The following is a 114,927-nucleotide window of genomic DNA, read 5'->3' on the forward strand; positions in this document are numbered from 1 at the left end:
TTGACCCGAGTCAGGTCGCAGCCTTTATAATGGAACCAGTTCAGGGTGAAAGTGGTTTTATTATCCCGAATAAAAAGTTCGTAAAAGGGGTATATGACTTATGTAAGCAGCATGGCATTCTGTTTATCGCTGACGAAATTCAGACGGGATTCGGCCGAACGGGCAACTATTTTGCGATGGAGCATTTTGACGTCGAACCAGATCTGGTAACTGTCTCCAAATCCATGGCAGCCGGACTGCCGATCAGCGGCATTATCGGGCGGCAGCAGATCATGGATGATGCAAACCCAGGTGAACTTGGGGGCACGTACTGTGGCACACCTATGGGCTGCCGCGCTGGTCTGGCAGTGCTGGATATTATGGAAAAGGAAAAATTGAACGATCGTGCGGTTATTATCGGTGACAGGATTATGAAAAAGTTTGAACAGCTTTATGATAAGTTCGATATTATCGGTGATTATCGCGGCATTGGCGCTATGTGTGCCCTTGAATTTGTGAAGGACCGCAGCACAAAAGAACCGGACAAAGACATGGTCGGCAAGGTGCTGCAGCAAGCACGCGAGCGCGGATTGATTGCCTTAAATGCGGGTGTGTATGATAATGTTGTTCGTTTTCTCATGCCGCTTGTCATTACGGATGATCAGCTGGATGAGGGGCTTGAGATTCTGGAGGAGGCCATTGAGGCGTCCGTTGTCGGCGAAAAAGTTAACTAAACAACGCAATCTAATAAAGGAGTGATGAACATGGCAATAAAAACAGACAGTTATTTAATGAACATTAATGGCGAATGGACTGGCGGCGATCTTGATACGCTTGGAGTCGTGAATCCAGCAACGAATGAAACGGTCGGCAAGGTGCCATACGGTGGTGAAAACGAGACGGAACAGGCCATTGATGCAGCTTATGATGCCTTTCAGACATGGTCAGAGCGGTCGTCTCATGAGCGTGCTGGTTATTTAAAGAAATTGTTTCAGCTCATGCATGATAACCTGGAAGATCTTGCTCAGACCATGACCGCCGAGATGGGTAAGCCTATCGATGAGTCACGCGGCGAGGTTAAGTATGCCGCTTCGTTTATTGAGTGGTTTGCAGAAGAAGGCAAGCGCGTTTACGGTGATACGGTTCCGACACACACACCAGGCAAGCGCCTGCAAGTATGGAAAAAACCGGTCGGCGTGGTAGCGGCTATTACACCATGGAATTTTCCAGCTGCGATGCTGACACGTAAAATGGGACCGGCGCTGGCCTCAGGGTGCACCGTGATTATGAAGCCGTCGAGCGAGAGCCCATTAACGGCAGTGAAGCTGATGGAACTGTGTGAAGAGGCAGGCTTTCCGAAAGGCGTTGTCAATTTAATGACGGGATCGTCGTCAAAATTTGCCAAAACAGTCATGGAAAACAGTAAAGTCCGCAAAGTGACGTTCACAGGATCAACTGAAGTCGGCAAAACCCTGATTAAACAAAGCGCTGATCAAGTGAAAAAATTATCGCTGGAGCTTGGCGGCCATGCACCGCTCGTTGTCCTTGATGATGCGGATATCGACCAGGCGGTTAAAGGCACGGTTCAGTCCAAGTTCCGCAATGCCGGCCAGACTTGCATTTGTGCCAACCGGATCTATGTTCAGGAAGGTGTCTACGATGACTATGTTGATAAACTTTCGAAAGAAGTCCAGAAACTTAAAGTCGGCAATGGCACTGATGAGTCGGTTGATATAGGGCCGTTGATTAATCAGGATGGCCTGGATAAGGTGAAACACCATGTGGATGATGCGGCATCCAAGGGTGCGACTGTCGTAACGGGCGGCGACGCGCTTCATGAAAATGACGGTGTGTTTTATCAGCCAACCGTGGTTAAGGACGTGGATCAATCGATGGTTGTTATGCAGGAAGAGACATTCGGGCCTGTTACACCTGTCGAAAAGATCACAAGTGATGCTGAAGCGGCAAAACTGGCCAATGATACGCCATATGGTCTGGCTGCTTATGTGTTCACCAATGATGTTTCCCGGGGCATGCAGCTGATTGAAAATCTGGACTTTGGTATTGTTGGCTGGAATGATGGCGGCCCATCAGCAGCCCAAGTGCCATTTGGTGGCATGAAGCAAAGCGGAATTGGCCGTGAAGGCGGTCATGAAGGCATTGAGGAATATGTTGAATCACAATATGTTTCAATCGCTATGGATTAACATGTGAATAACTTCTAAGTTTGTGATAAGTGGAATCGGTTCGTTCCGGTTCCACTTCATTAACACATAAACACACAGGAAAATGGCAGTCGAGGAGGGATGACGTGGCGGCGAAAGATTCGGCTGTCGAGACAAAGGCCCGCGCATTAGCTGGCCGCCTGATAGACTGGCGGCGTCACTTTCACCAATATCCCGAACTAAGTTTTCAGGAAACAGAGACATCCCAATTGATAGCTGATACACTGCGTCAAATTCCGGGAATGCAGGTTGAGACTAATGTCGGTTATTCAACTGCGGTTATGGGGCAGATTTCATCCGGCGCAGGGCCTGTCATTGCCATACGGGCAGATATGGATGCGCTTCCTATTCAGGAGACCAATACATGTGTTTATCGTTCCGTTCATGATGGCGTCATGCATGCTTGCGGCCATGATGCTCATTCGGCTATTGGGCTGGGTGCTGCCACTGTTCTCAGTGATCTTTTTCAGGACGGTCAGCTGAACGGGACAGTTAAGTTTTTGTTTCAGCCGGCGGAAGAAGCATCGGATGAACAAGGTTCCACTGGGGCGCCCTATATGATTGAAGCAGGTGTGCTCGAAGATGTGGATGCTGTGCTCGCATTGCACATGAGTCCGGAAGACCCTGTGGAGACTGTTAAAGTGCATGACGGCTATAGCATGGCTAATGTCGATGTGTTTGAAGCGAGTGTCTTGGCAACGGGGGGTCACGGAGCTTATCCGCACTTGGCGGCAGATCCTGTCTGGATGCTCGGGCCTGTATTGCAGACCTTGTACGGGATTACCGGCAGGCGGGTGTCACCGCTCGACTCAGCTGTCATCAGCATAGGACAGATCGAGGGTGGTTTTGCCAGCAATGTCATTCCGTCAGAGGTATCTGTCAAGGGAACCATCCGCAGCTATGATACGGATGTTCGTAAACGGATGCATGCAGAGCTGGAAAAGGCCTTTGCTCTTGCTGGATCTTTAGGTGGCGATTATAAACTGTCAATTGAGCCTGAGGATCCCGTGCTCTACAATTATCCGGACGTGAATCAGTTCATTCGGCAAGCACTGAATGACAATCACCCTGGTTTTAATGTATTGAACCAGCCGTTTGGGATGGGCGGGGAGGATTTTGCCCATATGACCCGGGCCGTTCCAGGGGCCATGTTTTTTCTGGGCTGTGCCGTTGGTGACGGGAAAACGCGTGATCTGCATACACCAAATTTTGATATTGATGAAAATATCCTGCCGATCGGTGTCAGTATTTTAACACAAACGGTTGAACACTTTTTGCAATCAGGTGAATTTAAGCACCAGGGTGACTGATATGGCCGCAACGTTTTAATCATGATCAACAAAACAAAGGGGGCTTCACTTGACATCACATTCCGTTACCCAGCGGGATGTCTGGAAGGCGAAAAACCGGATTGCTCCATGGGTTACTAAATCACCATTAATCTACTCTAAGCCACTATCTGAAACTGCGGGCAGCCCCGTCCATCTAAAACTGGAAAATCTTCATCCCGCCTATTCCTTCAAAATAAGAGGCGCAGCTAATAAAATGCTGAATCTACCATCACAGGAACAAAAACGAGGTGTCGTAACCTTTTCGACAGGTAATTTTGGTTTAAGTGTCGCCTATATGGCTAAAAAACTTCATATCAATGCTGTAATCTGCATTTCCCGCTGGGTGCCACAAACGAAAATAGAAACGTTGAAACGTTTTGGTGCACAAATCGAAATGAGTGGTAATTCGCAGGACGATGCTGAGAATAGGGGGTATCAGCTTGCGAAAGAGCACGGACTCACATTAATCCATCCGTTTGACGATGGATTGGTAATTGCTGGGCAGGGCACCATAGGTCTTGAAATTCTGGAAGAAATGCCGGAAGTGGATACGGTTATCGGCGGCCTATCCGGAGGCGGTCTGCACGCAGGCTTGGGTGTTGCGCTGAAGACAGCTGATCCGAATATTCGGATTACCGGAATTTCCACCATTAGAGGCCCTGCTATGTATGAAAGCATTAAGCAGGGAGAACCCGTGACGGTGACAGAACAGAATACACTGGCTGACAGTCTGTTGGGCGGTATTGGACGCGACAACCATTACACCATGGCCATGGTGAAGCAATATGTTGATGACATTCTGTTGCTTGATGACGATTCGATTGCTCGCGGCATGGTGTTTATGCTGGAGCAGGAGCGTATGGTTGTGGAAGGAGCAGCCGCCTCAGGTATTGGTGCTATTTTAGATAACCGGGTTCAGCTCGGCTCTCATGCAGTAGTTGTCGTCAGCGGGTGCAACGTCGACCCGATGACTATGACGTCCCTTAATAACCCGTTTGACAATGATAATGTGTAAGTGATGGGGAGGTTTTGCTATGCAAATGTTGTATAATGGAAAACTTATGGAGCGGGCTCCTGTTATTGATATTGAAGACCGTGGTTATCAATTCGGCGATGGGGTGTATGAAGTGATCGGCGTCTATGACGGAGAGCCGCTTATGATGGCAGAACACATGGAGCGTCTCCAGAGAAGTGCCCGCGAACTGCGGCTGTCATTGCCGAAAGACATGAATGATCTGAGATCTGATCTGGAACAGCTGGTTAAGGCCAATGCGCTTCAAGAAGGAATCATTTACTTGCAAGTATCGAGAGGCATTGCTTCAAGGGATCATGAATTTCCGAGTTCTCTTGTGCCGCCTGTCATAGTTGCCTATACACGAGAGGAGAAACGACCCACAGCACTTGAAGATCAGGGCGGGACAGCTATATTAATGGACGATATACGCTGGCTGCGCTGTGATATCAAAACGCTTAATCTCTTACCAAATGTGCTGGCTAAACAGAAGGCTGTTGAAAATCATGCTGTGGAAGCTATTCTGCATCGCGGCGACACGGTGACGGAAGCTAGTGCATCCAATGTGTTTATCGTTAAAAAAGGTCATCTTTACACCCATCCCGCTGATCAATACATTTTAAACGGCATCACACGGCGAAAAATCATCGAATTATGTGAAACGTTATCGATTAAGGTCCATGAAGAAGCATTTACTGTTAGTGATTTGCTGGAGGCTGATGAAGTATTCATTTCTGCGACGAAACTGGATATTATTCCGATTTTACAAGTTGGCGATAACATGATTTATGATGGCCAGCCGGGTTCTGTAACCAAACAAATCTTACAGGCATTTCGCTTACTTTATCAACATGATTAAAAAGCATTTAATACATTTAGAACCGGTCACATCATGATGGCTTCATGAGGAGGGATGTGTTCTGACACCCGAAGCATTATCCGGTTCGACTGTGGCAGAAGTTGATCTGACGGCATTTCAGGACAATGTACAGACGTTGAAAAACATGGCACATAGCCGTCTGTTCATGGCGGTCATTAAGACAAACGCCTATGGTCATGGTGTGGCTGAAATCGGACGTGCAGCCGTTGAGGCAGGTGCGGATCGTTTGGGAGTATCGACGGTTGAAGAGGGGACGCGACTGCGGGAAGAGGGCATTCGTGTTCCCATTCATTTGCTCAGTTCTATTATGCCGAATCAGGCATCTGAGGCCGTCCTTCATGATTTAATTGTTCCGGTTTCATCGGAAAATATGGCTGACACCCTGAGCCGGGAAGCTGTCAGACAGGCGAAAAATGTCACTGTCCATTTAAAAATTGATACGGGTCTTCATCGCTTCGGTATTAATCCGGGTCAGGCAGCCGTATTTTGCCGTGCATGTTATGATTTGCCGCGTTTAAATTGGGAAGGAGTTTATACGCATTTTTCTAATGCTGATGAAGGAGACTGGCTCACAACAAAACAGCAGTTTTCCAGGTTTATGAAAACGATATCATACTTTTCTCAGAAAGGTTGTCATTTTCCCATCCGTCATGCCGGTGCTTCTACCATTGCAATAGAACGACAGGATATGCATTTGGATATGGTCAGACCTGGTATTGCGCTATTCGGTTATCCGCCTGAACGCCGCCAGCGACAAATGGTTTCTCTGCGGCCGGTTCTAACACTGCGGTCCCGCGTTTTACATGTGCGTGACCTTTCGCCGGATACACCGGTTGGTTACGGCGATGCTTATGTCACCTCAGACTATGAAACAATAGCTGTTGTACCCATAGGTTTGGGTGATGGCTACCCAAGAGGATTGGCCAGAGAGGGGGAGATGCTGATCCATGGTCAGCGGGCTTCTCCGACAGGGGCCATCTCACTGGATCAGACCATGATTAACGTCACCCACATATCAAATGTCAAACCAGGGGATGAGGTTGTTATTATTGGCCGTCAGGGAAACGATGTGATTTCAGCGCGTGAGACAGCAAATTGGATAAATGGCAATGTTGACGATGTATTGGCAAGTTTGACGGAGCGGGTCCCAAGAATTTATAAATAAGTGAAGCGGCGCAGCGATCAGCAAACTTGCATCCCTCTATGCAAAAGAGCAGGTTTGCTGATTTTATGTCTGCGAAAAATACAGTTTTTTGTATTGTCAGCACTATGTCCTGTATAATGATGGTTTGAGTAATACTAAATAAGGAGGAGCTTATGATCGATCATCTGCAGGATACAGTTACCTTAAATAATGGCGTGACAATGCCTGGGTTTGGACTAGGAGTTTATAAAGTTGACGAACAGACTGCGGCTGACTCAGTAAAAGCTGCTCTAAAAAACGGCTATCGCAGTATCGATACAGCCTCTTATTATGACAATGAGGCAGGTGTCGGGCGAGGTATTAAGGAATCTGGTATTTCAAGAGAGTCTATTTTTGTCACATCAAAAGTCTGGAACGATGAGCAGGGGTATCATAATACGTTAGAGGCATTTGAAAACAGTCTGGCTAAACTGGGGCTGGATTATCTCGATCTGTACCTGATTCATTGGCCTGTAAGCGATACATATTTGGAAACATGGCAAGCGATGGAAAAGCTTTATGAAGAAGGACGTGTCCGAGCAATTGGTGTAAGTAATTTTCATGTGCATCATTTACAGCGTCTGATGGCGAATACTCGCGTCAAACCAGTGATTGATCAAGTTGAATATCATCCCCATCTAACGCAGGAATCTTTGCGTGTGTTTTGTGAGCAGGAAAATATCCAGCTTGAAGCCTGGTCGCCGCTGAAAAAGGGCCGGCTGCTGGATGATCCCAGCATTAATGATCTGGCTGAAAAATATGGCAAGACCCCCGCCCAAATCATTCTGCGCTGGGATGTGCAAAATCATGTTGTCACGATTCCGAAATCCACACATGATGAACGGATAAAAGAAAATGCATCTATTTTTGATTTTGCACTTGCAAATGAGGACATGCAAAAGATCGACAGTTTGAATCAAAATGACCGAACGGGCAAGAATCCTGACAGTTTTGATCCATCCTAGTATAGTGATTTAAAGGAATCATACAATGCTTTATAATTTAAAGCACTGTGTAAAAGAATAGTCGTTTATCTGAGTAAATTTACAGGACAACAGGGAGAGATGTGTGAGATGGAAAAGGCGGAAAGGGGTCTTTCAACGATTTTTAGATGGGATTGAACGCATCGGTAACAAGTTGCCGCATCCAATTACTCTATTCGCTATTTTAGCTGGATTGGTGCTTATTTTGTCCGCTGCTTTACAGCCTCTGGGGATCAGTGTTGAGCACCCTGGTGAAGCAGGCAAAATGGTTGAGATTAAAAACTTGCTGAACGCTGAGGGCCTTAAATACATTTTTGGTCATATAACCGAAAACTTCGTTGAGTTTGCGCCGCTTGGCGTTGTGCTAGTAACGATGCTTGGGATTGGTGTGGCTGAACGGACCGGCCTGATCAGTGCTATATTGCGCGGATTTGTATTGGCTGTTCCGACACGTTTCATAACAGTCGGGCTGGTTTTTGCCGGTGTTATGTCAAGTGTTGCATCAGATGCTGGGTATGTTGTTCTGCCGCCGCTGGGTGCTTTGATTTTTGCTGGATTGGGGCGGCATCCGCTGGCCGGTCTTGCTGCTGCATTTGCGGGTGTATCGGCCGGATTCAGTGCGAATCTTGTAGTTTCTGGTACAGACGTGTTACTAGGAGAATTGACGATTGATGCTGCCTCAGCTATTGACCCCGGTTATGCTGAAACAATGAATATCCTTATGAATTGGTTCTTTATTGCAGCTTCTGTGTTTGTGCTGACAGGCATCGGGACCTGGGTGACCGAGCGAATTGTTGTTCCGCGTTTAGGTTCCTATAAAGGTGAGGACGCGGACACAGCGGAAGCAGATGATGATGAGAATCTGCAAAATCTTAAACCCATTGAAAAGAAAGGCCTTATCTGGGCAGCGATTTCTTTAGTCATTGGACTTATTATGGCGGCATTGCTTGTTCTGCCGGAAAATGCTCCGTTACGCGGTACAGAAGGCAGTGCAATGGACCGGATTGTCCAGTCGCCATTTATGGATTCACTAGTGCCGATTATTGCGATTCTGTTTTTTATACCAGGTCTCGTGTATGGCATTGTCACGAAGGTTATCCGCAATGATAAAGATGTTGCTGGGCAATTGACTGATACGATGGCTTCAATGGCTATGTTTATTGTTCTGGCGTTTACAGCCGGTCAATTTGTTGCTTTCTTTAAGGAATCCAACATGGGAACTGTTCTGGGTGTTTACGGGGCGAAAGTTCTCGACAGTATTAATCTGACAGGTATACCGCTCATCCTTCTGTTTGTTTTAATAGCGGCCTTTATTAACTTGTTCATTGGCAGTGCATCAGCTAAATGGGCTATGATGGCTCCGATATTTGTGCCGATTATGATGCAGCTCGGTTATTCACCGGAAATTACACAAATGGCCTATCGTGTCGCCGACTCTGCCACGAATATTATTACACCGCTGATGACTTACTTTGCTGTTATTATTGCTTTTGCGCAAAAATATGATAAGAAAATGGGTATTGGAACTATGATTTCGGTTATGCTGCCATACTCACTATATTTCCTTATCGGGTGGACCATTATTCTGGTTATCTGGATGCTGCTTGGTATTCCACTCGGACCTGGAGCGCCAATTGAATATGGCAGCTAGCAAAAAAGTCCTTTCACTTATTGTGGAAGGACTTTTTAAATCTCTGAGTATTTGAGATATCAATCGTTCATAGTCTAGCGGCCTTTATAACCTGTCCGGAAAATTTCCTGGACGGGATGAACGGTGACGTAAGCATCTGGATCAATGTCTGTAATGATTCTTCTGAATGGTACGATTTCCTGCTTATTGATAACCAGATACAAGACATCCTGCTGTGCATTTGTGTAGCCTCCTTTTCCCTCCAGAACGGTAATACCGCGTGACATTTTCTGTGTGACAGCGTCCAGCACATGGTCCGGATAACTGGAAATAATAATGGCAGCTGTCCGTTCGTTGGCACCTTCAACAACCATATCAATAATTTTTGCTTCAATATAGACTGCGACAAGTGTATACATGGCGCGTTCCTGTCCAATGATAAATGCCGAGCCTGCAATGACTGCAATATCAATAAACAGCATGCCTTGACCAATTGTCCAGCCAAACAGCCGATTGCCCATTCGAGCGAGGATGGATGAGCCGCTTGATGTTCCGCCCGTACGGAAAATCAGACCAAGCCCCAGACCAATGCCCAAACCGGCGAACAAGGCCGCCAGCAGCGTATCATCATTAATTTTATATCCCCACGATGCTGTTAAATCCAGAAAAATCGATGAAAGAATAATAGCTGTAACCGTATATGCGGTGAAACGTTTATCAAAGAATCTGTAGCCGATGACGACGAGAATAGCATTCAGTACAAAGTTAACGACACCAGAAGGCCAGTTGAATAAATAATGGGCTACAATGGAAACCCCGATGACGCCGCCTTCTGATAAATGGTTAGGAATGATAAAGAAATTAACACTGATCGCAAAGATGAATGAGCCGATTATAATTAAAAGCAGATCTTTCGTTGTTTGTTTCATAGTCAATCCTCCATTTCCAACGTGATTATCGCGGCATGGCTTCTATTATAACGAAAGCTGCGTGCTTTGAGAACTCAGGGATACGTTAATGCGTGCTATTTTGTACGTGTTACAGAGAAGTGCTGGGTACTGATTGAAAGGTGGTGCGAATAGACTAATACAGGCATCATGCTGGAGGGGTCACTATGCAAAAAGTCATCGTGCTGCTTGCAGGCGTTATCATAACGGGGATCTTGAGCTTTGTGCTGCTGTCTGTTTTCCGGCCGTCACCTGAGGACCAGGCGATTGAAGCAGTGGCGGCATTTTACACATATGAGCAAAATGGCAATTTCGAAAAATCGTGGGCGATGTTTCATCCGTATATGAAAGCGCGGTATGCAAAAGCGCGGTATTTGCAGGATCGTGCCGGTGTATTCGCAAGTCACTTTGAGGTGGATACATTCTCCTTCAGCACTGGTGAAGCTGTCAAACAGGAAAACTGGAAGCCGGATGACGATGCCGAAACGATCGAGGTTGTCTATCAAGTGCCTGTAAGGATGCACTATGCCGGAAAATACGGGAATGTAACGGTCGTTCAGAATGCGTTTGCGGCCGAAATGGGCGATCAATGGATGATTCTATGGAACTATAAACAGTAATGCGTTTTAAGAATAGGCGCTATGATTGAAATAACGCCTATTGGGGTGCTGCTTCCACACGATATAAATAAATTTTAAAGGGTGACTGGCTGTTTTCAAATGCCTGTTCAAATGCCAGCTTATTCTGGTTGTGGTTTTTAATCGGCACTGCTGACAGCACATAATCACCACCCAGCCGTGCGAGTGCGTCTGTGTTAATGTCTAAATGGTCAAGTTCGGCATCGCTCTTTTTGGTGAAAAGGTAGTGTTTTCCCAACTCGGCTGTATACATATACAATCGGCCGCCCCAATCGTCGAAATATTGCTCCAGCGATGAATCCTTGGCAAGCTCTGGTGCAATGATTCGCCGGAATTGTCGTTTATAGTTAAGCGGGTAGCTGTTGTTGTATGTGTCGAGTGTGTAAAAGCCATTGTATTGGGCGATTGTTGGATGCAGGCCAATGCTCACAACACGGTAGTCTGCCTGATCTTTTCCAATATAACTGGCAATTGAGTCAAACAAATCCGCCGAATAAAATTCTGCAAATGTTGGCGTGCCAATATCCCCGTATTTCAGTTCTTCATCTAACGAAAAGACATTGAACAGCTGGACGGTCATGATGGCGATGACAATCACCTTACCGAACCGCAGATGCTTCCATAACAGCCAGAGTGCCAGAGCGAAGCAGATATAGAAGATCACGGGATGCAGAAAATGAATCCGGCTGAAGTTGAATTCATTAGCGAGTGAGAAACTGTCTTTGATCACACGCATCCCGCCCCAATACCAGAACGCATACCATAAGGACAAAAGGGCATTCGCCAGGACGAGCGCTATCAGCCATTTCGGATTAATCCGCCGGTAAAGAGCCACGATTAAAGCAGCGCCGATGACGGGCAATATAATCTCTGTATGAACAGCCATATCATGTGTATGTCCGGTCAGGAAATTTTCAAGAAAAAGCTCCATAGTCCCCGGCAGATCTTTATGGCCCAAGTTAAGCGCTTCCCGCTGCGACGTGAAGTCCGCATTGATAAACATGGCATAAATCAGCATGTAATTTTTGATTAAATAGATACTTGTCATGCCGGCAATGCCTGTGAACAAGGCCCAGTTGCTCTTGTGGAAACGAATCCAGTCTATAAGCCATAAAACCCCCATTAAGCCAAGGAAAAAGACAAATGTCAAAATAAAACTGGATAAAAACGGAATGATCGTCAGGACGAGCCAATGATACCAGGGTGTTTGCCATCTATGGCGCCGGATGGCCAGAAACGCATGCAGTGCAAGCGGAAGACCTGCGATGGACAGCATTCCTGACGGCCAGAACGGCAAAAGCGCAAACGCCAAAGCAACTCCGGTTACAATCCATTTTGAGCCGATAAAGCGCTGCAGCAGCAGATACATTCCCCCAAAAGCAGCAAAGCGCATGATCGTCTGCCCAATGATGTAGGCGGTCATGGGTTTAAACAACACATAAAACCAGACCATCATATCGAATGGGGAAGGAAGTGCGCTCCGGGGCAGGCCGTCAATAATAGCTGGCAGTTCCGACAAGGAGAAAAACTGACCGCTTTCAGCCAGTAATTTGTACCAGACAATATTGGAATCCAGATTATCATGCACACGTATGTGTGTATCCTCACCCAGAATGTAGTAAGGGGAGAGATATAGAACTATCACAATACAGGCTATCAGAATGTGTTTATACCGTGAAAAAACCTTTAACATGACTGATGACATGGTCAACATCCTTTTCGTTCATTCCATGATACAGGGGCAAACGGAGCAATTTATCACTTTCAGCTGTGGTATAATTGTCTGTGCCCGCAAATTCGCCAAATCGCCTCCCGGCAGGAGACGTGTGCAACGGTACATAGTGGGTGGCTGCTGTAATGCCCTGATTTTTTAAATGCGTCTGAAGTTCCGAACGGCGCTCCGTTTTAATGTAGAACATGTGCGCATTATGCTCACATGCTTCTGGAACAGCGGGCAGTGTCAGGTCCGGTATAGTCTTGAGAGCCTGGTTATAAGCCTGCCATGTGCGCATTCTGTCAGTCATGATGGCGCCGGCATGCTCCAGCTGGACAGATAAATAGGCGGCATTCAATTCACTTAATAAAAATGAGGAGCCGACATCACGCCACGTATATTTGTCCACCATACCTCTGGCAAATTGTTTTCGATCGGTTCCTTTTTCCTGGAGGATCTCCGCCCGCTCGGCAAGGCTTGAATCGTTGACAATCAGGGCACCGCCTTCCCCGCAGGTGATATTTTTCGTTTCATGAAAGCTGAATGTGCCCATATGACCAATTGTACCGAGAGCTTTGCCTTTATATGTACTCGTCAAGGCCTGAGCAGCATCCTCAACCACCCAGAGTCGGTAATGCCGGGCTATTTCCATTATGGCATCCATATCAGAGCTGATGCCGGCGTAATGGACGACAACAATTACCTTTGTTTCAGGGGTGATGGCCTGTTCAACAGCTTCTGGCGAGAGATTCATCGTCGCTGGATCAACGTCTGCGAAACGGATGGACGCGCCTCGCAACACAAAAGCATTCGCAGTTGTCACGAACGTATAGGAAGGCATTACAATGTCATCACCGGGTCCAGCCTCTGTGAGAAGAGCGGTCATCTCCAGTGCAGCTGTGCAGGATGGTGTGAGAATGGCTCTGTGACAATTCAAATAGGTTTCCAGCCAATTCGTGCATTCGTCACTGAACGGCCCATTACCGGATAGTTTCTGATTCATTATAGCCTCCCGTACAGCATCTTCTTCCTTTCCAATATGGCACGGTTTGTTAAAATCCAGCATGTTAGCACCTCACAAAGATTGGCTCGTGACAACAAGACCAGCGATAATAAGTGCCAGTCCGAGTACCTTTTGCACGGTTATTGGATCACCGAACAGAAAGGCCGAGAGCAGAAAAACCAGCACAAACGAAAAACTCATAAAAGGATAGGCGTAGCTGATATTGAATTTCGTCATAGCGGCCATCCAGCATAATGCCGCCAGAAGAGCAGCCGCAAAACCGGATACGATCCATGGATTCAGAAATTGCTGCAGCAGAAACAGCAATTTATCCCACAGACCCGCCGGAAGCGCGCCTGCCTGATCCATTTGCCACTTCAATACGAGCTGACCATAGACGGTAAATACAATCGTTCCGAAAATATAGACATAGCCCATCATGCAAACGCGCCATTCAATTTGTGATAGACATCCACTGCACCCCTGAGCCGGAAGCCGAGTGTGTAAAACAGATTCAGAGAGGGTGCGTTCACCGCTGAAACCGATGTTTGCAGTTCCTCATAACCGGCCTTGAAGTGTTCACGGCAGCTCAAACTGGTGAAACGTTTTGCGAAGCCCTGTCCGCGATAGTCTTTGCGAACGCCAAGAAGCAGCACTTTATTGTCTGAAAATCCATAGAAACCAACTGTGTCACTATCGTATGTCAAGGCGAATAGTTTGCCGCTTTGCTGCAAATCATCTACCCAGTTTTTATAGCGCTTATCAGCTAAAGCATCTGGTATATGGAAATCACGGTGAAAACGTCCCAGTGTAAAGGCCTCCTCAGCAATCGCCAGGATCGCGCTGGGATTATAATCTTTCGTAATCCGGACATGATTATCTTCAAACACTTGCAGGTTGTCGCGCTGGCAAACTGGTTCAATTAATGTATCAACATAGTAGAAGCCGTGTCTTAACAGGGGCTCAGGATTTTCCAGTGGATCCACCTTAATCGTAAAATGCCCCTCATAGGCATCTGTCTCCTCAAGAGCTTCTTTGCCTATGTCTGTTACTTCATATGTATTCACGCCGAAATTGCGTTTGTCCCAAGGTGTTTCGCGTAAATATGTGATATAATCACCTCGTATGGTCAGTGTCATCTGTTGTTTTCCGGATCAAATAAAGGGGCCTGCCCTTGGTTTCATTAAAGATTTTTCCAATATACAAGCCCAGGATACCAAAATTAAAAAAGGTCATGCCGCCAATGAAATAAATGGATACCATCACACTTGTCCAGCCCTGCACAGGCTGGTTGAGAAAAAAGTAGCCAGCGATTAAATACAAGCCATAGATCAGCGAGGCGAGTGCTAATAAAAAGCCGAATTGAATCGAGAGTCTAAGCGGTTTATTGGACTGTGATACGATGGCATCTGTTGCCAGAGTGACCAGCTTTCCCAGATTATAGGAAGTTTTGCCTTCTTTTCTGGCATTGTGTTCCACGGCTACAGACTGGGTTTTATAGCCCATCCATTGAATGAATATCGGAAAGAATCGGTTTTGTTCGCGCAATTGCTGGAAAGCCCGGATAACCTTCTTTTGACTGATGCTGAAATTAGCGATCGTATGGTCCGTCGATTTGCCGCTGAAGTAGTCATAGATCTTGTAAAAGACTTGCGACAGTTTGCGTTTAAGCCATTTATCCTGCCGGTGGACTCGCTTCCCGAAGACGACTTCATAACCTTCCAGAGCTTTGTTATATAATGTCTGAATTTCTTCCGGCCGGTCCTGCAGGTCACAGTCTATGACTACCACCCAATCCCCCTCTGCATAATCAAGTCCGGCTGTGATAGCATGGTGCTGACCGAAATTGCGGGCGAAGTCGATGCCTTTAATCCGGCTGTCCTGTGTATGCAGTTCTTGAATCGTTTCCCAGGCATGATCGGGGCTGGCGTCATTCACTAAAATGATCTCCATTTCGGCCGGGATGGCTTCAACCGTTTTGATAATCCGCCTGCAGAGCTCTTCCAGACAGGTGCGGCAGCCATATACCGGCACGACAATCGATATTAGCGTGTCACGTGTTCCCACTGATCAACATACCATTTCACTGTGTTATAAAGCCCTGTCTTAAACGATGTCGACGGCTGCCAGCCCAATGCGTGCTTGATTTTACGGTCATCGATGGCATAGCGGCGGTCATGTCCCGCCCGGTCTCCAGTAAACGTGATCAGATCCTGGCAGCTATGTATCCCAGGCTTGAATGCATCAACCAGTTCACAAATCATCTTGGCTAATGCAAGATTCGTTTGTTCATTGCCGCCGCCGACATTGTATTTCTCTAAAGTCTTACCGCTATGAAAAACTAAGTCAAGTGCCTCGCAATGATCCATGACATACAGCCAGTCACGCACATTCTGACCATCACCATAAATAGGCACCGGTTTCGAGGCCAGGGCTTTTGTAATCACAGTGGGGATCAATTTTTCCGCATGCTGCCCAGGTCCGTAATTATTGGAGGAACTGGAAATAACCACATCCATACCATACGTCAAGCCAAAGCTTCTCACCAGCATATCGGCCCCGGCTTTCGAGGCACTGTAAGGGTTGCGCGGATCAAGCGGTGTTTGTTCATTAAAGGTCACTTGCTCATCCAGGTCAAGCGCTCCGTATACTTCATCGGTAGAGACGTGGTGGAACCGGCGTTTGTCCACTTCTCCCGCCTTTGTCCAAGCTTCCCGGGCCGCCTGCAGCAAAACGGCCGTGCCAAGCACATTGGATTCAATAAATGTTTTTACATCGCTAATGGAACGATCAACATGGGACTCAGCAGCAAAATGGATGACGCCATTGATATCATAATCCGAAAAAATAGCATTCATGAGTTGTTCGTCGGCGATATCTCCCTCGATAAAGTCATAGTTGTTCTCTGCGTCGATAGCCTTTAAATTCGTTACAGATCCGGCGTAAGTCATGTTATCGACATTAACAATATGGTAGTCAGGGTAGTGTTGTCTGAGATAGTGAATGAAATTGGAAGCTATAAATCCCGCTCCGCCTGTCACCAGCAGGGTTTTACTCATTTTGTACCAGCTCCAGCATTGGATTTTTATCAAGGGTATTCCAATATTGTTTTGTATGTTTGCGATTGGCGATTTCCATTAAGTATTGTCCATAATCGGTCTTTTTCATACGGGTGCCTTTTTGATGCAGGGTTTGCCGGCTTATATAACCCATGTAATAAGCGATTTCTTCCAGACAGGCAATTTTAAAACCCTGGCGCTGTGTGACCTTGATAAATTCAGTTGCTTCAAACAGAGCGTCATGTGTGCCAGCATCCATCCAGGCCAATCCACGTCCTAACAGCTGTGCATCAAGCTGATTGTTTTTCAGATATTCCCGGTTGAGATCCGTGATTTCTGTTTCACCGCGATCCGAACGGGACAGACCTTTAGCGATCTGGACAGCACGGCAGTCATAAATATATAAGCCTGTAACCGCAAAATCGGAGTTCGGTTCTCTTGGTTTTTCTTCGAGTGACGTTACTTTTTGCTTATCATCAAAATCAACCACACCGAACCGTTCTGGGTCTTTCACACGATAGCCAAAGATAGTGGCATGCTGGTGCTGTTTGAGAGCTCTTCGGAAAAGGGTGGTGAAACCCTGTCCGTAGAATAAGTTATCACCTAAAATTAATGTGACATCGTCATAACCAATAAAATCTTCAGCCAATATAAACGCATCCGGAATGCCGTTGGGGTTTGTCTGTTCCTTATACTGCAATTTGATGCCAAAGGCTGACCCGTCCCCGAGCAGCTCCTGAAAGCGGGGGATATTGTTCGGGCTGCTTATAATCATAATGTCTTTTATGCCGCCAAGCATCAGCACAGACAATGGATAATAAATCATTGGTTTATCATAAACTGGCAGTAAATGTTTATTGACGCTGATCGTACTTGGAGCAAGTCTTGTGCCACTACCGCCCGCGAGAATAATGCCTTTCATTTGTATCCCTCCTGTTTTAATTCTTCTTAAGATGTTTCAGACTCGATACAAATTCTGACCATAGTATTGCCTTTTTGTGATGTATATAGTCTTACAAAACCATTTCAGTTACTTTGTGAATTTTCGCTGGGATTCGTCATTTGAAAGACCGTATTGTGCTGCAGAACGTTACAGCGTGCGAAAGATAACAATCACGTGACAAAGGTCGTTCAACATGATGAAATAGACATAGAACATATACCAGTTGATGACCAACTAAAGGAGCGATTGTTAGTATGAAAGATCAGGATCATGCCAAAAAAAATGCAGGGGAATCATCGGTGGATTTGATTCAGAATGGTATGACAGTTGGGTTAGGTTCAGGTTCAACAGTGTACTGGATGCTCAAACAACTCGGTGAGCGTGCAGCAAATGGCCTGGATGTCAAGGGTGTGCCATCGTCTCAGCAGACAAAGGGATGGGCTGAGGCATTTGGTGTGCCGCTGACGGATTTTGCGCACGTTAAAAGACTCGATTTGGCCATTGACGGAGCGGATGAGGTTGACCCCCAGTGGCAGCTGGTCAAAGGAGGAGGCGGTGCCCTCGTGCGCGAAAAAATTATTGCCGCCTCCGCAAACAGCCTGATCGTGATTATTGATGAATCCAAAACGGTGTCCCAATTAGGAGCTTTTCCGCTGCCAATTGAGGTTGTCCCATTTGGGTGGGAGACGACCGCTGAAAGGATCACTGAGACTGGTGTGGAGCCGGTTGCCCGCCGAAATGATGCTGGTGAGTTATTTGTCTCAGATAATGGCAATTATATCGTTGATTGTCATTTCGGCACTATTCGAGAGCCACGAGCTTTAGAAAAACAAATCAATCAGCTGACAGGTGTTGTGGAGACAGGCTTGTTCACGGATATGGCTAACAATGTCATTGTCGGTTATCCTGACCGGACTGAGACATTTGGCCATTCATCATGATATGACTGGTCGTATCAATAACAGTATGTTTTTGTGATTAAGTGAAGTGAAATTTTTGACGAATGGGGTTGCACATACAGATGAGCCGAATTCTCGATATCTATCAACAAGTTCAGAAAGCTGGAAGTATTGGAGCAACCGCAGAGGAAATTGGCGATGATTTGCAAATTAATCGTTCGACTGCTAGCCGTTATTTAAATGATCTTGTTAAAGCTGATCGTGTAGAAAAACTGCCTGGTAAACCAGTTAAATATATGACACGTCAGCAAGTACCTGCAGATTCTGTGAAGCAGGAGGTGATCGGATCAAAGGATAGTCTTAAGCCTTTATTTGAAACAGGAATGGCAGCATTTTTATATCCAGTCCGATCGCTCCCGATTCTGTTAACAGGTGAAACAGGAACTGGCAAATCGTATCTTGCGGAGAAATTGTCTTATATGGCGATTGAGAATGCTGGCGATTCAGCTGATACTCCATTTATTGCTTTTAATTGTGCTGACTATGCACAAAATCCAGAACTCCTTGTTGGCCAAATATTTGGTATTAAAAAAGGTGCGTTTACTGGTGCTGATGAGGACAAAACAGGACTGGCAGAACAGGCAGATGGGGGTATTTTATTTTTGGATGAAATTCACCGCCTGCCTCCATCTGGTCAGGAAATGCTTTTTTATTTGATAGATAAAGGCATTTACCATCGATTAGGAGAGGCTACTCGCGAACGGCATGCAAATGTAGCCTTGATAGGAGCAACTACCGAGGACTCGGAGAACTATTTATTATCGACATTATTACGACGTTTTTCTGTTAAATTAGATGTTCCCCCACTGCGGAAACGAAAAGATTCTGAGCGCCAGGCTCTCATTGACTATTTCTTGACAGAAGAAGCTGCGAAAATGAGTGTTGATCTTTCGCTTGAAGACGACTGCCGCGAAGCTTTTTTATCATATGACTGTCCGGGGAATATCGGTCAGCTTAAAAGCGATATGCAAATTGCCTGTGCACGTGCTTATCTTCGCTATTTAAACAGTGAGGATGATCAGGTTTTTGTTAAACTTGAGGACTTTCCAGGAAATAACCCTGTTCAGTCAGATTTCCAATTACAGAATCAGTCTTTTAATGATAAACAAGAACAATTATCACAAGAGCTGGCAGATCCATTTCCAAATATCTATCAGAGACTGGATGATACACAAAATAAAGATGAGCATCAGTTGCAGGAAGTAGTGATGTCGTATATTCATGAACTGACAGAAAGATATAGGCAGCCTGCTTTGTCACAAGACAGCTGGCAGAATATGATCGATTATGACTTGCTGAACAGCCTGTTTAGTGCAGCTGACCGTTTGCGCAAGATATTACCGTTTACGATTAGCCAGGGTCAGTTGTACATTATTGGTTTGCATTTGCAGCATTACCGAAATCACTTACATGATAACGAACAAACCGAGTCCATACCGGCTGTTCGCCATCCAAACGCATCTTATCGTCAAGCAGCCAATTATATTGCTGATCAACTAAATCTGAAAATTGGTATCGATTTACCAAATGAGGAGATTGAACTATTAGCTCACTTTTTGTCAACGGATCATCAGCTTGGAAATGATCGTCCAATTGAACAGATGGTTGCAGTTGTTCTTGTTACACATGGAGAATCTACAGCTTCCTCGATGGCAGAAGTAACGAATTATTTACTTGGCAACAATGTCGTTCACCCTATTGATATGCCTCTTAATCAATCAGCTGAAGAAACGTATGATCGAGTGAAGCAGGTCATTAATAGAATGTCTGATATTACAGGCGTACTTTTGCTAGTGGATATTGGTTCTTTAATTACAATGGGTGATACAATCCAAAATGACTTGCAAGTCCCAATTAAAACGTTGTCAAGCGTTAATCTCCCCATGATTCTGGAAGCAGGTCGTCAATCACTGACAACGGAACAATCATTAGACATGATATATGAGAAAGCAAAAAGCGCGATGCTGACATTTATGGAGAAGGAACACCAAACAACTCCTCAGAAAAAACGGCTCATTGTGACTGTCTGTTTCACGGGTGAAGGGGCAGCTCAGCTATTGGAGTCCTGGCTGGAAAATCAGCTATCAGCGGCGGATGAAGATGTTTTGATCCGGTCGGTGAGAATTGATCCAGAGACGAAGGATACGTCTGTTTTGAATGGTTTAAAAACTTATTATGATGTTGTGGCGATCATTGGAACGGTTCCTGTTTCAATTGAAGGTGTTCCGTATATTCCAGCGTGGGAACTTCTTCAAACTGAAGGTATTTCACGCATGCATAAATTGCTGGAAATAACACGAAAATCAGCGATGCCGGAAATTAAGGGGGAAGTGGCAAAAGACGAAATATATGGATTGGTTATTCAGGGGCTGCAAGAAATAGTCACCTACATTAATCCACGGGCTATAGCGGAACTTCTGCAGAAACATATCCCGAGAATTCGCCGGTACTATGATTGGGACAGTAGTCATGAACTAGGCATGTGGATGCATATTGGAAGTTTGCTTGATCGAATGGTATCAGCAATTGTACAGCAAAACCATGATCAGCTGCTGTCTTCATTTCCTGTCTCCAGAGAGACCGTTATATCTGCTGATGAACAGCAAATTTGGCAGCCACTCTTTGATCAGACTGAACAAGCGTTCTCTGTCGTATTGACAGATTATATAAAACGAGAACTTGTAAAACTTTCCCGGTAAATGTGTGCAATTTTTTTGCACACATTTTTTATTGTGTTTTGTTCACAGTTGAATTTTTACTTGGATAATTTAAACAAGCAGGCTATGATGCTGTCCGGGAGCGTTAAGCCAGTATATGAATGATGTTGGCATGATTTTTGCTATATTATATATGAAAGGCGATAAGTCGTATAAGCAATGCATGAAGTTTCGTGAATAGTTAATTCCTGGGATGAGATAGGAGGTGTGATATGAACAATCTGAAGCGATTTTTTATCATTTATGCATCAGTGTTTGCCCTAGTTTGGACAGGATATGGGCTTTTCGCCGTTATTACTGGTAAACCATCGGCCAATTTGATTCTCGGGTATGGCATTGGCTTTTCTGTTGTAATTTATGCGGCTTCGTGGTTTGCCTATTGGTTAATGGGACATTATAAAAAAATTGACAAAATGGCCAAAGACGTATTTTCAAAAAATAAACGAGTAAAGGAGTAGATTCATTATGGCAGAACAAATGAAAGTTATTATACTATGCAGCTGGGGTGCAACTTCGAGTCAGCTCGCTAAAAAAGTACAAGAAGCTGCGGAAAAACGTGGTATGAATGTAGAAGCCTATGCTGGAGGCACTGGTGAATTCCAGGAAAAGGCCAGTCAATATGACGTGGCACTGCTTGAACCACAAGTCCGTCATTTGAAAAAGGAAGTGACAAAAGTTGGCGATGCCAATGGTGTGCCTGTTGAACTTGTTGATCAGCGTGCATTTGCCTTGATGGATGGTGAGAAAGTACTTGATCAGGTACTAAAATTAAAGAATCAATAAATTTATTGATTCTTTAATAAGAACTGAGATCAACGATATGATAGAACACTAAGCAAAGGGGGAACATTTATATGAATTTGGTTCAATTGATGGAAGATAAACTGATGGGTCCTTTAGGTAAAATTGCCCAAAACAAATATTTACAATCAATTCGGGACGCTTTTGTCATATTTGCTCTGCCCGTTATTATAACGGGGGCTATATTTCTTATTATTGCTAACCCGCCGACCTCACTCAATTGGGGCATTATTAATGCGTGGGAAAATGCAGTTGACCCGATTCAGGATCAGATTCTGTTTCCGTACAATTTGACCTTTGGCATAATGGCGGTAACAGTTGCATTTGGTGTTGGTTACAGCCTGGCTCAGAGGCATGATATGGATGCGGCGTTGTCAGGTATATTATCAATGCTGGCGTTTATCATGATGGCATTTCCAGTAACCGATATTGAACAAGTGCCATTCGGCGATGTATTGGATTACCTTGGCGGTCAAGGGTTGTTTGTTGCTATTATCCTGGGTATTTTAACAACGGAAGCGATGCGATTCCTGCTGAATAAAGGATTTGCGTTTGAAATGCCGGCTGGAGTACCCCCATATGTTATGAGGACTTTCCGAGCTCTTATACCTTTTTTGATCATTTTACCGGCTGCTTGGGCTCTGGAATGGATTGTCTGGTCAAATTTCGGCGTAACGATTCCACAAGCAGTACTTGATTTATTCAGCCCGCTGGTATCAGCATCTAATTCTTATTGGGCAGCACTTGGTATGATTCTGTTAATGCTCATTCTCTGGTCAATCGGGATACATGGTATGAACGTTGTATCATCTGTTGCGTATCCGTTTTGGACAACACAGCTGGCAGATAACGCAGATGCTGTCAGTGCCGGGAATACTGCTGCAGCCGATGGGATTGTTACTGAACCATTTTTCCATATGTTTACTCATCTCGGGGGATCAGGAGCCACGATAGGTCTTGCTGTTTTCTTATTGTTTGCTTCGTCTGTACAATTGAAACAAGTTGGCAAAACGGCTATTATCCCGTCTCTGTTTAATATTAATGAACCGCTCATTTTCGGAGTGCCAATTGTATTAAATCCAATTCTAATTATACCGTTCGTTATAGGACCGGTTATCATTGTAACGATTAACTATATCTTGTTCGCAACAGGTATTTTGCCGCCAGTCATTATACAGCCGCCATTTACTGTTCCGATTTTCTTTGGTGGATTTATCGCAACAGGCGGTTCATGGCTGGCCGGCTTTGTTCAGCTTATGAATGCGGCCATTGCTGCCCTTATTTACTGGCCATTCTTTAAACAGTATGATAAACAGCTGGTGCAGGAAGAGAAGGAAACAGAAGAAGCATAAATAGACCTCGATTGCATAAGGAGTGGTGACGTTGAATTACGAAGAAATCATGACACAGCTTATTTTACACGGCGGTAATGCCCGCGGAGCAGCCTATGAGGCACTTGATGAAGCAGAAGAATTTAAATTTGACGAAGCTGAAAAACTGATGAAAGAAGCGAATGATGAGTTTCTTGAAGGTCATAAATATCAAACAGAACTGTTGCAGAATCAGGATGAAACAGCTGCGCCAAATTTCTTTATGATTCATGCACAAGATCATGTTATGACCGCTCAGGCAGAGCTTCAGCTGATTAAGCGTATGATCGGACAGCTGAAGCAGAATGAGAAACTGGAGAATCGGATTACAGATCTTGAAAAACAAACTAAGAGTCAATAGGGGCATAACTGGCTGAAAACAGCTGTATAAGTTATACTTCATTGACCTGCTGAATTACTGCCTGACGTATTATTTGTCAGGCAGTATTTTTAAAGGTTACGAGGGAGGACTTGACATATGAACTTTGGAACTGTTGGGACTGGCTGGATCACCGATGCATTTATTGAGGCAAGCGGCTATTCGCAGGAATTGACCCATTCGGCTGTTTATTCACGGACGACTAACAAGGCGGATGCTTTCGCTCAGAAACATGACGTTAAGCATGTGTTTACGGATATACAGGAAATGGCTGCAAGTGACGTGCTTGATGTTGTGTATATCGCGTCACCTAATGCATTGCATTTTGAGCAAAGTGTTGCATTTTTAAAGCAGCAGAAGCATGTTATTTGTGAAAAGCCAATTTTTTCAAACATTCATGAGTGGGAAGAAGCTCATCGTATCGCTGATGAGCAAGGTGTTTTCCTGCTTGAAGCGATGCGGAATGTGCATGCGCCAAATTTTAGGACGATTTGGGAAGAACTACAGCAGATAGGACCGATTCGCAGCATGATCCTGCCATTTGTGCAGTATTCTTCACGGTATGATAAACACTTAGCTGGTGATGTGCCCAATGTGTTTTCACCCGTATTTTCCGGTGGAGCTCTGGTTGATCTGGGCGTTTATCCATTGGCACTTGCGCTTGGTCTGTTTGGAGCACCTGTAAGTTCTGCTTATTATCCAGTGAAGCTTTCAAGCGATGTTGATGGCAGTGGTGTCTTGATTTTGGAATATCCGGGTTTTACAGGGACGATTCTTTGCTCCAAAATAGCACAGTCATCCAACACATGTGAAATTCATGGTGAAAAAGGGACGCTGGTTTTTGATAATCCTGGCGATATGTATCACCCTCGGATTATAAGGCCTGATGGCGGGGAAACACAACTGAGTGCTGATGACCATCCGAATAATATGGTTTATGAAGCCAGTATTTTTGCCCAGATCATATGTGAGGGTGATAAGCAGACTTATGAGAAATTGACAAAGCTCAGCCGTGATATTCTAATGATTACCGAGAAAGCGCGATACAGTAATGGGATTTTATTCGACAGTGAGAAGTCATAATGACACAAATTCAGTGTAAAAAGCGGCATGGTCTAAAGCAATCCCAGCTGTTGTAAACCATGTGCTATGCCGTCGTCGGTGACTGAGGTTGTTTGCTGTTCTGCATATGGGAAAAGGTCTTCGTGTGCGTTAGCCATGGCAACGCCTGTACCAACAGCTGTTAGCATTTCCTTATCATTCATTCCGTCCCCGAAAGCAATCGCCTGGTCGCGGGAGATGTTCAGGTGCTTCAGCGTTTGCTCGACGGCATAGCCTTTATTGACATTTTTTCGCAAAATGTCATAGCTGTTTTCCGCACCGTTTACATGAACTGGTGAAAGACGGAAGTTGGCGTCAATCTCATACATTGGAACATCCTCAGGTGCTGCATTAAGAACTGTAGCGCCTAAAATTTTATCGGCTGCATCGGACGTGTATAGCGCATTGCTTTTCATATCGAATAAATCAGCAAATTGCTTGATAAAGGGACTTTTCGGGTCAGTCATGTAATTTGTGTCACGTGCATACAAAATCAGTTCCTGACCATTTTTGGCTGCGGTATTGGTGAATTGTTTAATTTGCTCCTGCGGTATGGGTTCATTAACAATAACATTTCCCTGATGCAGGGCAAAAGCGCCATTATAAGCAATAAATGAGTGGATATCCAGTGCTTCTGCCAGATCATGAATTTCATGAAGCGGTCTGCCCGTCGCTAAAAAGACGTCCACGCCTTGTGCTTTTACAGCTGCAATGGCTTTTTTGGTTGTCTCGGAATAGGTTTGGTCAGGTTTTAAAATGGTACCATCAATATCGAGAAATAAAACGTTATACATGGGAATCTCCTTATCATTTCCGTACTGTATGGACCATATTAGCACAGGCATGCATTTTTTGACAGGTCTAAAAATGCTGAAGACGTCACACACTACGTATTGAACAGATGCTAATTGATCTGTTCAACACCCCACGAGGAGTGATCAGTTGTGGCTGGCGACAAAAATAATTTACTGGCACCTGGAGCAGAAAATGCTTTGGAAAACATGAAACAGGAAATTGCGCAGGAATTGGATGTCGAGCCCGGAGCGGATACAACTGCACGTGAAAACGGATCTGTGGGAGGCGAAATGGTCAAACGCATGATCAATATCGCCGAACAAAGTGTGTCAGAAAAAGATAAATAAAGGTCTGCAGACACACAGGCAGAACCAGCTTCGGCTGGTTCTGCCTTTTTAGTTCAATGGTTTGTATAATTTGACGAAAACGGCTATAATTGAACAGAAATTTTGGTTCTACATGCAGCATAGGTTTGCTACAATAGAAGTAAGAATTGTTAAACTATTTAGGGAGAGGGGAAAAGCTGATGACGTTTGGCATATTATCACTGCTTCCTCCGGTCATCGCAATTGCGCTGGCACTCGTCACGCGAAATGTCATACCTGCTTTATTTGCTGGTGTATGGCTCGGCGCGACGATGCTCCATGGCTGGAACCCATTTATGGGACTGTATGCCAGTTTCAGCGATATTATTTTGCCTAACCTCGCAGATGAAGGAAATGCGACGGTGCTCGCTTACTGTGGATTTTTTGGCGTCCTGATCGTTATTTTACAGCGGACAGGAGGTGCGCATGCCATTGCCTACGCTATTTCAAATAAAGTCAAAACGGCCAGAGGTGCTCAAGGATCTTCCGCATTATTTGGTATTATTATCTTTTTTGAGGATTATTTCAACGCCTTAACCGTTGGCAGTGTGATGCGCCCAGTAACGGATAAAAAGCATGTATCCCGGGAAAAACTGGCTTATATTGTGGATTCAACATCTGCTCCGATGTGTCTTTTAGGCCCTGTGTCAACATGGGTTGTATTTATTATGGGGCTGATTGGTGCTCAGTTTGTTGAACTTGGCGTGTCCGGATCGGAATATTTAATGTACTTATCAACAATACCGTTTAACTTCTATTCCATTTTAGCGCTCTTGCTTGTTGGGATTCTGATTTGGAAGAAATGGGATTTCGGACCAATGGCCAAGGTTGAACACCGCGCACGGACAACAGGCAAATTAATCCGTGACGGTGCCGAACCGCCAACGGATGATCAAATGGGTGATGTGGAAATGGTTGAAGGCCATACACCTAAAAAACGGAATATGATTGTGCCGATTGTTGTTCTGCTGGTCATTATTCCACCAATGTTTCTCTGGACCGGCGGTTTTCCGGAACATGATCTGATTACGGCCGTAGGAGAGGCAAATGGCGGACTGTCAATTTTGCTGGCAGCGTTTGTCGCAGGCATTGTTGGTCTGGCGATGGGGATGCAGCAAAAGCTGTTTTCCTTTAAGGAAGCCATGTCCCTCTATGTGAGTGGTTTTCGGAGTATGATGGTTGTCTATATTATTTTAGTCCTTGCCTGGTCAATCGGGTCGATCACTTCGAAACTGGGAACGGCGGATTACTTAGTTGATTTTGCGGAACAAACAACCTCACCAGCAGTCATTCCGGTGCTTTTATTCATTTTCGGAGCCATTATCGCCTTCACAACGGGAACGTCATATGGAACGTTTGCGATTATGATTCCGATTGCGATGCCGATCGCGGCTACAATGGATATGTCAATGGCTCTGACGATTGCAGCCGTTTTAAGCGGAGGGATTTTCGGTGACCATTGTTCACCAATCTCCGATACAACGATATTGTCGTCGGCTGGATCGTCAAGTGATCATATCGACCATGTCAACACCCAGATTCCTTATGCTATGACAGCTGGCATCAGTGGGATAATTGCCTTTTTTACAGCGGGGGTCACGGGTTCAGCCGTTTTGTCGCTCGTACTTGGTGCTGTCGTTCTGGTGGTGCTCGCTTTTCTGCTTAATAAATTCTGGGGAAAACGGATACCGCAAGAAGATGACCTTAACGCGCAATCAGAAAGCTAGACAGACAAACGACCGCATTCTGTATCCTGAATTGACTTTGGTCCAGTGTATCGATAAACTGGTATGTAGTTAAACTGAGATATGGTGAGGTGATTGGATGTTTAATACAGGTCTAATTATAGGTCTATCGTTACTGGTTGTTATCATGCTTGTTAATGTGATTATTACGGCTACATCGTCTGCATCTCCCGGAAACAGCTTTGGCATCTACTTGCCGCCAACTGTCATATTTGCTGCCGGACTTATTATGCTGGCCGCTTCGACGTTTGGCAAAATTGAGATGGCCGGACTTGGCTTCGGCGGCTGGGGCGCTGCCAGCTTGTTTGCCGCTGCAGTCGGATTTGTTGTAACATCCGTTGTTGAAAGTTACAGACAAGCCTCATGAATAACCTAAAAAATATCTGCCTTTTTCGGGCAGATATTTTTTAGGTTATCAATGCAGAATCCCTGCATGAACACAATGGGCAGAATGCCAAGTGAAAGGGGTCAGTAAAATATATTCAGAAGTCCCAGGAGCATGAGCAGAAAAGGGGGGAGCAAGGTCAGCTGCTGCAGCCACTTTTTAGTCGATAAAAACATGCCCAGCCGCACGCCGCACCAAACAAACAAACCACTCATTAAGGCAATGGAAAAGGCGGTTAAAAGCGGCGAATAACCGATCATAGCCGCACCGAGTCCAGCCCCGAATGCATCAATGGCCAACGCAAATCCCAGAAAGACCGCTTCAGTCATTGAAATACTCCCGGAGTCGTCTAAATCAGCCTGTTTGGGTTCTTTCATGACCGTTTTAAAATCGTGCCATGCTTCCTCAGTGGAAAAATTAAAGGATGCCTCTCGTCTGGAGCGAAGGACATTATATAAACAATACAAACCGATAACCAAAAGGATAATGCCGCCTAGTACATCAGTCAGACCAGGCGTGATAAATGCTTTAAGCATATTTCCAATTGTCATGGCTGCGTACACGATTAAGCCGGAACAAAACATGATAATGCCCAATGCTGTGATCGGCACACGGACGCGCTGTATGCCATAAGACATGCCGACACCGAACCCATCGATACTGACGCCGATAACTAAGAGAATTAAGCCGGTATAGTAAAGCATCGGTATCATTTTCCTTTCTGCATTGGTCTACCCCAGTATATTGCATTGGAAATGAAGATGTGAAAGACGCACGGGGAGCCTTATTTGTGTTAAAGTAACGGCAGAGTGTTTTTGAAAGAGAGAGGTTTTAAAAATGAGCAAAACTGTTGTATTAGCTGAGAAACCTTCCGTTGGCCGTGACATTGCACGTGTCCTGAACTGCCGGAAAAAAGGCGATGGTTTTCTGGAAGGATCAAAATATATTGTGACATGGGCGCTTGGGCATCTTGTGACACTTGCAGATCCGGAGATGTATGAGGATAAATGGAAGACGTGGCGGCTTGAGGATTTGCCCATGCTGCCCGAACAGCTGAAACTGGTCGTGATTAAACAGTCAGGTAAACAGTTTAATGCGGTTAAGACACAGCTGAATCGCAAAGATGCCGGTGAGATTGTCATTGCAACGGATGCCGGACGTGAAGGTGAGTTAGTTGCCCGCTGGATCATCGATAAGGCACGTGTGAGTAAGCCAGTTAAACGGCTCTGGATCTCGTCGGTTACGGATAAAGCCATCCGTGATGGTTTTAATCATTTGAAACCAGGCAAGCAGTACGACAATCTATATGCAGCTGCTGCCGCACGTTCAGAAGCGGATTGGTATGTGGGGCTGAATGCGAGCCGCGCACTTACAACCAGATTCAATGCACAGCTGTCAACAGGCAGGGTGCAGACACCAACACTTGCCATGGTGCGGACACGAGAAAACGCAATTAATGCCTTTCAGCCCAAACCGTTTTATGGCCTTGAAGCCAAAACGAAAACCGGCCTGACCCTGACTTGGCAGGATCAAAACAACAACAGCCGGCTTTTCTCCAAAGACAAGGCAGAAACGCTGCTTAACGCTTTAAACAAACAGTCGGCTAAGATCATCAATGTTGATAAAGCGCAGAAGAAAAAACATGCTCCACAGCTATATGATCTGACAGAGCTTCAGCAGGATGCCAACCGGATGTTCGGGTTTTCCGGCAAACAGACGCTGTCACTCATGCAGAAGCTGTACGAACAGCATAAAGTGCTGACATACCCGCGGACAGACTCCCGTCATTTATCGTCAGACATTGTGCCAACCTTGAAAGATCGTGTGAAAGCTGTTAATGCCGGTGATTATAAGCATGTGGCCGGCCCGCTTTTAAATAAACAATTTTCACTTCCAAAGTCGGTTGTTGATAATACGAAGGTGTCCGACCACCATGCGATTATTCCGACGGAGGAGCCGCCTGTCTTGGCTAATATGAATCAGCAGGAACGAAAAATTTATGACTTGGTGGTTAAACGCTTTTTAGCAGTGCTGTCTGATCCATATGAATATGAACAGGTAACGATAGAAGCACACGTGAACAAAGAGCGCTTTGTCGCAAAGGGAAAACATGTTCAAAAGCCGGGCTGGAAAGCTGTGTACAATGATCGCAGTGATACCGGTGAGCAATTGCCGGATGTCCAGCAGGGGGCGACACTGGACAATCTCCGTATTACGATGACAACTGGCGAAACCAAACCGCCGGAGCGTTTTACTGAAGGCGGTCTCCTGCAAGCGATGGAGAGTCCTGCTCGCTATATGAATCAGGACGAAAAACATTTGGCTAAAACCATCAGTCAAAGTGGTGGAATCGGAACGGTCGCCACACGCGCTGATATTATAGAAAAATTGTTTAATAGTTCTCTGCTGGAACTCCGCGGCAAATCGATTTATACCACATCGAAAGGGCGGCAGCTGCTGGACCTGGTTCCTGAAGATCTCCGTTCCCCGGCACTGACAGCTGAATGGGAAACGAAACTCACCCGGATTGCAGAAGGAAAGTTAACCAAACAAGCCTTTATTAATGAGATTAAAGACTACACGAAACAAATCGTGCAGGAAATTAAGACAAGTGAAGAAACGTTTAAACACGATAACATGACCGGAAGCAAATGCCCGAATTGCGGCAAACTTATGATGGAAATTGATAACAAAAAAGGTAAAATGCTCGTTTGTCAGGACCGCTCCTGCGGCTATAAAAAGAACATTTTCAAACGGACAAATGCCAGATGCCCCAATTGTCATAAGCGAATGGTCCTGCGCGGTGAAGGTGATGGAAAGACGTTCACTTGTCAGTGCGGCTACCATGAGAAACTATCGGAATTTAATAAACGAAAAGAACGGGAAAAAGGCGATAAAGTTTCCAAAAAAGATGTTAATAAGTATTTGAATAACCAGGATGATGACTTCAAGAATGATGCGCTGGCTGAGGCGCTCTCCAAGTTAAAAAAATAGCTTCATAATAGGACTCCTGCTATGCAGGGTTCTTTTATGACGGTGGTTTTTGCTGCAGCTGAATACCCTGAAGTATAAAGATTCGTTTTTGAACGCAATCTATGGTAGTGTATTAAAGTGATAAATTAAGTTGTTGGGCTGCAAAAAAAGGATCACCATGAATTAATGAGATAAAAAATAGGAAAGCGTTTTCTATACTCTGTGAATTATGATAGAATTTAAAAATAGATAATCTATAAGACTGCGATTGAATTAGGAGGCAAACAATGACTGACGATGAACAACTTGACAGAGCAACTGGAGACCAAACAATTCAAAAGCTTGATTTTCGCCTTGGTTCGTTCGGTGCAGTTATCCCGCTCTTATTTTTTGTCGTCTGGGCGATTACGATCAGTGTGCTCGATTTATCATCTGAAGTAGCGCTCGTCCTGGGTGCTATCATAGGTCTTACAATGGGCCTCTTGCTGTGTAAAAGTAAATGGGAGGATTATGCGCAGGGATTATTTGATGGACTAAGCCAGCCTGTTGGTGTAATTGCCATGGTGGCCTGGTTTTATGCCGGCATGTTTGCACAGGTGCTGCAAGTTGGCGGTCTTGTCGAAGGACTTGTCTGGATTGGTTCCGCAACAGGTGTTGAAGGCGGCATGTTTGTCGCACTGACGTTTTTGCTGGCGGCAGTCTTTTCTACCGCTGTCGGTACCGGTTATGGGACGGCTGTTGCATTTTGTACATTAATGTATCCAGCCGGCATTGCTGTTGGCGCTGATCCGACATTTTTATTTGCTTCGATCCTTGCCGGTGCCGTATTCGGTGATAACCTGGCACCCGTCTCGGACACGACCATCGTTTCAGCAACAACGCAAAACGCTGATGTGCCGGGCGTTGTGCGCAGCCGTTTCAAATACTCAATCCTGGCTGCTGTACCGACGGTTATACTTTTTGCTATTTTCGGAGGCGGCGGCAGTCCAGAGGTTGATCAGGCAACAGCTAATTCAGTGATTGAGTCTGTTGATCCGAGCGGTTTATTGATGCTGATTCCATTTGCGCTGGTTCTTACTCTTGCTTTAGCTGGACACCATTTGATTACATCCTTAACTTGGGGAATTATCACTGCAATTCCGATGGTTATATTCCTGAATTTAGGTGAGGCTTCAGATATTTTAACCTTTAACCCGGATTCAGATACCGTTGTTGAAGGAGCACTGGTAGAAGGCATCACCGGTTACTTTAATATGGCGATTCTAATCCTGCTTATTGTTGGTGCTGCGCACTTAATGCGTTTGGGCGGAACCATGCAGGCTATTACCAACACCCTTGTCAAATGGATTAAAAACTCTGTGCGCAAAGCTGAGGTGTCGATGTGGGCGATTGTTGCCCTGTTAAACAGTGCCATTACAATTAATACAGCAGCGGAAATTGCCGCGGCTCCCTTTGTTCAGGAAATTGGTACGAAATACAACCTGCACCGCTATCGGATGTCAAACATGCTTGATGCGGTGACATCAGCATTAGGATATATTTTCCCATGGGGTGCGCCGCTGTTATTAGGCTACTCGACACTGCAGACGATGCAGGGAAAATATGAATGGCTGCCGCTTGTGGATCCAACGTCGGTATTTCCATTCGTTTTCCAGGGCTGGTTCCTGGTTGTTATCATGCTGATTGCGGCCCTGACAGGCTGGGGACGCCGGTATGAAGGGAAAAACGGTGAAGAATTGAAAGAAAAACCACGTGACTAACTTATCTGAAATGGGGACCTTCTACAGGAGGGTCTCCATTTTGTATGATTAATCCTGAGTACTTACATTTAAGGTGATGATAACATGGACATAAAAGGCGCTATTGATCACGAAACGCGCTGCGAGCATTATCGAAGCGCGAATGATCGCATAGCTATTAAATTTTATTGCTGCGGAGAGTATTTTCCGTGTTTTAAATGTCATGCCCGCTTTGGCTGTGGTGAGGAGGGTGTCGTGTGGCCTCGGAATAAGTTTCATCACAAGGCGGTTTTATGCGGCCAATGTCATGTAACATTATCCATTAATGATTATTTGGCAAGCGGTTATAGCTGTCCCGCATGCGGTGAAGCGTTTAATCCGGGATGTGCGCTGCACAGCCACCTTTATTTCGGGACTAACTAAGAAAAGGGGTTAGGACAAAAGGCAAGAGTCATTGCCCGCTCCGGAAATAGACGTCACTTTCCGCGGGCGGCTGGTGAGCCTCCTCGTGCTTGCGCACTCCGGGGTCTCACCTATGCCTCTGCTCCCTTAGAAGTCGCCGTCTTTTCCTCCGCTGAGCCGCAGCTTCGTTCATCTTGGGAGTTGGTCGCTTAAATTCTGTCCCAACTCCTTTTATAAATAGACTGCCATGCTTTTTCCGGATCAGTTGTCGGTTCGTGACAAGCAAAGTTTTCGCAGACGTAAACCGTCAACTGTTGCTCAATTTGCTGATAGTCAGCGACGAACGGGGCTGCTTGTGCAAGCTGTTGTGGATCCGCACTCGCCAGAAGCGTTACGTCAGGCAAAAAGGTTTGCTGCAAATTGGCGATGAAGGCGTCCTGAATGTCACCTAGAACGACTGCTTCTTTTGTCGGATTGTCCAGCAGCAGCAAACTTTGCACAAAGTGGATGCCGCCATCCGGAACGCGCTTGAGCGCATCGTAAAAGGTGTAGTACATGCTGTCCAGTTTATCAAGGTACGCCGTATTACCAGTGAGAAAGCCCATCGTTGCAAGCATCATGGCGGCAACACCATTACCTGAAGGAAGTGCGTCATCATAAATGTGCTTTTCCCGCGACAGTAATCGCTCACTGTCATGACCGGTTAAGAAAAAACCGCCCTCATCTGTATCCCAGAACAAATCAATCATGTTATCTGTCAGACGGCATGCCATTTGCAAATAATGCTGTGAAAAGGTTGCTTCATAGAGTTCGGCATAAGCCCGGATCAAAAAAGCATAATCATCCAGATAGCCGGCATACTTGACGTCACCATCGCGATAGCGGGCCATAACACGATTGTTCTCGACCAGGTTTTGCTCAATAAATGCAGCTGTTTCTTCAGCGGCATTGGTGTAATGCTGTTCCTGAAACACTTTTCCTGCCTTGGCAAGCGCCGCTGTCATCATCGCATTCCAGGATGTGAGAACCTTATCATCAATATGAGGATAGACGCGTTCATGACGTTTTGTAAGCAGCTGTTCTCGTGCTGCATCCAGCTCCTGCTTTAACGCCGCTGTCGTCATGTTTCGGCTGGCTGCCATCTGATCCAAATCCGTATGGAGCAAATTTGGTATGTTGCTGCCTGCGAAATTACCTTCCCGTGTTATACCATAAGCATCAGCAAACATCACGCCGCGCTCTTTACCCAGAACTTCCAGAATCTCATTATAATCCCAGACGTAGTATTGACCTTCAATACCTTCTGAATCGGCATCAATTGCTGAATAAAAGCCTCCCTCGCCATTATGCATTTCTCTCATAACAAACGTTATAATTTGCTCGCTTATCGTCTTATACAATGGGTTAGCTGTAACTTGGTAGCATTCAGTATAGGCCATTAGGAGCAGCGCATTATCATAGAGCATTTTTTCAAAATGCGGGACGAGCCAGCTTTCATCAGTGGAATAGCGGGCGAAGCCAAAACCGATATGGTCATAGATCCCGCCGGCTGCCATTTGCTGCAGTGTTTTTTCGGCCATCTCAAGAGCCTCAGTTTCACCTTTAAAATAATAGTATCGGAGCAAAAACATGATGGTGTGCGGTGTCGGAAATTTGGGCGAATCACCAAATCCGCCGTTTGTCAGATCAAATTGTTTTTTGAGTGCTTTGTACGCTTTGTCAGCTGTTTCTTGTGTCAGCCGGTTTTCGCTTTTGGCTGAAATAGTTTTAGGAAGCGCGTCTGTGACACTCTTCGTGACGTTGGCAATTTGCTCAGGGTCTTCCTGATAAACATGGTTGAGCTGGGTGATGACATCGCTGAATCCAGGCAGGCCATATTTACTGTCTCTGGGAAAATAGGTGCCGGCGTAAAAAGGCACTTGCTCAGGTGTCATAAAAATGGAAAGTGGCCAGCCGCCCTGACCGGTCATCATCTGGCACACTTTCATGTAGATGGCATCAATGTCCGGACGCTCCTCGCGGTCAACTTTAATTGATACAAAATGTTCATTTAAGTAAGCGGCAATGACTTCATCCTCAAACGATTCACGGGCGAACACATGACACCAATGACATGTCGAGTAGCCGATCGAGAGGAATATAGGTTTGTCTTCCTGTTTCGCCTTATTGAATGCCTGATCACCCCAAGGATACCAATTGACTGGATTATAGGCATGCTGCTGGAGGTAAGGAGATTTTTCGCTGATCAGGTTATTGGCTTTGTTTTGCTGTGTCAATTTAACACATCCTTTTAATACCATTCTAGAATTTATCAATTCCCAAAACAAGCAGATACGACACTATGGCTGGAACAGTATTTTTGCGTGCATTCAGTCCTGAGAGACGGGTCAATGATCACCAGCTGTTAATGCCTCGCAAAAATCTTTTTAATTTTTTTGTCTGAAAGTATCAAGACTTGTTCGATTAAGTCGATATAAGACTATAGAGGTGCATGCAATTCGGACGGAATTGTTTTGTTCTATTTAGCGCATTATGAAGCAGAAAAGGCAAACTGTTCGAAAGAGCAGGACGCAAAGCCCAGGGTCTAACGTGCTGTATTATGCGATATGATCGCCTGGCTGCCAAATCTTTACTACATTATGTATTAAACGTTTTGGCTATTCACCGGTTTAGGAATAGCTATTTTTATTACCGTGAAATGCGTACTTTACAAGACTGCTTTTATACCCGGAAGAGAAGCGGCAGATATAGTTACTCAGCATTATGGAGGGTACAGGATGGATAAGACATCAATACTTGGTATATTATTCGGCATTATTGCGATTGGCGTAGGCATGTTTTTAAAAGGGGTAAGTCCCATGGCCGTTGTTAACCCGGCGGCATTACTGATTATTTTTCTGGGAACAGCGGCATCCGTTTTAATCGCCTTTCCACTGAGAACGCTTAAGAAAGTGCCGGTCCTTTTGAAAATCATTTTTACGGAGCGCAAAGGCAACAATGCTGCACAGTTTGTTACGATGATCACGAGCTGGGCGGATACGACCCGCAAAGAGGGTTTATTATGGCTGGAAGGCCAGCTGGACGAGGTGAAAGATCCTTTTTTGCATTCTGGTTTGCAATTTGTTGTAGACGGTCAGACACCGGACTTTATCCGGGAAGTGCTGCTGGAAAAAATAGAAGCCATGGAACAAAGGCATCAGAAGGGTGCTGCCATCTTTTCACAAGCAGGTACATATGCGCCTACCCTGGGTGTGCTAGGGGCTGTGATAGGGCTGATTGCAGCACTGAGTGATCTGAATGACATTGAAGCACTGGGATCGGCCATCTCGGCAGCTTTTGTGGCGACCTTATTAGGGATTTTTTCCGGGTATGTGTTATGGCATCCATTTGCTAATAAGCTAAAAGAAAAGTCCGAGGATGAGGTTCGTCTGAAGGAAATCATGATCGAGGGTATTTTATCCATAACTAATGGCGAATCATCTCATATCATCAAAGATAAGTTAAGTTCTTACCTATCGGCAGAAGAGATAGATATGCTGGATAAGGAGGACGACGATGCGGCGGAAAAAACAACGTAAAAGCAATCATATTAATGAATCGTGGCTGCTTCCCTATTCAGACTTACTGACATTATTAGTGGCATTATTTATTGTGCTTTTTGCCATGAGTGAAGTGGACGCGCAAAAGTATCAAAGTCTTATGGATGTGTTTGAATCTGAATTTAAAGGGGGCACCGGCGTTATGGAGGGAGGAAGCGGCGAACAAGAGCCATTGCCTGCTTCTTCAGACTCGGCGGATGAAAAGGACAAAAAAAGCGCTGGTATGAAAGAGGCTGAACGCCTGGAAAAGGTGCAAAAGAAAATCAATGGTTATATTGAAGACAATAATTTACAGGATGTACTGGGTACCGAATTATCCAGTGAAGGACTGCTTGTAACTATTTCCAATGAGGTGACGTTTGCCTCAGGAAGCGCCGAAGTTAACGCTAAAGGCCAGGATATAGCTAAAGAAGTATCCCATTTTTTGTATACCGACCCTCCGCATCAGATTGTTGTAAGCGGCCATACCGATAACCGTCCGATCAACACTAAAAAATACAAATCCAACTGGGAATTAAGTGCGATGCGCGCGATAAACTTTATGCGTTTAATATTGGAGAATGAAGATCTTGATCCGGAACGTTTCAGTTCCAAGGGGCGTGGTGAATATCAGCCGCTAGTACCCAATACGAACGAAGAAAATATGTCAAAAAACAGACGGGTAGAAGTGCTTATCTTACCGAACCATGACATTCCCGAAGACGCCGAAGCTATAAAGAAAACAGAGAAGGAATGATATTAGATGGAGACAATGTCAACTGAGAGAAATAAATACGGAGGGGATTCATGTGGATACAACGGACTATCTTGATATGTTTCTTGATGAAAGTGATGAACATCTGCAGTCCATTAACAATCATTTATTGGAACTGGAAAAAAATCCGGAAGATCTTGAAGTTGTTCAGGAAATTTTTCGCTCAGCTCATACACTTAAAGGTATGGCAGGATCGATGGAATTTAAGGATATCCAGTCATTAACACATAAAATGGAAAACGTTTTTGATCAAATCCGGAATCAGTCATTAGCCGTTACCGAAGATGTGATGGACGTCATCTTTGAAGCCGTTGAGGCACTGGAGGAAATGGTCCAGGCAATCAGTGATGGTGAAAATGGCAAAAAAGACGTCAGTGAGCTCATTAGCCAGATGGAAAAACTTGAGCAAGGAGAGGGGCAGACAGCACCCAGTCAAAATGCTGATGAAAGCCAGCCCAGCTCAACAGCAAACCTGGATGATTATCAAACCACCGTTGTTAAACAGGCTGAAGAGCAGGGTTATCAGACTTACAGCATAACGGTCAAACTGGTTGATGATTGTTTGCTTAAAGCAGCCCGGGTTTATATGGTGTTTGAAGTGCTGGAGGATGCTGGAGAGGTTATTAAATCAGACCCCCCGGTTGAAAATCTGGAGGCAGAAGAATTTGACGAGAGCTTCTCCATCGTCCTGTTGTCCCAGGCAGAGCCGTCTGACATTGAGGCTCAGATACTTACTGTTTCTGAAATTGAGCGTGTAGACGTTAGCAGTTTAGCTGTCCGTGACACAGCCAATCAGCAGGGTCCGGCTGGTGAGAGCGAATCATCGTCTGAGGATCATTCCAAAGAGGCTAAATCGAATGAGTCAAAATCAAAAGATACTGGCACTGGCAAACAAGCCTCATCCAAGACAATTCGGGTGAGCAGTGAACGTATCGATCACCTTATGAATCTATTTGAGGAACTTGTTTTGGACCGCGGACGTCTGGAGGATATCGCTGCCAAGAAGCATGATCAGGAACTGACGGATACCGTTGAACGGATCACCCGGGTATCGCAGGATATGCAGGATTTAATTCTGTCAATGCGGATGGTGCCTGTTGAGCAGGTTTTCAACCGCTTCCCTCGCATGGTTAGAGGTCTGGCAAAAGATCTGGACAAAAAGATTAACCTGGAAATCATCGGAGCTGAAACAGAGCTTGACCGGACGGTTATTGATGAAATTGGCGATCCTTTAGTTCATTTAATTCGTAATTCAGTTGACCATGGCATTGAGTCGCCGTCCGAGCGGAAAGAGCTTGGGAAGCCGGAAACAGGTGAACTGACGCTGCAGGCTTACCATAGCGGCAATCACGTTTTCATTGAGATAGAGGATGACGGATCAGGCATTAACCGGGAAAAAGTCGCCAGGAAAGCCATTGAAAACGGTGTAATTTCATCAGCGCAAGCAGCAAATTTCAAGGATGAAGATATTTATCAGTTGATTCTAGCTTCTGGCTTCAGTACATCAGAGGAAGTGTCGGATATTTCAGGCCGGGGTGTCGGACTTGATGCGGTCAAGATGAAAATTGCTTCATTGGGCGGTCATATTTCGATTGAGTCAGAGGAAGGAAAGGGGAGCAAATTTTCCATTCAGCTGCCGCTGACCCTTTCGATTCTGTCCAGTCTCTTGATCAATGTGCAGCAAGTGACATATGGCATCCCGTTATCGTCTGTCATTGAGACTGTACTGCTTGAAGAGAAAGATATTATGTCTGCTCACAAGCAGAATGTGATGGATTTCCGCGGAAAAATCATCCCTCTTGTATCACTCATGGACGTATTGGACATTCCAGAAAGGGAAGAAAAAGCGGAAACTCGGTATCAATCGGTCGTCGTCGTGAAAAAGGGTGATAAGCTTACAGGTTTGATGGTCGACTCATTTATCGGCAAACAGGAAGTTGTATTGAAATCGCTCGGCAACTATTTAAAAGATATATTTGCGATTTCAGGTGCGACTATCCTGGGTGATGGGCAAGTGTCTCTGATTCTTGATCCCAATGCCCTGGTAACATAACAAAGGAGGTTTTTACATGGACGAATCAATTAAAGTGGTTGCTTTTCTGATAGGATCGCAGCGGTATGGCATCCCAGTTCAAAATGTGCTTGGCATTGAAAAAATGCAGCCCATAACTGAAGTGCCGCAGACATCCGATTTTATTAAAGGAATTATTAATCTTCGCGGGGAGATAACACCTGCTTTGGATCTGAAACAGCGGCTTAGGCTCGGGGTGACAGAGCATGCGGAAGAAACCCGGATTTTAATTGTAACCATGAATGATATGCAAGTAGGTCTGATTGTTGACGCAGCAACAGATGTGATGACACTGGATACCAATGCACTTGAGGATGCGCCTGAGATGACCAATGGCATCAGCACGTCTTTTATTGAAGGCGTGGCTAATTTAGAAGATAATCTATTAATTTTACTCAATCTGGAATATATCTTAGATTTTACAGAAGTTAATGAAGTTAACGAAATGATCGATAATTAACTAATACGGGAGGTTAACTGGAATGGCCAAAATACTTGTAACAGACGATGCAGCGTTTATGAGGATGCAGCTCAAGGATCATTTGACCAAATTGGGGCATGAAGTGATTGGTGAAGCAGAAAATGGTAAAGATGCCATTGAGAAATATCAGGAATTAAAGCCGGATTTAATAACAATGGATATCACCATGCCTGAAATGGATGGTGTAGAAGCTGTGAAGGAAATTAAAAAAATTGATTCAGGTGCAAAAGTTGTCATGTGTTCAGCAATGGGACAGCAAGGCATGGTCCTGGATGCTATCAAATCAGGCGCGTCTGATTTTATCGTGAAGCCGTTCAGTGCCGAACGAATCAAAGAAGCTCTGGAGAAGGCGTTATAGAAGCCACTAAACTGGAAAAGTGAGGTTTTATAGATGAAAAATTTGTTTAATATTAAGCAAGTTCGAACGAAAATATTTCTGGGGTTCATGATTTTACTGGTATTAGCGGGAGCCGTAACGGGGTTGAGCATTCACACGTTACATAGTAACAATAAGGACATAAACAGCATCATGGATCAAGAACAGCTTTTAGTTCTTGATGAAAAATTAGCGACGAATATGTCAGAAAGAACCAGTTTACTGCGCGGATTTTTGTTATATGATGATCCGAGTTACTTAGACGAATTCCAGGCTGGCACTGAAGAAACCATTGCTATGGAAAATAAAGCTAAGGATTTAAGCAATTCCGAAGAACTTAACAAGTTACTTGATAAAAAAGTCGAATGGGGAAAAATGACAGATCAAGTCGTTGAGGAATATGAGAATGGAAATGTCGAAAAAGCTAAGCTCATCATGGACAGAGATGTGCAGCCGCTCGGAGATGAACTGATAAGCGGTTTTCAGGACCTGGCCAGTAAACGTGAGGATGCTATTCAAACAATGGGTGAAAATGCTACGTCCAGTGGCTATGCTATGGAAGTGACAGTTTTTACTGGTTTTGTCATACTGATCGTTTTAGGCCTCATTATTACCATCGTGACAGCCAGAATTATTTCCCGGCCAATAAAAGGGTTAGTGAATCGTATGGAGCTGATTGCCAATGGTGATCTGACGGAAGAACCGCTTCAGACAAATTCGAAAGATGAGATCGGTCAGCTGGTGAACACGACTAACAAATTAAATGACAGTATGCGTGATATGCTCAGTCAGATCAGTGATGTCTCAGAGAAGGTCAGTACTCAGAGCAATGGTTTAACTAAATCAGCTAATGATGTAAAAGCCGGATCAGAACAAATCGCAACAACAATGCAGGAATTGGCTTCCGGTTCTGAAACGCAGGCCAACAGTTCCAGTGATTTATCCTCCACGATGTCCACCTTTACGACAAAAGTGCAGGAAGCCAGTGATCATGGGACTGAGATTAAAGATTATGCCAATAATGTGCTGAAGATGACTGAAGAAGGTACACAGCTCATGAACACGTCAAAAGAACAGATGGAAAGAATTGATCAGATTGTTAAGGATGCTGTCCAAAAGGTAGAAGGCCTTGACGCACAATCACAGGAAATTTCCAAACTGGTATCGGTCATTAAGGATATCGCTGATCAAACCAACCTGCTTGCTCTGAACGCGGCCATTGAGGCAGCCCGTGCAGGTGAACATGGTAAAGGATTTGCGGTAGTAGCGGACGAGGTAAGGAAACTGGCTGAACAAGTCTCCGAATCTGTTACAGATATTACCGGCATCGTAACGAATATTCAGAGTGAATCCAGTACGGTGACCGATGCATTGCAATCAGGCTATCAAGAAGTCGAAAAAGGAACCGGCCAAATACAGTCGACAGGTGAGAAATTTGAGGGAATCAGTTCAGCTGTCAATGATGTGGTAACGCGCATTCAGACCGTTACGGATAATTTGTCAGAAGTGGCAGCTGAAAGTCAGAATATGAACAGCTCAATTCAGGAAATCGCTGCTGTATCGGAAGAATCCGCTGCAGGTGTTGAAGAAACATCCGCATCATCGCAGCAGACAAGCAGTGCTATGGAAGAAGTGGCTAACAGTGCGGATGACCTCGCTAAGCTATCGGACAGTTTAAACGATCTCGTTCGTAAGTTTAAACTTTAATACCCGTAGGTTATATCGGACTATGGAAGTTTGTACCCCGTATGAACTTCCATAGTCTCATTAAATATCAGCCAATCATGATAGATGAAGGGGCAGGAGAAAATGATCAGAATTGCCATCATGAAAGACCCCGGTATATTTCGCGACGGGGTTCAACGTGTCATTGAAGCCGAAATCCCGGACTGCAGGGTATCCAGTTACGGTTCAGCTCAATTGGACATACTGAAAAATGACATTAATTTGTTTGATTTGCTGATTCTGGACACGGATACAGATACGACTGCATATCAGCTGATGGATCAGTGCAGGTATCAGACGGTGAAAATAGCGGCATGGATCTCGGAGGTCGATAATGCAGCACTCAAAGCATTGTTCAAAAAGGGACTGAATGGCTATTTCTGTAACGGTATGGGTCCTAATGAATTAGTAGGAGCCATACAGACTGTATTAGCGGAAGAGCAATATATACACCCGCTTTTATCGGTATATCTGCTAAAAGATTATATTGCCATGACCGAAACAGAAATTAAGCGCCCGAATGGTATATTAAGTGCTCGCGAATGGGACATTATGGAACAGATTGTTCAAGGAAGGAAAAACTTTGAAATAGCTGAGAACCTTTATATATCCTCGAAAACAGTTAAGAATCATCTTATATCCATTTTTAAGAAACTGAACGTGACAGACCGTACCAATGCGGCACTATTAGCGGTTAAGAATAAATGGATTACGTTATAAAGACATAATGCTTCCGTTTACTGTGTTTGAACCAATAACCAGATCAAACCCCGAAACCTTTTGTTTGTCATAAGGTTTCGGGGTTTTTAGGCAGGTTTATTGACTGTTTCTGTCTGTTTGCAGTTGTTTTTCCGCCATTTTTGCCAGGTCCTGGGCGTTTGAGCTGATCTCCTGAATTGTAGAAGAGATCTCTTGGATAGCTGCAGCCTGACTATCAGACATTTCGTGCACATTTGAAAATGCATTATCCAGTTCTTTGATCAAATTCTGAATTTCTTGGGTTCCTTTATCGATTTCCGTAACATTTTCTTTTGAATTGCTTGCCAGCTTTCGGATTTCTTCAGCAACAACGTTAAAACCATTTCCGTATTCACCGGCACGTGCTGCTTCGATTGATGCATTTAGACCAAGCAAATTGGTTTGTTCAGATATTCCCTTTACGACTTTTGAAATATCACCGATTTTATTGGTGCTGTCATTAACTTGTGTCATTTGAGATGAGATGCCGGTTACCTGGTCGGCAAGTTCTGAAATCGAACTGGTAATCTCCTCAACAGATGCTGCAGATTCTTCAACAGAGGCTGACAAGTTTTCAGCTACTTCGTGAAGTTTATTAGCTTCTTCCAGACTGGTTCCAATACCGATTCCGCCTACGATGGTGCCTTGTTCATCGTGGACGGGGACAGCCCGGGCGATAAGCGGGAATCCGAATAATTCTTTCGGAACGATTTCAGTTTTTGGTTTGTTTTCTTTGATAGCATGTGTGATAACATCTCCATCTGCAAGCGGGTCACCAGGGTTAACGTTTAAAGAAAATGTATTGCCTGGATAGTTAATAATCAACTTCTCTGTATCATAAATACCCACTGTGATGTCATCCTGCGTCAGTTGATTTAAAAGAGGCCCTGCTTTGATAAAGGCATCTAATATCGTTTGTTCAGATTGTGCATCTGTCGTAGTATCGTACATGTTGATTCTCCTTTTATCTCATTGTTTATCAGCAAATATGTCAAACTTATCGGTTCTATCAATGAAACTGTTAATAGGGAAATTGACGTTTCTGATAATTAACCGAAATCCATTTAAGTGTTGTAAATTCCTCCAGGCTCCATTGGCCGTTCAGTCTTCCTAAACCGGAATGTTTTTCTCCGCCAAAAGCCACGATTGGCTCATCATTTATCGTAATATCGTTAACGTGAATCATGCCAGTATGTATCCTTTTCGCAAGTTCTGTGCCACGTTCACTATGAGCGGTGTGCACGGCACCACTTAAGCCAAATTTGGAGTTATTAGCAATCTCGATCGCTTCTTCATCACCTGAAAAAGGCATGACACTGACGACAGGACCGAACAATTCCTCTTGAGCTACAGCCATATCGGGTGTGACATCTGTCAAAATAGTTGGCTCAACCAGATTTCCAGATATGTCCCCGTGCAATACAGGATTAGCACCTTGCTCAATTCCTTTAGCGATGGTGTCTCTAAGATGATTGGCTGCATTTTCATTCACAACTGGACCGATCACAGTGTCTGGATCGCGAGGATCGCCAGTCTTGAGCGCAGATACCTTCTTTTTAAAGCGGGAAATAAATTCATCATAAATAGCTTGATCTACAAGAATTCGATTAGCGGACATGCAAATTTGCCCCTGATGTGTAAAACGGCTGAATGCTGCAGCGTTAACGGCATAATCAATGTCTGCGTCATCCAGTACGATAAAGGCGCTATTGCCTCCTAGTTCCAGGATTGGTTTTTTGAAATTTTTTATGGCCAGCTGTCCAATATGACTGCCTACCTTCGTTGAGCCAGTAAATGACATAATGCGTGGAATGGGATGTTCTACAAAATGATCGCCAATTTCGCTGATATCTGTGGCAACAACATTAAAAAGGCCATCTGGAATGCCAGCTTGTTCAAAAATGCTGGCAATAAGTGTACCGCCCATAATTGGGGTTTCTTCATGTGCTTTTAAGACAACACCATTGCCGGCTCCGATCGCGGGTGCTACTGACTTAATGGATAAGAAAAAAGGAAAATTGAACGGACTGATAACACCGACAACTCCGGCTGGCATACGATACAAGCGATTTTCTTTACCATTTTCAACTGAAGGCAGGATTTTCCCCTCCTTTTTCAGCGGAAATGTGGATGCCTCCTTAATGATGTCTTTGACAAGACCAATTTCAAAAGCGGCTTTGACGCGTGTCCCACCAAGTTCATCGATAATGAAGTCTGTAATGGTGTCTTCGTGTTCTTCAATATAACTTATAGCTTTTTCGAGAATATCACGCTGTTTATACGGATTAATCTGATTCCATTTTTCCATAGCTTCCTGTGCTGATTTGTAGGCTTCATCGACATCATTTGTGTCCGCCATTCTGAATTCGGTCAGAGTTTTGCCACTATAAGGATTTTTATCAACCAAAATATTACGACTGTTGCCGTCCCGCCACTTGCCTCCTATATATTGTTTATTAAGTGAATGCATGTCCAGCATACGTATTCCTCCTTGGTTTTAATCAGCTTACACATATTTCATCGTCCAAATTAACTGTGATGTAAACCCAGTCATTAGAAGTAGAATTATTCAGTTAACAAATTGCTTTCTGTCTCTGATTTAACACCTGGATCTGACTGTGCTACATTAGAGTTATATAAACATAACCTTTATATCGGAGGTACATATATGACGTCATTACTAAGCGGCAAAAACATTGTTGTGATGGGGGTTGCGAATAACCGCAGCATTGCTTGGGGAATCACCCAGTCCCTTCACAATGCAGGAGCTAATCTGATCTTCACATATCGCCAGGAGCGTTCAAAGCAAAAGCTGAATAAGCTGCTCGACAAACATGGCATTGAGCCGCGCATGGTTGTCCCTTGTGATGCTGAGGATGATCAAAGTATTGAGCAAGCCTTTCAAAAGATTGGCGAGGAGGCCGGCATTATTCATGGTCTTGTTCACTCGATTGCTTTTGCCAATGCGGAAGAGCTGCAGGGTGAGTATGCGGATACTTCCCGGGATGGTTACCTGCTGGCACAGAATATTAGCGCGTATTCCCTTGTGGCTGTTACCCGGGAAGCACGCAAGTACATGACAGAAGGCGGGTCGATCGTAACCCAGACTTATATCGGCGCAGAGCGGGTTGTCCCGAATTATAATGTCATGGGAGCTGCCAAAGCTGCTCTGGAAGCAAGTGTGCGCTATCTTGCCGAAGACGTCGGCAAAGATGATATTCGCGTGAATGCTGTTTCAGCGGGGCCTCTCCGCACCTTATCAGCTAAAGGTATTGCTGGTTTTAACGATAAGGTATCCGCTGTTGAAGAGAAAGCACCACTCCGCCGCCAGGTTGATCAGGATCAAGTCGGCGATGTGAATCTTTTCTTGCTGAGTGAACTGGCTCGCGGCGTTACCGGTGAAGTGCTGCATGTTGATGCCGGCTTCCATACGGTAGCAGGAGCCTGAATCCCATTTGATAAGCAGACGAGCATCCCTATAAGAGGTGCTCGCTTTTTTTAGTCCCCGCAATCGATGAAATGTTCTTTTTTTAAATAGAGCAGTCAGATATGCTATATTGGATTGTAAGTATTTTCCTGATAAATTTTATACATTTGCATGTGCCATCAGGCCTTATAGCTCGGTTACGCAAATGCCTGAGACACCGAGAATCCACTTTTATTTGGAGATGGGAATAATGGAAAAACAAGCTTATACGATTAAAGACCTCTATTTTTGGCGCATAACGTTCAGTCTGGCACTGGCATCGTTCTTCGTGTTTGCCGGCATGTATGCAGTACAGCCGCTGTTCCCTCTATTTGTGAAGGAATTTGATGTATCGGTATCGGCATCCGGACTGGCGTTATCACTAACGATTGCCGGGCTTATTATCGGCTTGATTGTGCTCGGTTTTTTATCTGACCGCAACGGTCGAACCGCTTTCATTAAACTATCCCTGTTGGGCGCAGCGGTGCCGTTTTTCCTAATGCCGCTGTTTAACTCATTTCTGCCTCTTTTGCTGCTTCGGCTGGTGCAGGGCTTTGCTTTGGCGGGACTTCCGGCAGCCGCTCTGGCTTATTTGAGTGAAGAAATTGATAAACGCAGTGTGCATGTGGCAACCGCGCTTTATATATCAAGCAATGCGCTTGGAGGCATGGCCGGGCGGGTGCTCACTGGCTATATAACCGATCACTTCTCCTGGGAAACAGCTTTTTATGGGCTGGCCATTACTGGGGTGGTTATTTTAGCTGCCGTTATGTTTATGCTGCCGCGTTCCCGTTTTTTTACGCCGAGTCAATTGCCGTTCTCAAATGATCTGAAAGGGTTTGCGCATCACTTGAAGAATCCCGCGTTACTGCTGATTTTTGGACTTGGTGTTGTGCTGCAGCTGTCGTTTACCGGCATCTGGACGTATTTGCCGTTCCATTTAGAGGCTCCGCCGTTTTCGATGTCGTTGGATACGATCTCCTATACGTATTTTGCCTATGGTTTGGGTGTGATTGGTTCACCGCTTGCCGGCTGGCTGGCAGGTCAGTTTAGTTTGAAATATATTCGTATAACAGGTGTGCTTGTGATGGCAGTTGGTCTGCTTATAACCATGGGACCTGCTTTATGGATGATTGTCGTTGGATTGTGTGTTGCGTGCCTTGGCTTTTTTACGGCTCATTCACTTACCGCTTCAACCGTCAGTGAGTCTGTAACCCATCATAAAGGGAGTGCCTCCAGCTTGTATCTCGTGGCTTATTATATCGGTGTCGGTCTCGGCAGTACAGTGCTTGGCCCTTTATGGAACAGTGGGGGATGGAAACCGCTTGTCCTCGTCCTTGCTGCTATTCCGGCTGTCTACGTTTTACTGGTTCAATTGATACAGCACCGGCAGCAAAAGCGGCAGTCAGACACAAACGAATGAAGGTCTAAAGCGCTAAAAAAGCAGGAAACCCATTGACTGGTTTCCTGCTTTTATGTCGTTATGTGTTCTTCATAAAGTCTGGTATCTCAGTCAGATTAATATCCCAGGCGATTGGCAGCCAGAAGTAAATCGCAACAGAGACCAGTAAAATGCCAATAATGTTCAAAGCAATACCCGTTTTGGCCATGTCGGGAATCCGTAAATAACCGGAGCCGAAAACAACCGCGTTCGGTGGTGTCGCAACCGGCAGCATAAAAGCACTGGATGCGGCGACACCTGCTGCCACCATAACGGCATACGGATGAACACCAAGTGCTGCAGCAAGTGAGGCCATAATTGGATACATCATATTAGCTGTTGCGGTATTCGATGTAATTTCTGTTAAGAAGATCACCATACCGGAAACAACCAGAAGGACGATGAATATTTCTACGCCTTGCAGAACTGTCAGCTGCTGTCCAATCCATTCAGATAAGCCTGATTCTGTAAACCCGCTGGCAATTGATAGACCGCCTCCAAACAGCAGCAGGATGCCCCACGGGAGCTTGACGGCTGTATCCCAGTCCAGCAGATGGTCACCTTCTTTGTTCTTGGCCGGTATCAAGAATAATATGATCGCGGCCGTCATCGCAATAATAGCATCATTGATATTTCCGTTCACAAATTCTGACAAGAGAAAGGAACGGGTAATCCAGGCAAGTGCAGCTAATGAAAAGACAATCAGGACACCTTTTTCCTCAAAGGATGCTTTGCCGAGATCCCGTTTTTGTTCCAGTATAATAGCTCGGCCGCCGGGAAGCTCGTTCATTTTCTGAGGAAAAGCGACTTTGACCAGGTAAAACCAGATTATGAAAATAAACACCCAGGCGACCGGAACCGCAAATAACATCCAGCCGGCAAACGAAATATCAACATCATATATTTTGCTGACGGCACCAGCTAAAGCAGTGTTGGGCGGTGTGCCAATCAAAGTCGAAATACCGCCAACGGAAGCAGAATAGGCAATGGCCAGCATCAGTGCTTTGCCGAAACTGGCGGTTTCCTCTGAGCCATCGCCAGCACCTTCGCTTTTCGTTTGATCAGATACTTGATATATAATAGCAAGGCCGATTGGGACCATCATCATTGCGGTGGCCGTATTCGAAATCCACATTGATAAGAATCCAGTCGCAACCATAAAACCAAGCACGATTCTTTCAGTATTGGTTCCGATGACGGAAATGATCGTCAAAGCAATTCGTTTGTGCAGATTCCATTTTTCCATAGCCAGAGCGATCATAAAGCCGCCCATAAAGAGAAAAACTGTATCATCACCATAAGATGAGGTGGTTGCTTCGATATCCAGTCCGCCAGTCAGTGGAAACAGAATAATCGGGAGCAGTGAGGTGACTGGAATTGGAATTGCCTCCGTCATCCACCAGACAGCAATCCATATGGTACTGGCCAGAATAGCCTGACCCGCATCTGATAATCCTTCTGGCTGGAAAAAGACTAACGTCAGAATAAATAAAATAGGTCCTGCAAACAGCCCGATTAATTGAGCTTTCGTATAGGGCCGCTTATGGTTGCCGCCGTTAGTTGTCTGCGCAGTGTTAGAAGTGGATCTGTCAGATTTTTCCCCCGATTTATTTGGTTTGACGAAAAAAGTAAGTAAGTCCTTAGCTTGATCATGTTTATCCCATAACCAGTTCCATGCCGCCGTGACCATAAAATACCTCCATCTTTAGTCTATTAAACAATGAAAACGTTACCATTAAATTATAGGGGAAACCTATTTAATATTCAACTAGTTATGTTAAATCGTTCCCGGAAAAGAGTATGATAACTGCTGAATCCCTGCAGAGACATTCAGGAAGGATTGCCCCGTATGACGAAATATAATATAATTAATAGGGTTAGTTTAAAAGGAAGGGTTAGCATGCCTGAATTTGTCTGGCTGCAGCGATTAATGTGACAGGCGCCTCGTTTTTGTGACCTTTGTATACGAATTATATGCATAATGAGCTCGGTAATTCACTCGCATTTGCCGGGTTCATTTTAGCTTTGAATCAAGGACTTCGATCATTGGCCCGTTTCCAGGTGGTTTGATCGTGGATGTGGGCAATATTAAGGTATTATTCTTTGTATTATCAGGCTGCTTGTGATCCCATATATCACAATGTATTTTTGCGATAAAGGTGTTACACAGAAAAGGAGCGGTTAAATGGCTATAAAACTGATTGCACTTGATATGGACGGAACACTGCTGAATTCGGACGAAACGATTTCAGCTGTTAACCATGATACAATTACCAGGGCACTGGCGAAAGATGTTCAGGTTGTCTTAAGCACGGGGCGCTCGTTTGATACATGCTTTTCATACGCTGAATCACTTAATCTGACTTCCTATTTAATTACGTGCAACGGCGGGGAAATCTGGACTGTTGATAACGAACTCATTGAACGCCATCTGCTTCGTCCAGAGCGTGTGCAAGAGATGTGGGAACGGGCGGAGAATCTGAATTTAAACACATGGATGATCTCAACCGATGGGGTATGGCGCGGTATGTATCCGGATAACTTTTCCAGTCATGACTGGCTTAAATTCGGCTGTGACTCTGAGGATCCAGCTGCATTGGATACATTTATTGAGGAATTGTCATACTATGATGATCTTGAATTAGCGAATTCCCTTCCGACAAATATCGAGATTAATCCTAAAGGGGTGCATAAAGCCAGTGCTCTCGAATCAGTGTGTGAGCGGCTGAATATAACGCTTGACAATGTTTTGGCAATCGGTGACAGCTTGAACGACATGAAAATGATTCAGGAAGCAGGCATCGGTGTTGCGATGGGCAACGCACAGGAGGCGATTAAGAACGTCGCCGCTGATGTGACGGATACGAATGAGCAGCATGGCGTCAGCAGGGCGATCGAAAAATATGTGCTGGGAGACTAAGCCAGATACCCTTCTATTTGACCATTTAAAGCATAGACTGTACTAAGCGTTCTTATAGATAAATTTTACTTTGAACCGCAAAGGGAGTATAATTGGTCTAATTATGATGAAAGGGGATGCTTCGATGGCATTTTCTCGACGCTCCAAAGAGCCTGTTCCAGAAGTGGATACGAATATATGGGCTTGTAAAAATGAAAACTGTTCAGGTTGGATGAGGGCTTCGTTCAGCTTTAATGAGGATCCCAACTGCCCGCTTTGTCAATCATCCATGCAAATGGAAACGCACGTCCTGCCTGAAGTTGGCGAATAGCACGCGTCTTTTCTAAGTTAAGCCACCCTGATAATGTGAGGTGGCTTTTTTATCGACTTGCCCGACTTTCTGTTATAAAAGCAAGTACCTTATTGACAGAATGCAGCCGATCATGCATGATAGTAATATAAATATTCAGTTTTTTTAAATAATTGAAACCGATTACAAATGAGGAGGCTATTTTAATGCGTTATGCAGATCCCAATACGAACGGGGCATTGGTGCATTTTCAGGAGCGTTACGATAATTTTATTGGAGGTGACTACCGTCCGCCGCAAAACGGCCAGTATTTTGAAAACGTGAGTCCTGTAACAGGGAACGTTTTTTGTGAGGTAGCAAGGTCAACCAAGGAAGATGTTGCAGCAGCCGTTGCAGCAGCTGATGCCGCGAAAGACAGCTGGGGAAAAACGTCTGTTGCTGAACGAGCTAACATTTTAAATCGTATTGCTGACAGAATTGAAGACAATCTGGAAACACTGGCTGTAGCTGAGACGTGGGATAATGGCAAGGCAGTAAGAGAACTTCTGGCAGCAGATTTGCCGCTCGCAGCGGATCATTACCGTTATTTTGCCGGAGCTATCAGGGCTCAGGAAGGTGGTATCAGTCAACTGGATGATGACACAGTTGCGTATCATTTCCACGAGCCTTTAGGCGTTGTTGGGCAAATTGTACCGTGGAACTTTCCCATCTTAATGGCGACTTGGAAAGTGGCGCCGGCTTTAGCTGCAGGAAACTGTGTGGTTTTAAAACCAGCCGAACAGACACCAGCTTCTATCCACGTGCTGATAGAACTGATTCAGGATCTCTTGCCAGCCGGCGTTCTTAATGTGGTTAACGGATTTGGGGTGGAAGCAGGTAAGCCCCTTGCAACGAATAGTGGCGTCTCCAAAATAGCCTTTACAGGTGAGACAACAACAGGTCGTCAGATTATGCAGTATGCCTCAGAAAATATTATTCCGGTAACACTCGAACTCGGCGGTAAATCACCGAATATTTTCTTCTCAGATGTCATGGATAAAGATGACGATTATCTGGATAAGGCAGTTGAAGGACTTGTTATGTTTGCCTTGAATCAGGGTGAAGTATGCACCTGTCCGTCCAGGGCAATTGTTCATGAATCAATTTATGACGCGTTTATGAAAAAGGCTGTCCAGCGAGTCAAAGATATTAAGGCTGGTCATCCTTTAGACACGGAAACAATGATGGGAGCCCAGGTTTCTCAAGAACAAATGGAAAAAATCAAGTCCTACCTTGATATTGGCAAGCAGGAAGGAGCAGAAGTACTTACAGGCGGTGAAATCCATCAGATGGATGGTGATATGTCGGAGGGCTATTATGTGGAGCCTACGATTTTCAAAGGTGATAATAATATGCGTGTTTTCCAGGAGGAAATTTTTGGCCCTGTCCTAGCTGTGACAACCTTTAAGGATGATGATGAAGCGATGGAAATTGCTAATGATACACTTTATGGGCTAGGTGCTGGTGTGTGGACCCGGAATATCAATACGGCCTATCGTTTTGGCCGGGGAATTGAAGCCGGTCGTGTGTGGACGAATTGCTATCATAAGTATCCGGCACATGCTGCGTTTGGCGGCTATAAAAAATCCGGTATTGGACGTGAGAATCACTTGATGGCTCTGGATCATTATCAGCAAACAAAAAATCTGTTAGTCAGTTATGATGAAACGCCCGACGGATTATTTTAACGCTATTTCACGCTAAGTATCAGCATGAAGGCCTTAAGAAAGGGTGCGGTAAATGGTTGAACGCGTAACGGCGACTGAGGCTGCGTTAGAACTGATTGATAAGCTGGTAAATATACATGGTCCCCTAATGTTTCATCAGTCAGGCGGCTGCTGTGACGGAAGTTCACCAATGTGCTTTCCAAGAGGTGAATTTCGCGTTGGTGATGTGGATGTGCTGCTCGGGAAAGTTGGAGATACGCCATTTTATATAGCAAAAGATCAGTATGCCTACTGGGAACATACGCAACTGATTATTGATGCTATTGACGGCCGCGGCGGAATGTTCTCATTAGAAGGACCAGAAGGAAAACGATTTTTAACCAGATCCCGGGTGTTTACCGAGCAAGAACGCCAATCTCTGCGTTAGCGAAAAGGGAGGCTGGGACAAAAGTGCGAACGACTTGCGTGACTGAAGCGCTCCGGAAATAGACGTCACTTTCCGCGGGCGTCTCCGTCTTTTCCTCCGCTGAACCGAGCCATTGTTCGAAGTAAGTTTGAGTTATTCGCTTTCGTTTTGTTCCAGCCCCTTTTTCATGCGTGCTATGCATGTATACATGTTTTAGAGGCACGCGGTATGTGATACGCTTTAAGTAGCGTTACACCGTTTTCTTATTTATAATCAACTGTGACATCGTTTTTAGGGGCATTACCAGAAAAAAAGTGATGCCCCTCTATGTCGTTTGGATTCCGATTATATTAGAGGACGTCTTAAGTTTTAAGGAGGCAGCGGCAATCATGACGAAAAAAATAGCTTTGATTCAGATGGATATTACATACGGTGATCCGAAAGTGAATTTCGCACACGTTTCCAAATGGGTGACCAATGCCGCCTATATGGGCGTGGATATCATTGTGCTTCCAGAACTGTGGGATACGGGTTTTGATTTGGAACAGATGAACACGATGGCTGACAGAGATGCCAACGCAACGACTGAGTTCCTGAGTGATCTGGCAAAGCAGATGAATATAGCGATTCTCGGTGGTTCGATTGCGGAAGAGATCAACAGCGGAATGAAAAATACGATGCTGATTATTGATCGCAATGGCGAACGCATTCATAAATACAGCAAAGAGCATTTGTCGGAGAGCGAGCAGCCGTATCTCCTGGCGGGGGAAGCTGGAAATGAATTTGAACTGGATGGCATTTTGTCTGCCGGATTTATTGGCGCTGACATCCGCTTTCCGAAGCGGCTGAGTGAGACAGCGGAAAATGGTGCGAAAGTTATATATGTCGTTGCACAATGGACTGAAGACCGGATCAATGAGTGGAAAACAACAGTACAGAGCTGTGCAGTGGACAATCAGTGCTATGTCATCGCCTGTAATCGGACAGGCTCAGATCCCGACAATGTCTATGGCGGCATGTCACTTGTTGTTGATCCGAAAGGCGGGATAATAGCAGAAGGCGGAAATGACGAAAAAATGATTTTAGCAGAGATTAGTGTGGATAAAGACCAGAGTGGAAAGCAATAGCTGTTCACTTTAAAACCGGATTAATCTCAAGCAGATTTGTGATAGTTGTCAGGGTTTCACCAAATACATGTCACTTACATAAATTATATAGGCGCTTTCATACCCATTATTAAAAAAGGAAGTGTTCCTATGTCTCGCTTGCATTACTATGTAACGGGCAACACGGCGAAGGGGCCAGTCAATTATCTTGACAGCAATCTGCATAACATTGACCGTGTTGTCTTGCTTAAGCATCCGTCGGTCAAGCTAAAAACGGCCGTCATGAAACAACTTGCTGAATCCTCTCAAAGCAATGGCCTGGAAATCCTGGAAAGCTCACTTGCGCGTGATTACCTCGATGGGATAATAGATCGCAACAACTCGATCGCGTTTATTGACAGCCGAATTGCTGGAGGAGGCACGGAAACGATTGATTTGGAAAAGACCTTTCCTGTCAAAACACAGGATACGTCTGATAGCGACCAATTTGTGCAAAAGGCTTTTGACAGCTTTAGAAAAGGTTTAGCGATTCATGATGACGAACTGGAGACCATATACGTTCAGCGAATGGATTTCGATAGGGCCGATAACTATGCGGAACAATTTATTAACGCATTACTTAAAGATGTTCCTGAAAAGGATCGTACACCACATATCTATAACCGGCTTTTCGGTACGAATACGGCTGATGGTTCAGTTAATGTTGTGCCGCAGCTGATCGAGGACATCACGCATGTTTATTATGTAAAAGGGCGTGCCGGAACAGGTAAGTCGGTATTGATGAAAAAAGTGGCAAAGGCTTGCGAGACGCGCGGACTGGATGTCGAATTGTATTATTGCAGTTTTGATCCGGAAAGTGTTGATATGGTTCTGGTGCGTGAGCTGGATTTTTGTATGTTTGACAGCACTGACCCGCATGAATTTTTCCCGCAAGAGGAAACAGACGTAACTATTGATTTATATGAAAAGCTCGTTATTCCGGGAACGGATGAAAAACTGGCCGGGAAAATCCGTGACGTGCAGGCACGCTATAAAGCCCATATGAAAGAGGGTTCCCGTATGCTGCAAAAAGCTGGTGAACGGCGGCAGCAATCCGAGGAAGACTATATGAGCGGTATAACAGATGACGCCATAAGAACATGTGCAGAGACGCTTCAGCAAACACGTTCGTGAATTGCGATATGTCTAATGCTCTTCCTGAGAAATGCCTTCCAGAAAATAATCTTTAAAATACACAAATTCATATGTCATATAACGATGATTTGTGATAAAATTTGATAATGCTCTACAACTTGGCTGTTCTGTGCCAAGCATAACAATGAAGTTCCTAATTCCTTGCTACTGCTAATGTTGCGTAGTAAGGGATTTCTATTTTGGCCAAATTGTTTCTTTATTCTAAATAATTTAAACATTCTAAGGCTTATGAATAGAAGAGTGAATGAGACTTCATTAAATTAAATTGCTAAGGAAGGTGTTAGATATGTCCAAACAACAGGATGAACAGAATGAATTCAAGCCTTACGTCCCAGCATCCAAAAACCCGCCTGAATTCACTTGGGTTGCGATGGTCGTTGGCGGCGTGATGGCGATTGTATTTGGTGCAGCGAATGCTTACTTAGGACTGGTCGTGGGTATGACGGTTTCGGCTTCGATTCCGGCTGCGGTTATTTCTATGGCTGTGCTTAGAATTATTATGAAACGAACATCGATTCTGGAAAATAATATTGTCCAGACGATTACATCGACGGGAGAATCGCTGGCTGCAGGGATTATTTTCACACTGCCTGCACTCTTTATCTGGGAATTGCAGCCGAGCCTGATAACGATTGCGATTATTGCCTTGGCCGGCGGTATTCTGGGTGTTGTGCTCATGATTCCTCTGCGGCGTGCGTTGATTGTCAAGGAACATGGGACGTTGCCTTACCCGGAAGGTACAGCTTGTGCTGAAGTGCTTGAAGCTGGTGAAGAAGGCGGTAAAGGTGCCACGCTTGTTTTGGGTGGTCTTGGCATAGGTGCGATTTTCAAAATGCTGACGGATGCGGTAAAAGCTTTCCCGTCATCGATTGAATGGGAAATCTATAAATTTAAAAATGCCGCGATCGGTATGGATACCATGCCTGCTATGCTTGGTGTTGGCTATATTATCGGTCCCAAAATTGCAGGCACGATGTTTGCCGGTGGTGTTCTCGGGTGGATCGGAATCATTCCTTTAATCAGTTTTATCGGGGATGTTGCGTCGACACCGATTTATCCAGGTGAAATACCAATTTCTGAGATGGGCTTCCACGATATATGGGATAATTACCTTCGTTATATCGGTGCCGGTGCGGTTGCATTTGGCGGCATTATGGGATTGATTAAAGCATTGCCGACTATTTTCTCCTCATTCATGGGTTCAATTAGAGGTTTTTCATCAGCAGGCGATACAACGGATTTGCGTACTGACCGGGATATTCCAATCACACTGATTGTTATCCTGACGATCGTTTTTATAGGCATCTTAATGTTTTATCCAACCATCGATATTGGGCTGCTTGGGGCACTTTTATTATTTGTATTTGGTTTCTTCTTTGTAACCGTATCTTCCCGGATCGTTGGGGTTGTCGGCAGTTCGTCCAATCCTGTCTCCGGAATGACGATTGGTGCTTTGATTTTCATTTCTCTGGTGCTGTCGGCAGTAGGCCACACGGGTGACAAAGGTGCGGTCATGGCGATTATCATTGGTTCCGTTGTCTGTGTTGCTGCCGCCATAGCGGGAGATACGTCACAGGATTTAAAAACAGGCTATATTGTCGGCGGAACACCTAAGTGGCAGCAAATCGCCCAGTTATATGGTGTTTTCATTGCCAGTATCGTGATTGGCGGTATTCTGGTGCTGCTGAATAACGCTTATGGCTTTGGATCCGAGGAGCTGCCGGCGCCACAGGCTGTTCTCATGTCCATGATCGTTGACGGCATTATGAACGGTGATTTGCCTTGGAATCTGATCTTTATCGGGGCGGCAGCTTCTGCAGCTGTTGAATTATTCGGCATTGGGTCATTGCCATTTGCTGTTGGACTTTATTTGCCAATTCACACGACCGCGCCGATTATGCTTGGCGGCTTAATTAATGGCATCGTAAAACGCCGCTCGAAAAGTAATGAGGAATACGAAGAGAAGAATGAACGCGGTATTCTGCTTGCGTCCGGCTATATTGCTGGTGAGGCACTGATGGGTGTATTTGTCGCTTTAGCCGTCACGGCTGGTGTAGGCTTCCCTGATGGAACAATCTTTGGTCCGTTTGTGTCACTGGTTGCCATTATGGCTGTGGCCTGGTTCCTGCTGCATATAGCGAATAAGCATCCGTCCAAATTAAAATAGCGAATCTGATTCATACTGTCATATAGCATAAAAGACGTGTACCCGCTCAACTGGGTACACGTCTTTTAATAGTCATGTTATTTAACTTCCTGCAAAATATCTTCCACTTTTTTAGTGGTATAGCCACTGCCGCCTTTATCCTGGACATCTTCAACCATCATGGCAATTAAAATATCCTGGTCATCTTCCGGATAGCCAACAAACCAGCCATTTTCCTTGCCATTTTTGTCATCAGCAAGTTTTAATTCAGCTGTTCCCGTTTTACCGGCAATTGAAAAATTGTTGTTTTGTGCTGCCTTGCCCGTGCCTGCAGGTGAATTGACCACATCGTGCAGGGCATCTGTAATCAAATTGGCTTCGTCACCAGTGATGACTTGTTTTTGCCATACTTGGCCGCTTTTGGCATCTTTCTTAATCGATGGCTCCAGCATGTTGCCATCATTTAAAAATGATGTGTACATCAAAGCGAGATGCAGCGAACTGACTTCGATTTCGCCTTGTCCATAGCTTGTATTTGCCAGCTGGACTTCATCATCAATGTTTCCATTGGAAGAAACAGAGGATGCTTCAATTGGGTAGTCAAACGGCAGTTCTTTTCCGAAGCTAAATTGCTTCAAGCCTTTGACAAGTGCATCACTGCCCATTTTCACGCCTTTTTTCGCAAAATAAATGTTATTTGAACGGATGAGGGCATCGCTGACATCAATGGGGCCATCCGGTTCACCGATCGTGTGCACCTTATAGTCTCCCCAGCCTTCACCATTGCTCCAGTTACGGCCATTAATTGTCATGCCTTCACCGGGTTTAATACTGCCATTATCCAGTCCGATAGCAGCCGTTATGGGCTTAATGGATGAACCGGGTGCATATGTGGATGAAAAACGATTGAGCAGCGGTTTTTGCGGATCATTTTTTAAAGAATCATAGTTTGACTGGGAGATCCCATACAGAAAATCATCTGGGACAAAGCCCGGACTGCTCACAAGTGCCAGCGTTTCACCTGTTTTAGGCTGAATGGCTGCTGCGGTGCCGCTGTCATCAGCGTCATAGGCATTGTAGATGGTCTCTTGTACATCGGCGTCAATTGTTGTCTCGATGTTCTTACCATTCTCCACGTCTTTTTTGGCAATAACAGTCTCTCCGCCATTGTCATCGACAGCTGTGATAGCGGCGCCGCTTTTGCCTTTCAGCTGGTCTTCAAATAAGGACTCCAAGCCGCGCTTTCCGACCATATCACCGGTACTGTATTTATCACTGTCCAGATCTTCTAAATCGTCTGCTGTTGCCTGACTGATGTAGCCGGTTAAGTGTGAAGCGGCCTTTCCGAGCGGATAGACACGGCCTGTGACTTCACGTGTTGTAACACCCGCCAGTTTGGTTAATTGATTAACTTTGGATTCCTGCGTTTTTGGGAATTTTTTCAAGGGAACGAACATGTTCGGTTCGACCCAGTCCTGATTTAGTTTGTCTTCAATCGCTTCTGCTGACATGTCCGTTTCGCCGGCGATTTTGTCTGCAGCTTGTTCTGGTTTTTTCTGCAAATCCTCTGGAACGATACCTGCTTCATGAACTTTGTCATTAATGGCCAGCGGCATGCGATTGCGGTCGAGGATTTCACCCCGTTTTGGTTCTGTTGTCTCTAAATGGATCTTGCCGCCATTCTGAATTTCCGGAAAGATAAATCCGGGATCCCAGTTGACAAACCAGTTTGCGTCATCATCTTCCGCCTGATCATCCTGTTCTTGAGTGAGTGTGGCATTATAATCAAACGTGATCGGACCGGCAATTGACGTCATCTTGACATGGAAAGGGAACGTTGCCTTGCCTTTATCCATCGCCGTATCCAGCTGATCATCGGAGGGTTTGTCATATGTAACCTCTAGGTCACTTATGTTGAGATCGTCATAGATGTTTTTGTACCGGCCGGTGACTTTTTCAGACGGATAATTTTCAGCTGAATCAGCGCTGTGCATGTCATACATGGCAGAGAATTCATCATTATTCCAGTGGTCGATGTATTGATCAAAGCGTTCCTGTGGTGTGGTTTCATCGTTTGAACAAGCAGAAAGTACGCACACGAGCAGTAACGGCAATAATACGGTAAGTTTTTTCATACAACCCCCTCAATCTTTTGTATGATTTTATATTATTATAGCATGCTTGACAGGCAAAAAGCATGTTACGGCCTCTGCTATTGAGTATGAATAAACATGCATATAAACGTTCGTCCCTTTAAGTTATTCTAAATATAGAATTATTCGATTTTTTATGGTAAAATTTCTTTGGAAAGAAGGTGTGGACTGTGATCGGTGCGAAGATAAGACAGATGCGTCAAGCAAGAGGGATGTCACTTTCTGAACTGGCTGAGGAGGCAAGTGTGGCTAAGTCCTATTTAAGCGCAATAGAACGTAATCTGCAGACTAATCCATCTATCCTTTTCGTGGAAAAGATTAGTATGGTGCTGGATGTATCAGTTGATATACTCATCCGGAAAGACGCAAACATTGACTCTCAACCGCTGGATAGCGAATGGCTCCAGATTTTTCGGGACGCCAGGGACTCCGGTGTGCCCAAAGAGCGTTTGGAAGAGTGCCTCGCGTTTTATAAATGGCGTGACCAGCAGTCTTAGTGCAGCATCGTGATACGCAGCTTCCGTATTATATATTCAGCTAATATGCAGGCTCATATTGAAAGATGACTGCATAGACTATTAAAAATGATAATAAAAGCAACTAGCAATTAAATACTGGATTGACAAAAAGGCGGTATGAGAATGGCAGATCAAGAGCAGTATAAAAACTTAATGCAAAAAATGATTCAGGAAACGGAAAATCACCGGATTCAATCGGCAGAGGAAATGATCCAAAAGCTTGTCAGCGAATTATCAGGAAAAACAACCTGGCACCCGGACCATTAACACAAAATTTCAAATGCACTGGCAGTGCTGTGATAGTTAAAATAGACATAGCATTTAATGGTATGCTACGTTAATATGAGAAAACGAAAAGGGATGAGCAGATTGAGTCAAACGACTTACATTAAAAATGCAGTTATTTTCACTGAAAACGATGAACCTCAAAAGGGATGTTTATTGATTGAAGATTCCCTCATCAAAGCCGTACATACGGAAGAACAGCCGCCACCTGATGCAGCTGTCATTGATGCTGGAGGACTGAATCTGATTCCGGGTTTTATTGACGGTCATATTCATGGTGCTGCCGGAGCCGATGTGATGGATGCCACAGAGCAGGCATTGGATACGATGGCTGGCGTGCTTCCCAGGGAGGGGACAACCAGTTTTTTGGCGACGACGATTACACAGTCACCGGAGCAGACCAGCCAAGCTCTGGAAAATGTTTCCCATTACACATCTAAGCAAGGCCGCGCGGAAATGCTTGGTGTCCATTTGGAAGGCCCTTTTATTGATACAAGCAAAAAAGGCGCGCAGCCGGAAGCTTATATTATGGAGCCGTCCATCAACCAATTCGATGAATGGCAGACGCTTTCCGGCAACCGGATTAAAACAATCACGATGGCTCCCGAGCATGATACCACCGGCGAATTTATCTCGTATTTGGCCAATTCCGGTGTAAATGTGTCGGCTGGGCATACAGCGGCCGGTTTTGACGCTATTAAACAAGCCGTGTCACATGGACTTCGGCAGATGACGCATCTGTGCAATGCCATGAACGGCATTCACCACCGTGATATTGGCGCTGTCGGAGCTGCCTTTCAACTGGAAACATTAAGGGCGGAGCTGATTGCTGATGGCATTCATGTATCACCGGAAATGCTGGAGCTGATTTATTATAATGTCGGCAGTGACCGGTTAATTCTTATCACAGATGCCATGCGGGCTAAATGCTTGCAGCCAGGAGGTTATGAATTGGGAGGCCAGCCTGTCCAGGTAACAGAAGATCGGGCTGAGCTGGAAAACGGTTCGCTGGCAGGCAGTATTTTGAAAATGATCGAAGGGGCCAGACAAATGCTGCAATTGCCGGAAACGTCTATTTCGAGCATTGTAACGATGGCCTCAGAAAATCCTGCCAAACAGCTTAATGTATTTGACCGAAAAGGCAGTATCGAGCCGGGTAAAGATGCCGACTTGTTATTAGTCGATGACAATTTGCAAATTCACTATACGATATGCCGTGGTGACATTGCGGACTAGGAGGGATGACGGAATGGAAATTATCCGTGCGAACAATTATGATGAATTGAGTGCAAAAGCTTGCGAACTGGTTTTGCAGCAGGTGCAGACTGCTCGTAATTCTGTTGTGGGGCTTGCAACTGGCTCAACACCGGAGGGCCTTTATCAAAAACTGATTGAAGCGTATCAGAATGGGCAAGTGTCGTTTAAAGATCTTACAACATTTAACCTTGACGAATATGCCGGCCTGCGCGGAGATGATCCGAATAGTTACCGTTATTACATGAATGATAAACTGTTTAATCATATTGACTTGCCGCAGAACCAAGCATTTTTGCCCAATGGCAATGCAGCTGACTTGGCTAAAGAATGCCGGGACTATGACAAACAGATTCGTGATGCGGGTTATATTGATTTACAGATTTTGGGTTTAGGACTAAATGGCCATATTGGGTTTAATGAACCGGGAACACCATTTGACAGCCGGACACACGTTGTCGAATTGGATGATACAACCCGGGAAGCAAATGCACGTTTTTTCCCATCAAAAGATGATGTTCCGCATCAGGCGCTTACAATGGGCATTGGTACGATTATGGAAAGCAGCCAGATTGTACTCCTGGCATCGGGTGAGAAAAAAGCTGATGCTGTCAGCAAGCTTGTTCATGGTGAGTTAACGGAAGCTATTCCATCATCGATCTTGCAGAAACATCAACACGTTACCATTATCGGTGACGAAGAGGCACTGTCGAGGATTTAAGACAGTGCCTTCTCTTTTAGCATGGGGTTTCAGGGAACGGGCATCAGTCTAGACATCGATTTCAACATAGGCTGTTCCTTTCTCTGCAAACGCGGCCCGATCATGGGTGATCTCAACGATCCATTCCCGAAAGATGTCTTCCTCACCGTCAGGCACGTACACAATGAACGCAACTGTGTCGAGGTAATGAATATTTTCTAAGATATAATCCGAGTTGCGCAGGGCATTTTCAACTTTGCCCAGCAAGGCATAATTGACGGTAATCGAAAAGCCTTTCATAAGCCGGCGTTCGACAACTCCCGCTGTTTGAATGGCCTCCGATGTGGTGCTGCTGTAAGCACGAATTAAACCGCCCGCTCCGAGCTTAATCCCACCGAAATACCGGGTCACAACCACCGCTGTATCTTTTAAATCCTTTTTTTTCAGAACCTCAAGGATCGGGATTCCAGCTGTTCCGCTAGGCTCGCCGTTATCGTTAGCCTTTTGGATCTGATTGTGCTCACCGATCATGTAAGCTGAGCAATTATGGGTGGCGTCATGATGTTTCTTCTTAATTTGCTGCACAAAAGCCTGTGCATCGTCTTCTGTTTCCACACGTTTGACATAACCGATGAACTGGGACTTTTGGATTACAATTTCTGCAGTATCTTCTTTTTTGACAGTATAATAGTTAGATAGCATCTTGCGTTTTACCTCCTATGGCGTATTATACTAGAAACAGGCCAGGACTAAAATTGCAGACTGATATAACTCGGGGGACGAGATATCTGGTTCCATTGCAGCTCTTTTTGCGGATGTGCAGGACTTGTCAATAATTGTCTCATCCCCGGGTTAAGTCCGATTAATTATAACATAGACTGGTGTGAATGGTATGGCACGGAAACCGGAAGAAAAGACTCTGGATAATATTATTGAAGACATGATAAACGTCACGCAAAACAGTAAAGATGAAATTTTTGATATTAGTGAAGAAGCCCTGGCCGAATATGAGAAGCTGCAGAAAGAACTTGAGGAAATACGAGAAAGTGTAAAAACGCATATAACCAATGGCGATGAACTGGAAACGAAAGTTCAGTACGCCAGGCAGCGATTAGCTGAAGTGAGCAAACAGTTTAATCAGCACTCGGAAGAGGAGATACGCAGTGCTTATGAACAGACACATAAATTGCAAACGCAGCTTGCTGTCGAGCGTCAGGAAGAAAAAGTGCTGCGTGAAAAGCGGGACGAGCTTGAGCGGCGTCTGAAATCACTCGATAAAACGCTGAAACGCTCGGAAGACCTGGCCAGCAAAATCTCCGTTATTTTCACGTACCTGACGGATGACTTTCAACAGGTTAACGAGATGATTGAAGATGCGAAAGAAAAGCAGGAATTTGGTCTGAAGATCATTGAGTCACAGGAAGATGAACGGCGAAAAATATCCCGTGAAATCCATGACGGACCTGCCCAGATGCTTGCTAATATTCTGCTTCGTTCAGAGCTTGTCGACCGGACATTCCGGCAGGGGACTGTAGAAGAGGCCGTTTCCGAAATGAAAAGTGTTCGAAAAATGATTCGTTCCTCTTTGCAGGAAGTTCGGCGCATCATTTATGATCTCCGGCCAATGGCTTTAGATGATTTAGGTCTCGTGCCAACCATTCAAAAATTTGTGGCTACGACAGCTGAGTATTATAACCTTGATATTAGATTTAACCTGGTTGGACAAGAAGAACGGATCCACCATAAATATGAAATTGCGTTTTTTCGGTTAATGCAGGAAGCCCTTCAGAATGCGATCAGCCATGCTGAGGCATCTTCCATACTAGTGAAACTGGAGATGAGCGACAATCGAATTGTCATGGTTATCAAGGATGATGGAAAAGGATTTGACCAGTCTGTTAAACGGGATAAATCGTTTGGGTTAATGGGTATGCGCGAACGTGTGGAAATGCTGGATGGTTCTTTAACCATCAATTCAGAGATCGGAAAGGGAACGACCGTTCTCATTAAAGTGCCGTATCCCAAATCTTATGATCAATCAGCTCCTGAATAACAGACTTGGTTTAAGCAAGGGGTGTAAAGAGACATTCGTAATGCCTTGAAAATATGGGAGGAACATAGATGACTGAGAATACAACCAAAATTGTTTTAATAGATGACCATAAACTATTCCGCGAAGGTGTCAGACGTATTCTTGATTTTGAACCGTCATTTGAAGTTGTAGCTGAAGGGGATGATGGTGACGGCGCCAGTGACGTGGTCAGAACGTATAAACCTGACGTCGTTTTAATGGATATTAATATGCCGAAAATGAATGGCGTCCAAGCGACAGCTGATCTTGCGCGTCAGTTCCCTGATACGTCTATTATTATCCTCTCCATTCATGACGATGAGAATTACGTAACAAGAGCCCTGAAGACAGGTGCACAGGGTTATTTGCTGAAAGAAATGGACTCAGATGCCTTGATTGAAGCGATTAAAATTGTCAGGGAGGGCGGATCCTATCTGCACCCAAAAATTACACATAACCTGATTGAAGAATACCGCCGTCTGGCCTCCGGTGCCTCCAGTGATCCGTCACTCAGAGATGAAAACGGTATTTATGAGTATAAGCCTCTTCATTTACTCACGCGCCGGGAATGTGAAGTGCTGCAGCTTCTGACTGATGGCAAGAGCAACCGTGCTGTTGCTGAAGGTTTATATATCAGTGAAAAAACGGTCAAAAATCATGTGAGCAGCATTTTACAAAAAATGAATGTCAGTGATCGTACCCAGGCGGTTGTTACCGCTATCCGCAAAGGCTGGGTTAATGTGTCCGAATCGTGAAAAATGGCCCATCCGGAGAAACTAACTGATATGTTTTATGAGAGCATATTTAACGTGCAATTATCTCCTGGACAAGATAAAATGAACAGGAATCATTTACGTGAGGAGAAGGTTTGTAATGACTACTGCTGTTATGACTGATAGCACAGCGTATATCCCTGCAGAACTCATTGACCAATATAATATTCATGTTGTGCCGCTCAGTGTTGTATTTGGCAGCACGTCTTACCGTGAAGGAATAGATATAACCACTGAGGAATTCTACCAAAAAGTTAACGAAGTCAATGAGCTGCCCACAACATCACAGCCCTCTCTGGGGATGCTGACGGCTAAGTTAGAGGCGCTTTCCCATGATTACGATGCGGTGATCTCAATTCATTTATCCAGCGGCATAAGCGGAACATATCAGGCTGTTGCCACTGCTGGTGAAAGTGTGGATGGCATTGACGTGTATCCCTACGATTCCGAATTGAGTTGTATGGGGCAGGGTTTTTTTGTTTTGGAAGCAGCCGAAATGGTTCAGGAAGAGAAGGCGCCTGAAGCTATCATAGAACGTCTGAATGCCGTCGATCAGTCGATACGGGCCTATTTCATGGTTGATGACTTAAGTCATTTGCAGCGCGGCGGACGTTTGAATGGCGCGCAGGCAATCCTGGGCAGTATGCTGCAGGTAAAGCCCATTTTACATTTTGTCGACAAACAGATCGTTCCATTTGAAAAAATCCGCACACGCAAAAAAGCGTTAAACCGGATTATGCAAATGCTGCGGGATGATGCCGCGCAAGGAGATGAGCTCCGAGTTGTGTTTATTCATGCCAACAACGAGACAGGTGCGGCTGAACTGAAAACTTCCTTTGAAGCGGATTATCCTGGCACGGATACCATGATCAGTTACTTCGGTCCTGTTATTGGGACACACCTCGGTGAAGGCGCACTTGGCGTCTGCTGGTATAAGAAGTAACGCTAAGCGGTCAAACGGGGAGCCGGCGACCCCCGCCGGTTTCCCCATCCACTGCTACTTATATACAGGAGCGTGATGTTATGGACATTGAGGAACTTAGTCAGCGTTACGCCGGAAAATTTTTGCTGCGAAGTGAAATCCCCCTGGAACCCTCTTTATTCGAACGTCTTCTTACTGACCATTTTTTCACAGTCAAACCGTCAATCCGAAAAACATGGCTGCATTATGAATGCCAGCGCTGCGGCAACCGGAAACGTTCACTATTCGGGCATATCCCTGCACAGAGGTCTCTGCCAGCGCAGGTTTATTGCCGGAAGTGCATTGAAATGGGCAGGGTGATAGACAGGTCGCCTCTTTATGAGTGGACAGGGCCGGATTACGAGTGGCCGCTCTATTCTAATCCCTGCACATGGGACGGGGCATTAACGGCGGTACAAGAGGATGCGGCCCAGCGTATCGTCCAGGCGATCAGAAACCATGAGCAAGAACTGTTGACCTGGGCAGTCTGCGGTGCCGGAAAGACAGAGATGCTTTACCCGGGGATTACCGAGTCGTTGAAACAAGGCAAACGGATATGTATTGCGACACCAAGGGCAGATGTGGTGCGCGAATTGCTGCCGCGCCTGCGCAGTGCCTTTTCGGGTGTTACTTGTCAAGGCCTGTACGGCGGCAGTCCGGAAAAAGAAGGATCCGCCCAGATGATGGTTGCCACAACACATCAGCTGCTGCGTTACAAACATGCTTTTGATGTGATGATTATTGATGAAGTTGATGCCTTTCCTTATACACACGATCCAACACTTGCTTTTGCGGCTCACCGCGCCAGAAGAGAGAAGGGCACGCTGATTTATTTAACGGCAACGCCTGCTGCGGATGATCAGGTCCGGATGTCCTTGGGAAAACTCCCGCATGTATTTGTCCCCAAACGTTTTCATAATCACCCGCTTCCGGTCCCGATTTTGCGTATGATCCCCAGATTGAAGAAGGATTTGGCGGAGGCACGTCTGCCTGAGTCCTTTATCAAATGGCTGATGAATCGGAAAAACCGGGAACGGCAGGTTCTTATATTTGTTAACTCTATTAAACTGGCTGAGGTTCTGACGAATCGGCTTGCTGCTAACCTGGTGCAGTCTACGATCAAAGCTGTCCATGCATCTGATGCGAATCGCGAAGAAAACGTTCAGCAGTTCCGGGATAAGCGATTGGATATACTTGTTACCACCACAATTCTGGAGCGTGGTGTCACCTTCCCATCTATTGATGTAGCTATATTGGATGCCGGCAGTGCGGTTTTCGGCGAACAAGCTCTGGTACAGATTGCCGGAAGAGCCGGGAGAAGTCCGCATGATCCGACAGGAGAAGTTGTCTTTTTCCATGACGGGAAGACTGATGCCATGATTGAGGCTGTAAAAGCTATTCAAAAAATGAACAAAAGAGGAGGATTCCTCTAACATGCATTGTCTCTGGTGTGATGCCGCTATTATCCCGTCTGTCAGCTGGGAAACATTAATTTTTCTATCTGAACCATCAGAGCTCTGCCCATCCTGTGAAGAGACTCTGGCCTTTTTGCAGGGCGAACGCTGCAGTAAATGCAGCCGGCTGAGCAAAACGGATCCCTGTCCGGATTGCCGGGAATGGGACAAAGGAGTGAACGCAGAGGACCCTCTCGTATGGAATCATTCCGTTTTCACGTATAATGAAGCCATGAAAGCGATGATGGCACGCTGGAAATACCGTGGGGATTATTGTCTTGGCCGGGCGTTTCGCAAATATTACCGGCAGGAATTTGGCGAAACTTTTTCGTTCCTTCCCAAGGAAACGTCCGTTGTTCCGATACCATTGAGTGACGAGCGGCTGCAGGAGCGGGGATTTAATCAGGCAGAAATGCTGGCCTCGTTTGTGCCGCTTGCAACACGTGATATACTAACACGAACGCATCGTGATAAGCAGGCTAAAAAAACACGTCAGGAACGTCTTGAAGCAGATAATCCATTTAATTTAACAGAACGTATTGAAAATCCGGTCATTCTTGCCGATGATATCTATACAACTGGAACAACTTTAAGAAATGCCGCTTCTGTTCTGAAAAAACAAGGCTGTCCAGCTGTATATGCGTATACACTTATTCGAGGATGACGTCAGAATATGGTAGAATGGCAGAAAAAAAGGAGAGAGAGTCAGTGGCTGAATTAGCGAATTGTACACGTTGTGGAACTGTGTTTGTGCGAACACAGCGTGATGTGTGCCAGTCATGTTACCAGGAAGAAGAGAATGCGTTTCAGACCGTTTATCAGTTTTTGCGTAAACGGGAAAACCGGGAAGCGACCATGCAGGAAATCGAAGAAGCAACAGGCGTCGAAGAAGCACTGATTACAAAGTTTGTTAAGGAAGGGCGTTTGCGTCCATCAGATTTTCCTAAATTGGCTTATCCATGTGAACGCTGTGGAGCCGGTATTGTCAATGGAAAATTATGCAGTGACTGTTCGGAGGCGTTAAAAAGCGATCTGCAACGGCATGAAAGCCAGAAAGGACAGGGTCTGGACGGGAAGAATAGCCCGAACAGGGTTTTTTATACATCCAGTCAGACTAAAAAATAAATGCTCAGACTTTAATCTAATACGTGAAAAGCCGATATAAATTTAGCCTGTACTGTAAGCTGATGATAAGAGGTGAGTCTTGTGAGAATATATGGCCCCGATCATACAAACTTCAATCCATATAAACAACAAATGCAAAAACCAACCAGAGATATGAAAGAAGCGCAGAAAGAAGATCAGCTGCGTATATCCAGTCAGGCGCAAGAAATGCTGGAAAATGATAAAACTTTTGACAGCCGTGAAGCATACGTTCAAAAAATTAAAGCAGCTGTCGACAACGGAGATTATCAGATTGACCATGCGAAGACCGCCCGCAAAATGATCGACTTTTGGTCCGGGAAGTCCTGAATGTCCCCTGATCTTAAATAGATAGCTAAAAAGGCGGGTGAAAATATTCCGCATGCAGTTAAAAGGAGGATGTAAGCATGTCTGTTCAGCCCATAATACAGGCATTGGAAAAACTGGTAAAACTGCATGAAGGCCTTCTTGAGACAGCAAGGCAAAAGACAGAAATTATTAAAGCCGATTCTGTGAATGAACTGCAGAAATTGCTTATAAGCGAACATAAATATGTCCAGGCACTGGAGCAGGCTGAAATAAATCGTCAAAAGGCTGTGGATGCATGGCTCGAAGCTGAAGGCTTCAATTGGCAGGAGCCGACGATTACAGCGATTTTAAATGCTTTAACGGATGAGCATATGGCCCAGGAACTTGAAAATACCGCTACTAAATTGACCCAGACGATAACATCATTGAAACAACAGGAGGAGCTGAATCAGGATTTGCTCCGTCAATCGATGCAATTTGTAGAATTGTCACTTGATACAATCAGTCCATCGTTGCGCCAGATGAACTATGGCAGACAGCAGCCATCCCGTACGTCTGAGCGGTCTGTCTTTGATTCGAGAATTTAGGCGTCAACTAATGAAGGGGGTAAACGAATGAGTACTTTTGATGGATTGGAAATGGCTAAACAAGCTTTGTTTGCGCAGCAATCAGCCCTTTATACAACCAGTCATAATATCTCAAATGCAAATACAGACGGCTACACGCGTCAGAGGGTAAATTTTGAAACGTCCACGTCATTTCCGCCGTCTTCGCGCAATGGTCCGGAGATTGCCGGCCAACGAGGAACGGGCGTGGAAACCGGGTCTATACAGCGCGTCCGCAACCAATTTCTGGACAATCAATACAGAACGGAAAACAGCTCATCGGGTTATTGGGGCGCGAAGTCTGATGCTCTTGAGCGGGTGGAGAATGTGATGAATGAACCGTCGGATACGGGTTTATCCGCCGTGATGGATGATTTCTGGAAATCACTGGAGGATGTGTCCACTAACCCGGACGATTCCGGCGCCCGGTCGGTTGCAGCACAAAGAGGGCAAGCCGTGGCGGAAACATTTAATTTTCTGTCCGATTCGCTAAACACGATTAAAGAAGATTTGAACACGCAAATTGGTGATAAGGTGAATGAGGTTAACTCTATCGCAAGTCAGATTGATACGATTAATGATCAGGTTAAAAAAGCCGAAGCTAATGGTCAGCTCCCTAATGATCTGTATGATAAACGTGACAACTTAATCGATGATTTATCTGGAATAGTGGATATTCAGGTGGAATACGAGGGAAGCAGTGAAGGAGCCCCGAAGATGGCTGACGGGCTGGCGAAAATCAATCTTGTCAATAATGATGAAACAGTACTGGTTAAGGGCAAAACAAATGATGACCAAGGCTTTAATGAAATCAGCGAAACCCCGGGTGAAGATGGTGATATTAGCATCAAAGAATTTACGAATTCAGAAGGTGACATTATTATTCCTGTGCAAAAGGCGAGTCCTAATGCGCCAACAGGTTCCTTGAAAGGATTAGTCGAGTCATCCAAGTATGTTGAGGATGATATGCTGGGGGATTTGGACGACCTGGCCAATACATTTGCTAGTGCCTTTAATGAAGTCCACAAAGACGGTGTGAATTTGAAGGGGCAACAGGGAACTGATAAATTCTTCAAAGATGAATCCGACAAAAAAATAACTGCAGGCAGCATTACGATTAATGAAAGTATTGTGAACAGTCCCGATAAGATAGCAGCCGCAGAAAGTAATAATGCTGGGGATGGGGATAATGCCCAGGACCTGGCGGATATATTTGACACCTCACAAAAAGATCTGGATGATGATTCCATTAACGGTTTCTATCAATCAATGATTGGTGAAATGGGGGTTACGGCGCAGGAAGCTAATAACAAGGCGGATAATACTGAAACCCTCCGTTCGCAGGTAGAAACACAGAGACAGTCTGTCGGTTCGGTATCGCTGGATGAAGAAATGGCGAACATGGTCGAATTTCAGCACGCCTATAATGCTGCCGCCAGAAGCATGACAGCCGTTGATGAAATGCTCGACCGGGTTATTAATAATATGGGATTAGTAGGAAGGTAGGCTGATATTATGCGAATTACTCAAAGTATGCTTTCCAGCAACATGCTTAAAAATTTGTCCAACAGTTATGCCAGCATGGATAAGTATTTGAATCAGCTGTCGACTGGCAAGAAAATTAATCGCCCCTCTGATGATCCGGCCATTGCCAGCAAGGGCATCGATTATCGCTCACAGGTTACGGAAGTTAAACAATTTCAGCGGAATATAGGCGAAGTCCATACATGGATGGATAATTCTGATGCCGCACTCGATAAAACGACAAAGGCACTGCAAAAAATGCGGGAACTGGCGGTGCAGGCAAGCAATGATACATACGGTGCAGACGAACGGGAAAATGTCAAAGAGGAAGTGGAACAACTAAAAGAACACCTCACTGACATTGCCAATACAAAAGTGAATGGCAACTATATATTTAACGGGACAAACACGGGTGAAAAACCGACTGATAGTGACTACCCGGATAAATCGGATGTGAACATAGAGGTTGCCAATGGCACCAAGCTCAAGGCAAACGTTGATGGGTCTAAAATCTTTAATGAAGATTTGTTCGATGATGTAAAAGGTTTTATTAAAGATTTGAATAACAATGATCAGGAAGCAATTGAAGAAAGCATCGATAATCTGGATGGCCAAATTAATAATGTGATTAACGAACGGGCAGACCTGGGGGCACGCATGAACCGGCTTGATCTGGTGGAAAATCGTCTGAATGAACAGGAAACAACAGCTAAGAAAACCATGTCTGACAATGAAGATGTCGACTTTGAAGAAGTGATTACGAACCTGAAAAGTCAGGAAAGTGTTCACCGGGCAGCCTTATCAGCGGGCGGACGCGTTATTCAGCCGACCCTGCTTGATTTCTTGCGTTAATGACTGAATCCGGTCTGTTTGTTACGATACCAGATTCACTTTCAGATATTCTGATAAGGTGACAAAAAGGATGAAACGCTATGCATTTGCCACAAATTCGCATGACATCACAAATGGCTCAAATACAGGTGCAGCAAACGTCTGCGCGGCAGGAAATCCGCCAGCCGGAAGCTGAGATGTCCATTCAGCAGCCCCGCGCTGATATTTCGATGAACACAAGACCATCAAAATTGACGATTGATCAAACAGAAGCATGGGCCGATATGGGGCTGATGCCGATTTCCGAACGTGTCAAAAAACATGCGGAAGATGGTCAGCAGGGTGTTATGGAAGGAATTGCACGCCGAGCGAGGCAGGGAACGGAAATGATGAAAATTGAAAAGGGTGGGGACCCACTTGTCTCCCAGGCGGCGGCAAATGCCTATGAACCGTATCAGCCGCTTGGTATGACGTTCATCCCTTCACGGTTTGCTGTAAAAACGAACTATGAGCCATCTGAGCTTCAAATCAATGTTAATGTGAACAAACCCGTTATTAATAATCAGCCGCAGGAGCCTGACTATACCTATAAGCCAGGGGATGTGACAACAAGCATGCGACAGCAGCCGGATTTACAAATTGATTTTGCTCATATTGATTCAGATTTTTCTTAAGAGAAGGTGAGTATTGTGAACCTGCAGACGAAATACCTTGGCGAAATTGACGTGGATCAGGATAAGATGCTGCATTTTCCCTCAGGTCTGCCGGGATTTATCGACGAAAAGCAATTTGCGCTGCTCGAAATGCCGGGGAATCCGGTTTTTCAAGTTCTGCAATCAGTTAAAACGCCTGACATTGCCTTTATCGTGGTAAGTCCCTATCAGTTTTATCAGGACTATGTCATCGATTTAGACGATCGTTCAGCGATAAGTCTGGATATCAGCCATGCATCTGACGTGATCGTTCTGACAATTGTAACGGTTAAAGAGCCGCTTGAGGCCAGCACACTTAATTTGAAAGCACCTATTATCATCAATTCACAAAACAATAAGGGTGAGCAATACATATTAACGACAGATGCTTATCCGTCTCAAGCAGCTATCATGGCTTCTAACTCCACAACGGTGAAAGGGGAATAGCCATGCTTGTTTTAACACGAAAACAAAATGAATCGATTCAAATTAACGACACGATTGAAATTAAGGTTCTCGGTCTCGAGGGTGATCAGGTCAAGCTGGGGATTTCCGCACCTGAATCCGTCAGTATAAATCGAAAAGAAGTTTATCTGGACATTCAAAAACAGAATAGCGAGGCTGCCAATTTACCTGCGGATATTTTAGATGTATTGCAGCAGGAAGATAAATAAATAGCAAAAACCTTTAATAATGTAAGGTTCTGGCCGATATTAATATTAACGATTAATAAATGATTCAATGAAACCAGTTCGGACAAATCTGGAATTTGAGTTACATGACAAGCTGGACGAATACTTTGTCAAAGTTGTTGACCAGGATACAGACGACGTTATCAGGGAAATACCCCCGGAGAAAATGCTTGACAAGCATGCCGCTATGGCGGAATTCATGGGTCTTTTAGTAGATGAAAAAATTTAAGCTTTTGGTAAATGTATGTTGAAAGGAGTTGTGAATAATGCAGATTAGCGGTCTGGTATCGGGCATGGATATTGATGGTATGGTTGATAAACTGATGAAGGCTGAACGTATGCCACTAAAAAAAATGAACCAGAATCAGACGACGATGGATTGGAAACGGGATGCCTTTCGTGACGTGAACAAAACGTTAACGGAACTTGATGGTAAGATGCATAATATGAAATCGAACGACACTTACAATGCAAAGTCAATTAGTTCATCACAGGAGAGCGCCGTCACAGCAACAGGATCAACAAGTGCCCAGCAAGGCGCCTATAATATTAAAGTGGAAGAATTGGCTACAAAGGCGACCAGGATGAGCACTAAAGCCATAGACGAAAGTTCAGAGGACGGACAAGAACTTGAAAGCGGAGTCAATGGTATAAAAGATATTTCCGGGGATACTGTGCTGCGTGGTGAAAACAATGACATTAAGGAGGTCGAATTTACAACATTCAACGAAAAAGGTGAAAGAACTGGTAATGAAGCTGGTGGTGAAACTGATAAAAATCCGTCGTATGTCTACAAAATTGGTGATGGTGACACACTCGATGACGTCCTGACGAAGATAACCAACGATGACAACCATGTCCGTGCTTTTTTTGACGATAATTCCAAAAAAGTAATTATGGAAGCAGACCGGACTGGAAAGTATAACCCGGATGATAAGGGCAATGAAATTAAATTTATTGACGGCAATACCAGCAGCAATGAGTTTCTCAAAGCCCTCCATTTAGATGGGGCAGAAAAAGGCGGGAAGGATGCCGAGTTCCAGTATAATGATAATACGATGAATTCACATGAAAATTCGTATGATCTCGGTGGCGTCACATTTAATTTTCATGATACAACGACTGGTAATGGCGCGAATGTTACCGTGGTCAATGATGTGGAAAAATCATTTGATACGATCATGGATTTTGTCGACAAATATAATGACGTTGTTGAAAAGCTGGACGGGGCACAGAAGGAAGAAAAGTTCCGGGACTACCCCCCATTAACCGATGAACAGAAAAAGGAAATGTCAGAGCACGAGATCGAGCTGTGGGAGGATAAGGCAAAAAGCGGAATACTCCATGGCGAATCGGTTATTTCCCAGGGTCTGACGTCGATGCGCGGCAGCTGGTATGCCAATGAAGATACCGGCGGTGCTTACAATACGATTACGGAAATTGGCATTTCAACCACCAAGAACTATATGGATGGCGGGAAGCTGGAGGTTGACGGACAAGAGCTTAAAGAAGCCTTGGCTAAGGACCCTGACAGTGTATCCAAAGTGTTTTCCAATTCGTCGGGAGGAGAGGATGGGAACGGTGTGATTGACCGTCTTCAAGGTGCACTTGATTCGACCATAGGTCAAATCGAACACCGTGCAGGTAAAGCGACGGATACCCCTGACAACTACAGCATTGGCAAACGGATGAAAGATCTCAATCAGCAGATAGATGATTTTGAAGATCGCATGACACGGGTAGAAAAACGCTATCGGAGTCAATTCACGCAAATGGAGCAAGCGATTCAGCGGATGAATCAGCAGTCCTCCATGCTGTCGCAGAAGTTTGGTGGTGGAGGCGGAAATGCGATGATGTAGTCATCGTTTTCACCAAATATAACTCAAATGTCAGTCGCTTAAAAGGAGTGTTTCAGAGTGCCGAAACAAAAGCCTTATCAGACGTATCAGAATAATGCTGTCAACACAGCATCGAGCGGGGAACTTACACTTATGCTATATAACGGCTGTATCAAATTTATTAAGCAGGCCGAGAAGCATATGGAACAAAACAACATCGAAGCTAAGAACACCAGTATTCAAAAGGCGCAGAATATTATCAGAGAACTGATGGTCACACTGGATCCCAATGTAACGTTATCACAGCAATTTATGCCGCTGTACGAGTACATTCTGCATCAGCTCAAAGAAGGAAATATCCAGAATGATCCGGCTTACCTGGAAGAGGCATTAGCTTATGTCAAAGATTTTCGTGACACGTGGAAACAGGTTATTAAGCAATCACGACAGACCCGCTATGCTCAAGGAGAACGTGTATAATGGAAAAGGTACAGGAACTGCTGGCCTTAACACAGCAAATGGAAAAGTTGCTTGATGGGGATATCTATGCTGAAAATCGTGACGACGTTATGGCAAATGTTCAGGACTTGCTGGAAAAAAGGGACAAGCTGCTGCATCAGATTGAGCCCCCTTTTGCCGATGACGAGTCCGACATGGGCCAGCAGGTTATCGAGATCAATCATCGCGTTGAGCGAAAAATGAATGAGCAGTTTGCAGAATTGAAACAGGTAATGAAACAGGTGAAACAACAAAAAAAATCAAATCGTTCCTATATTAATCCCTATGCCCAGGTGAAAACGGCCGATGGCATGTATATGGACAGTCGCAACTAACCAACTGACAGCGCTGGAGAACCAGCGTTGTTTTTATGCAGAGTATCTTCTGAAAAGTTTTTTGCATTTTATTCTATTTTTTCTAAAAATATGCGTGTTTAAAGATGAAAAATACGTGGTAATGTAGTATAATAAATCCACAAGGATGAAAGGAGGACATGTTGTATGAAGTACAATATCCGTGGTAAAAATATTGAGGTGACCGATGCGATCCGTGACTATGTGGAAAGAAAAATCGGAAAACTCGACAAATATTTTGATACACCACCATCATCCGATGTCAATGTGAATTTAAGTGTTTATAGTGATGAACAAGAAATTGAAGTGACTATTCCCATGACCAATTTAGTGCTGAGAGCTGAGGAAAGGCATTCTGATTTATATGCAGCTATTGATCTGGTTGTGGAAAAATTGGAACGTCAAATCCGCAAGTACAAAACAAAAGTGAACCGTAAATTTAGACAGGAAGGTGCCGCAAAACATATTTTTGCAGAACTTGAAAAAGAAGCTGAGGCTGAGAAGGAACAGGAATCCGATGATATTGAGATTGTTCGTAAAAAACAATTTGATTTAAAACCGATGGATTCCGAAGAGGCTGTCCTGCAAATGGATATGCTCGGACATGGATTCTATGTTTTCACCAATGCTGTTTCTGGTGATACGAACGTTGTATATCGCCGGAAGGATGGCAAGTTCGGGTTGATTGAGCCTACCGCCTGACCCTTGAATCAAGTACTCAGACAGATGCGTGTTTTATAGCGCGGCCTTACGAAAACATATTTTGAAGACGATCCTTGAATTTAAAGGATCGTCTTTTTAGTGTTCCAACTTAAAATTTAGTGCGTGGAAAAAGTCCTTGATATCACTGCCTAGACTGGATTTAGGGTGGATTTGTCGAAAACTGTCGTACAGTTTACCAAATTCTACTTTTGGTAGCTTAGAAAGGAATAAATTGTCCTGTTTCATGCGTTTAATTGTCGATTATTGTAGTTTTTATGGTAAAAACGTGTCGACTGAATGGCAAAATCGAAAAATGGCAACTGGCTTTTCTTTTTGTTTCTATGGTATAAAAGACTTAGCCAATCGAAAAAGGGAGTGCTTATGTGAAGAAGATGACGCATGACGAATTAGTTAAACAAGTGAGACAGCACGAAGAAGTTATAACACAGTTATTAGAAATCGTTGCTGTAACGAACCGTCGCTTGTCAGAGCTGGAAAGGCGGCAGACTGACCAATACTTGTTGACATAAGCCCTCCTCCACCCTTATGTCCACCTCGCACCATGTGCCTCTCGCTCAGAGAAAAAGCAGCCCACCCCCTGGGCTGCTTTTTCTTTTGTCTCAAACAGCAGGGCTCGCCGGCTGTCACAGACGCTCAGGCAAGCTTCAATCAGTTGTCATACCATTCGAGATACGTTATTATATTGATGGTACCTTATTGAACGATGTCAATGATAACTAATTGATTGAACTTTGCCGCTGTACACTTGGGCAAAGTACTATTTTATAATGTGACAACGAATGATTGAAACGTTTGAACATACGGTAAAGACATTAATATTTACTGTAGGATGAGACAGCTCTTAAGTTTTGAAATCAGATGAGGAGCGTTTGATATGGCAGGATTACTAACAAAAATCTTTGGCGACGGCACTAAACGGCAGTTAAATAAGCTACAGCGGAAGGTTGACCAGATCGAAACGCTGGAGTCTGAAATGGAACAACTGACGGATGATGATTTCAGCAGTAAAACCGACGAATTTAAACAGCGTTATGCAGACGGTGAATCACTTGATGACTTGCTTCCCGAAGCATTCGCCCTTGTTCGTGAAAGTTCAAAACGTGTTTTGGGCATGCGGCCCTTTCCTGTTCAGTTGATAGGTGCCATTGCCTTGCATGAGGGAAATATTGCCGAAATGAAGACAGGGGAAGGTAAGACCCTTGCTTCAACAATGCCTGCGTATTTGAATGCCTTAACCGGAAAAGGCGTTCATATTATCACGGTCAATGATTATCTGGCTGATCGTGATGCCAAAGACATGGGTGTGTTATACAATTTTCTTGGTCTGACAGTAGGCATGAATGGCAATGGTATGTCCAAAGAAGAGAAGCGGGAAGCCTATGCCTGTGATATCACCTACGGAACGAATAATGAATTTGGGTTTGATTACTTGCGCGATAATATGGTGCTGTACAAAGAACAGATGGTCCAGCGCTCACTGCATTATGCGATCGTTGACGAGGTTGACTCCATTCTGATTGATGAGGCACGGACGCCGCTGATCATATCCGGTTCAGCACAGAAGTCGGCATCAATGTATCAGCAGGCAAATGCTTTTGTCCGAGTACTTAGCCAGGAAACGGATTATACGTTTGATGAGCAGACAAAAGGTGTTCAGATGACAGAAGAAGGCATCAATAAGGCGGAGCGTTATTTTAATATTGATAATTTATTTGATTTGGATCATGTGACATTGACCCACCATATTAATCAGGCTTTAAAAGCCCATGTAGCCATGCAGCGTGATACTGATTATGTTGTCCAGGAAGGTGAGATCATCATTGTAGACCAATTTACCGGCCGGCTTATGAAAGGACGCCGCTACAGTGATGGGCTTCATCAGGCTATCGAGGCTAAGGAAGGTCTGCAGATTCAAAATGAAAGCATGACACTTGCTTCGCTGACATTCCAGAACTTTTTCCGGATGTACGATAAATTAGCCGGTATGACCGGTACTGCCAAAACGGAAGAAGAGGAATTCCGCAACATTTATAATATGGATGTTATTGCCATCCCGACGAACGAGCCTATTATTCGTGATGATAAGGCAGACATGATTTATAAGACGATGAACGGAAAATTCCAGGCCGTTGCCGATGAAATTCAGCGCCGTCATGAGATTGGACAGCCTGTACTGGTCGGCACGGTAGCTGTTGAAACATCCGAATTAATCTCTAAGCTGCTGAACAAGGCCGGGGTTCCCCACAACGTGCTGAACGCTAAGAATCACTACCGGGAAGCAGAGATTATTGAAAATGCGGGACAAAAAGGCGCTGTAACAATTGCCACAAACATGGCTGGGCGCGGAACGGACATCAAGCTTGGCGAAGGTGTGGTAGAATTAGGCGGTCTGGTTGTTATTGGCACTGAACGGCATGAGTCCCGCCGGATCGACAATCAGCTGCGCGGACGTTCAGGCCGCCAGGGTGATCCTGGTGTAACACAGTTTTATTTGTCAATGGAAGATGAACTGATGCGGCGTTTTGGGTCGGAAAATTTGAGTTCCATGATGGAAAAGATGGGTATGGATGATACACAGCCTATTCAAAGCAAGATGGTTTCAAGGGCTGTGGAATCCGCTCAAAGACGCGTAGAAGGCAATAACTTCGACGCCCGCAAAACAGTGCTTTCCTATGATGATATTCTGAGACAGCAGCGTGATATTATTTATAAACAGCGCTATGATGTCATTGAAGCAGGTGACAATTTGCGCGGCATTGTTAAAGACATGATTCAATCTGCTCTGGAACGCGTTGTCAGTACGAATACGCAGGATGAAATTGACGAAAACTGGAACCTGGATTCTATTGTCGAATATGCACATCGAAACTTGCTGCACTCGGAAGACCTATCAGTGGATGACCTTAAAGGAAAAGACCCGGACGAAATCACTGAACTGATTATGGAAAAAGTGAATGGCCGGTATGATGAAAAAGAGCAGGAACTAACATCTGAGCAAATGCGCGAGTTTGAAAAAGTCATTGTTTTGCGCACTGTGGATACGAAGTGGATGGATCACATCGACCAGATGGAGCAATTGCGTCAGGGAATCCATTTGCGTGCTTATGGGCAGAACGATCCATTACAGGAATATCAGGCAGAAGGCTTCGAGATGTTTGAGGAAATGGTTGCCAACATCGAGGACGAGGTGGCCAGATATGTTATGAAAGCTGAGATCCGGGATAATCTGCAGCGGGAACAAGTGGCTCAAAATACACAGGCTGTATCAGGCGGACAGGATCAGAGTGAAACGAAAAAACCCCGGAAACCGTATGTGAAGACTGAAACGGTCGGGCGGAATGATCCTTGCCCTTGCGGCAGCGGTAAAAAATATAAAAACTGCCATGGCGCCTAGATGCGCTGCTCATCCTGTACGCGCACGACGATAATACAACATTTAAAATGAGGTGACTATATTGGACTTAACAGATATTGGACACGAACTGCAGCACATGCATAAGCGAATTAATGACTTTAGGGGGTCACTTTGACTTAGACGTCAAACGTGAACGCATGAAAGAACTGGAACTGGCCATGGCCGACCCTGAGTTCTGGAATGATCAGAACGAGGCACAAAAACACATTGAAGAAAATAACAATCTGAAACGCTACGTAGAAGGATTTGACTCACTTGAAGAAAAAATTGAGAGTCTTGATGTATCCTATGAGCTGGTTAAAGAAGAGGAAGATCAGGCATTATTTGCTGATCTGGAAAATGACATAGTTGCTTTAAGAAACGAAATGAATGAATTTGAATTGCAGATCCTTCTAAGTGAACCATATGACCAAAATAATGCGATTCTTGAATTGCATCCCGGAGCAGGCGGTACAGAATCACAGGACTGGGTCAGCATTCTTCTTCGTATGTATCAGCGCTGGGCTGAGAAGAAGGGTTTTACAGTTGAGACATTGTATTATCTGCCCGGAGATGAAGCTGGTGTCAAAAGTGTGACATTGTGGATAAAGGGACGTAATGCATACGGTTATTTAAAAGCTGAAAAAGGGATTCACCGGCTTGTTCGCATTTCACCATTTGACTCTTCCGGCAGGCGTCATACATCGTTTGCATCTTGTGAGGTCATGCCTGAAATTGATGATGATGTCGATGTTGAAATCAAAAGTCAGGATATTCACATTGATACGTATCGTGCGAGTGGAGCCGGCGGTCAGCATGTCAACACAACGGATTCGGCGGTCAGAATTACCCATCTGCCCACCAAAACGATTGTGACATGCCAATCAGAACGGTCGCAGATCCAAAACCGTGAACGTGCTATGAAAATGCTTCGCTCTAAGCTGTACCAGCAAGAATTGGAACGGCAGCAGCAGGAAATCGATGAACTGCGCGGTATACAGCGGGAAATCGGTTGGGGCAGCCAAATCCGTTCATATGTCTTTCACCCTTATACGATGGTGAAAGATCATCGTACAAATACAGAAGCAGGTAATGCACAGGGTGTTATTGATGGTGCCCTGGATCCATTTATCGATGCATTTTTACGGGATAGAGTGAGCTGAAAAAGGTCATAAATTTGACAGATTTTACTAACCCCTTCAGGTGCGTGCGTTCCAGGATAAATACTCCTGAGAATAGCGGATTGCACGGTATTAATTTTTGTGATTAAGGTTATACTATATTTGATAACTTTATCACAATATTTTTTAGGGGGATGACATATGAAAAAATGGTTAATGACAATGCTGTTTGGCGCAGCACTGGTACTTGGTGCCTGTGGCGGCGGCGGTGATGGCGGTAATGAGGAAAGTACCGGCAGTAATGGCGGCGGTAAAGTCGATGCAAATGCTGCCGAGAAGATTTTCGACAGCAACTGTGCAAATTGCCATGGCGCTGATCTTTCCGGCAATGTTGGTCCGGATTTAACATCTGTTGGCTCAGATCATTCCGCAGATGACATTAAGAAAATCATCCATGAAGGTAAAGGCCAAATGCCTCCACAGGATGTGAGTGACGAAGATGCTCAGACCCTTGCTGATTGGCTGGCTCAAAAAAACTAAGCTGATAATACAAAACGTGATCCATTTCATCAAATGGGTCACGTTTTTTGTATTTGGAATTAATAATGTCAATTATCTGCTTCCAGTCCCTTCACTCATCGGCTAAGATACATGCGTAAACAGCAGAATATGTCCCGTTACGCTAAAATGTTACAAAAACAGGTCACTTTGACGCAAAATGAAATGAAAACGTAATCTGATTAAGCCTAAAATTTGTGTTGAAAGATGTTATAATAAATGAAAATTACATACATAGTTTGGGTTTGTGTTACAAACATTGTTATATTTTAAACAAGTTACATAAATTGGAAAATCTGTTATTTGATTGAAACGGATGTCATATTGCGAAACTGTTTTTTATGAAACGAGCTGAAGAAGCTGGTTCCCGGCGACTTTACAGCTAGAATGGCAACATTTTCGATTAAAGGTGATATGCACATGATACATATGCAAGATGTCTATAAAACATATGGAAATGGTGTTACGGCGCTGAATGGCATCAGTACCGCGATTGATAAAGGCGAGTTCATTTATATTGTCGGTCCAAGCGGTGCCGGCAAATCAACCTTTATTAAATTGATTTATCGTGAAGTGAAGCCATCAGCAGGAACGGTCGTTATAAATGATACAGACTTAAGCACTATAAGAAGAAGAGATATTCCGCTACTGCGCCGAGATATTGGCGTTATCTTTCAGGATTTCAAACTGCTGCCTAAACTGACAGTCTATGAAAATATCGCATTTGCACTTGAGGTGATAGAAGAGACACCGCGCCAGATTCGCAACCTTGTTATGGAAGTGCTTAATCTGGTTGGATTGAAGAATAAAGCCAGATTTCTTCCTGCCGAATTGTCAGGAGGCGAGCAGCAGCGGGTATCAATTGCACGTGCTATTGTGAACAAACCTAAGATTGTTATAGCGGATGAGCCGACAGGTAACCTGGACCCGGCAACATCGCGAGGGATCATGCGAATTTTTGAAGAGATAAGTGATCGGGGCACAACGATTATCATGGCCACCCACAACAAAGAAATTGTCAATACGGTTAGAAAACGCGTTATCGCCATCGATGACGGACTGATCGTTCGAGACGAGCAACGAGGTGAATACGGCTATGAAGCTTAAAACACTAAGACGGCATTTCCGGGAAGGCGGCAAGAATCTCTTCCGGAATGGCTGGATGACATTCGCATCAGTAGCAGCCGTTACGACAACCCTGCTTCTGGTTGGTGTCTTCCTTGCATTGATGCTGAATCTGAACCATATGGCCGATGGTCTTGAAAAAGATGTTGAAATTAAAGCATTAATCGATGTTTCTGCGGATGAAACTGATATAGAAGACATCGGTTCAGATATTAAACAAATGAATGGTGCTAAAAGTGTCGGTTTTCTTTCCAAAAAAGACTCGCTTGAGAAACTTTTTGATGACATGGGCAAAGACAGCGACACTTGGGAAATGTTTAAACAGGATAACCCATTAAGCCATGCTTATGTTGTGAAACCGAACAAACCAGAGCAGACAGAATCATTAGCCAAAGATATTAATAAACTTGACCATATTAAGAAAGTTAACTATGGCCAGGATTTCATTCACGAGCTTTTCACATTTAATGATTATGCCCGGAATATTGGTTTGGTTCTGATTGCTGCATTAGTATTTACTGCTGTATTCCTCATATCAAATACTATTAAACTAACGATTATGGCTCGAAGCAACGAAATTGGCATCATGAAGCTTGTCGGTGCTACAAACGGCTTCATTCGCTGGCCCTTTTTCATTGAAGGAGCTCTGCACGGACTATTAGGTTCGATTATACCGATTGCGGTTGTTTTAACTGGTTATTCTTATCTGGAAAACACGATCAGTGATCAAATTACGTATTCGTTTGTCGATATACTGCCATTTGATCCATTTGCCTGGCAGTTATCCATAATCATTCTGCTGATTGGAATGGTAATCGGTGTATGGGGAAGCGGCATGAGCATCCGTAAATTCCTGAAAGTTTAATAGTTTAATTAGAAACGAAAAAAGACATGACACTAGACAATGCTTGAGAGGAGAAACTGAGATGCGCAAATATATCACCTATCCAATGATCGCTTTAATGGTCTTCAGTACAGGTTCGCTGGGAATGCAGACAGTATCAGCTCAGTCAGCATCTGATTTCGATCAAAAAATCGAAACTAAGAAAAGCGATCAGGAGGCAATTGAACAGAAAAAATCAGAACTGACAAACGAAAAACAGAATACAAAAGAAAAGCTTAATGAAAATCAGGAAAAACAGACTGAAGTCAACAGCAAAATTGACGGAATTAACCAGGACTTGTCTGATACACGAGATAAAATTGATGCTAAAGAAGAAAAAATTGCCGCTACAAATGCACAAGTTGACAAACTTAGCGGCCAGGTTAATGATTTAAATAAACAGGTTGCTCAATTGAAAGATGACATTAAAGAGCTGAAGGATCGTATTAAAAAACGGGAGAAGCTGTTGAAAGACCGCCTCCGTTCAATCCAGTCAAATGGCGGCAGTATGAACTACATAGAGGTTCTGCTTGGATCAAAAAGTTTCAGCGATTTTATCAGCAGAGCTTCAGCTGTCAATACCATAATGGATCAGGATAAAGACATCATGGAGACACATAAACAGGAAAAGCAGGAAGTTGAAGATAAACAGTCCGAAGTGAAACAAAAGAAACAGGAAGCCGAACAAAAGAAACAGGAAGCAGAAGATAAAAAGGCTTCTCTAAAGAACCAAAAACAAGAACTTAAATCCTTGAAGTCACAATTAGATGATCAAGTAGATGAAAAGGAAAGCCAGCTTGATGAGCTTGAAGACAAACAAGAACAATTGGAAGAACACCAAATAAGCCTGAACGACAAAAAGGATATACTGCGTAAACAAAAGGAAGCCAACCAAAAGGCTATTGAACAAGCTAAGCGAAATAAAGAACAAGCAAAGCAAAGAGCCAGACAAGCGGCAACAAAGTCACACAGTAATACCAGTTCAAGCGGCCATTCAAGTTCTGATTCCAGCCATTCAGATAGTGACGCCAGTGGCGATTCAGCCAGTCAGTCCAGTAATGGTAAGTTCAGCAGTCCGGTATCTGCTCGGATAACGTCTGGATATGGCAATCGGGGGGCTGAATTTCATCCTGGAATCGATTATGGTGTAACGCTTGGAACGCCGGTTAAGGCAGCAGCTGCAGGTGTGGTTATCTCCACACACGCTGAGGGTGATGGTACGATGCGAGGCTACGGCAATGCCGTCCTGATATCGCATTCCATTAACGGCCAGTCTTATACAACACTGTATGCTCATATGAGCAGCGTATCCGTATCCTCTGGTCAGTCAATCAGTCGTGGACGGACAGTGGGCGCAAGCGGAAATACAGGTTCGTCAACGGGGCCACATCTGCATTTTGAAGTTCATAAAGGCGGATGGAATGGAGCTAAAAGTAATGCGGTCAACCCATTAAATTATGTTAACTGATTAGTGAGTTGAGCATATTGCATTTTGCGTGTATAAACTCTATTATTGAAGGCATCGCACATAAAGGTGTGATGCCTTTTTAAATAGAACGGACGACGGATCGTTTAAACGGCTGGAATGGTCAAGCTTTCGGTTGAATATGATACATTGGGGTGACTATATGAGACTTCGCAAGCTGCATATGATTCTTATTTTAACTGGCGCATTGGTGCTGGGGGTTGCGGGTGGATTTTTAGGTGTTGAACTGGGGCAGTCTGACGATACGCCAAAACAGGAAGACACGGCTGATTCAACTGATGCCGATTTAAGTGTTGAAAATAGCCCCACATCACCAGACAACATGCAAAAAGTAACGGAAGCCTACAATTTAATCAAAGACAATTATCTGGAAGATGTTACGAATGATCAGTTAATTGAAGGTGCTATTAAGGGCATGGTGACATCTTTGGATGACCCATACAGTTCTTATATGGATTCGGAATCAATGGAACAATTTAGCCAAACAATTGAATCATCATTTGAAGGCATTGGCGCGAAAGTCAGCATGAAGAACGGAAAAGTGACCATTGTTTCACCGATTAAAGATTCCCCTGCTGAAGACGCAGGACTCAGACCCAATGATCAGATTTTAAGCGTGGATGGTGAGAGTGTTTCGGATTCAAGTTTGCATGAGGCCGTTCAGAAAATTCGTGGTGAAAAAGGAAGCGAAGTTAGTGTTGAAATCCAGCGTTCCGGTGTTTCTGAACCATTTGATGTAGATGTCGTACGTGATGATATCCCTGTGGAGACCGTTCATTCTAACATGCAAAAGGTTAACGGCAAAAAAACAGGTACACTTGAAATCAGCTCATTTGCCCAAAAGACAGGTGATGAGTTCAAAAAGAAGTTAGCATCACTCGAGGATAACAACATTGAGGGGCTGGTTATCGATGTTCGTGGCAATCCTGGTGGCGTTTTAACTGCTGTGGAGGATGTGCTGGGAAACTTTATACCGAAAGATATGCCTGACTACCAGATTGAAAATCGGAATGGTGAGACTGAGAAATTCTATTCCTCATTGGATGAGAAAAAGCCATATCCAATCAGTGTCCTGATTAACGAAGGAAGTGCATCAGCTTCTGAAATTTTGGCTGTGGCTATGAAGGAAGCCGGCTATGATGTTGTTGGTACAACAAGTTTTGGCAAGGGAACGGTCCAGAGAGCTGTTCCTGTTGGAGACGATGGCAGCAGAGTTAAATTAACGTTAAACAAATGGCTCTCTCCTGAAGGAAAATGGATTCATGAAAAAGGCGTGGAACCGACTGTGAAAGAAGAGCAGCCTGATTATTACTTTACGAATCCTGTCCAGGTTGAAGACAAAATGCTTGCGTATGACCAGACAGGTGACAATATAGGAAACGTGCAGGAGATGCTGTCAGGTTTGGACTATGATCCAGGTCGCACGGATGGTTATTTCAGCCGTGAAACCGAAACAGCGGTTGAGAATTTCCAGGCTGATCATGACCTTGATGCAACTGGCAAAGTTGATGAACAGACAGCCGGCTCAGTTGAATCAGCTATTGTTGATCAGATTCGCGACGGCAAAGATGATAAGCAACTGGCCAAAGCATTGCATGTTTTGTATAAACAGAAATGATCCGCGGGTACACTGCGGATCCATTTTCACAACCGGCAGGAATCGGCTGGCCTAACAGCGAATATATGGACTGAGCTAATTAATAGAGGCAGACAGAAGGGTGATCATCGTGACAGAGAGCTGGTTTATAGAACTGTTAAAAGGAGTGGGACGCTTCTTTTTAAACCCCGTATTATACTGGGCTGTGATTCTCGTTATCCTGACCGGTTATAAACGAATCAAACAAGAACGGCTATCATTTGGTTTTAAGGTATTTGATCTATTTTCAGAGTGGCGAAGAACATGGCCAGTGTCTGTTATTTTCGGACTTATCATATCTGCCGTCACGATTGGCGCGGGGATGGTTTTTTCGCTTGAAACCATTTTGCTGCTGGCCATTGTCACTATTGTCCTTAGTCTGTCGTTACGTCTAACGATGCTGTCACCAGTTTATACGATTGGAATCACGTTTCTGCTTGTTTTAGTTATGCCGCTGGTACTGCAGAATCAGTCACTGATTAATCCAGAATTATTTGAGGCAGTTGATCTGGAAGGGCTTGCTTTATTATCAGGCATTCTTCTGGCAGCTGAAGCCTTTTTGCTGCGCCGGCAGACACGGCGTCATACATTTCCGGCTCTGGAGTTAAGCCGGCGCGGCAATTGGATGGGTGTGCATCATCTTAAAAAAATGGCACTGATTCCGTTTTTCGTTCTGATTCCAACTGGGTCTATACCCGAAATGGCTTCCTTCTGGCCGTATTTTTCAATAAACAATGAAACATACAGCCTCGTATTAATACCGTTTTTACTCGGATGTGATCACGTTGTCAGAAGCGAATTACCGGAGAAGGCCGCGGCCAATGCAGCGAAATGGACGTACATGCTGAGTTTGTTTGTGCTTCTTCTGGCCCTCGGTGGTATTTATGCTGGCTGGCTGTCACTGGTGGCGGTTGCAGCAGGGATAATTGGCCGGGAACTCATTCATTACAGGCATCGCGTGACAGATCAGGTAAAGACGCCATATTTTCAACGCCATGAACGCGGTATTCAGGTACTGGCGGTCATTCCTGGCACACCAGCCGATCGATTAGGTGTTACGGTCGGCGAGGTGATTACGAAGGTGAATGGCAAATCCATTGACACTATTGAGGCATTTTATTATGCACTGCAGGATAGTGGCGCATTCTTCAAGCTGACCGTGGTTGATGATAACGGTGAAGTGCGATTTGTGCAAAGTGCCCTGTATGAAGAAGACCATCATGAATTAGGGATTATCACGGTTGATAAACCCTATCACAACAATAAATCGGCCTGATAAAGACCAGCTAAGCAGCAAGGTTCAAAACATACCTTGCTGCTTATTTTTGTTTCCGGCATATAGCTGCTCAGCACTTTGAAGCCTTTGTGGATGATTTATACCCAATGTTTCGGGTAAAATGGAATTGGCTTAGGTTCAGTAATGAAACGAATATTTGTTCGCATGACCATTAAAATGTGAGTTTAATTATGTTAGAATAGATGCAATGAAGGAACGGAGGTCTTTCGGTTTGGAAAATCAATTTCAGTTAGAAGCGAATTATGAGCCGCGCGGAGACCAGCCTGAAGCGATTAACGAGATTGTTGAAAAAGTGAAGTCCGGCCAGAGGCATCAGACACTCCTTGGTGCTACTGGCACAGGCAAAACTTTTACAGTATCCAATGCCATAGCAGAGATTAATCGGCCAACATTGGTTATTGCTCATAACAAGACACTCGCGGGTCAGCTGTATAGCGAGTTTAAAGAATTTTTTCCGAATAACGCCGTTGAGTACTTTGTGAGCTATTATGATTACTATCAGCCGGAAGCATATGTCCCATCGACTGATACATTTATTGAAAAGGACGCCAGTATTAATGATGAGATTGATAAACTGCGGCATTCAGCAACATCAGCATTGATTGAACGACGTGATGTTCTGATTGTTTCAAGTGTCTCATGTATCTATGGTCTCGGGTCACCGGACGAATATAAAAGCCAGGTTTTGTCACTGAGAATGGGAATGGAAAAAGATCGTGACCAGCTTTTACGGGACTTTGTGGATATTCAGTATGCCCGTAACGATATTGATTTTCAGCGCGGAACATTCCGTGTGCGCGGGGATTCAGTTGAAGTGATCCCGGCCTCGCGTGATGAACACTGTATTCGGATTGAATTTTTTGGTGATGAAATTGATCGGATCCGGGAAGTGGACGCGTTAACCGGTGAAATCGTCGGCGATCGTGAACATGTCGCCATTTATCCGGCTTCCCACTTTGTGACCCGTGATGAAAAGCTGAAAGTAGCGATTGAAAATATTAAAAAAGAATTGAAAGAACAACTCGCGGCATTGCGTGAACAGGATAAACTGCTGGAAGCCCAGCGCCTGGAGCAGCGTACGAATTATGATATCGAAATGATGCAGGAAATGGGCTTTTGTTCTGGTATCGAAAACTATTCGGCTCATCTGACATTCCGTGAACCCGGCGCAACACCCTATACACTGCTGGATTTCTTTCCGGATGACTTTTTGTGTGTTGTTGATGAGTCACACGCCACCCTGCCGCAAATCAGAGGTATGTACAATGGCGACAGAGCACGTAAACAAGTATTGGTTGATCACGGTTTTCGTCTGCCGTCCGCACTCGACAACCGCCCCCTCAAGTTTGGGGAATTTGAAAAAGTCACCAATCAGCTGATTTATGTTTCGGCAACACCCGGTCCATACGAAAAAGAGCATGCGCCGGATGTAACCGAACAGATTATCCGGCCTACGGGATTACTTGATCCCGAGATTCATGTCCGGCCGATTGACGGGCAGGTGGATGATTTGATTGCGGAAATTAAAGACCGGTCGCAGCGCAATGAACGCGTGCTCGTGACAACTTTGACAAAAAGGATGTCTGAGGATTTAACGGACTATTTGAAGGAAATCGGCATTAAAGTTGCCTATTTGCATTCAGAGGTAAAAACCTTGGAGCGTCTTGAAACCATAAGGAATTTACGCATGGGCAAGTATGATGTGCTCGTAGGGATTAACCTGCTCCGTGAAGGACTGGATATTCCGGAAGTATCCCTTGTGGCTATTCTCGATGCCGATAAAGAAGGTTTTCTCAGATCTGAACGTTCCCTTATTCAGACCATGGGGCGTGCTGCCAGAAATGAGCATGGTGAAGTCGTCATGTATGGTGATAAGGTGACGAATTCGATGCAGACTGCGATTGAGGAAACAAACCGTCGCCGTGAAAAACAAATGGCTTATAACGAACGGCATAACATTACGCCAACAACGATTCAAAAAGAAGTGCGTGATGTCATTCAGGCAACGACAGAAGCTGAAGATGATGAAAAAGAAGAAGGCAGAAGCAAACCAAATGTTAAAGAGATGACGAAAGATGAAAAAGAGAAAGTGATTGAGAACATGGATAAAGAAATGAAAGAAGCGGCTAAAGCGCTTGATTTTGAAAAAGCCGCTGAACTGCGCGATATTATGCTTGAATTGAAAGCAGAAGGTGCCTAATCGCTGCTGAGAGATGGTTCCAGCAGCCGTTTCTGAATAATTCATGACCAAGCAAAGTGGAGGGATGACCTGTTCATGTCTAGTAAATCGATTACCGTTCAAGGCGCTCGTGCTCATAATTTAAAAAATATTAATGTGTCGATTCCCAAAGGTCAATTTGTCGTGTTTACCGGTTTATCCGGTTCAGGCAAATCATCACTTGCTTTTGATACAGTATATGCGGAAGGACAGCGCCGCTATGTCGAGTCGCTGTCTGCTTATGCCCGCCAGTTTTTAGGGCAAATGGACAAGCCCGATGTTGATGCAATTGAAGGCTTGTCGCCGGCTATTTCGATCAATCAGAAAACAACCAGCAACAACCCCCGTTCAACTGTCGGGACAGTGACGGAGATTTATGATTATCTGCGTCTGTTATTTGCGCGGATCGGCCGTCCAACTTGTCCCATACACGGTGTTGAGATCACGTCCCAGACCGTTCAGCAAATGGTTGATCGTTTGCTGGAGTACCCTGAACGAACCAAGATGCAAATTCTGGCGCCCGTTGTTTCCGGACGTAAAGGCGAACATACCAAAACAATCGAAAAGCTGAAACGCGAAGGATATGTTCGGATCCGGGTCGATCAGGAAATGCGGGAAGTGACAGATGATATTCAGCTGGAAAAAAATAAAGATCATTCCATTGAAGTCGTTGTTGATCGCATCGTTGTCAAAGATGGCGCAGCCGGCCGTATAAGTGATTCGATCGAAACGGCACTCGGACTCGGTGACGGGAATATCATTGTCGATGTCATCGATGATCAGGAGCTGGTGTTCAGCGAAAACCATGCCTGCCCAATTTGTGGCTATTCAATCGGCGAACTGGAACCCCGGCTTTTTTCCTTCAACAGTCCATATGGTGCCTGTCCAACCTGTGATGGACTGGGGACCAAATTTGAAGTTGACCTGGAACTTGTTATACCGGATTGGAATCAGAGTCTAAACGATCATGCCATTGCAGCCTGGGAGCCCATCAGTTCTCAGTATTATCCACAGCTTTTGAAGAGTGTTTGTGATCATTACAACATTGACATGACGATACCGGTTAAAGACATCCCCAAAAAACAAATGAACAAAATTTTGTATGGAAGCGGCAAGGAAAAAATTCAATTCCGGTTTCAGAATGACTTTGGCACGATTCGTGATAATGCGATTTATTTTGAAGGTGTTGTGGCTAATATTGCCCGGCGTTATGAGGAAACATCATCTGAATTCACCAGGGAACTGCTGGGTAAATACATGTCGCAGAATGATTGCCCGACCTGCCATGGGCATCGTCTTAAAGAAGAAGCGCTTGCCGTTTTAGTAAACGGCAAGCATATTGGTGAGGTTACGGATTACGCGATAACTGAAGCTAAACAGTTCTTTATGAGCCTTGAGCTGACGGAGAAGGAAGAAACGATTGCCCAGATGATCCTAAAGGAAATAGCTGATCGGCTTGAATTTATGAATAATGTCGGACTTGATTATCTGACCCTGTCACGCCGAGCGGGAACACTATCTGGCGGCGAAGCACAACGGATACGGCTGGCTACCCAGATTGGTTCAGCTCTTACCGGTGTCCTGTATGTACTGGACGAGCCATCGATTGGACTGCATCAGCGTGATAATAACCGTCTGCTCAATACCCTGAAGCAAATGCGTGATCTCGATAACACGCTGGTTGTTGTTGAGCATGATGAAGATACGATGCTGGCGGCTGATCATTTAATTGATATTGGACCGGGAGCAGGTGAACATGGCGGTTATATTGTAGCAAGCGATACACCGGAAAACGTGATGCAAAATAAAGAATCGCTGACCGGTCAATATCTAGCTGGTGAGAAATATGTACCGCTTCCGGCTAAACGACGCAAACCGTCTAAGCAAAAGCAGCTCAAAGTCGTCGGAGCTGAGGAAAACAATCTGAAAAACGTGGATGTTTCTTTCCCAATCGGTATCATGACAGCTGTGACAGGTGTTTCAGGGTCTGGGAAGAGTACGCTGGTTAATGACGTTTTATATAAATCCTTGTCCAGACAGCTGTATCGTGCCAAGTTTAAACCGGGAAAACACCAGCGTATAAATGGAACAAAGCAAGTTGAAAAAGTGATCAATATCGATCAATCACCCATCGGCCGAACACCAAGATCAAATCCGGCTACTTATATCGGGGTGTTCGATGATATTCGTGACGTGTTTGCAGAAACGAACGAAGCTAAAATCCGCGGTTATAAAAAAGGGCGCTTTAGTTTTAATGTGAAGGGCGGCCGCTGTGAGGCATGTCATGGGGATGGAATTATTAAAATCGAGATGCACTTTTTACCGGATGTGTTTGTTGCCTGTGAAGTGTGCCATGGCAAGCGTTATAACCGGGAAACGCTCGAAGTGGCCTATAAAGGGAAAAATATTGCTGACGTGTTGGACATGACCATTGAAGAGGGTCTGGAATTCTTTGGGAACCTCCCGAAAATTAAGCGAAAACTGCAGACGATTTCTGATGTGGGGCTTGGTTATATTAAACTGGGCCAGCAGGCTACAACATTGTCAGGCGGCGAGGCGCAACGGGTTAAACTCGCCAGTGAACTGCATCGCCGTTCCAATGGTAAATCGTTTTATATCTTAGATGAACCAACAACGGGTTTGCATACTGATGATGTCAGACGTCTCTTGGATGTGCTGCAGCGGCTTGTTGACAATGGCGACTCTGTTTTAATTATTGAACACGATCTGGATGTTATTAAAACGGCTGATCATATCATTGATTTGGGACCTGAAGGCGGCGATGGCGGAGGCTACGTCATTGCAACGGGTTCGCCGGAAGAAGTGGCGGAACAACAGGAGCAATCCTATACAGGCTATTACTTAAAACCCGTCCTGGAACGTGATCGCGAACGGATGGAGCGGGATATGAAGCGGCGTGAAGAAATCGAGTTAACCTAAGGTGTTTTGGCTCCGCTGCTCCCGCGATCTGAAGCGATAGGCTTATTTAATGGCAGGGCAATCCGCAAAAGAGCGCATTGCCCCTTGGAGATGTTACGATAGTCCCATGCGCGGGTACAGATTTGGAATCGTCCGTATGCGAAGCCACGTACTCGGGTTTTATGCCGTTCTGATACCTTGGAAATATGTTAGGAGGACTTGTAATGAAGCCGATTGAACAGGAACAGGTACAGCAGCAATTGAATGATTTGATCAATAAAGATGTCTACATCCATCTGGAAACAACGAATGGAGCTTATGCGAGTCATTTTGATGGCCAGGCTCATAATGTCGGTGCTTATATACGCAATGCGGCAATTAACTTTTCTCAAGCTAAACTGGTAAGAGATGGAGCAGGCTACCGGGCCGGACTCAAGACACAGCTTGGCTGGGTTTATGCTGAAGGACTGACAGACTGGACCATCCATAATGATAATGAGCTGCTTCTTGCGGGGCACGATCAGGATGGCAAGCTGATGGTAGCATTGCATGTTAGTGAGACACCGCTGGGGCAATAAACTGATTTGATCTGCATATACTATTAAGGATTGGGTGATGAAAATGGAAACGCATGTTGTAGTTATATATCCGCATCCAGACGATGAATCATTTGGTGCGGCAGGCACGATCGCGCAATTCCGAAATCAGGGTGTGCCAGTTACTTATTTGTGCGGCACCTTGGGAGAAATGGGACGGAATATGGGATCACCTATATTTGCCAATCGGGAAACACTCCCGGAAATCCGCCGGGAGGAACTCGTTAATGCGTGTGAGAAGTTAGATGTTGACCTTCATATGCTTGGCTACCGTGATAAAATGGTGGAATTTGAAGATAAACGCAACGTCGCTGATCACCTGAAAGGCTACCTCGAGGAGATACAGCCGAGTCTGGTTATGACACATTATCCGGGCTATGCTGTCCATCCTGATCATAATGCCATGGGTGCTGCGGCCATTGAAGCGGTTCGTTTGATGGATCCTGATAAACGGCCGACCGTCTGGGCACAAGCGATTAACCAGCAGGAACTTGGCAAGCCGGATATTTCAAATGATGTGCTGCCTGTGCTGGAGCAGAAGAAAGAAGCGATTTTTGCCCATCAGTCACAGGCTAAGGGAATTCTTGGTCAATTTCACGGCGGTTCAGACACGTCTGCAGAATTAGGCGAAAAAGCTAAACGGCACTTGGGTCAGGAACAATTTTATATCTGGCATTTTTCGGACTAATGGATTTTAACAGGAGAGCGTGACATGCGAAAGTGGCCGCATCAGTTTGCTGTGATTGCTTTCGCAAGTGGCGTCTTCCTTGATGCTTATATTATTAGTGTTGTTATCATGCTGAAGAGCGGGAGGTGCATGAATGCTGCTGCGAGCAGTCCTATCGATTATTTTGAATGCTGTTGCCCTTATTGTGACAGCTCAGCTGTTCAGTTCATTTCACCTTGAAGGTTTTGGTACAGCTGTATTGGCCAGTATTATCATTGGTATTCTCAATCTGATTGTACGACCGATTTTAGTGGTTTTGACGCTTCCGGTGACAGTGGTGACCCTTGGTTTATTTTTATTTGTGATTAATGCTGTCAGCCTGATGGTGGCACAGGCCATTATGGATGAATCATTCATCATTGAAGGGTTTGGTATTGCTGTTATAGCTGCGGTGATCATTTCTGTCCTGAATCTTCTGCTGAATAAGCTTATCAGGGATCCCATGACGTAACCGCTCTTATCGCAGGTGAGCCACCTGCGATTTTTTGAATGTTAAGCCGGCTGGTATATTCGCTGGGAAAAAAATATGCTACAATATAAATCAGTATTTACGGGATAAATGGAGGCTTACAAGATGGCGAAAGTCCGCACACAAGATCTGCTGGAAAATTTTAATTTGACTTTAGTCGCCGGAGAAGATGGCGTCCATCGGGAAATTATGTCCAGCGATATCCATCGGCCGGGGATTGAGATGACTGGTTTTTTTAACTATTATCCGCGGGAACGTCTGCAATTAATTGGCAAAACGGAGATGTCCTATTTTCTTGATCTGCCGGCAGACGCACAGAAGGATCGCATGGAACAGCTTTGTACCGATATCACCCCTGTCATCGTTATCTCGAGAGATATGGCTATTCCAGAGGTTATTCTGGAGACGGCGAATAAATCAGGGGTCCCGATATTACACTCACCACGCAAAACGACGCGGGTTATCAGCCGTCTGACCAATTATCTGGAAGCTAAATTTGCCCCGTTCACTGCTATTCACGGCGTGTTAGTAGATATCTATGGTGTGGGTGTGCTTTTGACTGGCCAGAGTGGGGTCGGTAAAAGTGAGTCAGCACTTGAGCTGGTCAAACGGGGGCATCGACTCGTGGCAGATGACAGCGTTGAAATCCGGCAGGAAGATTATGAAGCGCTGATTGGTAACTCGCCGCCTTTGATTGAGCATTTACTGGAGATCCGCGGACTTGGCATCATTGACGTTATGACGTTGTTCGGCGCAGGATCTGTCAGAAGCTATAAACGTATATCGATGATTATCGATCTGGAATTGTGGGATGAAACAAAACAGTATGATCGCCTTGGGCTTGATGAAGATACAACGAAAATTATGGATGTTAATGTGCCGAAAGCAACGATCCCGGTCCGACCGGGGCGTAACCTTGCCGTAATTGTTGAAGTTGCTGCTATGAACTTCCGACTAAAACGTATGGGTGTTAATGCGGCTGAGAAATTTTCTGAGCGATTAACAGATATGATAGACCAGGGGCATGATATGGAGTAGGAGTGGTTAATGTGCAGTGCAATGCACCGGCATTAGATCCGGTATTTTTCGAGTTAGGGCCGCTGACAATTCAGTGGTACGGTGTGATAATTGCATTTGGCGCCTTTTTGGGGCTTTATTTGGCAACGAAGGAATCTGACCGGCTGGGCATGCCAAAAGATTTAATGGTCGATTTACTGCTGTTTGCTTTGCCTGTTGCGATTATCTTTGCACGGATGTATTACGTGATTTTTGAATGGGATCGTTATGCAGGTGGTCCATGGTGGAATGTTTTTGCAGTCTGGGAAGGCGGCATTGCCATTCATGGCGCGTTAATTGGTGCGGTTCTGACGGCGATTATCTTTGCGCGTGTGAAAAAGGTCTCTTTCTGGCAGCTGGCAGATATCACAGCACCCAGTCTGATTTTGGGACAGGCTATCGGACGCTGGGGCAATTTTATGAATCAGGAAGCTCATGGCGGCCCGATCAGTGAGGAAACGTTTAATAATTTCCATACATATTTACCCGATTTCATTATGAACCAAATGTGCATTGATGGTGTTATGTATCATCCAACCTTTTTATATGAGTCATTCTGGGATATTTTGGTTCTCATCCTTCTGCTCGTATTGCGCCGCAAGAATCCACTGCGCGGTGAAATCTTTGTGAGTTATTTGATTGCCTATTCGGCTGGCCGTTTTGTGATTGAAGGGATGCGGACAGACAGCTTATATGTTCCCGATACCAATATTCGAATGGCACAGCTTATCTCGGTTATTATCATCTTAGGCCTGCTTGCTATCATGTGGTATCGCCGTAAATCTGGTATGGCTGATAGACATTACAATGGGGAAAAGGTGAAAAAGAAGAAGTCGTAGAATGAGGGGAGGCAGATCATTGACGGGTATTTTTAGCCGGGGGCTGCAGCGGGGACTGCACCTGACATGGACGTTGGGCAAAGTTATTTTTCCAATCACACTGATTGTAACTATTTTGCAGTACACCCCTGTACTGGACTGGGTCGTGGAGCAGATTAGTCCTCTCATGCGACTGCTTGGACTGTCCGGTGAAGCCGCCGTGCCGCTTGTGCTGGGAAATGCCCTGAATCTGTATGCCGGCATTGGCGCGATCGTCTCGTTCGATTTCTCGATTAAAGAAGTATTTATTCTGGCGGTTATGATGTCGTTTTCCCATAATTTATTTATTGAATCAACAGTTGCCTCTAAGGCAGGTGTGAGCTGGTGGCTGATTTTGGGCATTCGTCTTTCGCTTTCTTTGGTCGCAGCGATCATGATTAATCTTCTCTGGACGGGTGGAAGTGAGCCAGCCCAGTACGGACTTATCTCATCATCTGATGCAGCACCCGATGGATCGGCTGATGTTTTGCTCCACGGACTGCAGACAGCCTTCACGGCCATACTTCAGTTAGCGCTGATTGTACTGGTTTTAATGGTCGTGATGCAGTTTTTCCGGGAAAAAGGCTGGCTTACGCTCATTTCTGACAAATTGGCCCCTTTTACCAGGGTGCTTGGCATGGGACAAAATACAACGATGACGCTGGTTGCTGGTCTGACATTAGGCCTGGCTTATGGGGCGGGCTTAATGATTCAGGCTGTCGAAGAAGATGGTGTCTCCAAACATGATATGTATTTGGCACTGATTTTTCTTGTTGCCTGTCATGCTGTTGTGGAAGACACTGTTATATTCATTCCGCTGGGGATTCCGGTATGGCCACTGCTGCTGATCCGTCTGGTCACCGCTGTTGTATTAACAATAACAGTTGCAGCAATCTGGAAACGTGTGGCTCATCGAAAAGGCCGCAAGTCAACCTATAGTCAGTCTAATCTTCCACTTTGATGACGGTCGCATGCACGGCTTAATAGCGATTGATTAATTTGTTGTTCAAGCAGCTTTAATAGAACAGAAGACCAGGAGTGTCGCTGATGCGTCAAACAAAACGGTATCGTGTGAACAAAGACAATTCACTGTGGCATATTTATCAAACGGTTTCATTCTGGAAAGTCGTGAAGAATGTTTGTATTATCCAATTGGGCCGGTATATGCCTCTTTTAAGTGTGAAAAACTGGCTGTATCGCACCTTTTTGCGTATGAAGGTGGGGAAGACGACAGCATTTGCCCTGATGGTCATGCCCGATACGATGTTTCCGGAACAGATAAAAGTTGGTTCCAATTGTGTTATTGGTTATAATACAACGATACTGGCTCATGAATACTTAATTAAAGAGTACCGGATTGGCCCTGTTGTCATCGGTGATGAGGTGATGGTCGGCGCCAATACGACGGTTCTGCCCGGCGTAACGATTGGCAATGGGGCGATAATATCCGCAGCCACGCTGGTCAATAAAGATGTACCTCCGGGTGTTTTCGCGGGGGGGAATCCTATGCAGATCATTTACACGAAAGAAGAATTGACAGAGCGGCAGGAAGATGATGAATAATGACATGAGGCTGACAGATAATAAAAAGCCATTCCTGGTTCGGAGGACAATTTATTTAAATTAAGGTGCTTTTCGTATACAATAGTCGTAAAGTCGTTTAATGGGGGAAACTGATGGAATACGAAAATTTAACGTTGCACACGGATAAGTATCAGATTAATATGATGTATGCGCACTGGAAAAATAACTCGCATAACCGCGAAGCGATTTTTGATGCGTATATTCGAAACAATCCATTCCATAACGGCTATACTGTGTTTGCCGGGCTGGAGCGGGTTGTTCATTATATTAATAACCTGACGTTTACTGAAGAAGATATTGATTTTCTGAGACAGCAGGAAGAAAATTATGAAGAAGGTTTTCTGGATGAATTAAGACAGCTTTCTTTCACCGGCACCATTTACGCTATGCATGAAGGTGAAATTGTTTTTCCGGATGAACCCCTTATCCGGGTGCAGGCACGCATTTTTGAAGCGCAATTGATCGAGACAGCTATTCTTAATATGATGAACTATCAGAGTCTGATTGCCACGAAGGCAAGCCGCATCAAACAGGTTGTTGATGATGATACGCTGATTGAATTTGGAACACGAAGGGCACAGGAAGCTGATGCTTCTATCTGGGGCGCCCGTGCTGCCTATATTGCGGGCTTTCACGCAACATCAAATATGCGTGCTGGTAAGCTGTTTGGCATTCCGACACAGGGGACCAATGCGCATTCCTGGATTCAGGACCACGATACAGAAGAAGAAGCCTTCATGAACTTTGCCAGGGCTCTGCCTGATCAGACGGTCCTGCTGGTTGATACATATGATACGCTGCAATCCGGGATTCCTAATGCTATAAAGATCGGAAAGCAACTGGAAGAATATGGCAAGAAGTTAAAGGCTGTCCGTCTTGATAGCGGGGATTTGGCCCGTTTGTCAATTGAAGGCCGGCGAATGCTTGATGAAGCAGGCATGGAAGATGTTCAGATTATGGCTTCCAATGATCTTGATGAAGAAGTTATTATGCATCTGAAATTACAGGGAGCCAAAATTACAGCCTGGGGTATTGGAACAAAATTGATTACCGGTGCCAGGAGTCCATCACTTGGCGGTGTGTACAAACTTGTTGCCAGAGAGAAGGACAATGCACTTGTGCCGGTGATTAAGCTGTCTGATGATTTGGCAAAGATATCAACTCCCGGCTCGAAAAAGGTTTACAGAATCATCAATCGCAAGACACAAAAGTCGGAAGGCGACTATGTTGCGCTGGATCATGAAGTGGTCAATGATAAACCGCTGAAGATGTTTGATCCGATATTCCCGCAAAAGTTTAAATATGTGGATGACTATGATGCTGTTGATCTTCTGCAGCCAATCTTTGTGGACGGGAAACAAGTTTATCAGCTGCCGTCGCTCGAAGATATACACAGCTATCATGAGCAACAGCTTGCGTTTATATGGGAAGAAACTTTAAGATTGCTTAATCCGCAAACGTATTATGTTGATTTGAGCTATGAATTATGGAAAATGAAGCAGGATATTATTGAGAAAAATTCGCTGGAGTAAGCGATAATATGTCCTTTCCAGGGTGATGGATCGCTTGAATATGAGGAGGCTGTTATAGGAGGTATCATATGGACATTCCCACAGGCATTGTTCCAGCTGTCCGGCAAATGAAGGATTTTGAAAAGGCTTTGGGGTCTGAAGCGAATACGATCTTTTTTCTGGAAACGCGTCTTGCGCAATTAAAAAGTTTAATTAACTATTCAAAACGAGAGGGCAAACAGGTATTACTTCATTTTGATTTAATTCAGGGCTTAAAAGCTGATGAGTATGGGATGGAGTTTTTAATCCGTGAGATTAAGCCGGACGGAATAATTTCAACCCGGGGTAATATTATTAAGCTTGCTAAAAAGCATGAGCTGCTGGCCATTCAGCGTATGTTTTTGCTGGATAGTATGGCATTAGACCATAATCTAGAATTAATTGACCGTTTTAAACCGGATTGTGTCGAATTGCTGCCTGGTCTCATCCCTGATATTATTCAGCATATTAATGAGAAAACCGGCGTACCAGTGATCGCTGGAGGGCTTATCCGGGATCAAAATGAAGTTTCTTCAGCACTGAATGCCGGCGCAATTGCTGTGTCGACGTCCAACACAGAATTATGGCGTTCCCACTAAGAATGGTTATTGACAGCGTTTGCATAAGTCATTATAATAATAGTTAACAAGTTAATTTGTGATGGAGATTTGGAGATCCGCGTTGCAAGTGTACTTTAAGAAAAGTACATGATTGTTTTGCGGATTTTTTTGTGTCGAATAATGGCTGGACAATAACTGGGGGTGTTAGGATGTCTGAGTTTTTAGCGGAGTTACTTGGTACGATGATCCTGGTGATTTTAGGAGGCGGCGTTGTTGGCGGTGTTCTTCTGAAAAATTCAAAGGCTGAGGGGACAGGCTGGGTCCTGATTACCATAGGCTGGGGACTGGGTGTTACAATGGGTGTATATGCGGCTGGACTGGTGACAGATGCTCATATCAATCCTGCCGTTACCATCGGATTTGCTGCAGCCGGCCAATTTCCCTGGGAAAAAGTGCCAATGTATATCGGCGCTCAGTTAATCGGCGCTTTTATTGGTGCCGTGATTGTATTCTTTAACTATTTGCCGCATTGGCGGGAAACGAAGGATAAGATAGCTAAACGGGATGTGTTTTCAACAACGCCGGCTATCCGCAGTCTTCCTTCAAATTTAGTCAGTGAAATGATTGGTACATTTGTTCTTATGCTGGGACTGATGTTCATTGGTGCCAATAATTACTCTGAAGGACTTAATCCATTAGTTGTGGGGCTATTGATTGTTGCCATAGGAATGTCTCTGGGGGGTGCGACAGGTTATGCGATTAACCCGGCTCGTGACCTTGGGCCCAGAATTGCCCATGCATTGCTTCCGATTCCGAATAAAGGAGCATCCGATTGGCGTTATGCCTGGATCCCAGTTGTCGGTCCGATTTTAGGAAGTATCTATGGCGCTTTGTTTTATAAGGTATTGTTTTTAGGTGAATCTTCCATCATGTTTTGGATTTTAACTGTGTTAGTCGCCATTATTTTTATTGGAGCAGCTGTGTCGGAATTAAGAAAAGCGAAAACAGCAACGAGCGAAGTCTAGAAGAAAGTAATGCACATCCATTAATTTTAAGGGGGAGAAGGTCATGCGTGAAACGTATATTTTATCTTTGGATCAGGGAACAACAAGTTCCCGGGCGATTTTGTTTAATCATGATGGTGAGATTGTTGAGTCAGCGCAGCAAGAGTTTGAACAATTTTTCCAAAAACCTGGCTGGGTTGAGCATGATGCCAATGAAATTTGGACATCGATGCTCGCTTGTATTTCGGAAGTGTTGCGAAAAGCGGATACCGATCCTTCTCAAATTGCCGGTATTGGTATAACCAACCAGCGTGAAACAACCGTCATCTGGGACAAAAATACTGGCAAACCTATATATCGAGCGGTTGTCTGGCAGTCGCGGCAAACAGACGGCATTTGCAGGGAACTCAAGGATCAGGGTTATGAGGATACCATTCATCAGAAAACGGGCCTGTTGATCGACCCTTATTTCTCAGGAACAAAAGTTAAATGGATACTTGATAATGTAGAAGGTGCCCGGGAGAAAGCTGATAATGATGAGCTGTTGTTCGGCACCATGGATACTTGGATTGTGTACAAATTGTCAGGCGGAAAAGCACATATAACGGACTACTCAAATGCTTCCAGAACGCTGATGTTCAACATTTATGATTTGCAATGGGATGATGAATTACTGGCTATATTCGGCGTTCCGAAAAGCATGCTGCCCGAAGTGAAGGAGTCTTCCGAGATTTATACGCAAACAGTTGATTACCATTTCTTTGGTCATGAAATTCCGATTGCCGGCATCGCCGGTGATCAGCAGGCTTCCTTGTTTGGCCAGGCTTGTTTTGAAAAGGGTATGGCCAAAAACACCTATGGAACCGGCAATTTCATGCTGATGAACACGGGTGAAGAAGGCATTCAATCGGATAATGGATTACTGACCACACTGGCTTGGGGCATTGACGGCAAAGTTGAGTATGCGCTGGAGGGCAGTATCTTTGTTTCCGGTTCAGCTATTCAATGGCTTCGTGATGGGCTGAATATTATCGAGAATTCGCCGCAAAGTGAGGCATATGCGACACAGATTGATTCCACAGATGGTGTGTACATGGTGCCGGCATTTGTCGGAATGGGAACACCTTATTGGGACAGTGATGTCCGCGGCGCCTTTTTCGGCATCACGCGCGGAACAACACGCGAGCATATGGTCAGAGCCACTTTGGAGTCGCTTGCCTACCAATCCAAAGATGTGCTCGATGCCATGATTCAGGATTCCGGAATAGACCTCAAAGCGATGCGCGTTGATGGCGGTGCCGTACAGAATGACTTTTTAATGCAATTCCAGAGTGATATGATGGATGTACCGGTTGAACGGCCGGTTGTGCAGGAAACAACTGCTTTAGGAGCTGCTTATCTGGCAGGACTGGCTGTTGGCTACTGGCAGAATAAAAATGAAATTGCAGGACAGTGGAAGAAAGAGCGCACCTTTACCAGAAATATGCCAGAGGAAAAACGCGATAATCTTTATGCTGGATGGAAGAAAGCCGTAAAGGCAGCAAGAACGTTCGAATAAAGAATAATGGTTCAGGAGAGGTCACTATTTAAGAATAAGATTGGCCTCTCTTTTTACTATAAGGAGGGCGAAAAATGAAAAAAATCATAAATGATCCGAATGCCGTTGTGCAAGAGATGGCGGAAGGTTTGGCTGCTGCGTACCCAGATGACCTGGAACAATTGCCCGGGACCACTGTTATTAAACGAAGAACGGCCCCGGAGTCTAATAAAGTTGGTATTGTGAGCGGCGGAGGAAGCGGCCATGAACCAGCTCATGCCGGTTATGTAGGTAAAGGAATGCTGGATGCTGCAGTGGCGGGTGAGGTTTTCACATCCCCGACGCCTGACCAGATATTTGAAGCAATTAAAGCTGTTGATGGTGGTGCAGGCGTATTTATGGTCGTCAAAAATTACACAGGCGATGTGCTGAATTTTGATATGGCAGCTGAACTGGCTGAGGCTGAGAACATTAAAGTGGCCAAAGTGGTTGTAAATGATGATGTTGCTGTTGATGATGTCGCATCGCGCAGAGGTATTGCCGGTACCATACTGGTTCATAAGATGGCTGGGGCAAAAGCTGAGCAAGGCGGTTCACTAGAGGAGGTTAAAGCCGCAGCCGATAAGGCAGCCGAAAACGTCCGGTCGGTGGGAATGGCGCTGACCCCATGTACAGTCCCTGCTGCTGGAACGCCGAGTTTCACTTTAGCTGAAAATGAGATGGAAATCGGTATCGGCATTCACGGTGAACCAGGCATCGAACGAAAAGAAATTGCTCCTGCTGATGATATAGCACAAGAACTGACTGATAAGCTCTTGGCTGATTATGATTTTTCCGGGAGTGATACAGCTGTTATAGTCAATGGTTTAGGATCTACTCCGGAGATGGAACTGTATATTATGAATAATAAAGTACAGGCTATACTAGCGAACAATGAGATTAATGTGTACAAAACACTAGTCGGTGAATACATGACGTCGCTGGAAATGACCGGCTGCTCTTTAACGCTGTTGCAATTGGATGATGAATTGAAACAGCTGCTCGATGAACCAGCCAATACACTGGCGTTTAACGGTTGAAAAGGGGTGATAGCGATGGCTCTAACTGTACAGAATATAGTTGATTGGATCGTAAAAGCAAATGAAAAAATCCAGGCCAATAAAGATTATCTGACAGCTTTGGATCAGGCGATCGGTGACGGTGACCACGGTATCAATATGTCACGCGGTTTTCAGGAAACGGCGGAAAAAATCAGAGGAGAGACGTATACGAGCGGTGCTGATGTACTGCAGGATACAGCTAAAACACTGATGTCAAAAGTAGGCGGTGCATCCGGTCCGTTGTTCGGGACAGCATTCCTGAAATTATCCGCAGCCATAAAAGGAATTGACCCGGTTGATTATGATACATTTACGGGTGCCATTGAGGACGCCGTAAATGGTATTAAACAGCGGGGAAAAGCAGCAGAAGGTGACAAGACACTTGTGGATGTGTGGTCGAAAATGGCAGATCTGTTTAATTGTGAATCAGACTTCAGGGCAGACAGGATAGCAGAAGAGGCAAAAAGTGCTATGGAGCAAACGAAAAGCATGATGGCCACAAAAGGAAGAGCCGCTTATTTTAAGGACGGGTCAATCGGTCATATTGATCCGGGATCTGCATCCTCACTGTATATTTTCGAGGCCTTGTCAGAAGTGATTGAAGGAGGAACTTAATATGGCCTATGTCGGTATCGTCCTTATTTCGCACAGTCCAAAAGTTGTTGATGGGATAAATGATATGATTCGCCAGGTCATGAAAGAAGTTCCGATTGAGCTGGCTGGCGGAACGGATGAAAATGATATTGGAACAAGCATTGACAAGATCCAGACAGCTATTAGCCGCGCCGATCAGGGTCAGGGTGTTTTAGTGTTCTATGATATAGGCAGTGCTAAAATGAATGCAGAAATGGCGATTGAAATGGCAACAGCTGAGAAGGTGAGACTTCTGGACGTTCCCTTGCTGGAGGGTGCTTATGTTGCGGCTGTTGAATGCGGGATGGAAAAAGAAGCTGACGACGCAGCAGAGGCTGTTATGAAAGAATTCAAGTGAATCGTTATACAAAGGGGTCAGAAGTGTGGTAGAATATAGTTAAGTTAATAAGTTTACCGGAGCCAAGGAGAAACCGCGAAAACTGATGAATGGTTCATTCGTCTATTTTGCGGTTTCTTTTTTTAGGGAATATGTCCAACAGGATATGAACTAAACATTTCTTAATATAAGGAGCGATAAAAGTCATGTCAGTATTTTCAAGTCGTAAGCGGGAAACTATCATTCAGGACGTGGAGCAGAAGCAGCTGGATGTGCTTGTTATCGGCGGCGGGATCACTGGTTCAGGTATTGCACTCGATGCCGTTACGCGCGGCATGAATACAGCTGTTGTCGAGATGCAGGATTTTGCTGCCGGGACATCCAGCCGCTCGACAAAATTAGTGCACGGCGGCTTGCGTTATCTACAGCAATTTGAAATAAAAATGGTGGCAGAAGTTGGTCAGGAGCGGGCGATCGTCTATGAAAATGGGCCACACGTGACAACACCTGAGTGGATGATGCTGCCGTTTTACAAAGGCGGGACGTTTGGTCCGTTAACGGCGAATATTGGTCTGCGCGTTTATGACTTTCTGGCAAAAGTCAAAAAGGGCGAACGACGGAAGATGCTGAGCCGATCACAGGCCCTGAAAAAGGAACCGCTTGTCAAACAGAAAGGTCTGAAAGGCGCCGGTTATTACGTCGAGTATAAAACAGATGATGCCCGGTTGACGATCGAAGTGGCGAAGAAAGCCGTTGAAGAAGGTGCTCATGCGATTAATTACGCTAAAGTGGTGGATCTGCTCTATGACGAGGGCCAAGTGGTTGGAGCTCTTATCGAAGACCGCATCACAGGTCAAAAGCACCATGTTTATGCGAAGAAAATTATCAATGCAGCCGGTCCATGGGTCGATAATCTTCGTGAAATGGACGGTTCCAAACAGGGCAAAACGCTGCAGCTGACAAAAGGGGTTCACCTTGTATTTCAAAATGACCGTTTTCCACTGCAGCAGGCGGTTTACTTTGATGCCCCTGATGGCCGGATGGTTTTTGCCATCCCGCGGAATAAGAAAACCTATGTTGGAACAACGGATACCAGTCATAATGGTGATATTGCTCATCCACAGATGACCGAAGCGGACCGGGACTATTTATTGGATGCCATCAATTATATGTTTCCATCGCTTGGCATGACGGTTGCTGATGTTGACTCGAGTTATGCCGGCTTAAGGCCGCTGATTGCTGAGGAAGGCCAGGATGATCCTGATGAAATTTCCCGTAAAGATGAAATATTTATCTCAGATTCCGGGCTGGTATCCATCGCCGGCGGAAAGTTGACAGGTTACCGCAAAATGGCCGAAAATGTGGTCGACACGATTGCTGAACAGTTCAAAGATGACTATGATATTTTATATTCGGAATGCAAAACGGTGCATTTACCTATTTCCGGTGGGGATGTCAATGGTTCAACAGGCTTTCAAGCGTTAAGGGAGCAAAAACTTACTGAAGCAGCTGATTTGGGAATTAAAGACGAAACAGCGCGTTTTCTGATCCAAAAGTATGGCGGGAACATTGATGAAATCTTCAATCTGTATCAGCGTGAATATTCGCGTGCAGCTGAAGAAGGGATTGAGCCGATCGTATTTGCGGAGCTGCTTTATGCGATTGATCAGGAAATGGTCTATAAACCCGTTGATTTTTTCATACGCCGTACGGGTGCCCTGTTTTTTGATATTGACTTTGTCAGAGAGCATAAAGATCCTGTTATTAATTATATGGCCCGTGTTCTGGAATGGAGCGACAATCAAAAACAATCCTATATCGAACAGCTGGATCAACTTCTTTATGAAGCCGTTCATCCAACTAATTAATTAGAGGGGCTGGGACAAAACCTGAATTATCAACGCTAAGGTACATTTTGCGGAGCAGCTAGACGTTGATAAAAGGACATTTGTCCCAGTTTTTTTTCATAGTTCAGAAGCTGCCATCTAAAATTCGTTTAAAATAGGCAACCATATGTTATTTCTCTTTCAATTGTGATACACTTTATTCGGAGAAATTCGACAATAAGGGGGAGCCCAGATTATGGCGTCTTCAAGTGAATCAAACACAGAATATAAGGAGAATATTGTCCCCTTTATTCCGAACGGCAAGTTTTATTTCACAAAAGGTGTCGAAGCCTTCGAGAAACAGAAATTCGACACGGCCATTAAATGGCTGCGGAAGGCTATTGAATTTTCACCTGACACGCCACTATACCAGTGCCAGTTGTCCGTTGTTTATACTGAAACCGGTGCCTATCAAGCAGCCAATCAATTGCTGCACGAGGTCCTGCAGACAACCAATGAGACATATACGGACTGTTATTATTTGCTGGCTAATAATTATGCCCATTTAGGACTGCTGAATGACGCAAAAAAATATGCAAAACACTATCTTAGTGCGTCCCCAGAGGGAGATTTCCGCGATGATGCTGAACATCTGCTGGATTTAGTGAATAGTGATGAAGCAGAGAGTGATGAATGGGAGTTCGAGGAAGAGGAAGAACTGCTTGTATATCAGGAAGCTGTTTTTCAGCATATGGAAAACGAGATGTGGGAAGAAGCACTGCCGCTGCTTGAAGAAATGCTTTCACTGTTTCCGGAACACGAGATGATTGAACATGATTATGCTTACGTTTTGTTCTTTTACGGTCACACAGAAGAGGCGATCAGACTTGAACACGCGTTCTTGCTGGAACACCCTGATTCAATTAACAGTTACACGAACCTGGCGTTATTTTATCACCAGATAGGGCAGATGGCGGAATATAACAACTATATAACACCACTGTTGAATGTATATCCTATTCATGAACAGCAAAAATTACGAATAGCTGTTACCTTTGCAAGGACGGGTGTTTATAAATGGGCCTTCGGGCGCTTTCAAACACTGAACAAGCCGCAAGTGCAGTCTCATCAGGCCTACTATAAATGGTACAGTCTGGCGGCATATCAGATTGGGCAGACATCGAAAGCTGCGTCATTATGGGAAGAGGGCTGTCAAAAACATCCGGCACTTGCAGACAAAACCGCGCCCTGGAATCGTTGAAAAATGGCTTCCCTGTTATGAAAATTGGCTGATAAGCATAAGAATGGACGAAATCATCGCTATCTAATATGATGAAGACGGTAAACGGATAAATGTGAGAGAAAGGGCTGATATGATGTCCGAAGAACGTATGTATGATGTAATAATTGCTGGTGCAGGCCCTGCTGGCATGACCGCGGCGGTCTATGCATCCCGGGCTGATCTTGATACACTGATGCTCGAACGCGGCATTCCAGGTGGCCAAGTAGCTAATACAGAAGATGTTGAGAATTATCCTGGCTACTCCTATATTTCAGGCCCGGATTTATCTAATGAATTGTATGAACATGCTAAAAAGTTCGGTGCTGAGTATGCTTACGGTGATATTAAAAGTGTCGAGGATCATGGCATGTATAAAACGATCTTCGCCGGAAAAAAACAGTACAACACACGCACTCTGATTATTGCTTCTGGTGCCGAGTACAAAAAACTTGGAGTACCAGGGGAAGAAGAATTGGGCGGAAAAGGTGTTTCCTATTGTGCTGTCTGTGATGGTGCGTTCTTTAAAGGGAAGAATCTCGTCGTTGTTGGCGGCGGTGACTCTGCCGTTGAGGAAGGCATGTACTTGACACGTTTTGCTGACAAAGTAACCATTGTTCATCGGCGTGATGAACTGCGTGCGCAGAAAATTCTGCAGGACCGTGCGTTTGACAATGACAAGATTGACTTCATCTGGAATACAGAGGCTAAAACAATTAATGGACCAGATGGCAAGGTCAGTTCAGTTCTTCTGCATGACAATAAGACGGGCGAAGAATATGACTATCCGATAGATGGTGTTTTCATTTATATAGGCTTGCTGCCTATTAATGAGCCGTTTTTATCACTTGGCATTACAGGCGAAGAAGGTTATATTCAAACAAATGAAGAAATGCAGACGGCCATTCCAGGTATATTTGCAGCAGGTGACATCCGTGAGAAATCATTGCGGCAAATCGTGACAGCAACTGGTGATGGAAGCATTGCTGCTGAGGAAGCACAGAAATATATTGAAGATTTAAAAGAAGAGCTGAAAGCGGCACAATCGTAAGCTCTGCATCTGTTTCAAGTGAAAGTCAGATGCGTCATGATATTTTAATGTTACTGTAACCCGCACGAAACATCAATTTGATACAATAACATTATTGACCCCCTTATAATGATAAATGACTTGCAGGTGATATGATGTCACCTGCTTTTTTTAATTCAGTGAGGCGGGTATGTGTCTGCCCGCATTCCAGAAGGTTGTTGGCCGGAGCGGTTTCAGTGTATAATATAGCTAATAGCTTTTTGTATCAGACATTTCGAGAGGCAGCACGTTTCTGTTTGTGAAATCAAAGGGTGCAGGGCTGTTGTTTGTTCATTCCCTGAAGAGGAGAATTGTGTATGGCAAATAATAAACCGCAAACAAAATTAGTTGTGATAACCGGCATGTCTGGAGCGGGGAAAACGGTTGCTGTCCAGAGTTTTGAAGATATGGGTTATTACTGTGTGGATAATCTGCCGCCAGCATTGCTGCCGAAATTTTTGGATCTGATGAAGGACTCGCGTAATAATATTCAAAATGTGGCACTGGTCATGGACTTGCGTTCTCGTGAATTTTTTGATTCGCTGTTTGAGGTGCTGGACAGATTAGGTGAAGAAGAATGGCTGGATGATCGAATTCTTTTCTTGAATGCACAAGATAATGCTTTAGTCAATCGCTATAAAGAGACTCGGCGCAGCCATCCTTTGGCTGCAGAAGGTCTGCCATTGAACGGTATTCAACAGGAACGGAAAATGCTCGATGAATTAAGGGGGAGGGCACAGCGTATCATTGATACCAGTAACCTGACCCCCAGAGAATTAAGAAATCAGATTTTAAAAGCTTATACAGGCGATCAAAAGGATATCTTCTCGGTACAAATGGTCTCATTTGGGTATAAATATGGCATCCCGATTGATGCGGATTTATTGTTCGATGTGCGTTTTTTGCCCAATCCGCATTATGTACCGCAAATCAAGCCGCTGACAGGGCTTCATTCTGATGTTGCTTCCTATGTTTTTAAGTGGTCTGATACCCAGAAATTTGATACAAAAGTACTGGATTTACTGCAGTTCATGCTGCCTCAGTATAAAAAAGAAGGAAAATCACAGCTTGTCATCGGTATCGGTTGTACAGGTGGACGCCATCGTTCTGTAGCCATTGCAGAATACTTTGCTGAACAGCTTTCAGAACAATACATGACGCATGTCAGCCATCGCGATATCGATAAATGAAAGGGTTATTAACATGAAAAGCGAAAAAAATCTGAGCGTCGTTGTTATTGGCGGCGGAACGGGGATGCCGGTCCTTTTGCGTGGACTGAAAGATTTACCCGTCGATCTGACAGCTCTCGTAACAGTTGCTGATGATGGTGGCAGTACAGGCCGTCTGCGTGATGAAATGGGCATGCCGGCTCCTGGTGATATACGAAATGTTATTGCTGCATTATCTGATGCCGAGCCAATGCTCTTAGATTTGTTCCAGCATCGGTTTCAAGCTGGCAAGGATCTGACTGGTCATTCAATGGGCAACTTGCTGCTGGCAGCTATGACGTCAGTGACAGGGAATTTTTTAATGGGCATTCAGGAGATATCACGTGTACTCAATGTTAAGGGGCGAATTCTTCCTATATCAAATGACAACATGTCGCTCCACGCACGCATGACCGATGGATCAGTTGTATCCGGAGAGTCGCAGATACCGCTCGCTCATAAACAAATTGAGCAGGTTTATCTAAGCCCGCAGCCGGTTCATCCATTGCCTGATGCCGTACAGGCCATTAGGGATGCAGATTTGGTTGTCGTATCTCCCGGGAGCCTATACACAAGTATTATGCCGAATTTGATTATACCGCAAATTGATAAAGCGCTTGGTCAGACGAGCGCAAGGGTTGTCTATGTCTGTAATGTTATGACACAGGAGGGCGAGACTGACGGCTATACCGCCGCAGATCATGTGCAGGCCATTCATCGCCACATTGGTGATGATTGCATTGATTCGGTTGTTGTTCATAACGAACCTATTCGACAACAGGTACGTGAGATTTATGCCGAGGAAAATGCGACCCCGGTTATTTATGATATAGACCGACTGCTTGCGATGGGGCTTCAGGTTATCGAAAATGATATCATTGATCCGTCTAAGACTGCCTTACGTCATGATACACATAAAATAGCCAAATTACTTTATTCAATGATCCGTGATGAATGAATAGGGTGATGTGAATGGCTGAGCCGGGAGGTGAGGAGAATGTCATTTGCAGCAGAGATCAAGAAAGAACTGACAGGCATCGAGTTGGATGCTTGCGGCCAATATGCTGAACTGGCTGCTCTAATCCGGATGAATGGTGTTATATCCATGGCCGGAAATGTTCACACATTGGATGTCCAAACAGAAAATGCGGCTATTGCACGGCGCATGTTCACATTGATGAAGTCGTTATATGACATTTCAGCAGAATTGCTTGTACGCAAGAAAATGAAATTGAAAAAAAATCACATTTATATTGTCCGATTGAAGAACAGTGCTCAAAACCTGCTGGCGGATTTAGGGATCGTTAGTGATTCGTATACGTTTCATAAAACAATACCGGATGTCTACTGGGAAAAGGATTGCTCCAAACGCTCCTATTTACGGGGGGCCTTTCTAGCGGGCGGTTCGATTAACAATCCAGAAACATCGTCGTATCATCTGGAAATTTCCAATGTCTACGAGGAGCATAATGATTCGTTGTGTCAGATGCTAAACGACTTTGACTTAAAGGCACGGAAATTGGAACGCAAAAGCGGCTATATAACATATTTGAAAGAAGCCGAAAAAATAACGGATTTTCTTAACATAATTGGGGCCCATAATGCTCTGTTCAAATTTGAAGATGTGCGGATTGTCCGGGACATGCGTAATTCAGTCAATCGTTTGGTTAATTGTGAAACAGCAAATTTAAACAAAACGATTGGGGCTGCTTTTCGTCAGATTGAAAATATTAATTTTATTGCGGACACAGTCGGCTTGGAAGCTCTTCCGGAAAAATTACAGGAAATAGCTCAATTACGGGTCCAGCATCAGGAAATTTCACTGAAAGAACTAGGTGAACTTGTAACAAGTGGTAAAATTTCTAAATCTGGTGTTAACCATCGATTGAAGAAAATTGACGAATTTGCTGAAAGACTCCGGGAAGATGACGCCAAGTCAATGAATAATTGATAGTTCATTATTGTCTAAATATGTGATACACTATGATCACTAAACAGCAAATTAACAATATGGCAGTCATACAGTTAACGTGCTGTCTTTTTTTTATAACGTATTGCAAACGATTTCATTAGGAGGGTGACACAGAGTGGAGAAATCCGTGAAAGTTGAACTTGAAACAGGGCTGCAGTCACGGGCGGCCTCGCAATTTGTTCAGGAAGCAAACCGGTTTACGGCGCATTTGTTTCTTGAAAAAGACAAAAGGCGGGTTAATGCCAAAAGCATCATGGGATTGATGAGCCTGGCGATAACGTCGGGTGAAATGGTTAGGTTGATAGCGGAGGGCGATGACGAAAAGGAAGCTCTTAATGAATTGACAGAATTCGTTTCAGATACGTAGGATGTTTATCCGCAAATCACTTATTCTCAAGATCACAATCATCTGATCATAAAAAAGCTGCACCATAGTCGGTGCAGCTTTTTTCGATCAGATGTCAGCTCTTATTCACGCTCGGTATTTCTTTCGAGAACTTTGTCAATCAGACCGTATTCAACAGATTCCTGGGCAGACTTGAAGTTATCCCGGTCTGTATCACGCTGAATGACTTCCAAAGGCTGACCTGTCCGTTCAGACAGGATTTTGTTCATTTTCTCACGTATTTGAATGATACGGCGTGCATGAATGTCAATATCCGTTGCCTGGCCTTGTGTGCCGCCTAATGGCTGGTGAATCATAACTTCACTGTTAGGCAGTGCAAATCGTTTGCCTTTTTCGCCGGCTGTCAGCAAGAAAGAACCCATGGATGCTGCCATACCTGTGCAAATGGTTGAAACATCTGATTTGATGAACTGCATGGTATCGTAAATGGCCATGCCTGCGGTGATTGAGCCGCCTGGTGAGTTAATGTACAGGGAAATATCCTTGTCCGGGTCTTCTGCCTCCAAAAACAGCAGCTGCGCCACAATAGAGTTGGCAACGTCGTCATTAATCTCGCTTCCAAGCATAATGATACGATCTTTTAACAGGCGCGAATAAATATCATAGGCGCGTTCCCCGCTATTTGTCTGTTCAATAACTGTTGGTATTAAATTCATTTCATTAGCCTCCTTGTTCATTTTCAAAACCCATCCATGCAGTGGATATCTTTATCATAACTAATAGGTCAAAAAAGGTCAAACGAAAAGGTCACACTAAAATTGACATTTTAAAAGTCTATAAAGATAAACTCAGGATAAGTCAAATGCATCTTATTTCATAATACCCTTAAAAGGTACCCAATAAAACCCATTAAGCAAAAATATTATTAAAATGTTTATACAAGAAGGGTGATAATCTTCAGGTTTCTGCAGAATAGAAAAAAGTCAGAGACACTCACAGTATCTCTGACTTAAAGATGGATGCGCCCGGGAGGACTTGAACCTCCGACTCCTGGTACCGGAAACCAATAAGTAGCATTTTAACGTATTTTAGCGGGTGTCAAATCATACAAGCCCCCAAGTGACTTTGGACACTTAAGGTAACAAGCGTTACACTAAAGTTGAAAGGGGATCTTGTTATGGAACGCCAACATTATTCCAATGAATTTAAAGTCCAGGTTATTCAAGAAGCCGAGGAAGTCGGCAATAAAGCAGCTGTGGCCAGACGATACGAGATCACACCTAACATGCTTCACCGTTGGCAAAAACAATACCATGATGGAGGCTTTGCCGGCGTTGATGCTGACGCAGCCAGTAATCAGGAAGTTGGTGAATTAACCAAAGAAAACGATCATCTCAAACAGCTGCTTGGTGATAAGGATCTTGAAATTGCGATCCTGCGGGATCTTGTAAAAAAGAAAAACCCTCACTTGCTGAAAAAATTGAAGTAGCCCAGCAATGGATTGGGCGTGGCTATCCCGTCGCGAAG

The 114,927-nt window shown here is 44.7% G+C and carries 110 protein-coding genes, 1 tRNA gene and 1 riboswitch (1 of these 112 cut by a window edge); of the genes, 93 read left to right on the plus strand and 18 right to left on the minus strand.

The window, feature by feature from the left end; all coding sequences use genetic code 11:
* The 8 genes from gabT to ACFQU8_RS11080 form a co-directional block, all read left to right on the plus strand.
* Window positions 1-713, plus strand: partial view of a 4-aminobutyrate--2-oxoglutarate transaminase gene (gene gabT, locus ACFQU8_RS11045; RefSeq protein ID WP_382359879.1) — the 3' portion only. 643 nt of this gene lie to the left of the window's left edge; the window shows 713 of its 1,356 coding nt (coding positions 644-1,356); its start codon lies off the left edge, out of view; its stop codon occupies window positions 711-713.
* Between the two features lie 30 nt (window positions 714-743).
* Window positions 744-2,186: an NAD-dependent succinate-semialdehyde dehydrogenase gene (locus tag ACFQU8_RS11050; RefSeq protein WP_382359882.1), complete on the plus strand. Its 1,443-nt coding sequence runs from the start codon at window positions 744-746 to the stop codon at window positions 2,184-2,186.
* Window positions 2,187-2,290: 104 nt separating this feature from the next.
* Window positions 2,291-3,514 carry a M20 metallopeptidase family protein gene (locus ACFQU8_RS11055; RefSeq protein ID WP_382359885.1) on the plus strand — a complete coding sequence of 408 codons (1,224 nt, stop codon included), beginning with the start codon at window positions 2,291-2,293 and terminating at the stop codon, window positions 3,512-3,514.
* Between the two features lie 49 nt (window positions 3,515-3,563).
* Window positions 3,564-4,550 carry a pyridoxal-phosphate dependent enzyme gene (locus ACFQU8_RS11060; RefSeq protein ID WP_382359887.1) on the plus strand — a complete coding sequence of 329 codons (987 nt, stop codon included), beginning with the start codon at window positions 3,564-3,566 and terminating at the stop codon, window positions 4,548-4,550.
* A gap of 19 nt (window positions 4,551-4,569) precedes the next feature.
* On the plus strand, window positions 4,570-5,406 hold the full coding sequence (dat, locus tag ACFQU8_RS11065) for a D-amino-acid transaminase (protein ID WP_382359890.1): 837 nt from the start codon (window positions 4,570-4,572) through the stop codon (window positions 5,404-5,406).
* Window positions 5,407-5,497: 91 nt separating this feature from the next.
* Complete coding sequence (alr, locus tag ACFQU8_RS11070) at window positions 5,498-6,592, plus strand: alanine racemase (protein ID WP_382359893.1); 1,095 nt, start codon at window positions 5,498-5,500, stop codon at window positions 6,590-6,592.
* A gap of 152 nt (window positions 6,593-6,744) precedes the next feature.
* A complete protein-coding gene (locus ACFQU8_RS11075; RefSeq protein ID WP_382359896.1) occupies window positions 6,745-7,575 on the plus strand; it encodes an aldo/keto reductase in 831 nt (276 codons plus the stop codon).
* Between the two features lie 103 nt (window positions 7,576-7,678).
* Window positions 7,679-9,244 (plus strand): AbgT family transporter, encoded by a 1,566-nt coding sequence (locus ACFQU8_RS11080; RefSeq protein ID WP_382359899.1) that lies wholly within the window; start codon window positions 7,679-7,681, stop codon window positions 9,242-9,244.
* 74 nt (window positions 9,245-9,318) lie between these two features.
* Here ACFQU8_RS11080 and ACFQU8_RS11085 read toward each other — a convergent pair whose 3' ends face one another.
* Window positions 9,319-10,152 carry a YitT family protein gene (locus ACFQU8_RS11085; RefSeq protein WP_382359902.1) on the minus strand — a complete coding sequence of 278 codons (834 nt, stop codon included), beginning with the start codon at window positions 10,150-10,152 and terminating at the stop codon, window positions 9,319-9,321.
* 185 nt (window positions 10,153-10,337) lie between these two features.
* On the opposite strand from ACFQU8_RS11085, the gene ACFQU8_RS11090 reads away from it, so the two are divergent.
* A complete protein-coding gene (locus ACFQU8_RS11090) occupies window positions 10,338-10,790 on the plus strand; it encodes a hypothetical protein (protein WP_382359905.1) in 453 nt (150 codons plus the stop codon).
* A gap of 37 nt (window positions 10,791-10,827) precedes the next feature.
* Here the strand turns inward: ACFQU8_RS11090 and ACFQU8_RS11095 are convergent, their stop codons facing one another.
* The 7 genes from ACFQU8_RS11095 to rfbA are packed head-to-tail and all read right to left on the minus strand — an operon-like array spanning window position 10,828 to window position 17,506.
* Window positions 10,828-12,513 (minus strand): DUF6044 family protein, encoded by a 1,686-nt coding sequence (locus ACFQU8_RS11095; RefSeq protein ID WP_382359908.1) that lies wholly within the window; start codon window positions 12,511-12,513, stop codon window positions 10,828-10,830.
* Window positions 12,476-13,588, minus strand: a complete 1,113-nt coding sequence (rffA, locus tag ACFQU8_RS11100; protein WP_382359911.1) for a dTDP-4-amino-4,6-dideoxygalactose transaminase — start codon at window positions 13,586-13,588, stop codon at window positions 12,476-12,478. Before rffA ends, ACFQU8_RS11095 begins: the two co-directional genes overlap by 38 nt.
* A 9-nt stretch (window positions 13,589-13,597) precedes the next feature.
* Complete coding sequence (locus tag ACFQU8_RS11105; RefSeq protein WP_382359914.1) at window positions 13,598-13,963, minus strand: EamA family transporter; 366 nt, start codon at window positions 13,961-13,963, stop codon at window positions 13,598-13,600.
* Window positions 13,963-14,664, minus strand: coding sequence for a GNAT family N-acetyltransferase (locus ACFQU8_RS11110; protein WP_382359916.1), 702 nt, complete (start codon window positions 14,662-14,664; stop codon window positions 13,963-13,965). Before ACFQU8_RS11110 ends, ACFQU8_RS11105 begins: the two co-directional genes overlap by 1 nt.
* On the minus strand, window positions 14,642-15,592 hold the full coding sequence (locus tag ACFQU8_RS11115; protein WP_382359919.1) for a glycosyltransferase family 2 protein: 951 nt from the start codon (window positions 15,590-15,592) through the stop codon (window positions 14,642-14,644). Before ACFQU8_RS11115 ends, ACFQU8_RS11110 begins: the two co-directional genes overlap by 23 nt.
* A complete protein-coding gene (gene rfbB / locus ACFQU8_RS11120; RefSeq protein WP_382359922.1) occupies window positions 15,571-16,584 on the minus strand; it encodes a dTDP-glucose 4,6-dehydratase in 1,014 nt (337 codons plus the stop codon). The genes ACFQU8_RS11115 and rfbB overlap by 22 nt, the downstream gene beginning before the upstream one ends.
* Window positions 16,577-17,506 carry a glucose-1-phosphate thymidylyltransferase RfbA gene (gene rfbA, locus ACFQU8_RS11125; protein ID WP_382359925.1) on the minus strand — a complete coding sequence of 310 codons (930 nt, stop codon included), beginning with the start codon at window positions 17,504-17,506 and terminating at the stop codon, window positions 16,577-16,579. Before rfbA ends, rfbB begins: the two co-directional genes overlap by 8 nt.
* Before the next feature lie 275 nt (window positions 17,507-17,781).
* On the opposite strand from rfbA, the gene rpiA reads away from it, so the two are divergent.
* The 7 genes from rpiA (at window position 17,782) to ACFQU8_RS11160 (ending at window position 24,836) form a co-directional block, all read left to right on the plus strand.
* The gene (rpiA, locus tag ACFQU8_RS11130; protein WP_382359928.1) at window positions 17,782-18,468 is read left to right on the plus strand and encodes a ribose-5-phosphate isomerase RpiA; all 687 of its coding nucleotides are present in this window, start codon (window positions 17,782-17,784) and stop codon (window positions 18,466-18,468) included.
* Between the two features lie 80 nt (window positions 18,469-18,548).
* Window positions 18,549-21,185, plus strand: a complete 2,637-nt coding sequence (locus ACFQU8_RS11135; RefSeq protein ID WP_382359931.1) for a sigma 54-interacting transcriptional regulator — start codon at window positions 18,549-18,551, stop codon at window positions 21,183-21,185.
* Window positions 21,186-21,415: 230 nt separating this feature from the next.
* Window positions 21,416-21,661, plus strand: a complete 246-nt coding sequence (locus ACFQU8_RS11140; protein WP_382359934.1) for a hypothetical protein — start codon at window positions 21,416-21,418, stop codon at window positions 21,659-21,661.
* 7 nt (window positions 21,662-21,668) lie between these two features.
* The gene (locus ACFQU8_RS11145; protein ID WP_382359937.1) at window positions 21,669-21,986 is read left to right on the plus strand and encodes a PTS sugar transporter subunit IIB; all 318 of its coding nucleotides are present in this window, start codon (window positions 21,669-21,671) and stop codon (window positions 21,984-21,986) included.
* 71 nt (window positions 21,987-22,057) lie between these two features.
* Window positions 22,058-23,356 carry a PTS sugar transporter subunit IIC gene (locus ACFQU8_RS11150; protein ID WP_382359940.1) on the plus strand — a complete coding sequence of 433 codons (1,299 nt, stop codon included), beginning with the start codon at window positions 22,058-22,060 and terminating at the stop codon, window positions 23,354-23,356.
* 49 nt (window positions 23,357-23,405) lie between these two features.
* Window positions 23,406-23,735 carry a PTS lactose/cellobiose transporter subunit IIA gene (locus tag ACFQU8_RS11155; protein ID WP_382360198.1) on the plus strand — a complete coding sequence of 110 codons (330 nt, stop codon included), beginning with the start codon at window positions 23,406-23,408 and terminating at the stop codon, window positions 23,733-23,735.
* Between the two features lie 117 nt (window positions 23,736-23,852).
* On the plus strand, window positions 23,853-24,836 hold the full coding sequence (locus ACFQU8_RS11160) for a Gfo/Idh/MocA family protein (protein WP_382359943.1): 984 nt from the start codon (window positions 23,853-23,855) through the stop codon (window positions 24,834-24,836).
* 32 nt (window positions 24,837-24,868) lie between these two features.
* Here the strand turns inward: ACFQU8_RS11160 and ACFQU8_RS11165 are convergent, their stop codons facing one another.
* Entirely contained in the window at window positions 24,869-25,648 is a 780-nt protein-coding gene (locus ACFQU8_RS11165; protein WP_382359946.1) for an HAD family hydrolase, read from the minus strand.
* Window positions 25,649-25,798: 150 nt separating this feature from the next.
* On the opposite strand from ACFQU8_RS11165, the gene ACFQU8_RS11170 reads away from it, so the two are divergent.
* From ACFQU8_RS11170 to ACFQU8_RS11180, 3 genes are all read left to right on the plus strand, one after another.
* Window positions 25,799-25,996 carry a small, acid-soluble spore protein, alpha/beta type gene (locus ACFQU8_RS11170; RefSeq protein WP_382359949.1) on the plus strand — a complete coding sequence of 66 codons (198 nt, stop codon included), beginning with the start codon at window positions 25,799-25,801 and terminating at the stop codon, window positions 25,994-25,996.
* A 179-nt stretch (window positions 25,997-26,175) separates the two neighbouring features.
* On the plus strand, window positions 26,176-27,741 hold the full coding sequence (locus tag ACFQU8_RS11175; RefSeq protein WP_382359952.1) for a Na+/H+ antiporter NhaC family protein: 1,566 nt from the start codon (window positions 26,176-26,178) through the stop codon (window positions 27,739-27,741).
* A gap of 97 nt (window positions 27,742-27,838) precedes the next feature.
* On the plus strand, window positions 27,839-28,126 hold the full coding sequence (locus ACFQU8_RS11180) for a hypothetical protein (RefSeq protein WP_382359955.1): 288 nt from the start codon (window positions 27,839-27,841) through the stop codon (window positions 28,124-28,126).
* Window positions 28,127-28,227: 101 nt separating this feature from the next.
* Here ACFQU8_RS11180 and ytaF read toward each other — a convergent pair whose 3' ends face one another.
* Window positions 28,228-28,857, minus strand: a complete 630-nt coding sequence (ytaF, locus tag ACFQU8_RS11185) for a sporulation membrane protein YtaF (RefSeq protein WP_382359958.1) — start codon at window positions 28,855-28,857, stop codon at window positions 28,228-28,230.
* A gap of 124 nt (window positions 28,858-28,981) precedes the next feature.
* Between ytaF and ACFQU8_RS11190 the strand changes: the two genes are divergently transcribed.
* The 3 genes from ACFQU8_RS11190 (at window position 28,982) to ACFQU8_RS11200 (ending at window position 33,279) form a co-directional block, all read left to right on the plus strand.
* Complete coding sequence (locus ACFQU8_RS11190; RefSeq protein WP_382359961.1) at window positions 28,982-31,138, plus strand: DNA topoisomerase III; 2,157 nt, start codon at window positions 28,982-28,984, stop codon at window positions 31,136-31,138.
* A 266-nt stretch (window positions 31,139-31,404) separates the two neighbouring features.
* Window positions 31,405-32,877 (plus strand): Na+/H+ antiporter NhaC family protein, encoded by a 1,473-nt coding sequence (locus tag ACFQU8_RS11195; RefSeq protein ID WP_382359964.1) that lies wholly within the window; start codon window positions 31,405-31,407, stop codon window positions 32,875-32,877.
* A gap of 84 nt (window positions 32,878-32,961) precedes the next feature.
* On the plus strand, window positions 32,962-33,279 hold the full coding sequence (locus ACFQU8_RS11200) for a CHY zinc finger protein (protein ID WP_382359967.1): 318 nt from the start codon (window positions 32,962-32,964) through the stop codon (window positions 33,277-33,279).
* 188 nt (window positions 33,280-33,467) lie between these two features.
* On the opposite strand, the gene ACFQU8_RS11205 is transcribed toward ACFQU8_RS11200, so the two are convergent.
* On the minus strand, window positions 33,468-35,534 hold the full coding sequence (locus tag ACFQU8_RS11205; protein WP_382359970.1) for a thioredoxin domain-containing protein: 2,067 nt from the start codon (window positions 35,532-35,534) through the stop codon (window positions 33,468-33,470).
* Between the two features lie 259 nt (window positions 35,535-35,793).
* Window positions 35,794-35,884: riboswitch (cyclic di-GMP riboswitch) on the plus strand.
* Window positions 35,885-36,035: 151 nt separating this feature from the next.
* Here ACFQU8_RS11205 and motA point away from each other — a divergent pair.
* The 7 genes from motA (at window position 36,036) to ACFQU8_RS11240 (ending at window position 42,984) form a co-directional block, all read left to right on the plus strand.
* Window positions 36,036-36,836 (plus strand): flagellar motor stator protein MotA, encoded by an 801-nt coding sequence (motA, locus tag ACFQU8_RS11210; protein ID WP_382359973.1) that lies wholly within the window; start codon window positions 36,036-36,038, stop codon window positions 36,834-36,836.
* Window positions 36,814-37,593, plus strand: coding sequence for a flagellar motor protein MotB (motB, locus tag ACFQU8_RS11215; RefSeq protein ID WP_382359976.1), 780 nt, complete (start codon window positions 36,814-36,816; stop codon window positions 37,591-37,593). Before motA ends, motB begins: the two co-directional genes overlap by 23 nt.
* Before the next feature lie 52 nt (window positions 37,594-37,645).
* Window positions 37,646-39,664, plus strand: a complete 2,019-nt coding sequence (locus ACFQU8_RS11220; RefSeq protein WP_382359979.1) for a chemotaxis protein CheA — start codon at window positions 37,646-37,648, stop codon at window positions 39,662-39,664.
* A 16-nt stretch (window positions 39,665-39,680) separates the two neighbouring features.
* The gene (locus tag ACFQU8_RS11225) at window positions 39,681-40,142 is read left to right on the plus strand and encodes a chemotaxis protein CheW (RefSeq protein ID WP_382359982.1); all 462 of its coding nucleotides are present in this window, start codon (window positions 39,681-39,683) and stop codon (window positions 40,140-40,142) included.
* 22 nt (window positions 40,143-40,164) lie between these two features.
* On the plus strand, window positions 40,165-40,521 hold the full coding sequence (locus ACFQU8_RS11230; protein WP_382359985.1) for a response regulator: 357 nt from the start codon (window positions 40,165-40,167) through the stop codon (window positions 40,519-40,521).
* Window positions 40,522-40,554: 33 nt separating this feature from the next.
* Window positions 40,555-42,246 (plus strand): methyl-accepting chemotaxis protein, encoded by a 1,692-nt coding sequence (locus ACFQU8_RS11235; RefSeq protein WP_382359987.1) that lies wholly within the window; start codon window positions 40,555-40,557, stop codon window positions 42,244-42,246.
* 102 nt (window positions 42,247-42,348) lie between these two features.
* The gene (locus tag ACFQU8_RS11240; RefSeq protein ID WP_382359990.1) at window positions 42,349-42,984 is read left to right on the plus strand and encodes a response regulator transcription factor; all 636 of its coding nucleotides are present in this window, start codon (window positions 42,349-42,351) and stop codon (window positions 42,982-42,984) included.
* A gap of 96 nt (window positions 42,985-43,080) precedes the next feature.
* On the opposite strand, the gene ACFQU8_RS11245 is transcribed toward ACFQU8_RS11240, so the two are convergent.
* Both ACFQU8_RS11245 and ACFQU8_RS11250 read right to left on the minus strand, forming a co-directional pair.
* A complete protein-coding gene (locus ACFQU8_RS11245; protein ID WP_382359993.1) occupies window positions 43,081-43,953 on the minus strand; it encodes a methyl-accepting chemotaxis protein in 873 nt (290 codons plus the stop codon).
* 70 nt (window positions 43,954-44,023) lie between these two features.
* The gene (locus ACFQU8_RS11250; RefSeq protein WP_382359996.1) at window positions 44,024-45,481 is read right to left on the minus strand and encodes an aldehyde dehydrogenase family protein; all 1,458 of its coding nucleotides are present in this window, start codon (window positions 45,479-45,481) and stop codon (window positions 44,024-44,026) included.
* Window positions 45,482-45,670: 189 nt separating this feature from the next.
* Between ACFQU8_RS11250 and fabI the strand changes: the two genes are divergently transcribed.
* Together fabI and ACFQU8_RS11260 are read left to right on the plus strand one after the other, a co-directional pair.
* Window positions 45,671-46,450 (plus strand): enoyl-ACP reductase FabI, encoded by a 780-nt coding sequence (gene fabI, locus ACFQU8_RS11255; protein WP_382359999.1) that lies wholly within the window; start codon window positions 45,671-45,673, stop codon window positions 46,448-46,450.
* 229 nt (window positions 46,451-46,679) lie between these two features.
* A complete protein-coding gene (locus tag ACFQU8_RS11260; protein ID WP_382360002.1) occupies window positions 46,680-47,891 on the plus strand; it encodes an MFS transporter in 1,212 nt (403 codons plus the stop codon).
* A gap of 58 nt (window positions 47,892-47,949) precedes the next feature.
* On the opposite strand, the gene ACFQU8_RS11265 is transcribed toward ACFQU8_RS11260, so the two are convergent.
* A complete protein-coding gene (locus ACFQU8_RS11265) occupies window positions 47,950-49,599 on the minus strand; it encodes an SLC13 family permease (protein WP_382360005.1) in 1,650 nt (549 codons plus the stop codon).
* A 495-nt stretch (window positions 49,600-50,094) separates the two neighbouring features.
* Between ACFQU8_RS11265 and ACFQU8_RS11270 the strand changes: the two genes are divergently transcribed.
* The 7 genes from ACFQU8_RS11270 (at window position 50,095) to ACFQU8_RS11300 (ending at window position 57,697) form a co-directional block, all read left to right on the plus strand.
* Window positions 50,095-50,829 carry a Cof-type HAD-IIB family hydrolase gene (locus ACFQU8_RS11270; protein ID WP_382360008.1) on the plus strand — a complete coding sequence of 245 codons (735 nt, stop codon included), beginning with the start codon at window positions 50,095-50,097 and terminating at the stop codon, window positions 50,827-50,829.
* Window positions 50,830-50,953: 124 nt separating this feature from the next.
* Window positions 50,954-51,139 (plus strand): cold-shock protein, encoded by a 186-nt coding sequence (locus tag ACFQU8_RS11275; RefSeq protein ID WP_382360011.1) that lies wholly within the window; start codon window positions 50,954-50,956, stop codon window positions 51,137-51,139.
* A gap of 185 nt (window positions 51,140-51,324) precedes the next feature.
* Window positions 51,325-52,845 (plus strand): acetaldehyde dehydrogenase ExaC, encoded by a 1,521-nt coding sequence (gene exaC / locus ACFQU8_RS11280; protein ID WP_382360014.1) that lies wholly within the window; start codon window positions 51,325-51,327, stop codon window positions 52,843-52,845.
* 52 nt (window positions 52,846-52,897) lie between these two features.
* Window positions 52,898-53,251: a DUF779 domain-containing protein gene (locus ACFQU8_RS11285; protein WP_382360017.1), complete on the plus strand. Its 354-nt coding sequence runs from the start codon at window positions 52,898-52,900 to the stop codon at window positions 53,249-53,251.
* 368 nt (window positions 53,252-53,619) lie between these two features.
* On the plus strand, window positions 53,620-54,357 hold the full coding sequence (locus ACFQU8_RS11290; RefSeq protein WP_382360020.1) for a nitrilase-related carbon-nitrogen hydrolase: 738 nt from the start codon (window positions 53,620-53,622) through the stop codon (window positions 54,355-54,357).
* Window positions 54,358-54,486: 129 nt separating this feature from the next.
* Window positions 54,487-55,509, plus strand: a complete 1,023-nt coding sequence (locus ACFQU8_RS11295; protein WP_382360023.1) for a hypothetical protein — start codon at window positions 54,487-54,489, stop codon at window positions 55,507-55,509.
* Window positions 55,510-55,816: 307 nt separating this feature from the next.
* Entirely contained in the window at window positions 55,817-57,697 is a 1,881-nt protein-coding gene (locus ACFQU8_RS11300) for an OPT family oligopeptide transporter (RefSeq protein WP_382360026.1), read from the plus strand.
* Window positions 57,698-57,774: 77 nt separating this feature from the next.
* On the opposite strand, the gene ACFQU8_RS11305 is transcribed toward ACFQU8_RS11300, so the two are convergent.
* Complete coding sequence (locus ACFQU8_RS11305; RefSeq protein WP_382360029.1) at window positions 57,775-59,811, minus strand: penicillin-binding transpeptidase domain-containing protein; 2,037 nt, start codon at window positions 59,809-59,811, stop codon at window positions 57,775-57,777.
* 188 nt (window positions 59,812-59,999) lie between these two features.
* On the opposite strand from ACFQU8_RS11305, the gene ACFQU8_RS11310 reads away from it, so the two are divergent.
* The 4 genes from ACFQU8_RS11310 to nagB all read left to right on the plus strand — a co-directional run bounded on the left by ACFQU8_RS11310 (window position 60,000) and on the right by nagB (window position 62,607).
* Complete coding sequence (locus ACFQU8_RS11310; protein WP_382360032.1) at window positions 60,000-60,326, plus strand: helix-turn-helix domain-containing protein; 327 nt, start codon at window positions 60,000-60,002, stop codon at window positions 60,324-60,326.
* Window positions 60,327-60,470: 144 nt separating this feature from the next.
* Entirely contained in the window at window positions 60,471-60,614 is a 144-nt protein-coding gene (locus tag ACFQU8_RS11315; RefSeq protein WP_382360035.1) for a hypothetical protein, read from the plus strand.
* Between the two features lie 75 nt (window positions 60,615-60,689).
* The gene (gene nagA, locus ACFQU8_RS11320; protein WP_382360038.1) at window positions 60,690-61,868 is read left to right on the plus strand and encodes an N-acetylglucosamine-6-phosphate deacetylase; all 1,179 of its coding nucleotides are present in this window, start codon (window positions 60,690-60,692) and stop codon (window positions 61,866-61,868) included.
* Window positions 61,869-61,881: 13 nt separating this feature from the next.
* Window positions 61,882-62,607 (plus strand): glucosamine-6-phosphate deaminase, encoded by a 726-nt coding sequence (gene nagB, locus ACFQU8_RS11325; protein WP_382360041.1) that lies wholly within the window; start codon window positions 61,882-61,884, stop codon window positions 62,605-62,607.
* Between the two features lie 48 nt (window positions 62,608-62,655).
* Here nagB and ACFQU8_RS11330 read toward each other — a convergent pair whose 3' ends face one another.
* A complete protein-coding gene (locus ACFQU8_RS11330) occupies window positions 62,656-63,288 on the minus strand; it encodes a YigZ family protein (RefSeq protein ID WP_382360044.1) in 633 nt (210 codons plus the stop codon).
* 190 nt (window positions 63,289-63,478) lie between these two features.
* Here ACFQU8_RS11330 and ACFQU8_RS11335 point away from each other — a divergent pair, with 190 nt between their 5' ends.
* The 50 genes from ACFQU8_RS11335 to ACFQU8_RS11580 all read left to right on the plus strand — a co-directional run bounded on the left by ACFQU8_RS11335 (window position 63,479) and on the right by ACFQU8_RS11580 (window position 113,421).
* Window positions 63,479-64,639 (plus strand): sensor histidine kinase, encoded by a 1,161-nt coding sequence (locus ACFQU8_RS11335; protein ID WP_382360047.1) that lies wholly within the window; start codon window positions 63,479-63,481, stop codon window positions 64,637-64,639.
* A gap of 68 nt (window positions 64,640-64,707) precedes the next feature.
* Entirely contained in the window at window positions 64,708-65,412 is a 705-nt protein-coding gene (locus ACFQU8_RS11340) for a response regulator transcription factor (RefSeq protein WP_382360050.1), read from the plus strand.
* Between the two features lie 118 nt (window positions 65,413-65,530).
* Window positions 65,531-66,373 (plus strand): DegV family protein, encoded by an 843-nt coding sequence (locus ACFQU8_RS11345; protein WP_382360053.1) that lies wholly within the window; start codon window positions 65,531-65,533, stop codon window positions 66,371-66,373.
* An 80-nt stretch (window positions 66,374-66,453) separates the two neighbouring features.
* The gene (locus tag ACFQU8_RS11350; protein WP_382360056.1) at window positions 66,454-67,824 is read left to right on the plus strand and encodes a DEAD/DEAH box helicase; all 1,371 of its coding nucleotides are present in this window, start codon (window positions 66,454-66,456) and stop codon (window positions 67,822-67,824) included.
* A gap of 1 nt (window position 67,825) precedes the next feature.
* Entirely contained in the window at window positions 67,826-68,509 is a 684-nt protein-coding gene (locus tag ACFQU8_RS11355) for a ComF family protein (protein WP_382360059.1), read from the plus strand.
* Between the two features lie 44 nt (window positions 68,510-68,553).
* Window positions 68,554-68,970 carry a TIGR03826 family flagellar region protein gene (locus tag ACFQU8_RS11360; RefSeq protein WP_382360062.1) on the plus strand — a complete coding sequence of 139 codons (417 nt, stop codon included), beginning with the start codon at window positions 68,554-68,556 and terminating at the stop codon, window positions 68,968-68,970.
* Between the two features lie 81 nt (window positions 68,971-69,051).
* Window positions 69,052-69,318 (plus strand): flagellar biosynthesis anti-sigma factor FlgM, encoded by a 267-nt coding sequence (gene flgM / locus ACFQU8_RS11365; protein WP_382360065.1) that lies wholly within the window; start codon window positions 69,052-69,054, stop codon window positions 69,316-69,318.
* 77 nt (window positions 69,319-69,395) lie between these two features.
* Entirely contained in the window at window positions 69,396-69,884 is a 489-nt protein-coding gene (locus ACFQU8_RS11370; RefSeq protein ID WP_382360067.1) for a flagellar protein FlgN, read from the plus strand.
* A 27-nt stretch (window positions 69,885-69,911) separates the two neighbouring features.
* Window positions 69,912-71,408 carry a flagellar hook-associated protein FlgK gene (gene flgK / locus ACFQU8_RS11375; protein ID WP_382360070.1) on the plus strand — a complete coding sequence of 499 codons (1,497 nt, stop codon included), beginning with the start codon at window positions 69,912-69,914 and terminating at the stop codon, window positions 71,406-71,408.
* A gap of 9 nt (window positions 71,409-71,417) precedes the next feature.
* Window positions 71,418-72,278: a flagellar hook-associated protein FlgL gene (gene flgL, locus ACFQU8_RS11380; protein WP_382360073.1), complete on the plus strand. Its 861-nt coding sequence runs from the start codon at window positions 71,418-71,420 to the stop codon at window positions 72,276-72,278.
* Between the two features lie 80 nt (window positions 72,279-72,358).
* Window positions 72,359-72,931: a DUF6470 family protein gene (locus ACFQU8_RS11385; protein WP_382360076.1), complete on the plus strand. Its 573-nt coding sequence runs from the start codon at window positions 72,359-72,361 to the stop codon at window positions 72,929-72,931.
* Between the two features lie 6 nt (window positions 72,932-72,937).
* Window positions 72,938-73,396: a flagellar assembly protein FliW gene (fliW, locus tag ACFQU8_RS11390; RefSeq protein ID WP_382360079.1), complete on the plus strand. Its 459-nt coding sequence runs from the start codon at window positions 72,938-72,940 to the stop codon at window positions 73,394-73,396.
* Between the two features lie 2 nt (window positions 73,397-73,398).
* Window positions 73,399-73,623, plus strand: coding sequence for a carbon storage regulator CsrA (gene csrA / locus ACFQU8_RS11395; protein ID WP_382360082.1), 225 nt, complete (start codon window positions 73,399-73,401; stop codon window positions 73,621-73,623).
* A 67-nt stretch (window positions 73,624-73,690) separates the two neighbouring features.
* The gene (locus ACFQU8_RS11400) at window positions 73,691-73,870 is read left to right on the plus strand and encodes a flagellar protein FlaG (protein WP_382360085.1); all 180 of its coding nucleotides are present in this window, start codon (window positions 73,691-73,693) and stop codon (window positions 73,868-73,870) included.
* 37 nt (window positions 73,871-73,907) lie between these two features.
* Complete coding sequence (fliD, locus tag ACFQU8_RS11405; protein ID WP_382360092.1) at window positions 73,908-75,500, plus strand: flagellar filament capping protein FliD; 1,593 nt, start codon at window positions 73,908-73,910, stop codon at window positions 75,498-75,500.
* Window positions 75,501-75,557: 57 nt separating this feature from the next.
* Window positions 75,558-75,959, plus strand: a complete 402-nt coding sequence (fliS, locus tag ACFQU8_RS11410; protein ID WP_382360095.1) for a flagellar export chaperone FliS — start codon at window positions 75,558-75,560, stop codon at window positions 75,957-75,959.
* On the plus strand, window positions 75,959-76,312 hold the full coding sequence (locus ACFQU8_RS11415) for a hypothetical protein (protein ID WP_382360098.1): 354 nt from the start codon (window positions 75,959-75,961) through the stop codon (window positions 76,310-76,312). Before fliS ends, ACFQU8_RS11415 begins: the two co-directional genes overlap by 1 nt.
* 165 nt (window positions 76,313-76,477) lie before the next feature.
* Complete coding sequence (gene hpf / locus ACFQU8_RS11420) at window positions 76,478-77,032, plus strand: ribosome hibernation-promoting factor, HPF/YfiA family (protein ID WP_382360101.1); 555 nt, start codon at window positions 76,478-76,480, stop codon at window positions 77,030-77,032.
* 383 nt (window positions 77,033-77,415) lie between these two features.
* Complete coding sequence (locus ACFQU8_RS11425; protein ID WP_382360104.1) at window positions 77,416-77,562, plus strand: hypothetical protein; 147 nt, start codon at window positions 77,416-77,418, stop codon at window positions 77,560-77,562.
* Window positions 77,563-77,927: 365 nt separating this feature from the next.
* Window positions 77,928-80,447, plus strand: a complete 2,520-nt coding sequence (secA, locus tag ACFQU8_RS11430) for a preprotein translocase subunit SecA (RefSeq protein WP_382360107.1) — start codon at window positions 77,928-77,930, stop codon at window positions 80,445-80,447.
* A 61-nt stretch (window positions 80,448-80,508) separates the two neighbouring features.
* Window positions 80,509-81,610, plus strand: a protein-coding gene (gene prfB, locus ACFQU8_RS11435) for a peptide chain release factor 2 (protein ID WP_382360109.1) whose coding sequence is annotated in 2 segments (ribosomal slippage) — window positions 80,509-80,580 and window positions 80,582-81,610 — 1,101 coding nt in all. Because the reading frame shifts where the segments join, the coding sequence is not laid out codon by codon here.
* Window positions 81,611-81,769: 159 nt separating this feature from the next.
* On the plus strand, window positions 81,770-82,108 hold the full coding sequence (cccB, locus tag ACFQU8_RS11440; RefSeq protein ID WP_382360112.1) for a cytochrome c551: 339 nt from the start codon (window positions 81,770-81,772) through the stop codon (window positions 82,106-82,108).
* 438 nt (window positions 82,109-82,546) lie between these two features.
* Window positions 82,547-83,233 (plus strand): cell division ATP-binding protein FtsE, encoded by a 687-nt coding sequence (gene ftsE, locus ACFQU8_RS11445; protein WP_382360201.1) that lies wholly within the window; start codon window positions 82,547-82,549, stop codon window positions 83,231-83,233.
* On the plus strand, window positions 83,223-84,116 hold the full coding sequence (gene ftsX, locus ACFQU8_RS11450; RefSeq protein ID WP_382360115.1) for a permease-like cell division protein FtsX: 894 nt from the start codon (window positions 83,223-83,225) through the stop codon (window positions 84,114-84,116). Before ftsE ends, ftsX begins: the two co-directional genes overlap by 11 nt.
* A gap of 61 nt (window positions 84,117-84,177) precedes the next feature.
* Window positions 84,178-85,602: a murein hydrolase activator EnvC family protein gene (locus ACFQU8_RS11455; RefSeq protein WP_382360118.1), complete on the plus strand. Its 1,425-nt coding sequence runs from the start codon at window positions 84,178-84,180 to the stop codon at window positions 85,600-85,602.
* Between the two features lie 160 nt (window positions 85,603-85,762).
* Complete coding sequence (locus ACFQU8_RS11460) at window positions 85,763-87,238, plus strand: S41 family peptidase (RefSeq protein WP_382360121.1); 1,476 nt, start codon at window positions 85,763-85,765, stop codon at window positions 87,236-87,238.
* Between the two features lie 109 nt (window positions 87,239-87,347).
* Complete coding sequence (locus ACFQU8_RS11465; protein ID WP_382360123.1) at window positions 87,348-88,532, plus strand: PDZ domain-containing protein; 1,185 nt, start codon at window positions 87,348-87,350, stop codon at window positions 88,530-88,532.
* 208 nt (window positions 88,533-88,740) lie between these two features.
* Complete coding sequence (gene uvrB, locus ACFQU8_RS11470; RefSeq protein WP_382360126.1) at window positions 88,741-90,753, plus strand: excinuclease ABC subunit UvrB; 2,013 nt, start codon at window positions 88,741-88,743, stop codon at window positions 90,751-90,753.
* Between the two features lie 75 nt (window positions 90,754-90,828).
* A complete protein-coding gene (gene uvrA / locus ACFQU8_RS11475) occupies window positions 90,829-93,711 on the plus strand; it encodes an excinuclease ABC subunit UvrA (protein WP_382360129.1) in 2,883 nt (960 codons plus the stop codon).
* 203 nt (window positions 93,712-93,914) lie between these two features.
* Window positions 93,915-94,268 (plus strand): YojF family protein, encoded by a 354-nt coding sequence (locus ACFQU8_RS11480; RefSeq protein WP_382360132.1) that lies wholly within the window; start codon window positions 93,915-93,917, stop codon window positions 94,266-94,268.
* A gap of 43 nt (window positions 94,269-94,311) precedes the next feature.
* Entirely contained in the window at window positions 94,312-94,974 is a 663-nt protein-coding gene (bshB2, locus tag ACFQU8_RS11485) for a bacillithiol biosynthesis deacetylase BshB2 (RefSeq protein WP_382360135.1), read from the plus strand.
* A gap of 133 nt (window positions 94,975-95,107) precedes the next feature.
* Window positions 95,108-95,464, plus strand: coding sequence for a phage holin family protein (locus ACFQU8_RS11490; protein ID WP_382360137.1), 357 nt, complete (start codon window positions 95,108-95,110; stop codon window positions 95,462-95,464).
* A gap of 123 nt (window positions 95,465-95,587) precedes the next feature.
* Complete coding sequence (gene hprK, locus ACFQU8_RS11495; RefSeq protein ID WP_382360139.1) at window positions 95,588-96,520, plus strand: HPr(Ser) kinase/phosphatase; 933 nt, start codon at window positions 95,588-95,590, stop codon at window positions 96,518-96,520.
* 11 nt (window positions 96,521-96,531) lie between these two features.
* Window positions 96,532-97,377, plus strand: coding sequence for a prolipoprotein diacylglyceryl transferase (gene lgt, locus ACFQU8_RS11500; RefSeq protein WP_382360142.1), 846 nt, complete (start codon window positions 96,532-96,534; stop codon window positions 97,375-97,377).
* A gap of 19 nt (window positions 97,378-97,396) precedes the next feature.
* Complete coding sequence (locus tag ACFQU8_RS11505; RefSeq protein WP_382360145.1) at window positions 97,397-98,356, plus strand: nucleoside recognition domain-containing protein; 960 nt, start codon at window positions 97,397-97,399, stop codon at window positions 98,354-98,356.
* An 86-nt stretch (window positions 98,357-98,442) separates the two neighbouring features.
* Window positions 98,443-98,958: an acyltransferase gene (locus ACFQU8_RS11510; protein ID WP_382360148.1), complete on the plus strand. Its 516-nt coding sequence runs from the start codon at window positions 98,443-98,445 to the stop codon at window positions 98,956-98,958.
* Window positions 98,959-99,071: 113 nt separating this feature from the next.
* The gene (locus ACFQU8_RS11515; RefSeq protein ID WP_382360151.1) at window positions 99,072-100,511 is read left to right on the plus strand and encodes a nicotinate phosphoribosyltransferase; all 1,440 of its coding nucleotides are present in this window, start codon (window positions 99,072-99,074) and stop codon (window positions 100,509-100,511) included.
* Between the two features lie 68 nt (window positions 100,512-100,579).
* The gene (locus tag ACFQU8_RS11520; protein WP_382360154.1) at window positions 100,580-101,128 is read left to right on the plus strand and encodes a glycerol-3-phosphate responsive antiterminator; all 549 of its coding nucleotides are present in this window, start codon (window positions 100,580-100,582) and stop codon (window positions 101,126-101,128) included.
* Window positions 101,129-101,298: 170 nt separating this feature from the next.
* Window positions 101,299-102,114 (plus strand): MIP/aquaporin family protein, encoded by an 816-nt coding sequence (locus tag ACFQU8_RS11525; RefSeq protein ID WP_382360157.1) that lies wholly within the window; start codon window positions 101,299-101,301, stop codon window positions 102,112-102,114.
* Window positions 102,115-102,157: 43 nt separating this feature from the next.
* Window positions 102,158-103,651, plus strand: coding sequence for a glycerol kinase GlpK (glpK, locus tag ACFQU8_RS11530; RefSeq protein ID WP_382360159.1), 1,494 nt, complete (start codon window positions 102,158-102,160; stop codon window positions 103,649-103,651).
* A 74-nt stretch (window positions 103,652-103,725) separates the two neighbouring features.
* On the plus strand, window positions 103,726-104,709 hold the full coding sequence (gene dhaK, locus ACFQU8_RS11535) for a dihydroxyacetone kinase subunit DhaK (RefSeq protein ID WP_382360162.1): 984 nt from the start codon (window positions 103,726-103,728) through the stop codon (window positions 104,707-104,709).
* A 15-nt stretch (window positions 104,710-104,724) separates the two neighbouring features.
* On the plus strand, window positions 104,725-105,345 hold the full coding sequence (gene dhaL / locus ACFQU8_RS11540; RefSeq protein ID WP_382360165.1) for a dihydroxyacetone kinase subunit DhaL: 621 nt from the start codon (window positions 104,725-104,727) through the stop codon (window positions 105,343-105,345).
* A 1-nt stretch (window position 105,346) separates the two neighbouring features.
* Window positions 105,347-105,721 (plus strand): dihydroxyacetone kinase phosphoryl donor subunit DhaM, encoded by a 375-nt coding sequence (gene dhaM / locus ACFQU8_RS11545; protein WP_382360168.1) that lies wholly within the window; start codon window positions 105,347-105,349, stop codon window positions 105,719-105,721.
* A 185-nt stretch (window positions 105,722-105,906) separates the two neighbouring features.
* A complete protein-coding gene (locus ACFQU8_RS11550; RefSeq protein ID WP_382360171.1) occupies window positions 105,907-107,568 on the plus strand; it encodes a glycerol-3-phosphate dehydrogenase/oxidase in 1,662 nt (553 codons plus the stop codon).
* 214 nt (window positions 107,569-107,782) lie between these two features.
* Window positions 107,783-108,787: a tetratricopeptide repeat protein gene (locus ACFQU8_RS11555; RefSeq protein WP_382360174.1), complete on the plus strand. Its 1,005-nt coding sequence runs from the start codon at window positions 107,783-107,785 to the stop codon at window positions 108,785-108,787.
* 94 nt (window positions 108,788-108,881) lie between these two features.
* Window positions 108,882-109,856, plus strand: coding sequence for a thioredoxin-disulfide reductase (trxB, locus tag ACFQU8_RS11560; protein ID WP_382360177.1), 975 nt, complete (start codon window positions 108,882-108,884; stop codon window positions 109,854-109,856).
* A gap of 335 nt (window positions 109,857-110,191) precedes the next feature.
* The gene (gene rapZ / locus ACFQU8_RS11565) at window positions 110,192-111,064 is read left to right on the plus strand and encodes an RNase adapter RapZ (RefSeq protein ID WP_382360180.1); all 873 of its coding nucleotides are present in this window, start codon (window positions 110,192-110,194) and stop codon (window positions 111,062-111,064) included.
* A 13-nt stretch (window positions 111,065-111,077) separates the two neighbouring features.
* Window positions 111,078-112,040 carry a gluconeogenesis factor YvcK family protein gene (locus tag ACFQU8_RS11570; protein ID WP_382360183.1) on the plus strand — a complete coding sequence of 321 codons (963 nt, stop codon included), beginning with the start codon at window positions 111,078-111,080 and terminating at the stop codon, window positions 112,038-112,040.
* A gap of 39 nt (window positions 112,041-112,079) precedes the next feature.
* A complete protein-coding gene (whiA, locus tag ACFQU8_RS11575) occupies window positions 112,080-113,033 on the plus strand; it encodes a DNA-binding protein WhiA (RefSeq protein WP_382360186.1) in 954 nt (317 codons plus the stop codon).
* Between the two features lie 136 nt (window positions 113,034-113,169).
* Window positions 113,170-113,421, plus strand: coding sequence for an HPr family phosphocarrier protein (locus tag ACFQU8_RS11580; protein WP_382360189.1), 252 nt, complete (start codon window positions 113,170-113,172; stop codon window positions 113,419-113,421).
* Window positions 113,422-113,522: 101 nt separating this feature from the next.
* Here the strand turns inward: ACFQU8_RS11580 and clpP are convergent, their stop codons facing one another.
* Together clpP and ACFQU8_RS11590 are read right to left on the minus strand one after the other, a co-directional pair.
* Window positions 113,523-114,137 carry an ATP-dependent Clp endopeptidase proteolytic subunit ClpP gene (gene clpP, locus ACFQU8_RS11585; RefSeq protein WP_382360192.1) on the minus strand — a complete coding sequence of 205 codons (615 nt, stop codon included), beginning with the start codon at window positions 114,135-114,137 and terminating at the stop codon, window positions 113,523-113,525.
* A gap of 283 nt (window positions 114,138-114,420) precedes the next feature.
* Window positions 114,421-114,515: transfer RNA gene (locus ACFQU8_RS11590), tRNA-Leu, on the minus strand.
* A 62-nt stretch (window positions 114,516-114,577) separates the two neighbouring features.
* Here ACFQU8_RS11590 and ACFQU8_RS11595 point away from each other — a divergent pair.
* On the plus strand, window positions 114,578-114,889 hold the full coding sequence (locus ACFQU8_RS11595; RefSeq protein ID WP_382360195.1) for a transposase: 312 nt from the start codon (window positions 114,578-114,580) through the stop codon (window positions 114,887-114,889).
* Window positions 114,890-114,927: the final 38 nt, after the last annotated feature.

This window comes from Lentibacillus kimchii, assembly GCF_042666895.1.
Taxonomy (GTDB): domain Bacteria; phylum Bacillota; class Bacilli; order Bacillales; family Amphibacillaceae; genus Lentibacillus; species Lentibacillus kimchii.

Bases quoted from the DNA above. Each gene is read 5' to 3' on its own strand.
- ACFQU8_RS11050 (WP_382359882.1), top strand. From the start codon at position 744: ATGGCAATAAAAACAGACAGTTATTTAATGAACATTAATGGCGAATGG.
- dat (WP_382359890.1), top strand. From the start codon at position 4,570: ATGCAAATGTTGTATAATGGAAAACTTATGGAGCGGGCTCCTGTTATT.
- ACFQU8_RS11075 (WP_382359896.1), top strand. From the start codon at position 6,745: ATGATCGATCATCTGCAGGATACAGTTACCTTAAATAATGGCGTGACA.
- ACFQU8_RS11085 (WP_382359902.1), bottom strand. From the start codon at position 10,152: ATGAAACAAACAACGAAAGATCTGCTTTTAATTATAATCGGCTCATTC.
- ACFQU8_RS11090 (WP_382359905.1), top strand. From the start codon at position 10,338: ATGCAAAAAGTCATCGTGCTGCTTGCAGGCGTTATCATAACGGGGATC.
- ACFQU8_RS11095 (WP_382359908.1), bottom strand. From the start codon at position 12,513: ATGTCATCAGTCATGTTAAAGGTTTTTTCACGGTATAAACACATTCTG.
- rffA (WP_382359911.1), bottom strand. From the start codon at position 13,588: ATGCTGGATTTTAACAAACCGTGCCATATTGGAAAGGAAGAAGATGCT.
- ACFQU8_RS11105 (WP_382359914.1), bottom strand. From the start codon at position 13,963: ATGGGCTATGTCTATATTTTCGGAACGATTGTATTTACCGTCTATGGT.
- ACFQU8_RS11110 (WP_382359916.1), bottom strand. From the start codon at position 14,664: ATGACACTGACCATACGAGGTGATTATATCACATATTTACGCGAAACA.
- rfbB (WP_382359922.1), bottom strand. From the start codon at position 16,584: ATGAGTAAAACCCTGCTGGTGACAGGCGGAGCGGGATTTATAGCTTCC.
- rfbA (WP_382359925.1), bottom strand. From the start codon at position 17,506: ATGAAAGGCATTATTCTCGCGGGCGGTAGTGGCACAAGACTTGCTCCA.
- rpiA (WP_382359928.1), top strand. From the start codon at position 17,782: ATGAAAGATCAGGATCATGCCAAAAAAAATGCAGGGGAATCATCGGTG.
- ACFQU8_RS11135 (WP_382359931.1), top strand. From the start codon at position 18,549: ATGAGCCGAATTCTCGATATCTATCAACAAGTTCAGAAAGCTGGAAGT.
- ACFQU8_RS11140 (WP_382359934.1), top strand. From the start codon at position 21,416: ATGAACAATCTGAAGCGATTTTTTATCATTTATGCATCAGTGTTTGCC.
- ACFQU8_RS11145 (WP_382359937.1), top strand. From the start codon at position 21,669: ATGGCAGAACAAATGAAAGTTATTATACTATGCAGCTGGGGTGCAACT.
- ACFQU8_RS11150 (WP_382359940.1), top strand. From the start codon at position 22,058: ATGAATTTGGTTCAATTGATGGAAGATAAACTGATGGGTCCTTTAGGT.
- ACFQU8_RS11155 (WP_382360198.1), top strand. From the start codon at position 23,406: ATGACACAGCTTATTTTACACGGCGGTAATGCCCGCGGAGCAGCCTAT.
- ACFQU8_RS11160 (WP_382359943.1), top strand. From the start codon at position 23,853: ATGAACTTTGGAACTGTTGGGACTGGCTGGATCACCGATGCATTTATT.
- ACFQU8_RS11165 (WP_382359946.1), bottom strand. From the start codon at position 25,648: ATGTATAACGTTTTATTTCTCGATATTGATGGTACCATTTTAAAACCT.
- ACFQU8_RS11175 (WP_382359952.1), top strand. From the start codon at position 26,176: ATGACGTTTGGCATATTATCACTGCTTCCTCCGGTCATCGCAATTGCG.
- ACFQU8_RS11180 (WP_382359955.1), top strand. From the start codon at position 27,839: ATGTTTAATACAGGTCTAATTATAGGTCTATCGTTACTGGTTGTTATC.
- ytaF (WP_382359958.1), bottom strand. From the start codon at position 28,857: ATGATACCGATGCTTTACTATACCGGCTTAATTCTCTTAGTTATCGGC.
- ACFQU8_RS11190 (WP_382359961.1), top strand. From the start codon at position 28,982: ATGAGCAAAACTGTTGTATTAGCTGAGAAACCTTCCGTTGGCCGTGAC.
- ACFQU8_RS11195 (WP_382359964.1), top strand. From the start codon at position 31,405: ATGACTGACGATGAACAACTTGACAGAGCAACTGGAGACCAAACAATT.
- ACFQU8_RS11200 (WP_382359967.1), top strand. From the start codon at position 32,962: ATGGACATAAAAGGCGCTATTGATCACGAAACGCGCTGCGAGCATTAT.
- motA (WP_382359973.1), top strand. From the start codon at position 36,036: ATGGATAAGACATCAATACTTGGTATATTATTCGGCATTATTGCGATT.
- motB (WP_382359976.1), top strand. From the start codon at position 36,814: ATGCGGCGGAAAAAACAACGTAAAAGCAATCATATTAATGAATCGTGG.
- ACFQU8_RS11225 (WP_382359982.1), top strand. From the start codon at position 39,681: ATGGACGAATCAATTAAAGTGGTTGCTTTTCTGATAGGATCGCAGCGG.
- ACFQU8_RS11230 (WP_382359985.1), top strand. From the start codon at position 40,165: ATGGCCAAAATACTTGTAACAGACGATGCAGCGTTTATGAGGATGCAG.
- ACFQU8_RS11235 (WP_382359987.1), top strand. From the start codon at position 40,555: ATGAAAAATTTGTTTAATATTAAGCAAGTTCGAACGAAAATATTTCTG.
- ACFQU8_RS11240 (WP_382359990.1), top strand. From the start codon at position 42,349: ATGATCAGAATTGCCATCATGAAAGACCCCGGTATATTTCGCGACGGG.
- ACFQU8_RS11245 (WP_382359993.1), bottom strand. From the start codon at position 43,953: ATGTACGATACTACGACAGATGCACAATCTGAACAAACGATATTAGAT.
- ACFQU8_RS11250 (WP_382359996.1), bottom strand. From the start codon at position 45,481: ATGCTGGACATGCATTCACTTAATAAACAATATATAGGAGGCAAGTGG.
- fabI (WP_382359999.1), top strand. From the start codon at position 45,671: ATGACGTCATTACTAAGCGGCAAAAACATTGTTGTGATGGGGGTTGCG.
- ACFQU8_RS11260 (WP_382360002.1), top strand. From the start codon at position 46,680: ATGGAAAAACAAGCTTATACGATTAAAGACCTCTATTTTTGGCGCATA.
- ACFQU8_RS11265 (WP_382360005.1), bottom strand. From the start codon at position 49,599: ATGGTCACGGCGGCATGGAACTGGTTATGGGATAAACATGATCAAGCT.
- ACFQU8_RS11270 (WP_382360008.1), top strand. From the start codon at position 50,095: ATGGCTATAAAACTGATTGCACTTGATATGGACGGAACACTGCTGAAT.
- ACFQU8_RS11275 (WP_382360011.1), top strand. From the start codon at position 50,954: ATGGCATTTTCTCGACGCTCCAAAGAGCCTGTTCCAGAAGTGGATACG.
- exaC (WP_382360014.1), top strand. From the start codon at position 51,325: ATGCGTTATGCAGATCCCAATACGAACGGGGCATTGGTGCATTTTCAG.
- ACFQU8_RS11285 (WP_382360017.1), top strand. From the start codon at position 52,898: ATGGTTGAACGCGTAACGGCGACTGAGGCTGCGTTAGAACTGATTGAT.
- ACFQU8_RS11290 (WP_382360020.1), top strand. From the start codon at position 53,620: ATGACGAAAAAAATAGCTTTGATTCAGATGGATATTACATACGGTGAT.
- ACFQU8_RS11295 (WP_382360023.1), top strand. From the start codon at position 54,487: ATGTCTCGCTTGCATTACTATGTAACGGGCAACACGGCGAAGGGGCCA.
- ACFQU8_RS11300 (WP_382360026.1), top strand. From the start codon at position 55,817: ATGTCCAAACAACAGGATGAACAGAATGAATTCAAGCCTTACGTCCCA.
- ACFQU8_RS11305 (WP_382360029.1), bottom strand. From the start codon at position 59,811: ATGAAAAAACTTACCGTATTATTGCCGTTACTGCTCGTGTGCGTACTT.
- ACFQU8_RS11315 (WP_382360035.1), top strand. From the start codon at position 60,471: ATGGCAGATCAAGAGCAGTATAAAAACTTAATGCAAAAAATGATTCAG.
- nagA (WP_382360038.1), top strand. From the start codon at position 60,690: ATGAGAAAACGAAAAGGGATGAGCAGATTGAGTCAAACGACTTACATT.
- nagB (WP_382360041.1), top strand. From the start codon at position 61,882: ATGGAAATTATCCGTGCGAACAATTATGATGAATTGAGTGCAAAAGCT.
- ACFQU8_RS11330 (WP_382360044.1), bottom strand. From the start codon at position 63,288: ATGCTATCTAACTATTATACTGTCAAAAAAGAAGATACTGCAGAAATT.
- ACFQU8_RS11335 (WP_382360047.1), top strand. From the start codon at position 63,479: ATGGCACGGAAACCGGAAGAAAAGACTCTGGATAATATTATTGAAGAC.
- ACFQU8_RS11340 (WP_382360050.1), top strand. From the start codon at position 64,708: ATGACTGAGAATACAACCAAAATTGTTTTAATAGATGACCATAAACTA.
- ACFQU8_RS11345 (WP_382360053.1), top strand. From the start codon at position 65,531: ATGACTACTGCTGTTATGACTGATAGCACAGCGTATATCCCTGCAGAA.
- ACFQU8_RS11350 (WP_382360056.1), top strand. From the start codon at position 66,454: ATGGACATTGAGGAACTTAGTCAGCGTTACGCCGGAAAATTTTTGCTG.
- ACFQU8_RS11355 (WP_382360059.1), top strand. From the start codon at position 67,826: ATGCATTGTCTCTGGTGTGATGCCGCTATTATCCCGTCTGTCAGCTGG.
- ACFQU8_RS11370 (WP_382360067.1), top strand. From the start codon at position 69,396: ATGTCTGTTCAGCCCATAATACAGGCATTGGAAAAACTGGTAAAACTG.
- flgK (WP_382360070.1), top strand. From the start codon at position 69,912: ATGAGTACTTTTGATGGATTGGAAATGGCTAAACAAGCTTTGTTTGCG.
- flgL (WP_382360073.1), top strand. From the start codon at position 71,418: ATGCGAATTACTCAAAGTATGCTTTCCAGCAACATGCTTAAAAATTTG.
- ACFQU8_RS11385 (WP_382360076.1), top strand. From the start codon at position 72,359: ATGCATTTGCCACAAATTCGCATGACATCACAAATGGCTCAAATACAG.
- csrA (WP_382360082.1), top strand. From the start codon at position 73,399: ATGCTTGTTTTAACACGAAAACAAAATGAATCGATTCAAATTAACGAC.
- ACFQU8_RS11400 (WP_382360085.1), top strand. From the start codon at position 73,691: ATGAAACCAGTTCGGACAAATCTGGAATTTGAGTTACATGACAAGCTG.
- fliD (WP_382360092.1), top strand. From the start codon at position 73,908: ATGCAGATTAGCGGTCTGGTATCGGGCATGGATATTGATGGTATGGTT.
- ACFQU8_RS11415 (WP_382360098.1), top strand. From the start codon at position 75,959: ATGGAAAAGGTACAGGAACTGCTGGCCTTAACACAGCAAATGGAAAAG.
- hpf (WP_382360101.1), top strand. From the start codon at position 76,478: ATGAAGTACAATATCCGTGGTAAAAATATTGAGGTGACCGATGCGATC.
- secA (WP_382360107.1), top strand. From the start codon at position 77,928: ATGGCAGGATTACTAACAAAAATCTTTGGCGACGGCACTAAACGGCAG.
- cccB (WP_382360112.1), top strand. From the start codon at position 81,770: ATGAAAAAATGGTTAATGACAATGCTGTTTGGCGCAGCACTGGTACTT.
- ftsE (WP_382360201.1), top strand. From the start codon at position 82,547: ATGATACATATGCAAGATGTCTATAAAACATATGGAAATGGTGTTACG.
- ftsX (WP_382360115.1), top strand. From the start codon at position 83,223: ATGAAGCTTAAAACACTAAGACGGCATTTCCGGGAAGGCGGCAAGAAT.
- ACFQU8_RS11455 (WP_382360118.1), top strand. From the start codon at position 84,178: ATGCGCAAATATATCACCTATCCAATGATCGCTTTAATGGTCTTCAGT.
- ACFQU8_RS11460 (WP_382360121.1), top strand. From the start codon at position 85,763: ATGAGACTTCGCAAGCTGCATATGATTCTTATTTTAACTGGCGCATTG.
- uvrB (WP_382360126.1), top strand. From the start codon at position 88,741: ATGAAGGAACGGAGGTCTTTCGGTTTGGAAAATCAATTTCAGTTAGAA.
- uvrA (WP_382360129.1), top strand. From the start codon at position 90,829: ATGTCTAGTAAATCGATTACCGTTCAAGGCGCTCGTGCTCATAATTTA.
- ACFQU8_RS11480 (WP_382360132.1), top strand. From the start codon at position 93,915: ATGAAGCCGATTGAACAGGAACAGGTACAGCAGCAATTGAATGATTTG.
- bshB2 (WP_382360135.1), top strand. From the start codon at position 94,312: ATGGAAACGCATGTTGTAGTTATATATCCGCATCCAGACGATGAATCA.
- ACFQU8_RS11490 (WP_382360137.1), top strand. From the start codon at position 95,108: ATGCTGCTGCGAGCAGTCCTATCGATTATTTTGAATGCTGTTGCCCTT.
- hprK (WP_382360139.1), top strand. From the start codon at position 95,588: ATGGCGAAAGTCCGCACACAAGATCTGCTGGAAAATTTTAATTTGACT.
- ACFQU8_RS11510 (WP_382360148.1), top strand. From the start codon at position 98,443: ATGCGTCAAACAAAACGGTATCGTGTGAACAAAGACAATTCACTGTGG.
- ACFQU8_RS11515 (WP_382360151.1), top strand. From the start codon at position 99,072: ATGGAATACGAAAATTTAACGTTGCACACGGATAAGTATCAGATTAAT.
- ACFQU8_RS11520 (WP_382360154.1), top strand. From the start codon at position 100,580: ATGGACATTCCCACAGGCATTGTTCCAGCTGTCCGGCAAATGAAGGAT.
- ACFQU8_RS11525 (WP_382360157.1), top strand. From the start codon at position 101,299: ATGTCTGAGTTTTTAGCGGAGTTACTTGGTACGATGATCCTGGTGATT.
- glpK (WP_382360159.1), top strand. From the start codon at position 102,158: ATGCGTGAAACGTATATTTTATCTTTGGATCAGGGAACAACAAGTTCC.
- dhaK (WP_382360162.1), top strand. From the start codon at position 103,726: ATGAAAAAAATCATAAATGATCCGAATGCCGTTGTGCAAGAGATGGCG.
- dhaL (WP_382360165.1), top strand. From the start codon at position 104,725: ATGGCTCTAACTGTACAGAATATAGTTGATTGGATCGTAAAAGCAAAT.
- dhaM (WP_382360168.1), top strand. From the start codon at position 105,347: ATGGCCTATGTCGGTATCGTCCTTATTTCGCACAGTCCAAAAGTTGTT.
- ACFQU8_RS11550 (WP_382360171.1), top strand. From the start codon at position 105,907: ATGTCAGTATTTTCAAGTCGTAAGCGGGAAACTATCATTCAGGACGTG.
- ACFQU8_RS11555 (WP_382360174.1), top strand. From the start codon at position 107,783: ATGGCGTCTTCAAGTGAATCAAACACAGAATATAAGGAGAATATTGTC.
- rapZ (WP_382360180.1), top strand. From the start codon at position 110,192: ATGGCAAATAATAAACCGCAAACAAAATTAGTTGTGATAACCGGCATG.
- ACFQU8_RS11570 (WP_382360183.1), top strand. From the start codon at position 111,078: ATGAAAAGCGAAAAAAATCTGAGCGTCGTTGTTATTGGCGGCGGAACG.
- whiA (WP_382360186.1), top strand. From the start codon at position 112,080: ATGTCATTTGCAGCAGAGATCAAGAAAGAACTGACAGGCATCGAGTTG.
- clpP (WP_382360192.1), bottom strand. From the start codon at position 114,137: ATGAACAAGGAGGCTAATGAAATGAATTTAATACCAACAGTTATTGAA.
- ACFQU8_RS11595 (WP_382360195.1), top strand. From the start codon at position 114,578: ATGGAACGCCAACATTATTCCAATGAATTTAAAGTCCAGGTTATTCAA.